The following is a 115,343-nucleotide window of genomic DNA, read 5'->3' as shown; positions in this document are numbered from 1 at the left end:
CGAGTCGTCAGTTCCACCGCTCGCACAATCTTTGCGAACGGTATCACTTTGGTGATGGGTGGTTTCTGTCATGGTGCGGTCAGTGAAAAGACGACAAGGGCGGCGTGATTGAGGCACGCTCGTCCGAACCGTTTTCCGACAAGTCGATTTCCCTGAGAGTCATCTTTTGCTGACTGTCTGGATCATTACGCCAAGTCTACTTATAGGTTGCTACCATATACTATCATAACAATCGCAAATGCTATCAAACCGAAGATTTTCATATGCTATTATGAACAGGCCTACGAATTTTCGGGTTAGATGCGCCCGCGTGTTTCATGGATGACAGGGAACGACGACTCTATCCTGGAATATCTGTATGAACACGATGTGGCTTTACCGCCAACTGGCCTCGAAATTAATCTGCACCGTGAAGGGATTGGAATATCTTATTCGACCATCCACCGCCGTCTCCAGAAGCTTCAAGACAAGGATCTTGTCGAAAAAGTCAACGAGGAGAAGGGCTACTACGCAATCACCGACAAAGGTCAAAAATACCTTGAGGGCAATCTCGATGCCGAAGAGTTAGAAGACGACGCAAATTCTACATAGCTTCCTAAGAACGGGATGCACCGAGAGTATTAGGCAATGGGATTTGGTGAACGATCCCTGTCTGACCAACTGGACTCGAGCGATCTAGAATCTGAGAAAGACGACGATGAATGACGAGAACTCTTGTGTACCAACTCCTCAAGATCACGCCGATCGGGTACCGATCGAGGAACCCCTACTCGAAGGACAGGTAGTTTTCAATGGGCCTCAGCTTTTACCGTCTGTTTCCGAGAGCGACAAAGATACCACGCAGTCCCCAGATGAGGATTCTCCTGAAGACGTAGAACCTCTACTCGATGGACAATCAATATCCAACAGAAAAGGCCCATAAATGACGACGAGGCCAATTCACACTCATAGTCGAGACGATTAGATGCGCCCGCGTGTTTCGTGGATGACTGGCAATGATGACTCTATCTTGGAGTTTCTCGATGAGCATAATGTCGCCCTATCTCCGCGTGGACTCGACATCAACCTCGAGCGATAAGGAATCGGGATCTCATATCGGACTATCAACTGCCGCCTAAAACAACTCCACGAGAAGGAGCTGGTCGAAAAAATCGGTGACCGTGGTTGGTATGTGATATCTGATAAGGGACGGAAATACCTCTCTGGCGAACTCGATGCGTCTGAACTCGAGGACGATTAAACTCTATTTCTACCCACCGTCTTAGAACGGAAGCAAACCGGTAGTTCTGTGTTTGGCGTCACATTCGGGGCAAGATGGCCCATCTGCCAGTTCGGCTCCAATTGAACCGATCTTGTAACCGACATACAGTCCGATTGGCATGGTGAAAACCCAGGCAACGAATCCGACACCTGCCGTCGCAACACCGGCAACACTACCGATCATGAATCCTATTCCGGCAAAGATAATTGCCATACCGAGAATCCATTTCAATCGGTTTTTCGGTGGATCTGGTTCTGTTACTTCGCCACACTCATTACATTTCACTTGAAGGCTGTAAACTGACACCATCGCTGACATCTTATCGGCTTGTTAATTAAAGATTTTCATAACGTACCTTTTCGACAAACTCTTCGACACTACAGTCTGTGAATCTACCCTCGAATTTCCCGTGACAACTAGGGCAAAGCGAGACAAGATTATCGAGTGAATTCATCTCTCGAGGCGTTCCATTAAATTGCGATCGGGGTGTGATGTGGTGGACCGAAGGATTTTTCCCAATCTTAGATTTGGTGGTGCCGCATGCTCGACAGGTGTGATTATCCCGATTGAGACACTTACGACGTTGCTTCGTCCAATCAACTCCATATTCTTGTGCTGAGTAGGGCGAGTCGAGACCAAGTGCCTTGTAAAAACCTCGAACAAACGTCCTCCAGAGAAGTTTCATACCGAAATTCGGTATGCCAATGACAAAAACCTTCATAGCTATTGACCCTTGAAAATCTATAACATTATTCCGGTTGATGGATGAGTACACCTGGGCCTATTAGAAGACGAAAACAACTACCAACCACACCATGAACATATTTGTAACCTCCATATGAAAGAGCAATCAGTGAAACTCGTCGTCCCCACCGACATCGAGATATTGGAGGCGATGAGCGACGGAAAACGTCAAACAGCCCCGAATTTGGCAGAGATTCTTGGCAGAAAATCTCGTTACATGAATAATCGGTTGGCTGAGTTAGCTGGTAATGGTCTAGTCTCTAAAGTTGGCCCCTCCGATTCATCGGGGATGTATGAGATTACAGAGAAGGGTAGGAAGGCTTTGGAAATGAGGCATGAATACTCCCACAACCAGGCTGAAAAGTTTGGAAGAAAGCTAGTTCAGGAACTGGACTCGAGCGACCTAGAATCTGACAAAGGCGACGAGGAGTGAGAGAACTCTTGTGTACCAACTGACAGTGAGATACCAGACCACCTGCCGGAAGATAACAGGCTAGCGGGGTAACGGCCCAAGCAAATAGCGAAACGCCGACTGAGGCTGCCCACCGAAAGTAAGAACGAGCTTTTGTCTGAATACCACCGTCGATGTCTGTTTAACGGTCACCGACTTTCCCAACTCGTTCATAGATTTCGATCTAACCAGTCCAAGAATTCCTGAAAATCCTTCATCCCGGCCTGATTTCCGATCTCTTTGAGCGTCCCAGTCGACAGTTCGTCGTGGTCGGGAACCGGAACCGTCCGTGCCTCTTCGTCGTGATCGGCAGGCGGGTCCCAGCGAAGAATGAAGTGGTCACCGTTGATCCGTGCCAGATAGAATGGACCGCTGTTCACCATCACCTTTCGAACGTCTTCGCCAGAATAGGTCCGCCGTGACATCCTGAACCGCACCTACTGAAAGGCGTCGGGAAGCGGCTCGTTCGTTGTGTTCTTGCCTGGCTCAATACCCGCCTCGCGAAGCTCCTCGGTGGTGGGTTCGTCCCCCTTGCCGTGGTAACCGTCGAGTGCCTCGTCCAGGTTGTCCAGCGCGTCCGTGCGTGTCTTGCCCTGACTGACGACACCGGTTTTGGTGTCCTTGGCGACCCACCACTCGCCCTCTTCAGAGAGCGTAATCGTCGGGTTGACGCCGGTACTCATTGTACACCCTCGTAGGTGCACCACGCGTATAAATTCCTAGGCCGCTGGTCAATTGCTGTGATATGGTCGTGTCCGGTGTGTCATTTGAGACGCGACGACGGTATTAGGTTTCTGAATGCTGAAATCAGCCAGTAACAGGCAATGAGCATATTGTCTCGGCGTTTCTGACCGGGCATCACCGCGTTTGGCTGGGGCTTTGTACAGAAACTACAGCGTTAGAAGATGTCGGAAGTGAGGCCGACATCTGAGCACCCCTGACGGGGTGGTCGGTGGATGTGTGTCAAGATCGTGGTGCGATGTCTCGACAGGCGGGCGGGGTCTGTGATGTCCCAGAACCACTATTGGCAACGACAGTGAGGACTGCCCGCCTGCTAACCGCTTCGACCATTGAACATTAAGCGTGCTGGCCGCACAGATTTTGAGAGAGTTGATAAAACGGTGGTCCGGGAGTATTGGAAGTCGCGCGGTTGGGACTAAATCTTCACGAGCTTGATCGATGGCTATGCACGACGGCAAACATCACCGACGAGTTGTCCGCCACGATCGGCGCGGTGTCTCAGTTGCGCCAATCGTAGAACACTTGATCCATTCTCGATCCCACGACCAGCGATCGGAACGTGACCATGCAAGCTCGAAGAGTTACTTTACGAGCATTATGATGGCCTCGAGTAGGTACACCACAAGCGGCGGAACTAAAATTACCAATAAGAATACCTGAGAGTGGCCATTTCTAGAAATTCAAAATTCCAAATAAATCCACTTTCAATCATACCATCATATTTATACGGCCCTGGCTAGTACCACCAAGTACCGATAAAGCCGTGAGAGGTCCATGACCTCGCAGAGGTGCTAAAAGCACCTCGTCTGTTGGATCCTCGGGTCGGATTGAAGAACCGGCGATTCAGCAGGCCAGCGGGTGGGAGGCCAATCACGGTTCGGCACTTACTTTCCTGAGAGGCATCACCGGTCATACCTGTCCAGATCGTTCTGGAACTGTGCAAGTGCCGTCTCTGTACAAGTCATAATACGGTCGGCGTCAAAGGTTGATAGCCAATCGGTTCCTTTCTTGTGATCCTCCGCCACTGCACCAGCAAAACAGTCTGCCGTCTGAATACCTAAGCTACTGTGTGAACTCTTATACTTTGGATTACAGCCTGGCACAAACTCTTCGATGTGTGTAGCAATGTCGGCGGAATCCGATTGGGATGCGACGTGATCGAACACAAAATCAACCCGGTTCTCATCACGTGCACCTCTCTCAAATAGTAGTTCACCATATGCATAACCGGTTAACGCGAGGTCCCAGTCCGGTGGAAAGCTGACGTCTTGGTAGAGGAGATACTGATCTTTCAGTGACCGAAGTTGTTTCCGAGTAAATTTTGCGTATCCCAAGTAGGTATCATCATGTTCGGTGAGGCAATCTATGAAGCGTCGCTTTTGGGTTTCAGTGAGATCAGACCATTTGGCTTCTTCTACATCTTGGACATTACGAACAGTCTGTTTTGCACATCGGTTCGCCTGAATCAAATCTCCGAAGACGACACCAACAACGACTACATCACACTCACCGATAATTAGGCTGCGAAAGTGGCCCGAAACGTCACCAAATCCCTGCATTTGGAGTTACAGGGTTATCACATCGATTTGATATAAACCTGCCGAGGGAAAACGGGTAACACCCACTAATTGAGCAGTTCGCCCTTTAATTTCTAATTCCGCTTGTACTTCGTGACCTCCAGACCGTCTTTGACGGCGTCGTTCGACGCGCCGAGTTCCTTCTGATCCAACCCACTGCTACCCATCTGGCTGCTCATCATCCGAGCAACCAGCGGTTGAAACAATTTTGACTTCTCCTTCTCTATCCGGCCCTTCGACGATAATGGTTATTTTAGTGCATGTGTCTCTTTCCGTCACATCAAATTGGGCCCACTCCGATCGCGATTGGTCATCAAGCCAGGCATACAGCGTGTATTCCCCTGGATTACTCGGATAGCCTTCAAACAAGCCACCACCAGCCGTATTTTCCTCTTCGGAAAATGGCTCTAACTCCATTGAGTCAAAGTAGACTGGGTCTTCGCCGTCAACCAGTAACACATAGCCCGTATATTCTTCATAATCGGTGTTGTGTATTGCGAGTCCCTCAATTCTGGTTTCTCCGGAGGTGAGATTTTGAAGGGACGCACAGCCAGCACTGACCGTCGCAATTGAAACGCCAGCTATTCGGAGAACGTTTCGACGTGAACGACCAACCATAATGCGTTCTCAATTTGAAGAAATAAATTCTCTTTCATTAATAGCTGAGAAAGCAATTAGACTATCTCTCCCACATCTAATATCTGTTATTTAAATTTCAAAGCTAAGACGACTAGCTTCCGACATTCACGCACCACCCTAATCAAATTTACAATCAGTCGTCGATCTCGCCAACCTGATCCAGTTCACCGTCTGTGGACAGGCTGAATACTTGATCTGAGCCACGCATTGAGCCGTTATCGTCCTCACTGACGCCAGCGACAGACACCGGTACCAGCAACACTGAAACAAGGAGAATCACGACACAAATAGCCGATAGCCCAACCTACTGGCGCATATCAAGCGCTCCGACAGAATATCAATAAGTCTAGGGAACGCAGTATCAGAACTGAAATTTTCGGTCAAGACACACCCACGAACCCCGCTAAAAAGCCGGGCAGGGTGGCATGATGTTCAGAGCCTTCCCTGCGGACAGTCTTCATCACTCAGAACGGATACACAGACCGCGCCAAAGATGAATCCAAACCACACCGACTGTCCACTCGGTCCCATTGAACGCCGAGTGACCGTCACATCGGCTGTGGGAAAAGCTATTGTATTTTCCCAACCGTAGGATGATACATGGCTATTGAAACCGACGATCGGGGGCGTGTGTACCTCCCGAAAAAGCTCCGTAAGCGCCACGGAGAACAGTTTCGTATGGTCGACCTCCCGACTCGCATCATGCTAATCCCCGTTGATGAGGACCCGCTCGAGGCAATTCAAGATGAGGTCGGTGATACGCTCGGAGACACCTCGGTTGCCGAACTGAAACGCGAAGCTCGCGACGCCGTACGAGACGACGTCGACGACGAGATACGCGAGCGCGAAGATCGACACGACGAGGAATAACGCGGGGGATGTACGTCGAAACTGACTTTCTGTTCGCCCTCGCGAAGCATGACGATTGGTTACAGGACGAAGCAAAGGCGGCTCTCGAAACCGAAGATGTCCACACGTCGATTCTCGCCTACGCCGAATTCCTCGTCCGGACGTACGACCGAGGGGAGGGCTTCGATACTGATGTCCCCCGACTTACCGTCAACCTCCTCGAACTCGTTCCGGTCCGTCCACAGACGCACGAGGACGCGCTGCTCGCAGCAGCCACGTATCTCGACGAGCACGAGATGACGCCCTTCGACGCACTCCATGCGGGAATCGCGGCGACGCAAAACGAACCCATTTTATCGTCCGATCAGTCCTACGACGATCTCGATATCGTGCGAGAACCACTTGAGCCGGACGGGACCTGAGTCGTGATGGGGTTCTGAATCACACGTACTGAAAGAGGTTGGGAGTGGTTCGTTCGAGGGGCCCTTGCCCAACTCAATACCTGGCTGGCAAAGCTCCCGATTAGTATTCTCCAATCGAATCCACTTCCTCGAACTCATTCCAGTCGTAGTGGTCGCTCGTCTGCGTGATGACGACGGCTCGAGTTCCGCTGTCGGCGAGTGAAACGAAAACCACGATCTTTGTCTATCGCCCGTGGTTCCAGTTTTCTTTGTGAACCTCCCGTCGCACTGGAAGGAGGTACTGGTCCCTGAACATTGTTCGCAAGGTGGTACCCGTAACGTAGGCGTTCCGCCGCGGCGGAACGCCGACTCATGAGAGAGATCTCTGATCAGCCATTCTATTTTCGGACAAACAATTATAGAATAAATGGGAGAGAATGTCAATACTGAAACTGCGGTGAGGCGGTGCAGTGGTAGTGACTGGGGGGTGGTAGATCTGGTCGAGGTTTGGAGTGGTGATACACTATTGATCAACACATTCCTCACTTCTGCAATGCGGCAACAATTGACATGGTGGTAATTAATATGCATTTATATACCGAACAATTGCCCACAACTGTCCAATGTATCAAGCAGAACTACACCTGCAGCAGGACAAGGAGTGTGTCTTGTCTCGACTGGCTCGAGAGACCCACGAGCCGTTGCAACTGGACATCCATGAACTCCACGATCATCGCGTGACATTCATTCTCGATGTGAGTCCGCGTCCTGACGAGTGGACAGAGGAGCTACAGACGGAGCCGGCCGTCGACCACGTCGAGACGCTCGATGATGACCATCTCGCCGTCACGAAAACCTCCTGCTGTGCGTACTCTGCCATCCATCAGAATCAGGCCGTGATTCGTCGGCATCCAAACTACATCCGCGAACACAGTCGTGTGTACAACGTCCTCGTCTTCGATCGCACCGACCTTCGCTTGATCGTCGACGACCTTCGATCGGTTGGCTCTGTCTCGCTGGCGAACCTCACACAGTTCGGCGGTCGGTCGACGTTCCTGACCGAGCGACAGACTGAAGTCCTCCAGACAGCCGTCGAACGCGGGTACTTCGAGTGGCCGCGCGAAATATCGAGCGAGGAACTTGCGGACGAACTCGATATCACGCGGGCGACGTTCCTCGAGCACCTCCGGAAGGCGCAGGAGAAGGTCTTTGCGGAGATGTTCGGTGGTGATCAGTTCCAACCGGTGGCAGCCACCTACGGCGAGGCATCCTGTTCGCACGAGGCCCACCACTGACGATTCCGACGCACTCTGGGTAGGCTTCGCGACCGCAATATCGGGCTCGAAGTCTCGTCCGCTACGACGTGCGTACAACTCGAAAATTTACGCAGCGCCCACTCGACCGTGACGGTTTCTTGCGATGGGAGTAACTGCCAGAAATGATCCTGAAGGAACTGTTCGTACAAAGCCAGGAGACGCCGATGGGAAACGAGACGAACAAGGCGGCTACATTGCCGCAACGTCGCCGCTCGAACCCGCCCGGCGACGGAGCCGCGTTTCGATGATGTAGAAGACCGCGTTGATGACTGAGGCCACGAGCACAAGGACGGTGATGATGGCCAGCATGCGATCGACCTGGACGGTCTCCATGTAGAGCATCAGGGAGTGGCCGAGGCCGGCGCGTGCAGCGAACATTTCGCCGATGATAATCCCGAGGAACGTCAGGCTGAAGCCGAGACGGAGCCCAATAACGAGTCCGGCGAGAATCGACGGGACGATCACCTCCTTGAAGCGCTGCCACTGCGACAGACCGAGCGACTGGGCGACGTTCATGTGAGTGTCGTCGATCGTGGCCATTGCACTCATCGTCAGGATCAACACGGGAAACACCCCGTGGAACCAGCCGAAGGCGATCATCGAATCCATTCCGAGCCCGAAGATTAGCAGGAAGATCGGGAACAGCGTGATCTTCGGGATCGAGTACGTCCCAAGGATGGCCGGCTCAAACACTTCCTGCCAGAACCGATTCAGTCCCAGCATGATCCCGACCCAGATGCCCGAGACGACTGCGATAATATAGGCAATGACCAGCGTCGTAAGCGTCACCAACAGATCTTCGACCATCCAGCCGTCCTGAAACCCGTCAACAGCCGTCTCGAGCGTCTCGGCCGGCGTCACAAGCGCGAACTGGCCGTACACCTCGGCGCCGAGTTGCCAGAGGACGAGTATCACGATCGGGACGGCGATTCGGCCAAGGCGAACGATCTGGCGGTCGTCGAGCAGCGGTGTCTGGGATTTCGTACTCATGTTCTGGCCCTCTGGTAGAGGCGGCGTTCGATTACGATCAGCGCGACATTGACCACGAGCGAGACGAGGATGACGAACAGCATCGACGCGTACATCGTCTGCACGTCGAAGCTGTCGTAGCTGAACGAGATGAGCCAGCCGAGTCCGTTCTCGGCTAGGATGAACTCGCTAGCGACCGTCCCGATCAGCGCGTATATAAAGCCGAGTTTAAGTCCAGTGAAGACATAGGGCGTCGCGGCAGGCAGGTAGATATGGCGAAACATCTGGGCGGAACTGAGATTCAAGTTACGCCCGACTTCGGGGTAGATGTCGGGAATTTCTTTGAGTCCTGAGGCCGTGTTCGTGATGATGATGACGACGCTGAACAGCCACGCAATCGTGATGATCGGCAGGATGTTCAGCCCAAAGATGGCGATCAACAGCGGGTAGAACGCGAAGACGGGGATCGCGTAGTACGTCAGGAGATACGGATCGAGAATATCCTTCAGAGAGTCGTATCGCCAGAGCAAGACGCCAGTCGGAATGCCCGTTGCGATGCCGAGCGCGAAGGCTGCGAAGATGGCGGAGAATGTCTGGATGATGTGCGGCGTCAGTTCCCCACTCACCGTGAGCGAAACGATCTCGCTCAGCATCTCGGTGAGCGGGATCAGCGTGGTCGGCTCGACGAGCCCGAGTCGGGGAAGCAACTCGATAGTGCCGAGCAAACCGACCACGACGAGCGTCTGGTAGATGCGGATGCGGTTGGCGCGATCGCTGAGTCCGAACGAGCCACTCCCGTATCGCGACTCGACGGCCATACTACGCCCCCTCCGGTGCACCGTACTCCTGGGCTTCCTCCTCCATTTTCTGTTGGAGCCCCTTCTTGCTCTCCGCGCGGAGCTCGTCCCAGAGCCGGTTGACGATGTCGTTGTACTCGTCCCGGCCGAGGATGTCGTCCGTCCGGGGACGGGGCAAGGGATTCTCTACGATCTCCTTGAACCGTCCTGGCCGGGCACTCATCACGGCGATACGATCCGAGAGGTGGACCGCTTCGTTGATGCTGTGAGTGACGAAGAGAATCGTCGCCCCAGTCTCACGCCAGATCCGCAGCAGTTCTTCGCCCAGGATCAGTCGGGTCTGTTCGTCGAGCGCACCGAACGGTTCGTCCATCAGGATGATGTCGGGGTTCATCACTAGCGTCCGCGCGATGGCTACCCGCTGGTTCATCCCACCGGAGAGTTCGGTCGGGCTCGCTTCCTCGAATCCCGATAAGCCGACGAGATCGATCATCTCCCGCGCTCGGTCCCGCCGCTCGGTCTTGGGAACGCCGTTCATTTTGAGCCCGAATTCGACGTTTTCGATCACGGAGAGCCAGGGGAACGTACTGGTGTCCTGGAACACCATACCGATCCGCTCGTCGGGTTCCGTGACTGGGTCATCTTCGATGCGGACTTCGCCCTCCGTCGGGTCAATCAGCGCACCGATGAGTTCGAACAGCGTACTCTTTCCGCAACCAGTTGGTCCGATGATCGAGACGAACTCGCCCTCCTCGACCATCAGGTCGATGCCGTCGACCGCGTTTACTGTGCTGACGCTACTATCGTTCAGACCGTACGTCTTCGACAGGTTGTGAAGCTCGAGCATGGTTAGATCTCCTCGAAGTCGATGTGGTCGTCCTCGTCGAGGAACGACTGGTCGAATATTTCGTCCCAGGGGATGTCTTCGTCCTCGTCGAGGAGATCAGTCGCGTACATCGCCTCTTCGACGTTCTGCAGCCCCTCGACGTCGAACTCGCCGGTCGTGTAGTATTCGTCCGGATCGACGTTCTCGATCGCGTCTCGCATTACCTCGGTGCTGAACCCCTCGGCACCGTCACTGAAGACCTCGGCGGCCGCCTCGGGATCCTCGCGGAGGGACTCGATTCCCTGGGCGCGAGCGTCGAGATAGGTCTCGACGGCATCCGGGTATTCTTCGACGACATCGGGGTCGACGATGATCGACGTTTGTTGGAACCGATCGACGTAGTCGCCTGCCCAGAACACCACCTGCCAGGTCTCTTCTTCTTCCTGTTGATCGGAGTAGATCGGATCCATGTTTGCCGCCGCGTCGATCGCGCCGTCTTCGACGGCAGTCACCCCCTCCCCGACGCCGCCCATCTCTTGGAACTCCACGCTCTCCGGATCGATCTCGTCGACGTTCGACGAGACGAGCGCGGCCGTGGTCTCCGTCACCGACCCGGCGCTCGTGAATCCCATCGTTCCACCCTCGAGGTCCTCGATCGATTCGATCTCTGAGCCTGTCGGAGCGACCCAGTTGATCTCGTCGACCGTTCGCGTCGCGCCTGCGACCACTACGATCGGCGTCCCCGCGAGGTAGGCGTTGATCGCCGCGGGTGTCGCGACCTCACCGAACGGGAGGCCGCCGTCGACGACGTTCCGAACGGTCGTTCCGCCGCCTTCGGATCCGACGAAGTCGATCTCGATCCCTTCCTCCTCGAAATACCCGTTCTCGAGGGCGACGTGGTACGGTGCGTTGTACATGAGGTCTGGCCAGTGTGTCACGGTTGCGTCCCCGGTGAACGTGCCATCGTCCCCGAATCCACCATCGCCAGTGAGACGCTGCTCGAGGTCGTCGAGGCAGCCAGCGATCGCACCGACGCCGGCCACAGCGCTACTCGCAACGAAGGCTCGTCTGCCCACCTCCGAGGAATCGTGTGATTCGTTACCCATGTCCTGTGACAACCGTCTTTCAGTGTATATCAGTTTTCCCAATGGGAGTGGGTCCTTTATGTGGGACGATGCGGTTTGCACGAAGCCAAGAGGAGCAACGGTGGAGAATCGAGTCCTAATGCGACAGCAATCGGGGGCCAACGCCGCGTACCGATGTACAAGGCGGTGCCAGCCGGGACTTATGCGAGCGTGATCGTCGAGGTCGGACGAAGCCCAGATATGAAAGACCAATCCGCGTTGGCCAAATACTGACCTTTCGGAACGAAGGTGGTGAGTCACATGGGAACAATCGCCGAACAGATCTTGCAGGACGCAACGGGCGAGGCGGTATCACCGGGTGAGATCGTTGAAGCGCCAGTGGACTTGGCCTTCGGACACGATATGACGCTGCCGCCGGCGATCGACGCGTTCGATTGCCTCGATGTCGAGACCGTGTTCGATCCCGAGCGGACGGTCGTAATTCCCGACCATCTCGTTCCACCGCCGGATGAGCGTTCGGCCGAACTCTACAGGGAGTGCGAAGAGTTTGCAAGGCGTCACGACCTCGTCTTTTATCCACAGGGGCAACAGGGCCAAGAACACGTCGTCCTTCCCGAGGACGGTCACATTCGACCGGGCGAGATCGTCGTCGGCGCGGATAGCCACTCATGTACACACGGCGCTCTCGGTGCGTACGCGACGGGGGTCGGTAGCACCGACCTCGCGTTCGCGATGGCCTTCGGGTGGCTTTGGCTGCGCGTCCCCGAGACAACGCGCGTCGAATACACCGGAACCACCGGTGCCTGGATCACCGGTAAGGATCTCGTCCTCGCGACACTCGCCGAACTCGGCGCCGATGGAGCCGTATATCACGCCCTCGAGTTTGGGGGACCCGCGCTCGCCGATCTTCCAATGGACGATCGGTTCTCGATCGCTAACATGGCCGTCGAGGCGGGGGCGACGACTGGACTAGTCGAACCGGACGAGCGCACCACCGAATACGTGCGCGATCGCCTCGACGAGTCGGAAGCCCGGACGTACTACACACCCACGGACGACGCGACCTACGCCGAGCAATTGACGATCGACTGTACCGATCTCGAACCGCAGGTTGCCGTCCCCTCCCAGCCAGACGCCGTCGCTCCGCTCTCGGACCTCGACGCCGTGACGGTCGATCAGGTCGTGATCGGTTCGTGTACGAACGGGCGCCGCCGCGATATGAAACGCGCGGCCTCGGTTCTCGAGGGACGAACGGTGGCTGACGGCGTTCGGCTCATCGTAACGCCCGGCTCGCAGGCCGTAAAGCAGACCTGTCTCGAGAAGGGGTGGCTCGAAACGTTTCTCGCGGCCGGCACAACGGTAGAGAGTCCAGGCTGTGGGGCCTGCTTCGGTAAGCGAACGGGCGTACTCGGGGAGAACGAAGTTGCCGTCTCGACGACGAACCGCAACTTTCCCGGTCGGATGGGTGCACCCTCAAGCGAGGTGTACCTCACAAGTCCGTTCGTCGCGGCCGCCAGCGCGGTCACCGGCGAACTTACCGCTCCCGCTGCGCTCGACGCACTGCCGGAGGTGAGCTAAGATGGGGCGTGCGCACGTCTTCGGTGACGACATCGACACCGATCAGATCATTCCGGCACAGCACACGACCTTGAGCGAGCCAGCTCACCTCGCAGCGCATGCGATGGCCGGGATCGACACATCGTTCAGCGACCGCTTCGACGCCGATGACGTCGTCGTCGCGGGGACAAACTTCGGCTGCGGCTCGAGCCGCGAGCACGCGGCGATCTCCTTGCAGGCAGTCGGCGCTGAAGCAGTCGTCGCCGAGTCGTTCGCCCGTATCTTCTATCGGAACGCGATCAACATCGGGCTGCCCGTCCTCCACGTATCGAACGTGACCGACCGCGTCACCGAAGGCGATACCCTCGCGATAGACGTCGAAGACGGCGTTGTGACAAACAAGTCTAGAGAAGAGATACTCGTTGCCGAGTCACTTCCTCTGTTCGTTCGGCACATTCTCGACTCGGGCGGCCTGATCGAGTACGGACGAGCGGAACAGTAGCCGTTCACCGCCAAGCCGCTTCTGAACGCGCGTAGGGAAATGGGGCAGGAGCTAAGCTAGGCGTCGAACGTCCCCTTCGCGAGTGACACGGCCTCATGGGTCTCGAGCGGGCCGCGAGTTTCGAACTCCGCGAGAAGGGTGCCGACACGTTCATCAGTTGGCTCGATCCCGGCACGTTGAAGGATCCCCTTCGCACCCCCTGCACCGGTACCTGCCCCGAACAGGAGCCGACGGTCGCCACCGAAGCGAGCGGGATTGAACGGTTCGAACACTGCGGGCTCTTCGAGCATGACGGCGGTGTGAATGCCCGATTCGTGTTCCATCACTTCGGTACCGAGCAATGCCTTTCGATCGTGGACGTCTTCCTCGAGCGTCGAGAGAACGGATCGACAGACCGGAAGGAGACGTTCAGCGTCGACTTCGAACGGTTCGTCGTATTCGAGGTCGCCGATCGCGACGAGTTCCTCGAGCGCTGGGTTCCCGGCTCGTTCGCCGAGCGAAGCGACGCTCACGTCTGCTTTTCCGACGCCCGCCTCGTAGGCGACACAGGCGTTTGCGGTCGCCACGCCGAGATCGTCATGGAGGTGGACGCCGAGTCGGGAAGGATCAATGTGTTCGTTCACCGAATCGAGGTACTCCGTGGTCGAGGACGGGGTGGCAACGCCAACGGTGTCGGCGAGCGTCACCATGTCCGCATCGAGGCGCGTCGCGGCATCAATGACGTGCTTTGGCTGCGTCCGAAACGCGTCGACGAGCGTGACGTGTGCCGTGACGCCATGATCGTTGAGCAGGTCGAGTACCCGTTCGAATCTATCGAACATTTCGGAGCGGGACACACCGATCGCGTGTTCGAGTTGGAGGTCAGAGAGCGGCCCGAAGACCTCGACGACATCTGCGTCAGCCTCAAGTGCCAGTTCGACGTCCCGCTCGACGGCCCGGGCGATGCCAACAATGTCGGCGTTCGTCTTGGGGGCTAGCGTCCGGATCACCTCCCGATCCTTTTCACCGGTCGCCGGAAATCCGACCTGTAGGTACGAGAGTCCGAGGTCATCCAAGACGAGTCCGGCGTCGATCTTCTGGTCGGCGTCGTACGACCGCCCGGGCATCTGATCGCCCTCGCGGAGGGTGACATCGAGAAGGTCCATCAGATGATTCCCTCCTCGACGAGCGTGTCGTACTCCTCGCTCGGAAGGTCCAGGTCCTCGAGATACACCTCTTCGTTGTGCTCGCCGTGTTTCGGCCCCATGTGCGTGACCTCGCCCGGCGTTCTAGAAAACTTCGGGACGGGACCGGCGGTGCGTACCTCGCCCACTTGGTCGTCCTCGACGGGAACGATGTCGTCTCGAGCATCGTACTGTTCGTCTTCAAAAATATCCGACATCGTGTACACCGGCCCGACGATGGCGTCTGCAGTCTCCATCTTCGTGATCGCAGCCTCAGTGGATCGCTGGCGTGTCCACTCTTCGATGACCGCGTCGAGTTCGGCGGCGTTGTCGACGCGCTTCTCGTTCGTCTCGAATCGGGAATCGTCGATCAGGTCCTGCCGATCAATCGCGTCCATAACGTTCTCGAAGATTCGCTGCGAGGACGCCGACAGCGTCAGGTAGCCGTCAGCCGTTTCGTAGACGTTTCGGGGTGCGGTGTTCGGGTGGCGATTCCCGCTACGTTCTCTGACCGTGCCTTTCCGATCGTACGCCTCGACGTCGCCGAGAAAGAGCCGGAACAGCGGTTCGTAGAGACTCACGTCGATCGTCTGCCCGACACCCGATCCGCTCACGTCGCGTTCGAAGATCGCAAACATTGCGGCCTGGATAGCGAATTGCGCGGCGGATAGGTCGGCAAGACTGATTGGTGGAAGAAGCGGTTCCCGATCCGGAAACCCGTTGGCGTGGGCCCACCCGGAGAGACCTTCGGCGATGGTTCCGAACCCTGGCTTTTCCGACCGGGGACCCGTCTGTCCGTACCCCGAGAGTCGAACGACGATGAGTTCCTCGTTTACCGAGCGAAGCTGTTTGGGACCGACCCCCCAGCGTTCGAGCGTTCCCGGTCTGAAGTTCTCGAAGAAGATGTCGGCCCCTTCGATCAACTCCAGCAACAACGCGGCACCGCGATCGCTGCTCAAATCCAGCGTGACGCAGCGCTTGTTTCTGCCGATCGATTTCCACCAGAGCGAAACGTCCTCCTCGAACGGTGGCCAAGCACGAATTGGATCACCGTGTTTTGGATGTTCGACCATGATGACGTCCGCACCGAAGTCAGCGAGCTGTGTCGTTGCGAATCCACCACTGATCATTCCCGAACAGTCGATCACACGCAGGCCCGAAAGCGGGCCGTCCGTCGTGTCAGTCATTGGGCTCTCTGTAGAGAACGACCAGATAACTAGGGAAATATGTTGTACCATCTTCGGTTGGTTGTTCATAAGCGCCCCGTACTTGGCGACGTGTGGACTCGTTTAGATACAGGCCGTCAGCATCCGTATTGTGGGCAGGTGAAACGCCATGAGCCTCCGCAACCGAGATGTCACGATCGGCAGTACGAAGCGAGCCTGTCGTTGGTTTGTCGTCAATCCCTTCGAAGCGAGCAACGCGATAGAGTACTTCACCAGCGTTGGTTTCTGCCAGCAGGCCTTCGGCAGCCCCATCACGAACGTCTCGAAGATACCGTTCGACGAAGCTTCGACCTGGCTCGTCGTAGAGGTATGCGATGATCGCTTCGGTGTCAAAGACGCAACCGCTCATTCATCCTCCGAGTCAGCCGGTCGGAGTCGGTCAGCACGGGCCTCTTCACGGCGGCGTTCCTCATGTTTTAGTTCGCGAACCTGGTCGAGCACGTCGCCACGCTCGCGGTCAGTATCTGCGTGAATTTCGCCTAACGCTTCAGTGACGGGATTGGTTCGACGATGATCCGTTCGTCTTCCTCGTAAATGAACACCTCACCAGGTGTGTCGATCCCGAACCTCTCTCGAAGCGTCTTTAGAAATGTCGCCTGTTCCTTCTGCGAGACGCGTACTACCTCTGGGTCTCGAGTACTACTCGACATGTTATATTGTACTCTGGGATCTAGGTGCTACTGACTATTGGTGAGAAAAACCTTACAGTTATCTAACGTCTCCACTCGGAGGAATTTGACTCTACAGGAGGAGCAGGCCGAGTACCTCAGGGTTTGACCCCTAGACGGTTCACAGAGTACAGTGTTGGTCAATATGGAGTCAACTGCTGCCGCCTTCTGGCAGATGAGAATTCGCTATGTCGTCTCACTACAGATGCACTCATGACCCTGTTGAGACCGGCCAGTAATGTATGCGTGAATCTCGGTAGCGAGTTCGTACATCGCTTCGGCACGCGCTGCTGAGGCAAGCCCATCCTGATAGTACGTCTTCGCTCGGTGGTCACGCCAGAGGTCGGCGAGATCTGCTGCCATTGATTCCCCGAAGACGCCGGTCGCTGCCGCCTCCCGGTACACTCCAGGATGCGTGCCGGGGAGACCATCTGGTCGCATCGTTCCGCGTCCGAGGAGGCGGAACTCCACAGTTCGTTCGATAGCGACGAATGAGGCTTCGATCACGAGCGTGTAATAGTTGGCATCTTGTAGTGCCTCAGCGCCGGCGAGCAAGCGACAGGCCTTCCGCAACTGGAGGAGTGCGGCGTCCTCAACATCAAGCCCAGATTCGATCGCTGTTGGGCGACGGTCGAATGCAGCTTGGACGTTATCAATGAGTTGCTCGATTTGTGTACTACTCATCGGTGACCACCGTCTTTCGGAGCGAGTCGAGTTGATCGCTTCCGTACACTGTAACTCCTTCAGCGAAGATCTCACGGAGTTTTGAGCTGGCTCTGCGTGCGCTCTCCGCGGATTCGACGTACGGCTCGAACACGAACCGGTCACCGTCGAAACGTTCGGTCTGGAGATCAGCACTGACGTCGGTAATCAGACGGCGGGCTGTCGTCCGGTTGCCATCGACGACAATGAAGCAATCGATGTCGCTCTGGCGGTCAGCCTCGCCACGTGCGACACTCCCAAAGACGACGATACCGAGTAGTCCGTCAACGTCGTCGGCATCAGTGACCGCTGCTTGTACGCGGTCCACAAATGTCCGAACTGGCACCTGGAACTCCGACTGTGGAATGGCGAGGATCGGATCGTCTTTCTGGAGCCGATCTGGGTTAATCGCGATGTAGTTCCGTTGTGGTGTCTCTCGAATCTGTATGGTACCAATACTCTCGAGAAGGTCGACGGCCCGCCAGACCGTCGAACGGGTTACTTCCGTGGCGTCAACGAGTTCAGGGATCGTAAACTCCGTGTCGTGGGCATCGGCTAGCAGCCGGAGAATCTCATCTGCAGCTCCGATCCGAAAGACGTTGCTATTCGCGTCTGGATACGCATCCATACAGACTGTTATATCCTGTTTCGCCATTTCAGACACTATCTGATTTTGTGCAACGACATATAAATAAGTGGCGGCGCCACGTAGTAGTACACTATGAAGAGTGAGTTAGACAGGATGAAAATTTCATAGCATGCCAGTTGCACTTACTACTACTCAATCTTACACCAAAAGTATGGGTTCACAAACTGGCGTTCACGGTACGGTACACACCCACTGGACTCTGTTAAAACAGTCACGGCGTGATCGGTTCAATTGATATTGGGATCAGGCAGAGTGGAAGAGTACAACACCAAAAGTGAGAACGGAATCGGTGTAGAGCCCCCATTCAATGGGTGGTGGGCCCATTGGTGGGCGATTAAAATCGGCGTGTCAAGTGGGGTCGACGGTGGCCGATTTCAATCGATGGCAAGGGTGTCAGATGTCTCAGGTCGGACGATTTCTATCAACGGCGATAGCCAATCCCCCTGCCACGTGAAGAATGTCAGCTGATGTGATTAAACCTACTGGCCGTGAAGAACATCTACGCAATCGTCGGAATTTCACAGGGGTCTTCTTTGTCGATCTCCCGCTCGGCCAAAATTATTGCTTCCTCTACCTCGCTTTGCGTAGCCTCAGTCATCCTATTAGCCTATATTGCTGACATGACCATAATAAAAATTCTTGCCGTACCCCTCTGGTATTCCAGGCTGGTCAAAAATCCAATTTGATGTTAGCTAAGCGATCCACAGAATGTAACAAGTGACTTTGGAGAAATGGCCGTCAATCTTATCCTTTTACATGTCCAAAATTGCACGTGTACGACCTTACTGGCTTTCAACGCGATATACTGTACGTCATTTCCGGGCAAGAGGAACCACACGGATTAGCAATCAAAGAGGAACTCGAGCAGTATTACGAGTCTGAGGTGCATCATGGACGCTTGTATCCAAATCTAGACCAGCTTGTTGACAAAGGATTGGTCGAAAAGGGCGAGGTCGATCGCCGAACCAATTTTTACGCGATCACGTCCCGCGGTATTCGCGAACTGGAGGCACGACGGGAGTGGGAAAACCAGTACCTTGACGAGAGACTCTCCGATCGGCAACAGTAGATAGTAACACGTCTCTTTATTCAATCTCACAGCTAAGACCGAAACTGGCGATTCGGTAACTACACCTGCTTATTGAACGCTGGACGACCTATCAGGACTGAGGGATAATCGGAATAGCATGCTGAATACAGGGCGCTAATCAAGCACGACGCGCGTGTCCAGCGGATTCGTCGGCGCTTCAGTCCGTTCCCGAATCAACTCCCGTGCCTCATCATCGAAGCCGTAGAGATCCATAACGAGATTATCCAACTCCTCCTGCAACCCCCTCATCTCTGCACCTGCATCCTCCAACTCAACCTGAATCAACTGCAGCCGTTCCATAATCTCAGGGAGCACCGACTCGTCCTCCGGAAGTTCGATTTTCTTGATCTCATCCGCCATCTCGAACGTCTTCACGTTCAAGAACTCAAGTACCAACTCTTGGAACTCGCTGTACTCGTCGAAGAACTCAATCTCTACAGACAGATTCTGGAACGTGATTTTGTTCCCGTCAACAACAGGTTCCTCAATCTTCACACTACTGAGATTGAATGATTTAATCGCGCGGTGCTCTGTCAACGGGAGCGTTTCCACGTCGAAGCTCTCGTACACTTTCCGTGGATTCTGAAGTACCTCGTCAGCCGTCTCAAGACTATTCACGAAGTCGATAATCTCCTGTGTCTTCTCAGCGATATCCTCCTTTAGGCCGGAACCATCTGAGTCAGGCAGCGGGAGCGACCCCCACACGTTCCCATAATATCGAAGGTACGAACCACGGTACGTCGGAGCTTCCATCCGCATGTAGAACTGCATGACAATACTATTCGAAAGACCTGCGAGGAAATCGTAGTCAGCCTCGTTTTTGGGAACGGCGTAATAGATAGTGTTCAGAAGGTGAATCTCCCCATCGACGAACGTGAAGTTGTTGTAGTACGCGATGTCCGGAGTAATGATCTTCTTTTCATCCGTAACCGCTCCCGGGCGGCCCCTCCGAAGCTCCCACCAATTGTTAATAGTGGTTCGCTCCTCAAGTTCCTCTCGGTACCCACGGAGATGCTCCTTGATATTCGGATAATCGTCGATATCTAGGTCTGAATGCGCATAGATGACTTTGCGAGTAGGCGTCGGCTCTCGCCATCGACGAATCTCTTTCCCCTCCAGCACAGGGTAAATAATCTCCTCCTCAAGATCCTTCTCCTTGATTACCTCATCAGTCACGAGGTACGGAGGCAGTCTCCCAGGCTGCATCCCTGTCTCGATTCTATCACATAAATTAGCAAACTCTTGATTCCCCGATCCATCCTGGATAGCGTTCAACACAGTGCTGTCCTCGCTGGGAATCATCTTCCAGGACTGCTCTTCAAGACTCTCAGAGGAGACAGGGAAGGCGTTGATGTACTCATCTGAGTACTCCTCCCCAAGGTGGCCTTTGATGTGGTTAAGGAGCGCAGCGACATCGCCCATCTCCTCCTCTACACCCACGAACGGAAACTTATACTCCTCTGTGTTCGCTTCCTCCTCGCTTGTTTTTCGCTCCATCACGAACACACACGGGTAATTCACTGCGTCTTCAAACACACCTGCATCGGCGAAGTCGATGAACTCCTTGAGGTAGACGTACCGGGGGAGGTTCTTCCGGAGTTTCTCACCGTACTGGTTGGTGATGAACTTGTTCGACGTGATGTACCCCACCTCACCACCGGGATTGAGCCAGTCACGAACGGAATCGATGAACAAGATCAGCATGTCGTACTGCCGGTGCGCAGCACTGGGGAACGCCTTGTTGTACGTCTCCCTCTGACCCTTGGGTATATCGTTGTAGTAGACGTAAGGGGGGTTTCCTACGACGATGTCATAACTCCCACTCTTGATGGCGTCTGCTTCTTGCTTGTCCTGCTGGTACTTCCGAATAATCGAGTCCGAATGAAACCCAGAGATCTTTGTGTCAACCCCACGCTTCAGCGAGTCTGTTTGGTATATTTTGAAGTTGTCAATCGTGTACTCCGGATGTTCCTCCTTGACGTCGCGGTACAGGTCAACAATCTGGAAAACAAGGTTGATTTGAGCGATATTGACAGCGAACGGGTTGATATCCAGTCCGTGAAGCCGCTTCTGCACAATCTCCAGTGCTTCCTTCGGCTCGACTCCCTTAGACTCTAATCGGCCAACGAGGCGATTTGCCGCCTGCACAAGGAATGTCCCAGAGCCAGTAGCAGGATCGAGCACGTCCTTGTTCTCGATAGGTTTGTCAGCGGTATAGTCCAGCCTATCCAATATGAAGTTCACAACCTCTGTTGGTGTATAGAACTCCCCGAGGGTTTGCCTCTCCTCCTTTGGGAGGTGTTGCTCGTAGAGCGTCCCGAGAAGGTCCCTGTCTACGCCCTCGAAGTCATAGTGGTTGAGGTGCCAGAACGTCTTCTGGAAGATCTCGTTGAGTCCACCCCCGTTACGGAGTTCCCAATCGAAGATAGATCCGGAGAACAGGTGCTCGTAAATCTCCGTCATCTCGGTACACGCAGCATCGAACAGATCTCGGTAGTCTCGCTGCGGACCAGTATACTTCGCGTAATCACTCCAGAAGTCGAAGTAACGATGCACGCCACCGTTCGACACCATCGTATTCAGCAGGTTCTTATCCTCCGCGATGCGAATAAAGAGAATCTTGTTGATTTGCGTGTAGACTGACTCACGACAGAAAATCCGCTTATTTTCCGCTTCTTCCTCTCCAACACGGTTCGAGAGTTGCTTCCAAACCTTATAGTCTTCCCAGAACCTGCGGTAAGGCTCCCAGTCTTCCTTGAGTTCAGAAATTTGCTGACGGAGCTCCGCAACCTCTTCCTCGTTTGTACTATCGGGACTGCGAACAGTGTCGATCTCATCCGTGAGTTGCTGGTGGCGCTCGCTCAATGCGTGGTGTTTCTCCTCGAACTCATCGAACTTCTTGAGCGAGTACGGCATAAAGTACTCGTTAATCGCCTTCTCCAATGCATTGAGCAGGTTTTCAAACCCCCCGTCCGTTGAAACACTCTGTATCTGCCCCGAGGGAAGGTCGAACTCATCGAATTTCGAGATATCTGCTACTTCTTCTCGCCGGAGTTTGTTCAACTCCAGCAGATCCTGGTACTCCGCGATGTCTACTTCAGATGTGAGTGCGCGCCCAGTGTCCGCGTTCACCAATGCCTCAAAGTTGATGTCTGCGATGAGTTTCGCGGTGAATCCACCGTGAGTTATTGCATCCTCATCGTCCGGGCTACAGGTCTTGTAGAGCCGGAACTTGTCGATGTTGGTGGAGACGAAATATTCGACGTAGTTGCGCTCACCACAGTACTCGAACCCTTGTTCAACGCCTTCTTCAACGTTAATAGAGCGACGTTTTGCTTCGACGACTATGACTGCGTTCCCATCGTCGTCCCGGAAGATAATGTCGTTCCAATCGTTCTCCTGCTCGTAGTGGCTCTCACCGTGTCCGAGAACGTTGATGAACAGGTGGTTGATGAGTCGAGGGACGACGTCAGGTTCAGCTCTGTCCTCGAAGTCGATCTCACGGTAAATAGCCGCATACTCGTTGAGAATATCCTGGAGGCGTTCGTTCTCCGCATCCGAAAGATCCAGCCCGGAAGACATAGTCTTCCCTACTGCTAATCGTCACATAAATGTACGGAGTCGAATTCTGCTACTATGCAACGATACATTTCGGATGACGTGGTGCGTATCGACATCCCGGCTCGGTTGGTTGCTGAACTCACGGTCTATATTTGACAGTTTTTTGATATCTATCCAAGAGGTGGGTAGCTGAGTCCGGTAACGCGTTCGCCTGTATGTACGCGCGTTTCGCGCCCCACACTAAATAAAAAACCGCGCTACCATCTACTTGTTAACGCAAAATCGCCCGCGCCGCGTCAGTCAACGCGTACTCCTGTGGATGCCGATCTTCGAGTACACACACCAGATTGTACTGCTGGAACTTCTCACCGAGCCAGCCACGAACAGTGCGGGCACCACACTCGTTTGTCACCTGACTCGCGTATTCCTCGTGAATCGACCCGCTGGTCGCCGGACCACTCTCAAAGAGTACGTCGAGCACAACCCGCTGATCGGCCGTTAGTGACGAAATCCGTGCGCGGGCGATATCCTCCTTTGCGCTGACGGTCGCCGCCGAGATCACATCATCGGTGATCGACTCGACATCACCGGTCGCGACAGCGTCCACAGAGTTTCGCAAAATGGCGATTGCTCTGCGAGCATCCCGCTCTGCCCGATCGGAAATCGTCTCGAGCGTCTGCCGGTCCACAAGTCCGGATTGGACGCCCGCAGCCCGAATCCGATCATCCAGAATCGAGCGTAACTCACTGTCGTGATACGGGTCGAATTTAACACGCGTCGCCGTCCCGATTCGCGAATAGACTCGCGGCTCGATATCGCCGACGACCTGATGTGGGTTGTTCGCTGCCAACAGCAATCGCACATCCGGGATTTCATAGAGGTCGCGCAAAACGAGATCGTCGACGAGCTTGTCCGCTTCGTCGAGGAAGATCACCGTCGGCCCGTCAATCGCGTCCTTGATCTGATAGAGCAGTTCGTCGGCTGGCGTCGAATCGCGACGAGCCGTGGTTGAGCCCACCAGTTGCTCGAGGATGGTATACAGCACTCGAGAGCGTTTGTGATCCGTCCAGCAGTCGGCCATGACGGTCTGGATGGCGTCGAACTCGGCGTCAACCTCGTGGATCACGGCCTCAACGGTACACGTCTTCCCGACACCAGGCGGGCCGTGGACTAATGCAACCTCGACGATGCCGCCAGCAACATCCGGGGAGAGTAACGAGGCAAGGTGTGTCTGCTCGTCGTCGCGATGACGAATCGTCTCGGGTGCGTGATCATCACGTAAGGGTGCCCGATCGCGAAGAATATCTTGGTCCGAATAGGAGCGCATACCCGTCTGTTTGCATGAGTGTCAGTTAAATTGAGTGGGGGTTCGTTCCACCCGTTCCACCCGCCGGTTATTTGACCGACTCGCAACGGATTACTCGTCGCGCCAAGACCCCCAAACTTCACGGTATTTTCCGAGTTCCCGGTATTCCTTCTTTCGCTCGAAAGCGTCGATAGCGTAGATCGTCTCGTTGTCTTTGTCCCAGTCAATCAGGACCCGGAAGTCACCAACTCGAAGCTTGTATCCGGGATGGTTTTTCAGTCTATCGAGAAAGTGCTCAGGAAAGTCACCGATATCCTCGAGTTTGTTGATGATTCGTTTCGCGTCTTCTGTTTCGAACTGCTCCAGCGTTTCAACCAGCGTCTCCGTCAGGACGATCTCGTGGGCCACCGTTCAGCCTCACTCCTCGTCGATTCCAAGGCGTTCTCGAGCCTCATCCGTGGACAGTGTCCGCCCCGCCGCGATGTCCGCATACCCCTCAGAGACACCCTCCTGTGCTCCAGGCGTCAAAATCGGCTCCGTGGTGTCACGCAGTACCTCACGGATGAACTCCGAGCGGTTGGTGTAATTCAGTTCCTGTGCCAATTCGTCTAGCTCTTCCAAAAGACGCTTGGGAACTTTGACGTTGAGTTTCACCATGTCGCCGTTGTCTTCCGCGTCGGTACTCATACATCGTGGTACGTGGGTGGTACTGATAGAACTGTCGCCCAGTCCACTCGCGGTCGGCGGTGAATCTGAAAAGACCTCGATTGATCTTCTCTAGTCAGAGCAGGCGAGTACTTCGCAGACTGATCCCAAGACTATTTACAGTATTCCAAGAAGTTCGATGGATTCGAAGCTAATCAATACAATAATAATATAATTTAGAACTGTGGACGTGAGCGCGTAAAAGGTAGTACGAGTAATTGGATAGGAAGTCATGCCTGCAGGAATCATGATGAAGGATCCGACAAAGGGGGCGAGATTCGTAACAAAGATACCGATACCACTGTATTGTTGAAAATAGTATTCAGCTTTCATTATCTGTTCATCCGACACAGAAACATTTGGAAGCGCGTTAATCGCATCTATTCCACGACTATTAGATATGTGATATATGATGAGTTGGCCAGTTACATATCCAAACGAAGCAACGAGTATACTAATAGCGATTAATCTTGAGGATGCTGAAATAGCAATGAGGTATCCTGGCAAAAGAAGCGATGTGGGGAATATTTTCCCTATTATTGCACCTTTCAGCACAAACAATAGGAATAGTGCAGGCTCGTCAAAAATTAATAAAAGAGTGAAGCCTGATTCGATTAGCTGTTCAAGAACGGGCATGGCATATAACGCATTAGGCGATGAGGTTTTTGCTCTTACTATTACATGTATTGATCGTTCAGTATGTCTATAGAGCGCACGGTAACACCACGACAAATCTATTTGGAAAATCCACTCTAGTTTGTGGGCCAATTCACGAACTAACGAATACACCGGGATCACCAGTGATAGACAAATTTAACATATCTCTTCTCAATCGTACAGTTACGCCGACCCAAGACAGTTCTCAGGTTTGAGCGACGTACACACTTAAGGGGTGTTGTGCTGACTCTCCTGGGAGCCTTGTAAGGTCGGTTCGGTGTGATCCTGTTTCCTACAGAAGGGACTCTGAGTGCAACGCGAAACCCCTCGAGCAGACGATTCCGATCTAGATTGCCAGTTCCCGGTGACAGTTGACGTCTTCAGTGACTGCTCTCGAGCAGTCGTCGGTCTATGACCGTCGACGACCGATCGAGAGACAGACATACAAGTAACCAGACAGGCAACCAACCGCAACCGCAGGGGAATTCTGTTAGCGTTGGAGAGTGTTTTCCTTCTCAGGTGGGTTCGAACAACCCGGGGACAGCCTCAACCGTCGACGTCACTTGTCACCGGATCCTCGTGCTCAGGGACTCCAGTTCCTTCACCAGGGACTTCTACATCGTCCATCAACAGGACGCGCCGTTCGGTGTACTCGAGGCCGTTCTTACGCTGGCGTTTCCGCTTAATTGCCAGCCGACTCTTCGACAGATCGAGTAAGGCATCGATCGTCCTTGAGACGAGTTTCTTTGCATAACCATCACTGACGCCCTTCTCTTGGCGGCGGATCCAGTGTTTCATATCGCCCGCTGTGATGTACTCACGGACTCCTGCACTCCCTTTCTTCCAGGGGTTGTCACCGACACCGGGATCGGAACGCGCCTTCCAGAGTTTGGCAGCGAGCCGAGAGGGCAGCGCGGACGTGGTTGCATGGAGCATGTCGTCGTCCATCTTTGCGAGTTGCTGGATGGGCAGGAGATCGCCGTGTGCTAGCGCGACGCCGCCACCACGCTCGAGTGGGTCTTCACTCTCTGGGAGTCGGAAGTACTGGCGACCGTCGTCTTTGCTCACACGCTCGAGTCGACCATCGGCGACGTTGATCTCGCTTTCGTCGACGTTGGCATCGAGCAGATGTGCGCCTTTCTCGAGTTCGCGAGCCTGGAGTTCGCCGACGCGAGTCTTGTTTGCGTTCAGCTTCTTCTCGTGGGCGTCTAGTCGCGCCTCGACCGGTGTCCGCGCTTGCTCGAGTTCTTCAACCCGGGCCTCGAGACGTTCGTTCTCTGCACGCTCTTGATCGAGTTCGACTTCGAGATGATCGAGACGATCTTGCTTCTGTTCGAGGCTGGATTCAAGCGTGACGATTCGGTCACAAAGCACCTCGAGTTCGTCTGCTAGTGCTTGGATAGTCGATGCGTTCGGTCCGGATTGCTCGGAATTTGTGCTCATGTTGTCAGGGTCTGCAGTTGGAGTAGTTGGAAAGACGATGCAGCCAGCAGTCAGCGGTCAGAAAAGCGGGGACAACACTGGGGGCGGGCGATCGGCTGCGTAGCTAGTCACAGAGCAACGGCTCGAGGCCACTCGGGCCCCAGCGCGACCGTCGGCCTGTCGGTTACACATCTCTCCGTGACGGCTGTGGCGAGCCACCGTCGGCGACGAGGGCTGGACGTTCACCCACCGTGACCGAGATCGGGGGTCGGTATGCACATCGCTGGCCGGAGTAGTGCCGTTGTGCGAGGACGTTCGCAGCGTTGTAGTCGGCGTAGACTGTTTCGACGTGACAGTCTGGGTTGGTACAACGGAAGGTCCGGTTCAGCGGCCGCTCACCGATGACGCTACAGTCGTGGCATTCCTGGGAAGAGTACTCCTCAGGCACTGTTCCGACCTCGATGTCGTACTCGTCAGCAACCGCCCGAAGACGCAGGTGGGCCATCGGAAGGACCCACGCCGTTCCGCGGTGGGCGTTCGAGTTGGTAAGCCATGCCCAGAGGTCTGGCTGGTAGTGGCTGTCCTCGGTGACCAGCACGGGGTAGTCGTACGCGCTCGCGTACTCGCACAGTTCTCTCGCTGCGCTATCAAGGTCCTCGAGCAGTGCGTTGCGCCGCTGGGTGACGTACGCGACGACCGTGTCGCGGTCGTAGTCGCTGCCAAGCAGTGTGATGACCTGCTCGCGGAGTTCGTCCAGGCGCGTACACAACTCATCGCCGCAGATCGTGTAGGCACCCTTCCAATCGGGCATCCCTACTGGGCAGGCGGTGTACAGGTTGTACTCGCCGAGGTCGACGCCGATCGCCGTTTGGTCGGTGTTACGCATTGGGACCACCTGGCGAGGGCTCTTGGGTGTCGGGTTTGGGTCCTCGGACGGTGGTTGTCCCGCCATCGGAGTCGATCTCTGCCGGTCTGTCGACAGTTCCCGTCAGATCTGTCTCGAGACGGTCGTGTGCCTCTCGTAGGCGGGCGGCCCAGGCTGCAGCTTCAGCAGTTGAGACATTGGGCACGTCCGCCCACTCGAGTTGGTCGTGGGCAGTTGCGAGTGTCTCGAGGTCGACAGCTGAATGGTTAGTTGACGGGGTGGCTGGGTTTGCGTTCTCGGTTGACGATAGCTGGAGGTGGAGGCCCGAAATTGGCTCACGCCCAGTTTCCCGCCACTCGCCATCGCGGCGTTCGTGGGTGATTCGCCACCCTTCGCCGCCCGTATCGGGAATGATTGTGACGCGGCGACGACGGTCATCGACGGTCGTGTACTCGAAGACGAATTCGAGGGTTCCCTGGTGGGTGTCGCGGCCCCCGTCGGTGGCTAGGGTTCGTTCGTTTGGTTGTTCGCCAGACAGTGGACCGATGTACCGGCGACGTCGGGACCCGCAGTCGGGGCAGCTTTCTGAGCCGGCCGCGGTGTACTCGCACCCGCAGTTGGTGCAGCGATACTCGAGCGCGTCGTCGGTATTGGTGGGTTGGCCGTCGGTTTCGACGAAAAAATCTCGATGCTCGAGCGTCTGGCAGCGATTGCACAGCCGGTTGTTCGTGGTTCGTTGCCCGCAGTGTTTGCACCCGCCACGCACCATCAGTGGTCACCTCTCGAGGCTTCGAAGAGGATCGCATCGTCGTTGGCGACGATGAGTTCGTCGTACTGCGTGGTGTCCTGTCGTTTAGGTGCCTTTGCGGGGAACTCTACGGACGGGCGAGTGTGGGGTGTACGGCCTTTCGCCCGTGTGTCCGGGCTTTGGCGCGGGTGCGTTTTGTTGGTGGTGTTTTCGTGGCCAATCGATCGGCCAGCTGTACCATCGTCTATGGGGCAATATTCATTGCCCCTCGAGCGGTCATTTTGCATGGTCGGAAACTCTTGCTAGGGTGACCCGACCCCGGCGTGTCTCCAGCACGCTGGACCTTTGAGGCCCAGAAGGGGCAGGTCAACAGCCATTTGACACCGGCTACTAATATAGCTTACTGACGAGTCGTCAGTATACAATTATACAATACAAGTTTTTATGCACGAGTGGACAGAATACACCTATAACCAGTATCCGTATGTTTATTGCTCCCAACTCCTCGAACGAGATGCGCCAGGAAGCTGAGTGGATGGTTCCGTCGGACGATAAAATTCTGGAACTCATTCGTGAGTATGGCAATTTAACTCCGACAGCAATCGAAGATCTTGGCGGGCCTAGCGCTGGCCATGCCCGAAATCGGTGCCCTGTGCTTGCCAAATATGGATTGGTTGATCGAATCTCCCGCGGCCTCTATGGGATTACTGAGGAAGGGGAAGCTTATCTCAATGAGGAACTTGACGCGAGCGAACTCAAGCAAAATGAGGATACACAGTAAAATCCCGGCCCTGGATGTAATTACGCAGTGACGGATACTAGCTCTAAATTTCGATCCCCCCCACTGTATTCGAAGGGAACCTCGAAGGGAACCTCGTAGGGAAGTCATCCTCGGCTCTCAAATGGGATTTTCGCTAGAGCAACGTACCCAGGCACAGCAAGAAGTACGATAACAGCAGTCCAAACAACCACCATTCTTGGGGCCAGTCCACTAACATCAAAAACCGCAGTGTGAAGAAGTGACCAGGCCGCCTCAGACTTTGCGCTAGAGATCGCTGGACCGGCTGTAACCACTATTAGAAATGCAAAAAGGCCAGTGAATATATTTTCGGGTGTTACCTCAACATCCATCAATTAACAATTCGGCTTGACGAATAATCAAAGTTTTCACAACCACGAATATCTCTCCGACGCGGACCCCCTCGCCGATCTCCAGCGACTAGCGGATGAACACGGCCAGCCAGTGCTTCTTGAAGACGTTGAGGAACACGGCGAATACGACCCATCGACCTATTTTCGACGATTCGAGTCGTGGTTTGATGCACGCAAAGAGGCAGGGCTCAACCCAGAGGATATTCGACCTGGGCGACGCGTCGACGAGGACGACCTGATCGACGCGGTTCGCGACCTCGCAGTGGAACTCGGCCGGCCGCCGTCACAGTCGGAGATGAATCAACGCGGTGAGCACTCTATCACGCCGTACCTGCGCCGATGGGGAACGTGGCCGAAGGCGCTCGAGGCCGCTGGCATGGAGATAGTGGACTGATCACAAACCATGGTGAAGATTTATGTCCACTGGGTGTTGTGGACTAGATACCAGTTAGACACCCCCTAACGGACATTGCAAATTCGTAGGGGGTGTGTAGTAAACAACGCAAACAGAATACGGGTATCAAATCCCGGGGTGTGTATGACATTGAAAAAGAAACCGGAGAATGCGGCTGAACGCTTGGCAGAGGAAACTGACCGGCCTAAAGAGGAGTTTGAACCTGATTTTGAGGAGTATCCAAAGCCAGAGCTTGAAGATCTCGAGTGGGAGACTATCGACGAGTAGGTAAATTCCACTTTTCTATTCCGATTTCTTTTGCGAATCGCTTTGTCAAGCGCCGGTGATTTGATTCGAAGTAACTCTCACACCATCGAGGAGCGTCATTAATTGGAACGTCGGGAAACCCCCATGCACGCCGATCGTCCCCATTCGGTTCGATAAGATCCATATGGAGACCTTCATCCGTGATATCGTGACCGTCCTGTGACTCTGGGTTGTGATCAAATCGGGCGACCTCTTCCCACTTCTCGAGGAGGGCTGTATTGTTTGAGATGTTGTACTCGAGTTTCACGACAAAACGAATGACTTGGCCCCGATCAGTCGCGAAGTACGTACGAATCCGCGTATATGGTGGCGCGATTTCGTTCGTATACTCTGTTTCGTTGACGGGGTCCATTCAGTCAGTAATCTGGCCGGATTAGAGATAAACCCTCGGCTAGGGCGCGGGCGAAGACCGCTTCTTTGATTGACTATTCGGGTCTCGAAAACCACGTTAATGACATGGGAATAACCATTATCACTATGCGTCAGGGGCGGAAATACCATTGAACAACTAACTGATAGGCAGTGGATGGCAAAGTCAGCAGTTGGGTATTGGGTACTCATTCCCGGGATATACATGACTTCGGACAAAAAGGATGATCAGAACGACTCTGAACGTGAGCGTGAACCACTCGAGGCAGATGACTGCGCGCGACCAGACGAGTGGGAACGTGTTTCGTTCGAAGATCTCCCCACCCCGGATACTGGCGAGCACCCAATCCCAGAACCCAACGAGTTGACTGAAGAACGGACCCAGGATTCGTCGCCGTAAATCCACTTTTCCACCTCACCCCACTTGAAGGGTCAGTCCCAGACCTAAACCAAGGCCCACAGCACCGATATTTCCGGAAGAAATCGGTTGGCACCCATTACTTTCATATTAGATGAACCCGTACGCTCGTATACACAAGGTCACACGACGGTAAAGTCACGAAGTAACGTCGGCTAAGACCCGATCTGTGCGAGTGACTGAGCAGTTCAGGGCGGCCGTGTCGTGTGGCCAAATTCGATAGCTACGCTTCTCCCGTCCATCAGCATTCGAGAGTAGCGCGAGCACTTGGAATCGATGTCGTAGCAGCGGCCATAGCCATACCCGTATCCGTACCCGGAATCCGTTATCGGACAGTAAACGGCCTGCTACGTCCAAAACCCGTCGCATACGCACAACACCCCTACAATGTCAGCCCACGCAGACCAGACTGCCAAGTCTGTCGATACAGACAGGCAGTCAGCGGACACCGCACAGTACAGTCCATACAACTGGATCGAGGACGACGAAGCTGAAACTGAAGCTGAAGACGGCACCCACGGTGACTCGAGTTCCGGTCACAGTGAGACGACCGGAACGACAAAGGAATCCTCGTTGACCCGATTGGTTTTGAAGCAAACCTCCGATCGGATCATCGACCCGATTGCGTTGCATGAACCTCCAGAAGAGGGTCTGCACGATTTCGAAGGCCAAGTGATCGATCTGACGGACGAAGAGGTGTTCCCGCCAACGCGTCGGTATCGTCACACCCCACAGACTCAGATGCAAAAGAAAGCGCCAGCAACGGAACCGTGGCGCTACTCGGAGGTCGGCCACGTCACGTTCGGCGGGATTATCCCTGACCGATCGAAATCGGAGTTACTCGAGGCGATCGACCTCTTTTTCGCGCTTGTGCAGACGCGACTCACATCGCGAACCAAAGCGAAAATCAGAGATCGGGCGATGACGCTCAAGTCGTCCGGAGACATTCACGACACGGAGATCATGCGCCGGGTTGGGCGCTGGACGTTCAATCCGACGGAACTCGAGCTTGCGGCCACAGTTGAGGAGTGAATTTCTATGAGACAACACCAGTCATCCAAGACGGATAGCAACAGCAGTCGACTGAACGCGTTGGAGGGACTGTGGTCGGGGACACCTCGGAAAGCCCTGATTGCAGTGTTCTTCGCGGTTTTGATGGTCGCATCGATGCCGGCGATGCCGGCGGCAGCGTCTGGAATGGACGCCGGTGCTGAAGTAGAGCCAGAACCTCAGCTATCGGGCGAAGAGGATCTTAACTCACTCGAGGACGCCCAACTCGAACAAACAATAGAAACCACTGATGAAGAAAACTCCTCGTACTTCACTGATTTTGAGGATTACGAAGCTGGCGATGAGCCATCGGAATGGCAATCGGTGGAAGGACATGAAGAGATAGCTGACGAGGGATTTTTGACTGATAATTCCCTTAGCGTCGAAGATGACACGTCCGGTACGTCGCCCGATGGGCGCGTGATGTGGGAGGATGGACCGACTATTGATACGAGCGCCAATTTCGAAGTATCGGGTACATCGCGCGCGGACATGGGCGATAGCCGTACTCGAATCGGAATCGGTGACGTAGAAGATCGAACCGATGAAGACCAAATCTCGCTCGTGTTCAGCGAAGAAAATGGCGAGACATACCTCCAAACTGACCCAACGGATGACCCAGAAGGTGATACCATTGGCACTTCCTTCGAGGGCGAATGGGCCGATTGGCGGATTCAAGTTGACGGTGGGGACGTGACTGCAAAAGTCTGGGAATCGGGAACTGATGAACCAGAGGACTGGCAATTAGAAGATAGCTTTGAGGAATTCGAGGGTGAGTTCTTCGCATCGGCCGGCCACACCGATAACAATCGAGAACTGTTTGTTGACCAGATCGACGGCGGGGGCAACTCCTTGAGCGGACAGGTCGTCGACCAAAGCGGCGAACCAATCGAAAACTCGACTGTCGAAGGCCTCGGCACAAATCACGATGCACTGAACGACACGGTCGAAGACGCGGAAGCCGAAGCCGAGCAACTGCTCGACGATGCATCCGATCCCTTCCCTGATGAGTGGGAAGATGACTTCAACCTGATCGACGAGGACATCTTCGAGGACGACCCCGGCGACTTCGCGGATGAGATGTTCAATCTCGAGACCGACCTCGACGACCTTCTCGGCGATGTTGGCGGCGAGTACGCGGCGGTCCACACCGAAGATGACTGGGACATGAACGCCCAACGAGGAACGTGGGCGTCTGAAACGCTGCTCGATATGCAGCAGGTTGATCCTGATCTTGGCGAGCCACACCTCGTTGTTGACGAAGGTGAGCAACTGGTCCTCTCGAAGTGGGATGCAACCGAATCTGGTGGGCTTGTCAGCGACCGAGAGGACTCTATTGACGATGCACTACCAGGACGAACGACGAGTGGCGAAATCGTGGTCGAACAGCTCTCGATGTCTGGCGAGACGACGTCGACTTACGAACGCCAGACGCAGCCACGGGTCGAAACGACCGGCAGCTACTCGTTGAGCACGAAAGAGCACGAAGCGGCCACGTTGAACCCATCGGAGGGTATCTATCGAATCTATCCAGAAGGTAACGAGGCGGCGGCATACTTCCTCATTGTCGGCGACCCCGAGGATATGGTCTCGAATATCGTCCACGACCTCGAGGACGAAGCTGGTGAGCTCACCGATCGCGCCCAAGAGATTCAGGACAACATCGGAGATGGTATTTTCGAGCGCCGTACGACGACGACTGACGAAAACGGCGAGTTCGACCTTCGAATGCAGTCGGGCGTTGAACGCGCGACAGTCCAAACGTATCGCGCGGACGGCGAACAACTAACGGATATCACGGGCGCATCCTTTAGCGACCTACGAGATGTTCGCGATCACGGCTATAACGGCACGTTCCAGGTGGGCGCACCCGAGCGGCATGACGTGCCGGATGAGGATGTGACACTCGAGACGTTCGGCACGGAAGACCTGCCGAATATGGATCTCGATGATCTCGACGAGTGGCGGCAGTGGGCTGAAGACCAACGGCTGAACGAGACCATCGGCGACATGCAGTCGGAGTACGACGAACGCTTCGACGAGATGGAAAACGCGACGCTCGAGTCGACGTACGAAGCTCATAAGACCATCATCGAGGTCAACCCGCACGCAGAAGAACGGTACCTGGAGGACAGCGAGTTCGACTCAGTCCAGGATGCAGATGACTTAGATAACGATGAACTGGCCGAGGAAACAGGCCACATGCAAACGGCAATCCTGAGCATCGGTGGGATTGATCCGCCCGATTTGGACGATCCGTTGGATATCGAAGACGGTGAACTATTCGCCGAGTATCCAGTCCCCGATGGAATCGACGAGGATACGCTGAATCCTGAAATCCATTGGGCTGACGGCTCGAGCGAAGAGCTTGGCGAGGACTACTGGTCGATCGAATCTGGCACGTTCGGCTCGAACACACTCACGGTTGAGGAGTTCCCGATCGATGAAGACGATCCAGCAGGACTCGAGCTCCGAATCTTCGGTGGCGGTGAAGATGGCATAATTGACGACCGAATTTCGGCTGAAAACCCAGCGTTCCAGGGCCAGACGCCGGATGTTCGCGCCATTGACTTCAACACCAAATCGCCGGGTAGTTCGGATCGTGTGAGTATGACGTTCCGGACTGGAGACAACGACTTCGAGGGCGTGACTGATATCGAGGTGTTCGACCCAGAAGGTGAAACGATCGACGCTGACCTCCGGGATGACGACCGCGGGGCGTTCGAGACGAACGGCTCTGGAGAACACTACGTGCGTGCGACGATGGGGGCTGATACCGGCGACGAGTTTGTTGAGACCTTCTCGATCCGCGCGCTCGAGGACCCGCGTAGCGACCATCCAACGGTCCGAACAGAGTCAACAAGTGGTGATGAGCAACTGGCGCTCGTCGGCGAAGGCCTTCGGGACGCCGAAGTGACGGTCGACGATGACCGCGTTGGAATCTCGGCAATCACGCCTGGAGACGACACGCCATCACGACTTGACGTGAAGCCGGACTCTGCGATGGACTCGAGCGTCGATAACATCGACGTTCGACTGCTCGAGGGCAGTGATGAAGCGACACTCGACACCAGCGTTGAGACAGTGATCCACTTCGACGATCTCGATGAGGACGCGGCGATCTGGCGCGGCGACCCAGGATGGTGGCGTGGCGAGCCGATGGAGGTTGGCGAGACCGAACGCTACGGCGAGATCGACGACCGTGGTGACGGAAAAGCCGTGATTCGGACGTTCACCGAATCTGACGGTGAGTTGTCGATGTATGTGAACGACGATCCTGATTGGGGCGAATCGACGAAACACAGCATTGCGACAAGTGTGCCGTCGATCGGAATCCCATTCCTGCCCTTCTCGACATCAGGAGCGGCTGGAGCCGCAGGTGGAGTTGTTGCACTTGGATCTGGAATCGTGGTTCAACGCCGGTACTTAACGTAGGTGATTCGATGAAACAAACACGAAGACAATTACTGACGACCCTTGGAGCAACGGCAGCGGCCACGACCATTCCCTCGTTCGTGAACCTATCTGGGTGGACGTGGGGTGACAGCCAGACACTGACGACGGCAGCACTCGACGCCGATCTCGGGACCTTCGGCAGTGACGCCGATCCATCGTTCCTGATTCACTACGAGGATGATAGCCAATATCGCGACCTCGAGAGTTGGGTCAATAGCAATGGAGACATCAAACGCGACCTCGAGCACGTCAATCTGATGGTCATCTCGGCGTCGTGGGAGGACATCGGACTCCGTGAACGCGGCTACGGGGCTGTATCGATCAACCAGCTCTCGGGGGGCCTGCAAGCCAACGACTACGTCGACTACATTGACGGCAATTTCGAGGTTGATCTGCCGACGCCGATCGACGAACTCGACGCCGAAGACGAGTGGTCGTTCGATGCCGATATTAGTTGGCCCCAACGGGCGTCGTTGATGGCGTCAACTCTCGAATGGAGCCCGTCACCGTCAGGGATTGATGGGCTGGCGTTCGATGGTGATGCGCCTGAAACGGATCTGACCGACTCTCGAGAATTAGTCCGCGCGGACGACGACCTAATCGACGAGATTGACACCGGAGACCTCACCATTGCGGTGATCGACACAGGCGTCGATGACGGGTCGACGTTTGGCGACCGAATTCTCGAGGAGTCTACGGACTTCACGAGCAGCGATGATCCAACGGGCGTCGACGTTGTCGAAGACAGTGATGGTCACGGCACATGGGTCGCTGTGTGCATGGCTGGCGAAGATGGATTCCTTCCCGATGCGGATATCCTGGCACTGAAAGCACTCGATGATGGCGGCGGTGAGACGGGTGATATCGTCGCAGCGGTAGATAAGGCAATCGAGGAGGAAGTAGATGTCGCCTGCCTCTCGCTCGGCTCACCACTACCATCACCCGCGCTCGCGGAAGCCCTCGCGGACGCGTACGATGCAGGTGTACTGTGTGTCGTGGCTGTCGGGAACGATCGGTACGGTTCAGTGTTCACGAACGCCCCAGCGTCCTCAACTGACGGTTTCGGCGTCCAGGCGTGCAACGTGCCAGAGGACGGCGACCGCGCTGACACGCAACTTGCCTACTTCGGAAATATCGGTCCCGACCCACAGACTGGTGTCAATCCAGAACTTGCAGCGCCGGGGATGGCCATCACGGCCGACTTACCGGGCGGCGAGTCAACCCTCTCTGGGACCTCGATGAGCGCCCCACACGTCGCTGGCGGTGCCGGATTGGTTATCGCGAGCGAGGAGACGGATGTCGATGAGACGTGGGGTCGACTGACGAAGACAGGCTATCCGCTCGAACACGCAGGTGAGACGGAAGCCGAGTACGGTCTGCTCGACGTGCAGGCTGCAATCGATAACGAAGAACCAGACGAAGATCGGGAAGACGTTCGGTCTTCGGAAGCGCAAGTGCGTGACGAGTTCAACCGTCTCCTGTCGAACGTTCTCGGGTGAGTGCAATGCAGGACCAACTGACACGCCGCCAACTCCTCAAGACGGGGGGTGTGGCAGCAACCACGCCGGCCTTTTTCGGCCCGTTTGCCTCGGATGACGATGAGCAACGCGATAATTCACTCGAGTACGACGGTGACTATCCCGTTCCACCCGATCATATTACGGTTCGGGACGACTTAGACGATCTTCGCGAGTACCAGCCGGCGTTTTCGTACGAGCACATGACGATCGCGGAGCGTCAAGAGGCACAAGCAAAAGCTCGAGGGCTGTACGGCTGGATCGCAGAAAGCGACGAACACGATGTGACGGCGTACTACTACTGGTTTCGCCATCAGACGCAGCATTCGGCCTTCGCATACGTCGGACTAGACTGGGGACCAGACGAACACTACCTGGATCACGAACCGACGATTGTGTTCGTTCGCGATGACGACGACACTGTCGACACGATCGTGACGACAGGCGGCCACCATTACGGCCTGTGGATCGACGGGGAGTGGGGGCCGATGAGCGAGCACTACGTCTCCGATCGAGAGACGCATGTCAACCTCATGGTGATCCGCCCGTGGAATCACTACATGGAAGCGCCGACCACAAACGGCGAATTCATCGAGGACTTCCGCGGATCGTTCGGCTCGTTCCGCGAAATCCGCACAGACTGGTACGACGAAGGTCGGTTTAAGACAACGAACCACCGAGCGATTGAAGACCCATTCGTGTTCTGGGATGAAGACCGCCATCACTGGTGGGATGACGGAACATGTGATGCATGGGCGGCGCGAAACATCTGGATTCGCCTTGGCCTAAGTGAAGGAACGTCACGAGCACGACTCCGATTCGAGGAAAGGTAAAATCATGGCTACAGCAAACAACACCACACGAGCAGAGGCACCGTTACAGGCAGATCGGCGCGACGTTCTCAAAGCAACGGCTGGCGCGATATCACTGGTGATCGTTGGCCGATCTGCAACACAACCAGTTGGAGCAACTGAAAACAACTCAGAAACAGCTACGCTGTCAGTTGAGGCAGATATCCCCGACGACACAGCAATCCAGATCACGGTTTACGAGTACGAATCCGACGATGACGATGATCTACTCGCGAGTGACACGGTTACACTCGAGGATGGCGACGATGAATACGACCTGGCGGGACTGGACGGCTCTGACGAGTCTTACTATGATTTCGAGATCGAGCTCGGATCAGATGACGGCGACAAGTCGCCAGAACTGTTCGAACCACTAACGCTCGAGATACCAGAGCAGCCACTCGACCCCGATGACTTCGAGCAGGTCACGCATTCCGCAGACGACTGGACTGAGGTGCCGGACGACGCGGAGGTGATGTACGACGAATATCGCCTCAGAAAGTACCAACCACGGGTGTCGATGAGTTCGGACCTTCGCAGCGACACCGATGGTATGTACGCGGTGTTAGCAGAGTCAGAGGACGAAGAGACGTTCGTCTGTTGTTACTGGCTGGATCTGCCGAGTGCCGAAACCGCTGTCGTTGATTTCAACTCTCAAATTGGTTCTCACAAGCCGATTTACGTCTTCGTCGACGCGGAGACGGAAGAGGTCGAAGAGATCGTCTACTCTGGCTATCAGTATCTGGCAGCGGACACACAGCCGGACGAGGACGACCTCGAGCAGGCGCGAGCTGATGAACCAACACATGCAACCTTCGAGGTGATCGATCCGTACAACCACCTCGTATACGACGAGGACGGTGGTGGTGCGTTCCTCGAGTTGCACGACATCGATGACGAACGCGAGACTTGGGAACAACATCAGTGGCTCGACGTCGCCGACCCACTGGCAGTTGACGATCCGTGGCAGATGGCAGATCGAGAGAGTTGGTTCCACGATGGGCTGACATCGTTCACATCGATGCAAGCAAACATGGCACGCCGACTCGGTTGGGCTGGTGGAAGTGATGCGGACGAACTTCGGGCCGGTAGTGCGGACGGATTCTTCTCGTTCGATTTCGACTTTAGCTGGCCTTGGTCTGGAGATGAAGATAGCGGTGACGAGAACAACGAGAGTGATTCATAAATGGAAGAAGAAGATGTTCACCCATACGCACTGCTTCCAGAAGACCCAACAACAGAAGCGATTATCTCATGGATCGATCAACGGAGCGATGATGATCGACACGATGAGCAAACTTTAGAGTACGGTACTGGTCCGGATAACCTCGAGCATACTGCTGAATCGGATGGTGAAGAGTTTGCAGAAAACTCTGATATCCTCCGTTTCGAAGTTTCTCTCGATGACCTCGAATCGGACACAGAGTACCATGCGCAGATCGTTTGTGACAGTGGTGAAACCGTCGATGGAATCAGCTTCAGAACGCTCCCTGACGATCTGAGTGATGCCGATGATGGGTTAAATATCATTGTCACCTCCGACATCCACATCGACAAAGAGATGGAGGATGATGAGGCAATGCAGGACCTTGCTGACCAAGACCCAGATATGCTCCTGATCGCTGGCGATGTCGTATCAAACGGGTATGAAGAATCTGATGAGATAGAGGATTACTGGCTCGACTTCTGGGATAACTACATGGAACACATCAACGAGGATTTTCTCGTTCCCATGATGATGGTTCCCGGAAACCACGAGGTCGGTAACGGGAGTGGATGGGACGGATCTGGAAGTGTCGAACCGGACGCTGGCTACTTCCAGTTTTTCTTCACCAACACTGTTGATCTCGATCCAACTGGAGAAAATTACGCTGAAGTGACGATCAGTGACTATCTCCAAGTTATCGGTCTTGACACACACTCAGCGGAGATCGACGACACTGCAGCGTGGCTTGAGGACAACATCAATACAGATGTCGACATGGTCCTTCCGTTCCACCATTGCCCAATATTGGCTGGCGGATCGAGATCGTCAAGTGACGATGACCTCGAAGAAAATCTTCGAGAGGCGTGGGCTCCAATCTACGCAGATGCTGGCAATGTGTATGCAAGCTTCAGTGGCCATATCCACGTCCGGAAGCGGACTAAACGATGGACTGTAGTTGATGAAGAACCGGATGACGGTGATTACACAGAGTTGGATGACGGATATATCGTAGAAGATGAGAATGGGATCGTTGAATTCGGCGATGGAATGCGTTCAAACCGGTCGGTAAATGACGACTGGTACCTCGAAACGAGCGACGATGATGAAGAACAATTCTATTCGTTGACCATTGAACAAGATCTCGATGTCGTCGAACTCGAAGTGGATGAGCACTACGCGTATGATGGAGATACTTACAACTCTGAAATATTCCGGACTGATGACGATATGGTTGATATGGAAGACGAATATTCCAATTACGGTTTCGTGCGAACTGGACGTTTGGAGGTGAGCTAACATGAACGAAATAGAACTGGACGAGTCAGTTTGGAACGACTCGGAGACAGTAGAAGACGTTGAAATTAGTGACCAGAAACTGGCACTCAAAGAGCCCGAAGAGCCAGACGATTTCGATGACGTAATCCACCATTGGGAATTCGGTGATGGCGAAGGAAATACTGCAACAAATTCCACGGGGGATGATGATGCAGAGCTGGAGGGGGTCGAGTGGGTTAGCGGTGATTGGGTTGGTGGCTATGCACTCGAGAACTCTGGCAACGACTACGTTAATCTCGGAGCCCAAGATGTTGGTTCGGCCTTAGATGACGAATTCACACTCGCCTTTACAGTCGAATCGAGCGATAGCAGCAATCGCCTTTTGGGCGTTTCGGACTCAAGCAGACATGATCTGTTAGTTGAGGCAAGTGGTGATCTCCGTTTCATGATGGAAGATAGCGGTTCGAGCCGCCTTCGCATTGAAACTAGTGACCACCCTTTTGATGGCGACCCACACCGCTGTGTTTTTGTTAAAGATGGAAACTCAGCGGACGATATGTCGATTTATATTGACGGTGAAGAGGTTAGTACCAGCATCGATTCCGACGAGAACTTCGGATCTCCAGTCGAATGGGACGAAGACCTCTATCTTTTTGCGGAGAATGAAGGCGGTGCTAACGACCATTGGGAGGGCATAATTGACAATTTGATCATTGCCGACTCTGCACCTAATAGCGAAGAGATTGAGTCTGATTATGCTGATCAACCATGGTCGGATTCGGATTAAACGAATTGAGGTGAATTAAAATGGTTAACATAGAAGTTTCTGGATCTGATCTCGAGGATGGCGAACCGATTGATAACCTCGAGATAGAAGGAGGAGTAGTCAAACTCGAAGAAGCCTATCCTTCGATCCTTGAAAACGCTGATCACCACTGGAAGTTTGATGAAGGAAGTGGTGATACAGTTGAAGATTCGATATCAGGATACGATGGTGAAATATCTGGAGCTAGCTGGGAAGAAGACGATGGCTTAGGTGATGCGTACTTAGCGTTCGACGGCTCTTCAGACCGTGTTGAATTACCTGACGACACGCTTTCAGATGTTTCAACATGGACTAAGATAGCCTGGATTCGGACAACAAGTTCCTCTGGTAGCCAAAGAGTACATGGCAAACGGAACGGTGATTCCCGTCCAGCATATCAAGTAGGTGCTGAAAATGGTGATATGTACGGTCGGGTAAGCGGACCAGACGATACACGTGCTGAAATAGAAACTTCGCAATCGATCGATGATGGGGAATGGTATATGCACACATGGGTCACTGGCGAAGAAGAGGTTCATTTATATTTAAATGATGAATTACTTGATTCTGGATCTCATGGCGGCGATCTTGAACAGATAGACCAAGAGACATGGATCGGCGGAGAGGCGCGAAACGATCGGATGTGGGACGGTGATATTGATAACGCAATATACATAGAATCGGCTGCAACAGAAGAGGAAATCGAAGAGGTTTACGAATATATGGCTGAAAATTATAGCTGATGTCGACCCAGAATGGATGCTGAATCTAATGCTTAGATTCGATTTTCTCAGGTAGCTGATCCCACGTGTGATTCTCGAGAACGTAGTCACGACCTCGCTCACCCATTGCTTCCCGTTGCGAGTCATCCATCGAGACAAACGAATCGATACATAATGCGATCTCGTCAGGATCAATTTCACTGACTGTTAAGCCGGCGTCGACCTCATCAACGAATTCAAATCTGAATTCCGAGGCAAGCACGGGACGGGAGCAGGCCAAATACTCGTAACACTTGATCGGATCTGATGGGCGATCGGGGTCAGCAACTCCATATAACACGTCGCACGCATTGATGTATTTTGAAACCTCGTTGTGTGGGACAAACCCAGTGAACGTAACGTCCTCGAGGGCAAGGTCATCGGCTAACTGCTTAAGATCCTCTTGTTGTGGGCCATCACCGACAATGACCAGAGAAATGCGGTCTGAATATTCAGATCGAGACGCAGCTTCAAACAACTCTTTCAGTCGGTGGCGACGGCGAATACTACCGACGAAGCCGATGACTATGTTCTCATCTGGGACTCCGAGATCGGTCATACCTCGTGCTGCGCCTTTCGATATAGGTTCAAACAATGTGGGATCAACTGCATTATTGAACACTTGAACAGGCGCGTCGGAACGCACAGATCGGACTTCCTCTTCGATTTTCTCGTAAGCACAGTAGATCCCAGATGACATTCGAACATTCAATGAGAAAACCGTCCAGAGTAATCGCGGGAATTTCAGCCGTGTGTACGCCCGCCCACGGATTAACAATACGTGGGGGACACGGTGACGCTTCGCGACCAGTGGTGGAATGACTAACGTGGCCGACTGACGGGATACGATATAGTCTGGATTGTGTTTTGAAAGGAGTGGCCGAACCGTCCGGAATAATGACCACTGCGTCTTCATTCGATCGATCGGCGTTCCATCCCCGCTCGTAAAATGGGCGACTTCACTGACATGCTCCGTAACCTCAGACGGTAGTTGGCTATCTGGGTTCGGACAAATCAGTGTGAGATCAATACCATCATTCCTCGCGAACGCCGCAGCGATCTCCTTTGTTGCGATATTGTTGCCCGAAGTCCCCGAGAGATCAGATGTTGTGATAAAAAAGACATTCTGTACCATAGTCAGATACGGACAGGGACGTACCAAGAGTTTTTCCCACCCAATTGAGGCTCATTCATGATACCAATCCAATCGATCAGACGAATTCACTACCAGTCAGGAGGCGTCCCGCCACCTTACGGCTGACAGTCCGCCTCAGCTAGCACCGCTCACCGACCAACCTTCCTTCAACCAACACTACAATGACAACGACATTCAACCGCGTAGCAACGCTGTTCATGGTTTTTGCGATGATCACGGCAGGATCACTCGCGATGGCCGGCGGCGCTGCAGCAGAGGTTACAGACGACGGCGACTTCGAGTTCGACGGCGACGATCTCGCCGAGGACTTCGAGGCCGGCGACGATAACGAGACGGTCGTCTACGAGACGGACGCTGACAGTGACTCCGTCGAAGACTTCGACGACATCACACTCGAGATTGACTACGAGAACACCACGCTGGTCGAGTACGACCACACTGACGCCGATGTCGACGGCGACGATGACGAAGAGACGCCACTCGAACTCGAGTTCACCGTCGAACACGAAGACCTCGAAACCCTTCCCGGTGATGCAGGCGAGGAGACCGAGGTTGACGCCACGGTCACGGAAGCCGAAATCGGCGAAGATGAAGTCACCGACGAAGACACGCTGACCTACGAGTTTGCTGACTCACACGCCGCGATGACGATCTTCGACGCTGACGATGATGACGATATCGTCTCGCTCGAGGAAGACGATGATGACGGCATGTTCAGCTTCAGTATGCCGTTCACCGCGAGTGACCTGGACAACACCGCGGATATCGACGACGATATCGGCGTGAACGGCACCGAGACGGATGTTCACGTCCACTCGGACGATAGCGACGTGACGGACACGTTCGATGACTCTGTCGAAGACAAAGACGAGGGCGACCGTGTCCCACACCTGATGACGACGACCGTCGATGACCGATCGATCGTCGTCTTCAACGAAGAGCCTGGTGAGTTCATCGGCGGGGACGAAGCAGACGAAGATGAGGACACCTACGCTGTCTACAACGGTGATGGGCACCTCGAGATTAACCTTGGCGAAGATCGCTTCGACGAGGACGATGACGAAGTGTCGGTCAACAGCGTCTCCGGTGTCGAGGTCACCAACGACCTGCTGACGAACGATCTCGACTACGGCTCATTCGAGGCGTGGGGGCTGACGGCTGATTCGTTCACTGGCACGCTGAGTGACGGCTGGGCCTCGCTCACCGACACATTGCCGTTCTAACCCGCGAATCGCTCACTGACCACTAACACCCACAATTTTGTCCGCGAGACCGTGGCTCGGCACTGGCAGATCCCCTTCCGTCAGTTCTTGGGTTCGAATCCCGACGCGGGCGCTTTAATTATGGCAACAACCACACCGCCAGACAGTGACAACGATGCAGAGACGGTAACCGAGGAGCGACCGGAACACGAGCGCGACCAGCAAGGACGTGAACAAGACACTGGTGCAGACCTCGTCACTCCCCAGCGACGTTCCCAGCCTGGAACAGACACAACAGTCGAAGCGTCCACAACGAACGCCGATAACTCCCTCTGGGATGGCCTTCGAACGGTGACTGAAGCGTGTCTCGAGACCGCACTCTGGCCGTCGACGCTCGAAATTCGGTCGCCGTGCATACCAGACGGCGACTGGATGGCTGTCGATGACTACCCACATCGAAAGACGTGGTCACGAACGAGGCCGGAGTACGACGAACGCGTCCAACTCGTGATCGATGGCCTCACCGGTGGCTGGACGCTCCTCCATCAAACGGGCGCTGGCCGTCAACGGACGATCGAGACGGGGCTCAGCCCCACCGAGGCCTATCGCGAAGCCGAACAGGTCATGGCGGACCTCGAATCCGTGCCACTACACTCTCGAACCGGCCGTGCAGCCGTCTAATTGCTCAGAAAAGCGCTCGATTTTCAGTACACCTCACACTCACCATGTCCACGAAGACACATCCACACGCGGAGACGAACACAGAGACCGACCACACCGTTGGACCAGGACCATCCAGACGCCGTGTTCTCAAGGCCGCCGGTGTAACACTGACAGCACCGACGATGGCGGGCCTCTCGACGACGACAGCAGCGGCAGACAACGCAGACGAACCCGATGAACCGAAAGGCATCCTCGCGGATGGCATCGGCGTCGAGGGCGGCGACAACACCGCGTTCTTGAACGGGCTGTTCGCGTCGACGATCCAGTTCGGCCGATCGGAGGAAGCCGAAAAACTCGCCGAAGATATCCGCAACGAGTTCGAGGCGAACACAGACGCCTGGATCTCCTACGGCAACTGGTTGATCGACGAGTTCGACGACGTCCAGCCAGCCGGCACCGTTACCGTCCAGGTCGATATCCTCCAGACGAAGCGATTGGACGATGACGATCGAGTCGAGACCGTTCTCGAGGCGGAGTTCGACGAGAACCAACACGAGTACACGGACCTCTCGTGGACCGTCGACGAGCCAGACGACCCGGATTACACAATCGCAATCCGCAATTCGGCGGCACTGAACGCGTCGGATGACCTCCTCGAGTACCGGCGGTCGTATATCGACGAGTCTGGAGACGCAGACAATCACGAGCTTCCCGACGAGGAGTACGTCTCGACGCTGGCTGGCAAGTACGCACCGGGGCTGATCTTCGGCGAGGAAGAACACAGCGTGCTCGAACTGCTCGTCGGCGATATCACGGGGGAGTGACCCTCGAGTGATCGATGATGATCGGACGAGATGAGCGGAAACGCGACCGGAGCGGCAAGTTTTCGAAATACGACAGTGACAAACAGGCTGATCGAGGCCATCGGGCGCACGAAAATTGGATTCAAACCCAGTTCCGACGACTTCGATGGCGTCTCGGCGGGCTCATACCGGGCCGTAGCCGGTCCAAACGCGGCCCGCGAAAGTAACTCGAGGCAGACACCGACTGAACCCCACATTATGACTATGAAACCCAGATACGCACAGCGACGGCGACCAACAGTACCGACCACTCACATTCGAGGCGAAATCCGATGAGCGTGATCGAGCGCCTGTTCGACTCGATCGACAATCTGGTCGATTCGACGGGCGATGCAACGGCGACAGTTACCGAGTCCAAACTCGATGCCGTCCTCAAGGGCTTCGTTGCCCTCGTCGGGGCAATCATGCTCTTGATTTTCTTCGCCGTCGACGCCACGCTGACGATCATCCTCGTAGGCCTCTTGATCGTCGCAATCTGGCTGTTCGGCCTCGGCGACTCGAGCAACGACTCAGGGCCACGGACCTAACAAAATCATGTCGAGGAAAAAAGGAAACAACGGGCCGAGAGGCCGTGGCACACGGACTGACATAGCGAATGCGCTTCGGAGAGGCGAGCGCACACTGTTCGTCCTTGGATCGCAACTGCTCTTACTGGGGCTATTCATCGTGTTCACGGCCGTCTCGGCGACGAGAAACGCACCGATCATGGCAGCGCTGGGCGGCATCGGTGTCTTCCTCCTCGCTCGCGTGCTGTTCCCACTCGATCGTCTCAACGCCTTTTTCGAGTGGGTGGCCTGCGGCGAGGCGGGGAAATGGCTGCACAACCGCTATCTCCGAGTTATGCCCGGTCGGTCACCGAACGATCGAGGGCGTGGACAGGCGAACATACGCACGCTCATCACGCTCGCGCTCGTGATCTTGCTCGTCTCGAGTCTCGTCGTTGCTGGCTTCGGAGCCGGTGTCGTGGCCGGCGAGGATAGCGATAACGACAGTGACAGCAATGTCGCGGCAGTCACGCACGACGATTACCTGGACGACGAGGCACTCTACGAGGAGTTCAACGACACCTCGAGCGTCGAACTCGAGGATCGAAACGTCAAAACATCGATCGAGGAGACTGACGCGTTCGTTCGCGTCGAAGGCGAGAATCCAAACTCCTACCCAGTCGAGGTCTCCATGCACGTCCATCCTGATATCATCCCACCGGCCGAAGTGGGTGAGGTGTCGGATACCGACGACGAAGTCACATCGGATTGGCAGAATACCCACGATTTCGAGCGTGACGAGTCCTATACGGAGATCACGTACGAGATGGAGGCTGAATCCGAAGTGACGTTCGCACCGAATCGCGTCCGTGTTTTAGGCATCTCGTGGAAGGACAGTGCCACGGACACGGATAGTGGCCTACTTGATCGAATCCCAAACCCACTCTCGAACGATGAACTCGAGGACCGTGAGTATCGGATGAACTCGAGCGATGGGTCGATACAAACCGTGCCACTCGAGAACAACGAGGGTGACGAGTCGATCGACGACTGGCACGCTGTCTACCGAACTGGCCCGGATGATGACTGGAAACCCATCTCGACGGATAGCGACGACCCAGCCTTCTATCGGACGACCGATGGCGGCGAGGCCGTCCAGTTCCACTTCGACACGAGCAACTACGATGAGGGCGAGGTCGAAATCGAATTCACGGCCGAGCCGAACCTCATCGACAAATTCCAACAGGACTTCCGGTCGTTCACTGCCGGTTGGTCGGATATGATCAACCTCGATATCCTCTCCGTGACGCCTGCGACAGCGAGTGATGGACCACCACTCGAACCCGAGGTGATGCCATGAATCTCGTACAAGGCGTCGTCGGCGTCCTCATCGTCTTGTTCCTGTTCGCGAATCTGTTGCATCCAGGCGGCTGGATCATCACGACCGTGATCGTCATCGGGCTGATCGTCGCCTATGCAGCCCTCGAGTTCATGCCAGAGTACCTGCTCGTGACGAATCAGGGCAAGAACGCACGGAAGGACAAGCGCCGACAGCGTCGTGCGTCGGGGCTAAACCCCTTCTCGCGAACGTCGAGTAGTGACGAGGCACGACAGACCCAGTCACAACAAAGCACTGGCGAATCCTCGAGTTCTGGTTCGGGCTCAGGGGGCAACGATGAGTGAAATTGCCATCGTCGGCGTGACAGTCCTCGCTGCTCTCGGACTCGGCTGGCTGTTGAGTTTCAAGTTTCACGATGGCTCACGGACGGTCGAGAGCATCGCCCGTATCCCGTTCAATATCGCGTGGATAGCGGTCGGCGTCTTCACCATTCTCGGTGGCTACTACCGAACCGGGATCGCGATCGTCGCGCTGTGGAGTTACTTTTTCTTCTCGAATGCTCGCCGAGTCCGTAACGGCGACCTCGAGATGAATCCAGGCGGCTGGCGTCACCGAGTCGCCAACTGGAATCCGTACGACCGCTCAAACTGACCAGTTCGCTTTCGCGAGCGGTTATAACTCCCACTTAGCAAATGACATGACTCATTCCAGACAGTGGACGACGGGCTCCGTAACGACAAACAAAGACTCGCTGCAGTTGTACTTCAACGTCCTATTCAGCCGCTCGCCGAAGAATCCGCTTCGGGGCGTCGACGAGTATGCCGCGGTTTGTGATGCCGGTGTGATCGTTATTTTCCCGGTCGGAGAGATTCCAGAGTTTCCACTCGAGGTCGATCCACCGCTAGATCACGAACTGCGAGACAATTCGACTGCAGACTCACACGAGAGACACTGAACCCAGAACCCCAGATCCAAACCAACACTATGAGTACGTACATCAACAGACAGCGCAAGCAGAGCACATCGGCAGACGAGCCAGAGACAGATCGAACGGAACTATCCGAAGTTCGACAGCGCCTGTTCAACGTTTACGAATACGTCCGCGACGAAGACGCCGAACTCTACACCGAGATCGACCAGTGGCTTCGCGAATCGGTCGATGTCCCGGCTGGAAGCGTCGGCGAAGCCGTCAAATCCCGGCTGCGAGAGATCAAACGCGGCAACAAAATGCGCGACCACCGGGGCGTGGATGACCCAACCGATGCCTTTCACGATGACTGTGAGGGCTGTCCGAACTACGGTGTCGCGTGCCCGATGGTCAAAGGCTATCGCGGAACGCAAACGATCAAGCGTATCCTCGAGACGGCTCGCACGGACGAACAGGTCGTCGAGCAGTTATCGGACCTCGCAATCGAAGAGGACTGCCACATCGTCCTCGACGAACTCAACGAATACGAGGACTCACACGCGAATTTCCTGAAAACGGGCTACGAACTGAATGCTCGAGCGAATCGCGTCGTCTCTGGGCCGGTCAGTCCCACTGGAGCAGACGCCGAGGGCGTCGAAGCCGAGTTTTCCGAATCGGACTCATTACCACCAGATGCAGAAGAGACGGTTGAATCGACGATCGAGGCCGTGCTGAGCGACGAGGAGGACGAAGACGAATGATCGGCTCTCGAGCACACCCCTTGGCACTCAACATCGACGGTGAGACTGCATGGTAGACCTGCAATCGGCGGCGATCGGCGGCGTTGTCTTCCTCGTACTCCTTTTCGGGCTCTATTTCGTCGTCATGAAGACCACGTCACTGGGCGATGACGAACGCGATAGCGAGGATACCGAGGAACGCCTCGAGATGACCAACAGAGAGCGCCACAGACGCGTTGGCTTCCGACATCGGGTGACGAGACAGACACCGATGACGCAGGCGTTCATGGGCGCGATTCTCGTCTTCCTCGTCTACCTGGGTATTGCGTCCTACCAGATTGCAGCCACTGGCCGACCGACCGAAGCCGCCTACGCAGGCTACCTCGAGCAAGCGGTGTTCGGCATGGTCTGTGTGGGTGGCGGCGTCTGGTTCAAGGCCAAACAGGACCGCAAAGCCGGCGAACTCCAGATCATGAAAGAGCAAGACGAGGGTAACTCTCGTCAAACGATCACATTCGACCGTCGGCTGACTCGAGAAACTGGCGATGGGGCACGAATCGTCGCGGAACTCAAGGGCCGACAGGTGTTCGGACTGTTCTGGCGACCTCGATTAATCGCGGACGACCCAAAGCGACGGGATTCTGATTACCGGCTACCGGACGATATCGTGACCTACGAGGTTCCAAACGATGATTCGGCAGTCTGGGATGAAGTCACTGGCGAGGTGACGATCCGCGCAAAGAAGGTCGACGAAGTCAACAACCCCAATCGACCGGTGGACTACGAGATTGTCCCCTCGGAGCGCAAGAGTAAATCCGAGATACAGGATCTCAAGAACGACGTCAACGAACTCGAGGAAGAACTCAAAGGCGAAAAGATCACGAACGCAATCCTCTCGGAGAATCTAAGCGAGGTCGAGGAGATCCTGACGAACGAGGAATACAACGCCCTCAAGCGAGTGACGGAATCTCGAGAGGCGCTGCGACAGGACGAACCGCGTCATCAGTATCGCGACGATCGAGACGACAGCGACCGTCGTGGCCGACCACGAGCCGCGTCTAGCGACTAACTTAATCCAACCAATCCAATGAGCAAACCGACACCACACCGAGTAGCGACGCGATTGTTCACCCTGTTCCTCTGTCTGTTGCTCGTCGGGACCGTCCTTGCTGCAACACCAGTGGCCGCAGACGGGCCGTCCCTCGAGACGGACTCTCTGTCACAATCGCCGTCAGTGGCGATGTTGATGCAGACTGACGATCCAGACGACAACGAGACGAGCGACAGTGAGAACGAGTCAGACGATACCGAAACGAACGAAAGCGAGGACTCAGACGCGCCAACACAGGCTGAGAGCGTCCGAATCGACGCCGAAACCTACGATGAGGACTTCCTTGACGTCGAGACTGAGGCCTCGGACGAAGTGTACAACACGTCAGGGCCGTTCGCGACGTTCAGCGTCTCCGAGCCCGTTGACACCGTTCGAATCGATCAATCACAGGCTGATGCCGAAGTGATCGGTGACGGCCACATGATCCGTGTCGAGTACGACGACGATGCCGCAGGCGAGGACGCTTCGCTCTACAGTGCCGAACTGTTCTTCGAAGACGGCTCGGACCATACGATCGACCTCTTCGCCTCAGATACCGACGTATCCGTTGAGGCGGCGGAGTACGAAGCGTATAGCAATTTCATCGATTACACGGTTGAACAGGCCGAGGCCGAAGGCTACGAGGAATCACCCGAGGGCGCTATCGACTACGTTCAGGACACGGAAGAGCGAGCAGAGTTGTTCGACTCGCTGTTCACCGAACACGTCCTGATGTTCCTTACGTTGCTTTTCACCGCGGCACAGAACTTCGTGACGTGGGTCGTCGCCCTCACGATCATCGCCGGCATTGCCTACTACTTCGAGCGCAAGCATGGCTGGATTCTCCGCCTGCAACAGCGCGTCGAATCGCGTGGCGAGATCATGCGTGAAGTGATTCGACAGGATTACGAGAAACGCCGGAATGCAGCGGCGAAACACTCACTCCAGAACGTCGACGAAATCGGGACGAACGCCGCCCGATACTGGCGCGAAGTCGATATTGAAACGGTCGACAACATGGTCCAGGCCGTCTGCAAAGGCATCGTTAAAACGAACCGAGACGGCGAGATCGAGTACGACGATGACGGCAACGTGGTCTTTGCCCATCACGGCGTGGACGACCTGAAAGAGATCGACCCGCTCACCGTCGAGCAGTTGCGAAGCGAGACGTGGCTCTCACCACTGATTCTCGAGGGCCGACTGGCCCCAACGACGGCCCTCTCAAACATCGAATCCGCTCTGTTGGTAGCCGAGAAAGAGTACAACCGCGGCAACGAAGTTCGTGAAGCCCGCCGGACGATCGAAGAGTTGAACGCCAGACTCTCCGGGAAACGGCAGTACGAACACGCTGAAACGTCGTCAAACGCAGCCCGCCCAGAACAGCGTTCAGGGCCAACCGGACACGCCGCTGGAGGTGACTAACCATGCGATCACGATTCTCCATCCTCGATCGAGCAGATCCAGAGACGACAACCGACGGCTCGGCGTCGTTGCTCACCCGACTCTCGAACCGCCTCTTCGGCGATCCACGGAAGGCACCGCGACGCCTCGCAACGCTCGTCGTGTTCGTTCTCTTCGGCATCATTGCACTGGGCTTTTGGCTCATCCTCAACGCTCGAGTCGATACCTCGGGCTCGTCCGAACCGGTCATGGGGCCACTGCTCCAGGTGCTCACCAGCGTCTGGACGATCCCAGTCCTTGCAGCGTGGTTCACCCGACGCTGGGTGTTCTTCAAACGCGGGCGCTACGCTCGCATTTCAGCGAGCGTGACTGGCTGGACCGAGGAGACGATCAAACATCTTCGCGAAGAGGTGCAGACGACCGATGGCTGTACGCGCGTCATCTCTTCAACCGAGGACACGCAAGCCGAGATTGCAGACCGAATCGATGCGGCACTCGAGGGCGACTACGATGATGACACGGTCGATTTCTGGGAGGAAGTCTGCCACGCCGATGACTTCGATCTTGGCCACGACGATTTCGTCGACGACGCCGACGAAGAGACCGACCGCCTGTTCGAACTAACTGAACGTCACGGTACTCTCGTCGACGAGTACGGCCGCAAAACAGATCGGATTGACGCGCTCCTCGATGACGCACTCGAGGGGGAGATCGACCCCGCGAAGATTCTCGACGCGGACAGTGACGCGGCGTCGATGGTCGATCTGATGGACGACGACTCGCAAGCGGCAGTGAACGAAGCCGAGGCCTTACTCGAGGAGTGCAAGCAAATCGAGCAGGAACTCGACGCAATTCGTGCCGAACTTGACGAGCTTGCGGGCTCGCCAGACGACCGTTGTACCGATGCAGCGACGCTTCGCGAGAACGTCCAGACGGGATATCGTGCGGCCATCGATCTCTCTGACGCCGTCCACGAGGTGATGGCTGACCCCAAATTCGAGTTCGACTACAGCTCCGACCAACACGAATCTGACCCTGCAAACACACGCGAAGACCGGGAAATCCCATGGCGAGTGCGCTTCCACGAGGAGATCAAGCACCTGTATCTGGACCTCCAGAGTGGGTTCCGAACGGGCGATGCAGCGCTCAAGTTCGGCGTGCCAGCAGGCATCACGTTCGTCCTGCAGGTGTTCGCCGTCGGACTCTGGACACACCCACTGGTCTACCTGCTGTTCATGGCGACGAGTTCTATTATCGGACTGAGTTGGTTCTGGTTCGTCAAGCGCCGCCGTCAACGCCGCCTCAAGAGCTATCGGGCTGATACCAGTCGCTCACACTGGGTTGACTGTGCAGGTCAGTTCAAGCGCGTCGAGACGGCTGACGTGACTGCTTACATTGGATTCATCGCCGGCCGTCGCTACGCGTCGTACAATCGCGACGAGTTCGTTCGCAAAACCTCGAGAACGATGTTCCAACATGTCTCCGATGAGTGTGTCGCACCGTCCGACCTGGAGCACTACGCCCGTGCGCTGGCGCAAATGAAGCCGAATCTGCAGGGCTACCGAGACAACATCCTCGAGCCCGAAATTGAGCGCGACCTCGAAGAGACCGTTCGGGGCTCCGAGGACGACTTAATTGCGAAAGCGGAACTCGCGTGGTCGGTGATCGAGCAGCCAACGTCGTCTCGAATCGAGAAACGCCTCGGGAACGACCCCGAGATTGTTCGCGAGGAATACCGCTATCTTGTCGAGGAAGCCCACGTTCTCGACGAGCGCGACGTCGAGTTCGTCGACGCGTCGGGCGAGGTTCAAAAGATCACGCTCGTCTTCCCCGCGGACAAGAACCGACTGCCCGATATGTCGGAGCGTCACTCGCAGTTCTCTGATCGATTCTCTGATCGGAAGGGCGACCCAGTGTACGAACTCCCCGAGGTTGACCCTCGAGACAGTCTGACCGGGTTCGTGCCGACAGAGCGTGCTGCAGCATTGTTCGACGGTGCTGATCCAGCGGAAGTCGCAGAGGGAGGTGCGTGATCGATGGTCGATCACAACACAACCGCTGAGGAAGACACAAAGACAGGACCGGCCGACGAACGCTGGTCGCTGGGTGACGTGGCGCTGACGGGGCTCCTGTTCGGAATGGGGGCCGCCTTAACGCCGGTTGTTGCGTATATCGAGGGCGGGGTCACAGGCGCAATCCTCGTGTTGGCCCCGCTAACGGTCGTCTTCGCCTACGAATCTGGGATTGTTCCACAGTTGAAGTGGGAGATTTCGAGGCGGATTCGAGGTGAATAGCATGTTCAGAAGCCGACTCGAGCGGTTCAAGACCGCGTGTGAGTCCTCGGACGCATACGTGTCGTATTGGCTGTTCGGCGCTGTGTCAGTCCTGCTGATCGTTGCCGCTGTGAGTAACGCCGTCGGTGGCTGGCGACTACACGGGGATCTCGGCTGGTATTTCTGGATACCTACGATCACTCCGCTTCGGTTTCCCCCGCTCCGGTATCAACTTACGACGGCAGCGGCACAGACCGTCGCTCTCGGGTTGTTCACACTCTGGGCCACGCCGTCTAAGCACCGCACCGAACTGCTCGCCGAAGGCGTTCACCCTGATTTGAGAGGTGACCAAGACGATGTCAACTGACGACGATAAGAAAACACAGACCGAACTCGCTCGCTACGACGCGATCCAGGCCAGTGACTCGACGAATATCGAGACCGCACTCGGCAACCTCCAGAAGAAAGGCCTCGAGAAAAGCAAGCGCCGGTCGCAAGCCCAACACGAAGCGCTCATCCGGAATCTGCTCACCGAAGCGCGTCGAGCACTCGCTGGCGAAGGCGACTATCACGCCGATGATCTACTGTTGGCACTACACTGGCTCATCAAACGGGACTCGAGTCTTCCAGAGGTGTTGAACCCCGACTACGACGATCTCGAGAACCAGGCCAAATCGAGATTCCATAGTCATGACCGTATCCGATCACGCGGCGGGTCACCCCCGAGCGCAGAGAAAGAACTCGAGACGCTAACGAAGATTTCGAAGCAACTGGGCTACCTCAATTCGATCGTCGACACGAGTCGGTATGCACCAGTCCGCTTCGCCCCGATCGACGAACCCGGTGCTCGGACCACTGTTGAGGAACCAACGCCTGTAGGCCGGCTCCGTATCGCGAAGGACTCGGCTGTCGATCTCGAGGATCGCGTTGTCGAAATTCCACACCAGTCGTGTGACCATATCGGGGCTATCGCCCTTCCCCGCCGCGGGAAGGACTCGACGCTTGTCTCCCTCGGGAAGAATTTGCAGAGTGAGCACGGCTACTCCTACATTTCGATCATGGACGACGGTCGGATGGAAACGCCGATGATCGGCATTCCGAACGACGAGAAAGTGATTCAGGATAATCTCGAGCGGATGGGCCAAGGCCCCGATGCAATGCCGGCGGACGTGTTCGTTCCGTCGATGGGCGAGGTTCCAGACCTGCTCCCCTCGAATTTCGAGTTGTTCACGATCGGCATCGACACCCTCACGCCCCATCTTATCCTGCGACTGGCCGGCGTCACTAAGTCCGACGAGACCGTCGAAGCCCGAATCAAGAAGGCGCTCGACGAAACGCTTGTGAACAGCGGATCGGTCTCTGAGTTAGTATCGCGGCTACAGGTTTATGCCCGTGAGATGGAAGCGACGATCGAGTGGACCGAAATCGAGGAAAAACGGGCTGGTGAATCGGCGACGACCACCTACACGGCTCATTACCAAATGGACGCCGAAAGCGCTCTCGAAAAGGCAGCCCAGCGCGTCGCCCAACTCGCCGCAGAAGGCCTGATCACGTCGCCATCGGCGGCGACGAACATCGATATGAACGAGATCATCGCCGATCAGGACCGGGCGGCGGTGCTCTGCTGTAACTTTCTGGGCTCCGGACTCGAGCCGTTGAAGTACGTCATCATGGACTTGTGGCTGCGATTGATCTACAAGGCGCGAGACGAGAATCCCCGGTTACCTCGCGTTTGTATAGAGATCCGTGAATTGAAGAACATCGCACCGTCAAAAATGGCCGACGTACGGTACAAATCGGATATCAAAACGCTGCGTCAGACCATCTTTTTCTTGACGACGCAGGGTGGCTCGAGGCGGATTCTCTTACTCGGCAGTACGCAGAAATGGAACGACGTGTACAAGCCGGTCAGATCGAACATCGCCATCAAGTTCTTGCTCCAACTCGGCGAGGACGAAATCGACACACTGGACAAGACCCACCATTTCTCGTGGGAACAGCAACGACAGCTCTCCGAGTTCGATATCGGCTGGGGGATGATCATCTCCGAGGGGAAACCCGACTACCCCGTCGAACTCCGTGGCGCACCCTGTGGACTCGGTCTCGGTGACCGTCACTGGCGTGACCGCTACGGAGTCGCGTGGGGTGCACGCGTTCGCGAGCACGATACCGATTCGTGGCGTGGCGACGAAGACCTCGAGTGGTGGGTCAACGTCGTCGACTGTCGCGTGCACGACTTCGACACTGACGGCACGCCGGAGATCGGCCAGTGGTTCCTCTTACCCGAGGATCTAGAAGACGTCGACGTATCGATCGGCGACGGTGCGCCGGTTCCGGGCCGATTCATGGAGACGCCGGCCGACGAGCGCCGCGAGTGGGTTGACGCGGCACTCGAGGAGCGTCGAGAACACGAGATACCGAACGACCTACTCTTGCAGCCCAGTGGCCACCAGAACAAGCAACGCAGTGTCTCGCTGTCTGTCGACGATGTGGAGTCGAATATCGGCGATATTGCGGAAGATTACAACGTTCCCGAACCGCTGCACTCGTGGCTCGAGGCCAAAGACCAAAAGCGCGAGAAACTGCTCGAAGCGCTCGAAGTGCTTACCGAACACGATGACTTGACGACGATCAGCGACGTAGCCGACCATCTCTCCTACAGTGGGTCGACGCTGCGGAACTACTGGTCGGCAGACGACGGTCTTGGCGAGTGCTGGTCGAAGAAAGGGAAACGGTACATCCCGACGCCGATCGGCAAGCAAGCGGCGTCACTCGACTGGGACGATATCGAGGACGAACTCGAGAAATTGTAGGCAAATGTCCAGCAGATTGCTTAGAAGCGGGAAGCCACCGCCAGAACCAGATCCGTCAGTAAAATCGTCTTACAATCACACCACAACCTAACCCAATCAAATGAAATCAAACAGTAGCAACTCCGAGGCAGACGTACAAGCCGAGAATAACGATCACCTCAATTCCGTAGTAGATATGATGAGGTTCGAACCCGTTCATATGGGTTCAATAGAAACGGCGTATAAGTCCACAGCACCAGAATCGCCGACACCCATCGGTCGTAAACCAGTCTCGAACGACTACGTTGTCGGCGACGATGTTGGGATCACAATTCCACACGAACACTGCAGCCACATCCTCGCAACAGGGCTTCCCCAGCGCGGAAAAGATTCGTTCCTGGCGTCGGTCGGCAAGAACCTGAAAGACGAGCACGGGTATAGCTACGTCTCGGTTCACGACGATGGTCGAATGGAGACGCCACTGCTGGCCACACCAAGCGATGATCCGTCAGTCAAAGAATCGCTTGAGAAATTCGAACAGACACCAGAAGGAATGCCGACAAAGGTGTTTGTTCCAGCAACCAACGATCTCCCTGATCATCTCCCATCGAATTTCACCCAATTCACGATCGGGGTTGATACACTCACGCCCCAACTAATCCTCCGCATTGCAGGTGTCACAGGGACGAATAGCCTGGTTGAAAATCGAGTCAAGAAAGCACTCGATGAAACGCTGTCGAATGGTGGCCCCATCTCGGATCTGGTCTCCCGGCTACAGGAGTCTGCTACGGAGATGGAACTGACCATCGAACAGAGTGAAATAGAGGAAGATCGGGAGCACAACGATTCGACAGCCACATACGCTGTTTCCCACGAGATAGATGCTGAATCCGCGCTTGAGATAGCCGCCGATCGAATCGCCCAACTCGCTTCGGACGACGTACTCGCGTCGCCAACAGCGTCGACGAACATCGATATGGAAACGGTCATCGAGAATCGAGAGCAGGGGGCAGCCCTTTGCTGTAGTTTCCTCCGCGAAGACCAAGCGGGGCTGAAATACACGCTCATGGATCTGTGGCTGCGCCTCATCTACAGGGCACGCGACGAAAACCCTCGCCTCCCGAGGGTGTGTCTCGAGGCACGTGGACTCGAGGAGCTTGCACCAGCACAGCTACAACACACTCAGTACCCCGACCGAGTTAAGAGCCTCAGAAAAGCAGTACAACAGATTGCGGTACAGGGCGGTTCGCGCCGGATTTTGCTACTTGGGAGTGCTAATTCACTGTCCAGAGTACATCACCCGGTTCGGTCGAATATGCCGACACAATTCGTCGTACAAGCCAGCCGTGAAACGATCGATGCACTTGACAGAACCCACCAGCTATCGAGTGCACAAAAAGAGGCGCTGGAAACGTTCGAAACGGGGGTCGGGATGCTGATCGCAGATGGGTGCCTGCAGTGGCCGATAGAGTTCCGTCCCGCACCCTGCGGTGTTGGATCTGCCGATAAACACTGGCGCGACCGATACGGGCGGGCATGGGGCGCTCGTGTGCGACGTGATCCGACGGATGCACTCGAGGCGGACTGGTGGGTATCGCTACCGGACGCGACTGTTCACGACGACGGTGCGCCCGAAGTCGGGGACTGGTATCTGTGTTCACAGGATTTCCCGGCTGAAATCGAATCGATGGATGTGAATTGCGAGCACGTTGATGCCGCTCTCGAGAATCGGCGGCCAGACGGTGTTCAAACGGATCTGTCGCTCATACCGACGACCGAACGGGAGTAATCATGCCGATAACCTACACCGAAGACAACATCGAAGAGACGTATCACACGCTCGTCCGCGACGAATTCGAAGGAATCGTTCGCGAGGTGAACAGCCACTATCCCGCGAAGCGGTCGGTCAGACTCGATTGGGAGGAGATCAACGACTACGACACGACAGTCGCCGACACGCTCCTCTCGAGTCCACAAGTCGCCCGTGGGAAGATCACCGGTGCACTCACAGCGTGGGACACCGTCGACATGCCCGAATCGATCGTTCGCGTGCACAACATCCCCGAAGAGTACCATTTCCGCGTTGGGAAGCAACGAACTGCCCATCTCGGCGGCCTCGTGACGATCGAAGGCCAGATCGTCGAGATGGAGGGCGTAAAGCCATTCGCTCGAGAGGCTGCATTATCTTGCCATCAGTGCGGGACGGTCAACTACGTCCCACAATCCTACGGGAAAATGCTCGAACCCGCAGAGTGCATGGGCTGTGAGAGATCGTCGGGGCCGTTTCTGTTCAAACGCGAGCGCTCGGACCTGATTGACTACCGGAAAATCGTTTTGCAGCGAGCAGAGACAAATCTCGACGACGACCCGCCAATACTCATCGTCTATCTTACGCAAGACCTCGTCGACCGCGTCGGACCGGGAGATCACGTCTCTCTCGTCGGCTACTACGATACCGGTCGGATTCAAAAGCAATCGATCCTCGAGACCTATCTCGAAACGTGGGATATCGAGTCTCACCAGGAAGGCGTATTGGCCGATCAACTCTCACCGGACGAACTCGGTGAGCGAATCTACGAAGAGGTTGAGGAACTGCAAAACGATGACCCGTCGTCGTTCGGAGCCGATCGAGAGACTGTTCTCGACCGCCTGGAAGCCGATGGGATTCGACGACAGGAAGCCGACTCCCAACTCGAGGCGATGCTCGAGGAAAACGAAATCAGCAAGGTCGGCGGGGACAACCTAATGACGACCTAACGTTGTCCGGACAAGACGGTTTTGTCCACTCCTAACTGGACACCGTCTCGAGTGTTGTCCAACGCGTCGGAAATCGGAGTGGACAAACACCTCGGTTCTCGAGACAGCCGAAAACAGCCGATTCACCGGCAATTCTGATTGCACAAACCTCGCTGTCCAGTTGTCCGCGGACACGCGCTCCTGTACGCGGGTACAACGTATCGTCCTCGCGGCTAGGTAATAGTCCGAGCAGTCAGACCGACGCCGTGGTGTCCGGTGGAGTGTCTGGACATGTCCATCGGGGAGTACCATCACGAAGAGCCACGACAGACGGTGAGTACAGAAACCTATTCCAGATAGAGATCACAGATACGCGCGTCAGATACAGTATCCAGATACTGGATATGGATACAGACGTGCCCGACCGATTACTCGCCTTCTTTGTGTCGCTGCACTCGAGCAACGTTCTCTGGGTACGCTCGATCACTGTCGAACAGTGGGTCGTCGGGAAACATCCCCTCGCCCTCGGGGACCGTGACGGTCGGCCACTCGGTATGCTCGAGCGTCGTCTCGACGGCGTCGCGCCACTCGGCATAGAATCCATCGCGAGTACGCTGTCGCAGGTCTGTCACCACGGGTTCGATCTCCTCGAGTCGGGAGTTCCACGCCCCAATCCAGGCTTCGAGGTCGTCAACGTGCTCGGGAAACCCGGCTTCGTCGACGTGCTCGCGGATCACTGCCCGAAGCTCCGCACGCCACTCTCGAAGCGCGAGTTCGTTCTTGTCCTCGAGTCCAGGGTCTCGGTATGGTTCGACGGCGTCACGAACGATCTGCTTGTACAGTGCGGGGATTTGCTCGAGTGTATTCAGTTCACATGCCCCCGCTCCTTTGCGTTCTTCCCACTCACTGACGAGCGTGTCGTAGGCCTTCCCGCCCGTACCAGTGTACTCACTCTCGCTGATCGGCTTTCGCGGAAGGCCGAACCTCTCGACCTGATCTTGTGTGACAGCGACCTGTTCGATACAGACGCGTTGGGTGAGATCACCGCGTTCATCCAACCAAGCTACCTTACCCGCCATCGCACTGGCCATGCCGTCACCAATCACATCGAAATCAGACAGATAAAGGACGACAGCCGGCTTTCCGGCTGCTTCGACGCGCTGGACGAACTCACTCGCAATCGTGAGCGACAGGTCGCCCTCGCCCTCGACGATGACGTTCACGCCTAACTCGCGAGCGAGTGCGTGAATGTAATCGGGAAGGCCTTTCTCACACCAGATTTCGACGTGGAACGGTGCCTGCGAGGTCGCGTCAAATTCGATCTGCTCGATCGCCTCGTCAATCACCTGGTCGGCGAGATAGTCCGCGAACTCATCGGGCTCGTCGAACTCGAGTTCCGCACACGCACCCTCACGTGGCAATGACGGCAGTGAGACGCCCGTCGGCGTCGATAAATCGGATACGTCAGCCTGTGCTCGGTGATCACCGTATTTCGTGACGAGGAGTTGACTGTGCTTGTTGTCGTGGATTCCATCCAACGGGATATAGCCCAGAATCCGAGCGAGCGTGGCCGCTTCCTCGAGATAGTCATAGCACTTGTCCGTGTTCGCGTATTCGTCCCACGAACAGTTCGTCGGCGGTCGAACCGGCCCCTCGAGTTGCTCGAGTTCGTCTGGGTCGTACGCGACGGGGAGTTGATCGATGTTCAGGGTCGTTCCTTCGTCGGTCGACATGACGATATAGTAGTGGACCCCGCGGACGTGGATGCTCTGCTGGTCACGCCCAGCGACGGCCTGTTCCCAGAGATCGGCAAACCACTCGGCTTTCGCGTGGTCGCCGTTGGTCCCCTTGAACATCGGGTCGCGCCGCCGACTCTGGATCAACAGGTCGTCGACGTCCACGCCGTACTCTCGAGCCTGCTGTTTGATCTGCTCGCGTAAGGACGGACGGGACGCCTCGGTGTCCTCTGTGTCCGACCGTCCACTGTCCCCGGTCATACTCGAGTCGAGACGCGAAACGACCAAAAGGCGACCGTACGCCAAGCGTTTCGGCGTTTCAATCCCGATCGGGTTGGCGTCCAAAACGGCTAGATATTATTAACGTAATGTTCACATATGGCACGCAGCAGACACTCCGATATAGACAGTCGTGTTGCCACAACGTGGGCTGGTCCGTCGTGACCGAGCTTACCTGCAGTGGCTGTGACGACGTGTTTGAAACAAATCCGAACTACCTCGAGCGAACCGGGGTCTGTCCGGACTGCTTCGAGTTTCCGGACGTGTACCACGACGAACTGCCGCCCGACGACTACAGCGTCTATCTCGTCGCGTCAACGTCCGCTGGAATGCACGGTGCGTACTACCGCGTGGCCGCGAAAACCGTGCAAGACGCTCGTTTTTTCGCGCGTGCGTACGCCGTACTCGAGGATACGACCAACAACACCCGCGACTCGCTCGCTACGATCGAATTTGACGGCGAGCGCGTTGTCGACAATCGCGTTGGTGCGGGCGTGACGATCGTCCGGGCGCTGGAACTCCCAACCGCCGAACGGCACGACGGCTACACAGTGACGAAGATTGGAACGCGCAACGGCGACGACTACGAGAAACAACTCGACTACGGCCCAGCGACGATGGACAAACTTCCCGACCCAGACATGCAGTATAAGGACGTACTCGTACACACGACCGAAGAACAGATCGATCACAAACTCGAGGAGAACGTCCCCGACGGCCACCAGTGTTACTGGACCGTCAACGGGACACCCCAACAAACCCGTGTTCTGCAGCGGATTTGGTTCGAGGTCGACGGCCGGATCGTCGCCGCCGGAGAGATTCGAAGCGTCGAAACAGGTCGAATCTGGTTCACGCCGCTCTGGGAGGTGGACCTCGAGCCACCGCGGGAGCCGCCGAATCAGGGCTTTACGTACGTCGACGAGATCGAGACCGACCAGCGAACACCAGCGGGGCAGACGCCATGAGCGATTCATACCCGGAGTTCGCATTTCGCGTCGACGAAGACACCGAGTCCTGGGCGCTGTACCGACAGACCGAGACTCAAGAGCGCCCCGTCGCTGTCCGGACGCGCGACCGACCGTTTTGGTTCGGTCAGGACCGCGAGGACGGCAACGGGACTCGAGAGCCGGTCAGTGACGATTTTCTCGACGCTGTGGCAGCGCTGTTCCTTCGTGGACCTGCAGGCCGTGACTGGACGCTCGAACCGATTTTCGACGCCCTCGAGTGGTACGAATCGGAGTGCATCGACGATCTTCGGGAACTGCGAACCGAGACAATGGCGTCCCGTCGTCCAGGCGCGGATGGACGCTCGATGCCGAGTGAGGCGTGGGATCTGGTTACGGCGGCCCGGTCGCATTTTACGCTCACCGAGTCGCGGGCGTTCAAAGCCGCCGACCCAGATACGAACGACCACGACCGCGGCGACCACCCGGATGACGCCTCATTAGCGGAGTTCTCGTCGGTCGAGTAACCCGCTTCAACCGACGTCTACTCTGGATAATATACGTAATGCCGACAATTTCAACTCGCTGGACTCGAGTTAGCGACTATGCCTGCTAAGGGATTATATCACCCTCGTAACGCCGAAGACACTCTCGCCATTTCAATCGCAGAAGAAGATCGGGAACCTGGTAAGAACGTCTATTTTACGGATCAGTCTCAGTACTTCACAAAGCAACTTGACTACGCCGAGTTGTTCGTGAGACCCTCCGTTAAATAGTAAGTAACTAGGAAGGGTGTCTGCTTGCAGAAGGTGTGCCTAATACCCTGCAAGCAGACAGTTCGATCCACGAAGACCAGGTTCTTAACTTCCTCGTCAATTGGAGTGGTTTGCATAAGTTCTGAACGCACCTAGTGTAGCTTCAAGTCTCGATTTAGGAGTTACCGTAAATATTACTGTAAAACTTCTTCGTCTACCTTGTCTACTCGTTCAGCGAGAAGCTGAACAAGCTCTCGTATTGTGATTCCGTCCTCTTGTACGAGCCTTCACACCCATGCAGACGCTCAAAATCCGTGCCAGTCTCATCCGGGATATCGATCCGCACCGAGTCACCCTCCTTGAAACGTTTCATCGAACCTTCGCTTCAAGCGGATTCTCCGGTTTCTCCACACGCTCACTAATTAACTCGCGGTGCTCCTCATCAAACCCATACAGTTCATACACTGCCTTGTTCAATTCTTCCTCCAATTCTTTTGCACTCTTAGTATCATCCAACGTCTCTTCCGCGCTCTCGAATGCATCGATAACAGCAAGCAGATCATCCTCTGACGACGGAGCGTCAAACGACTCAAGCTCTCCTCCAGACTCCACATCAAAAACTCTCAACAGTTTTGCAAACGCCTCAGCAGCGTTCTCACTCACAAACTCGATTTTATCCTGGACGTTCAGACGCACCGTCGTTCCATCTATATTGGGTGACACGTCAGCATCTTCACCAGCAAAATCCATCGAATCAATATACCCAGCAAACGATAACGACGACCTATCCACGTCCTCACGTTCGAACACCAACTCGGGCGACTCAATCAGTTCACCAGCCTTTTGGTATTGTCTCGACAACTGCTTCAACTCCGACGCTTTACCGGTTACAGACTCCACAAGCGACTTGTCCGCCTTATCAGGTTCAGGTATCGGGATCTCTTCGAGATAGCTTGTCACATACCGAAGATAGTCATTCCCGTATTGCGGTGCTGTCCGACGCATATAGAATTGCACGGCATCACTGTTAAGCACCCCAACAAGATACTCTTCAGGCAGTTCATCAGCAAACATCACATACGTGCTGTTGAGCGCATAGAATTCCACGTCTGAATCGTAGAAGAAGTTGTTGTAATAGCAGATGTCCGGGGTAATGACCTTATCACGATCGAATAAACCAGGCCGATGTCGTGCAAGCTGGAACCACTTTTTCCCTTCTTTCACACAATACCGCGACTCCAATTCCTCCCGGTTGTCCTCCAGATACTGTTTCGCACCCGGAGTTTCGTCAAGGTCAGCGTCCGGCGTCATGTACAGAATATACTTGTTCTGTGCGGGCGTGTACCACCGAGTCGCGTCCCGGCCACCTAATGTTGGGAATACCACTGAATCCTCGATCCCGTATTCCTCAATTGTTTCCTCGTCAATCAGGAAAACGTCATTCGAGCCGGTTTGAATCCCGTTCTTTGCAATCGCCTCATCATACTCCCCGAAGTCACGCCCACCGGCCTCCATCGAATTTATCACGTCATACTCGTCTCGGGGAATGAACTGCCACTCGTCCGCTTCCAGTAGTGTGGTGGCCTTCATAGGATACACTTTTAAAGGTGGTCGAGCCACATCAACGCCAGGCGCTAGCTCCTCTATGTGCTCCATCAACACGTCCTCACCTGGCGGTGTCGATCCAGGTGTCTCCGGCATGCTCGCTCGAATCAACTCAGCGATTTTCCCACCTTCTTCCTCCCGTTCACGTGCGTCAGAGCCGTTACCGTTTGAGCCATTCAGTGCTGTCTGCGTAATCTCAGGAAGTTCCTCAGTGACGCCAGCATACGTGAACGTGTAGTCCTCTACCAGCTCGAAGTCGTCAGACGACCGGAACGGTTCATCCTTGTTGATTCGGTCACCAATAAAAATCATCGGGTAGGACTGAACGCCTTCGAACACGCTCACGTCACCGAAGTTAATGATTTCTCGAATACTGTAGTTCTGAATGAGGAAATCCTGAATTTTCTCACCGTAGCGGTTCTCGGTGAATTTGTTCGACACAATAAACCCGAGCGTACCGTCCTCAGCCAGCCAATCCGCTGCGCGTTCCATGAACAGAATGTAAATATCGTAGTTGTAGTGAGCGGTCTTGTACTCGTCGTACTCGTCACGTGCTGGGCCTTTCTGGATATTTTGAATCCTGACGTACGGCGGATTCCCTACCACGAATCCGTAGTCGTTTCGCGTCTTCACGCTCGACGCCTGCTTGCGTTCTTCGCGATACTGGCGTTGCACTTCGCTACTGTGTAGTGCTGTCAAGCTTTCTTGTGTTTCGACACGCAGACTGTCTGTACGATAGATATGGAACCTGTCGAGCGTATAGCTTGGATCGTCATCTTTGACGTCCTTGTACAGGTCAATCACCTGAAATAGCAGGTTCAACTCGGCAATATGACACGCAAACGGGTTCAGGTCAAGACCGTGAATGCGTTCTTGAACAATTTCGATAGCGTCTCGCGGTGGCACGCCCTTGTTGTCCAGACGTTCAAGCAAGCGGTTTGCCGCCCTTACAAGGAACGTTCCTGATCCGCACGCCGGGTCAATCAGGTCGTATTCCTCTTTCTCGAGTTGTTTATCAACAGTGTACCCGACACTATCGAGAATCAGGTCAACCACGGCAACCGGAGTGTAGAACTCACCAAGCGCTTTGCGCTCTTCAGGCGGAAGGTGCTCCTGATACAAGTGTCCGAGAACGTCCCTGTCAACGCTTTCGAAGTCGTAGTGGTTCAAATGCCAAAGCGTGCGCTGCAACACGTCATCAAGCTCTGAGTCGTCCTGAATCCCCCAATCGAACAATCGACGAGAGTACAGGTAGTCGTAGACTTCACCCAACTCCTCACAGGCGGTCTCGAACAGGTCGATATAGTCTCGATCGACATACCTGGTGTAGTCGTCCCAGAACTCGAAGTAATGATGTACACCGCCATTCGATACCATTTGATTAACAAGCTGTTTGTCCTCAGCAATTCGAATCAGCAGGATTTTGTTCAGTTGAACATAGACGCTCTCCCGACAGAACACCTCCTTGTTCTCATCATCATCGTTCTCCTGACGGTTCGACATCTTCACCCATGTCTCGTAGTCGGAACGAAACTGGCTGTAAATCTCGTATTCGTCTTTCAGTTCCGCGAGTTTGTCCTCCAGTTCAGCAATCTCGGTATCGTCATGGCCGCTCTCCTCGAGGCGCTGGATTTGTTCTGCAAGATCTTCCCGCTCCCGCTCAAACTCCTGGTACCTGCGGTCGAATTCATCAAATGCTGACAGCGTGTACGGGAGAAGGTAGTCTTCGAGGCACAGTCGAAGGGAGTCGATGAGGTTATCGAATCCTTCGTCACTATCAACATCTTGTCGGCTCCCGAGTGTGAAGTCGTTATATCGTTCTGCGTTGGTGACTTCCTCCTTGCGCAGGCGGAACAGGTTCTTGATGGCCTGCTTTTCATCAATAGTAAGTTCGTCGCTGATGGCACCGCCACTCACGCGGTTGCAAATCCCTTCAAACGGGACTTTCGTGACGAGTTGTGCACTTATTCCGTGGTATGTGACAGCGTTCGGATCGCTGCCGTTGCAGCGTTCGTAGACGTGAAACTCGTCAACGTTGGTGCTGATGAAGTACTGCGCGTACGGAGTGTCGGAAGCGTACCGAAAGACCTGTTCGATACCTTCCTCGACGTTCACGTCCCGACGTTTCCCTTCGACGATCACCACAGGATTGCGGTCAGCGTCGAAGAATCTGACATCGTTCCAGTCATCCTCTTGTTCGTAATCTGCTTTGTTCCACCCAAGTGCGTTGACGAACAGGTGGTCTACTAGCCGAGGCATAAGGTCGTGCTCGGCACGATCGCCCTCCTCGATTTCGCTGTAGAGGTCGGTATATTCGTTGATTACGTTTTCAACGAATTCATTTCGTGAACCAACCGTTGGGGAGGGGGATTCAGACATATTGATTGAAGTGATTGATGAGTGGTTGTTGAAGTATCTTCATACTTTCCCTGCCACTCCATACTCCTTACTAACAGTTGACTAAACAAGAAGAAACACCGCTCTCAGACTGGGGTTTGACTGGCCACGTCCGCAAACACACCCGGGTCTCCGTAGAACATATCGTCGTCCTTGTGCACAACATCCGCACGCGCAAGCTCACTATTCACTGATAGCTAGTGTAGCTTCAAGTCTCGATTTAGGAGTTACCGTAAATATTACTGTAAAACTTCTTCGTCTACCTTGTCTACTCGTTCAGCGAGAAGCTGAACAAGCTCTCGTGTTGTGATTTCGCCCTCTTGTACGAGCGTTGTATCAACGGCGTACTTGATTGCTTCAGCGTAGCTGGAGCAATCATGCTGTGCCATGATTCGGGTCAGCTTTGCAGCCAAGCTATCGCTGATTGTGATAGTTGTGTGGCCTTCTGGAGGCATGACCAATCAGTAGTGCCGGTTTGCGGTAAGAGATACAGGAAATAGGTCGTTCACGCTTGAAGCTACACTAGGGCCCACTCAGAACCCCCTCCCCTCTTTGGACGCAGCTTGTCCGCTTTTCGAAAGGATTCAATTGTTGACCTGATCACGGTCAGGGCATACGGCCACTACCTACGGGAGTAGGTCGCGCATTGCATCGAACATCGAGCGAAAGTAGCAGAATTGCCCTTCGGCCATATCGAGGGCGTCTTCGAGTTCCTCAGTGGCCTCAACAGTGCCCGCATAGTGGCCGCCGTTCTCTGCAGCGTCGTGCGAAACATCCATGGTGATTGTGACTGACATGGTACAAATTACATTATAGTATGAGTTTGAATTATTGGCGCTGCCCGAAAACAATGCCCTATCGCTATTCATTACCACTCACAGCCGAATCTTCTTTGCTACCCTAAGTCGGCCCAAACGCCACGGACAGCCGCTCCTCCATATATTCCCGTCGCTGTTTCCGGGCTTCCTCCTCTCCGAGATAGTTCTCGACGACGACCTGTTCGTCGTCGCTCCCCTGTTCGTCCGCGATTGCTTGGACCTGCCTCGAGAGCCGTTGGACCGCCTCGAGATAGGTTCGATACCAGAACCGGCGGCCGTACTGCGGTGTCGGCGTGTCCCCACGCAATCGGATGTCAGCGCGTTCTGCGAGCCGCTTGAATCGGGCGGTAATCGTGTTCGGGTTCACGTGCCCGCTTTCGGAGTGCGAGCTCGGAAAGAGAGAGCCGTCCCAGCCCTCCCGTTCACTGAGTTGTGACCACCGATCGACCAGCGTCTCGAGGCCGTAGTGGACGGTCACCCGTCCCGGCCCATTCTTTCGCTCCCCGAAGACGATATGCGGATCGTCAGCCTGAAAATCGAACTGTCCGTCTTCAGTTAGGGGCCGGAACTGGTCGATCGATAGGGCGGCGATCTCCCCGCGCCGGAGCCCCCAGGCACACGCCCCGATGACGAGGAGGTGTTCGTCGATCGACTCACAAGCGTCGACCAGGGCACGGATGTGGGCGGCCTCGAGCGCCGCCGGGTCACGTTCTTCGGCATCCGGTGTGTCCTCACTCCAGCGGTGTTCATGCGGTGCTCCAAGGGCTGGGTTGTACGCGGCGTCACGGTCGGCGGCTAGCCAGCCGTAGAACAACCGAACGTCTGTGAGGTGTTTGTACTTCGACTCCGAACTCTCGAGGTCAACATCGAAGGTGTCGAACACGGCGCGAACCCGCTGCTTTTCCTCGCGCCGTGGGTCGTCGTCAGCCCGGACTCGAGCGACGATATCGGCGCTGTCGTGCTGGGTGGCATAGGTTCGGACGTATCGGGCCAGACGGGACCGTTTCGACGAGATGGTACTCTCCGCACGGCCTTTCCGTCGAAGGTTGGTCTCGAGGTACAACTCCAGTTCGCGAATGGTGGTTTCGTCGTCGATATCCCAGGGAAAGCCCTCGTCGTCGGTCCGTGACCCATAGCCGACGGTCGCGAGGAATTGGGCCAGCGTGAGATCATGGTGCTCGCGAAGCGCGTAGGCAATCCCGGAGTAGCCAGCGTCGGTGATCTCCTGGTAGGTCGGTCGATCGTCGAGATCGAGGCCGTCCCGGGCGAGGTCCGGTTCGATTTCCGTATTCCAAAGGGACTGCAGTTCCTCGAGCGACTTCCGCGACCAATTGATCTGTTCCTGTTGGCCAGTCATTTGTCAGTAGCCGTGTTCTGTGAACGATCGTTGTCTTTCACCAAAACCATCCGTTTCTCCAGAGCCATATCACCAAGGCCAACATGTAGATTATCAGGACCGCCTCGATAATTAACCCCATCATCGGTAGGTACCGCCCGAGCCGTTGTTGTCGCTGTTCATCGGCTCACCCACTCGAGAAAGCCGCTTGCTCCGTTGTGGGTGCATTCTAAGACCATCATTTTCGTACGTTCTGCTACAACTGACAATCACATAAGAATACCGCTTACCAAGTTGTCTGCATGAGACAACTGGGTTAAGCAATATACAGCCAGGTAGTGGCCAAAATGCAATAAACCCTATGTCGCTATATCAATATTCGGTACCGACTCGCAGAGATTCGGCATGCTCGCAGCTACAAACCACCAACTGATTGATATTCTCTGGCCGTTACAACTGGTCAGCCTCCTCGTGTTCTACGATAATTGTCAAAATTGTATATAGGTAATGGTTAGAAGCGAGGGCCGAAAAGGAGGTGCTTACGGGTTCCACAGCTACTGACTGTTATTTTTCAACTTCGTGGAATTGATTCCGAGACTCGTGTTCCCATGAGCAGGTATTGGTGGAAATCAAACGGCATAACCAGCAACAGACGTAACTTCTCACAAAATGGATTTCGTCGAAAAATATCAGACAGTGTTTGTTCTCGTCGTTATCGGCGGCGGCCTCGCAGTGGGGCAGGTTTCTGGCGTCGCTCCTGTCGCTGACCAACTGATTCTTCCATTTTTGATGGTAATGCTGTTTGCCGCGTTCGCCGGAATTCCACTTTCTCGACTCCGGTCGGCGTTCAAAAATCGTCGTGTGGTCGGGTCAAGTCTTCTGATAAATTTCATCTGGAGTCCGCTGTTGGCGGTGGCACTCGACGCGATATTTCTGCGAGACCACCCTGCCCTGTGGGTCGGACTTATTATGCTGATGGTGACGCCATGTACGGACTGGTATCTCATCTTCACCGACATCGCGGGCGGGGATGTACCGCTGGCAACCTCTATTCTCCCGTACAACCTCGTTCTCCAGTTGATACTACTTCCGCTCTACCTGTACGTCTTCGCGGGCGAACTGGTTACGTTACCGGTGGAGTTGCTGGTCGAAAGTGTCGTTCTCGTGCTCATCGTTCCGCTCGTGCTCGGCGGAATTGCTCGGTGGGGGTTGACTCGTCAGATGGGCCAGCAGTGGTTCAATCGGCAGTTCCTTCCGAAGTTGAGCCCGCTCCAAATCATCTTTTTAAGCCTCGCTATCGGCGCGATGTTCGCCTCGCAAGGTGAGGTGATCCTTGAGAATCCCGGACTGCTAGCACTCCTTGCTGTTCCCGTAATCGTCTTCTATGCGATCAACCTCGGCATCGGGTTTGGCGTCGGGCGAGTGCTCTCGTTTTCCTACAAAGAGATGGTTTGTTTCAACAATACTATCCTCTCACGGAACTCACCGACAGCCCTCGCAATTGCCGTTGTCGCGTTTCCACACGAACCGCTCATCCCGCTGGCATTAGTGATCGGACCGCTCTTAGAACTCCCTCTCCTCGGAGTGATTGCACATATCCATGTAGCAATTAGAGATCGAGAGTGGTGCCCGTTTGACCCTGCTATCCTGTTCAGCAGAGGCTGACAGGCTATTCAACATAACACTATGAGATTCGAGGCCGACTCGAACCGCATTTAGAATGGGCTACAGTTCAGTCAGATTCAGCCGCATGATAGACCGACTTCAACGACGGGCTTCGAAGAGCGAGGTATTTTCAGGTTACAACCTGTAACATAAATCTCTTCGGCAACCTCGCCATCGTCGTCCACAACGGCGACGTGCGAGTCATCCTTATGAAGGTTGATTCCAAGGTAGTACCCTCTGGAGTGGAGCGTGTGTGGACGGTGTTACAACTATGCGATGAGATCCATCCATTTCGTTAGTCAAGGTGGACTGGGCGTAAGTCTAGGGACTTCCAGAAATACTAATTTTTTACTGCCCGTAATTTGGGACAACATATTTAGGGATTAGGGATGTCTAATTTAAGTAATGATGCTAAGCGCTGTGATGGAGGATTACATTAAGGCAATCTACCACCTCCACAAAGAGAACGAGGAGAGAGTCCGGACATCGGAGATCGCTGACGAACTCGACGTGACTGCGCCCACGGTGACAAGTATGCTCGACAAACTAGAAGAGCGGAACCTCATCGAGCGCAAAAAGTACAAAGGCGTCTCGCTGACGGCACATGGAAAGCGGGTAGCCCTTGAAATCATCCGCCATCATCGACTCCTTGAAGCTTATTTAACCGAACATCTCGATTATTCGTGGGCAGAGGTCCACGAGGAAGCGGATCGGCTCGAACACCACATCAGCGACGAGTTTGTCACGAGTATAGCTGCGGCACTTGACGATCCAGAAACCGACCCACACGGCGATCCGATTCCTAATTCGACGCTCGAACTTCCGGATGGCGGACCAGGGATTGCCCTCTCGGAGTTTGAGGAGGATACGATAGTCATTGTTGAACAAGTGAGCGACCGGGATTCGGAAGTCCTCGAATATCTGGCCGACCATGAGATCACTCCCGGAACCGAACTTACAGTCCGTGAGGTTGCACCGTTCGGGATGATCACTGTTCTAGCCGGTGATAATGACCAACCAGTCTCACTCCCACAACACATTGCCCACCACGTGCGTGTCGCCACTGTGGAACCAGCACAGGTGTTTTATTAGGCTCAATCTAATATACCTATAGCAAAACTTTTTATTTAGCCCAATCAAATTTGGCTTGATGAACGCAGATTTCGGCTCGGATGCGATTTGCGGTACCGACGATAGACTCACTGGATCGAGTGCTAACGCGCCTAGCCTGTCCGACACGACTTTTCCTGTTGGTGATGGCTCATGAGGGAATCACCGTACGAGCAGCTTCCTCGGTCGGTATTGTTTCTCGGACCATTCATCGTTCTCGGTGCAGCAATTGCGCTCTTAGCAATCACCTCTCCGCTTGGTGACTTGGAGGCAATTGAAACCGCCACAACAGGTGAGGTGCTTGGGACAATGGTACTGATCGGACTCATTGTCGGAATTATCCCTGTTGTGATTGGGATGCTCTGGTTCCCGTTTATGCGGACACTCGATCACAGTAAACTCCATATTGTGTTAGCACTCTCAGCCGGGGTCCTCGCGTTCGTCGGTGTAGAAATGACGGAAGAAGCAATCGAGTACGCTGCGGCGGCACCGTCGCCAAGTCTTGCAGCAGGGTTAGCTATCGTTGGATTCATCGGGACGCTCCTCCTGATGGTTGGCGTGAGCCGGTGGAGTCTTGCTCGCGCTCAACAGAGCGGAAACCGAGGGCTCGGCGTTGCGTACTTGGTTGCACTCGGGCTTGGCCTGCACAGCCTCGGTGAAGGTATCGCAATCGGGAGTTCCCTATTGCTGGGTGAAGCAGCACTCGCAACGTTATTGATTGTTGGCTTTATCCTCGATAACGTGACAGAAGGGCCGACCGTAGTTGCTGCCGTTGCCCGTGACGCCGAAGCACCACCGCTACTTCATTTTGCAGCTCTCGGCGTGATTGCGGGCGGTCCCGTCGTGCTTGGCGGCTGGATCGCTGCTGTCGCCTTTTCACCGGTTATGGCAGCTGCACTCCTTGCAGTGGGGATTGGTGCAATCGCCCAAGTGATCTGGCAGGTGGTAGACCTCATCAAATTCGACACGCCGCAGGTACTCACCCGCGCAAATATGAGCGGCTTTGTCGGTGGATTCGTCTTCATGTTCCTTCTTGACGAGGTGTTTATCGATATGATTCTCCTGTAACATCCTCCGCACCCTGATGGGCGCGGCTTCCCGTACGGCAGGTGGGATATTTGCAGGTCTACGACACGACCTGCTCTCTCGTGCGAAACATCCCGCTCTCGCGGTCGAATAGGTGTATCGATGACTGTGCAACACAGCCATTACTCCTCTCCTCGCCGTGAGGATCCGGAGTTATCTTTTGTCACGTATTCTCCGATCCGTAACAATCTGCGTTGGCCATCAACTCACACGGTGAGCAGACGTACAAGCCACGTTCCACGCGATTCGACTTCGTGTCGTCGCCACAACGTGACCAGGTTTTCGACGTCTCCCACTCGTTTTCTTGCAGTACCTCAACACCACGTATCTCACCTTTGTACGCGAGATACTGGTAGAACAGTTATCAGGGCGAGATTACGCTCCTCTGAATCTTGTCAGAGGGTCCTGCTGAACGCAGAGAAAGGTCGTTGCACTATCAGTCAGTAGATCTGATCACGAGACAATATAACAGATGTTAGATATAGTGGAAGTTTCGATGAATGCACCAATACTTATTCAGTTTCTTTCTGTTTACGGTACGCATATGGGCGAGAATTCCGAGCGACCGTGGCATATCACACTAACAGATAATCGTATAATGAAATTTCTACTCACGAACAAATACGTTCAACCAACTGTCCATGTAATTATGGTAGGGATTTTCTTTTTAGCTATCTGGGAGGGGCTCACAGGTCCACAAGACCCTGGGTCCAACTTCGGTGCGGTCGCCTTTTTTGAGTTGTGGTGGATACCCGTGATGTTGTTTAGTCTGGTTCTTATCGGGCGCATCTGGTGTTATTTCTGTCCGATGGGTGCGATCGTGCGGTTCACACAACGATTTGGCCTCAAGCGACACTTTCCGATGTTTGCGAATACGAAAACGACGGTACTCGGGATCTCTATTTCCGTCGTGTCAATTACGGCGATTACGTTCATTCTCGCTCGAATGCCGATGTACAATCTTGGAATGGTATTCGATCCACAACTGATTTCGTACTTCTTCTTGATCAGTACCATCCTCGCAGTTGGTGTGAGTTTAGTCTATCAACGACAAGCGTTCTGCCGGTACGTCTGCCCTGCTTCGGGAGTAATGACTGTCACCTCCCGGTTGTCACCATTCGAGTTGCGCCAAGAGGCCGAAACCGGAGTGCAGTGCGCGACGCTTGAATACAAGAGTGAGTACCTGTCTTCAGACCGCCGCTGTGTTTCCTGTATGAACTGTACAACGGAACAGCCTGACGAAGATGTCGGTCTCCGTGCTCGGTGGCCAGGTGCCGCAGCCATACGACAACGAATTCCACTCCCCGACGAAGCGATTCTCATCATCGTACTGTGGGCCGTGTTCCCGATTGACCACGTCCTCTCCGATCACATTGTCACCGTCACGAATGCTGAAGCGTTCATCCCTGGAGATTGGGTTGATATCTATGCTTACTTCGCCAGTCTCCTTCTCGCGTTTGCAGGGTACCTCACAGCGACTGCTGTCGGATCATGGTGGAGTGGAATCGACTGGGAAGAATCGTTCACATGGCTGGCGTACGCCTATCTTCCGTGGGCTGTCCTCTTCATGCTCGGAAATCATGGCATCCCCGGCTTTCTTGAGAGCGGTGGGGCTGCACTGAACGTCTTCTTCACCACGTTCGGAATTCCGATTACTCTGTCTGAGTCCCTCGTCAGTGAGTCAACGATCGCCGTTTGGAATAGCTTCAATGCGACGCTTCTCCCGTGGATCGGTGTCATCTGGGGCCTCGGTATCGTCTGGTTCGCGTTCCGTCGATTCAATTTCTCCAAGCGAACGATTGTACGAAGTCTTCTCCCACATGCGGTCTTACTGGTTGCTACGACGGCATGGGTCGTGGTCGAAGTGTTGTGGTGATATTTATCTGATGAATACTTTGGCGTTCTGTTCACCTCCTGTAGTGAACGGATAGTTTGGTCCAGATAGGGCGTAGGAATGCCATGTGAATCGTTCTATGACTCCCTCTAGTGGCAAGGCCAAACCACTGGTACCTGTTTATCATGGAATCAGACAGTATAAGGAGACGGCTCCAGGCACGAGTTGACCACCTCTTTCCGCTGTCTAATGGCCCGACGACTCCACGTTCCGAGAAGAATAGGAGGAACTAGTCAAAGTATTATTATTAACTCACTTGGAACACACTGATAAAGGAATACTAGAATAAGGGTAATAGATAGCAGATGAATTCATAAGACCTCAACGAGTAGTGTGACTCAATGAGCGAGTCAGTTGAAAGAACCGACGAAGTCCAATTCGATGTTCCTGAAATGGACTGTCCGTCGTGTGCAGGGAAGATCGAAAACGCACTCGACAGTATCGAAGGCATTATTCAGTATGAGACGCGGCCAACGACCGGAAAAGTCGTCGTAACGTATGATACGGCGAGCCTCTCGACTCGTGATCTCGTACGCGCAATCGAACACGCTGGGTACGATGTTGTTGATTCTTCAGTTGAAACCTCGACACCAGGTGCCGAGTCCCAGGGTTCGGAGGCACATGCTCATCATGACGAAATGCCGGGAAGTGTCTGGAAAAGCGAGCGCGCCATCAAAACCTGGATCAGTGGGGGATTTGCCCTCGCAGGCCTCTTCATCGAGTTCCTACTGATCGGCATCAACACTGAAGTCGCCATCATTCTCGGAAGAGATCTCTTCGTTGCTGATATCCTCTTTCTCGCCGCTGTCGGAACCGCAGGCGAGATCATCCTTCGGAACGGGTACTATTCCCTCCGGAATCGGAGCCTCGACATTGACTTGCTGATTTCGATCGCTATCATCGGTGCGCTCGCGGCCAGCCTTGGATTCGGCGCTGGACTGTATTTGGAAGCCGCACTGCTGGCATTCCTGTTTAGTGTGGCCGAACTCTTGGAACGGTACTCGATCGATCGGGCCCGCAACTCGCTTCGAGAGTTGATGGATCTCTCACCCGACGAGGCGACCGTTCGCCGCAACGGCGAAGAGATCTCCCTTCCCGTCGAGGATGTCGAGATTGGTGATGTCGTACTCGTTCGCCCCGGAGAGAAAATCCCGATGGATGGGGTCGTTATCGACGGTGAGAGTGCTGTGAATCAGGCACCGATCACGGGTGAGTCCGTCCCGGTCGATAAAGTCGAAGGTGACGAGGTATACGCCGGGACCATCAACGAATCCGGCTACCTTGAAGTCGAAGTCACGTCTGAGGCGAGCAACAATACCTTGTCCCGGATCATCGAGATGGTCGAGGACGCGCAGGCGGCCAAGACTGAGCGAGAGAAGTTTGTTGATCGGTTCGCATCCTATTACACGCCTGTTGTCGTGGTACTTGCGGTGCTCACCGCAGCTGTTCCACCGCTTCTCATAGATGAGCCAGTGACGGTTGAACTCGCCGCAGGATACGCCCACACCTTCCCGGCGGCGTGGGAGGTCTGGTTCCTCTACGGTCTGACGCTACTAGTCCTCGCCTGTCCGTGCGCGTTCGTCATCTCGACGCCCGTTTCAGTTGTCTCAGGTATCACGAGCGGAGCAAAAAACGGAGTCCTGATCAAAGGTGGAAATTACCTTGAAGCGATGGGCGACGTGGACGCGATCGCCATGGACAAGACCGGGACGCTCACGAAAGGTGAACTCACAGTCACTGATGTGATCCCGTTGAACGGGTATACGGAAGCGGATGTCCTTCGATGTGCTCGCGGGCTCGAAGCCCGGTCCGAGCATCCCATCGGTGAGGCCATCGTCGAGCACGCCGCAGGTCGGGATATCGAGACACCCGAGGTGCAGGAGTTCGAGAGCATTACCGGCAAGGGGGTCGAGGCGGCTGTTCACGAGAAGACCCACTATGCTGGCAAGCCCGGCCTGTTTGAAGAACTTGGCTTCGATCTCAACCACGTTCATGCGGCGACCGATGGTGGCGTCGTAACAACGAAAAGTCGAGAACTATGCGAACGAAATGACTGTCTCGACCTCCTTGATGAGGCGATTCCTGAGCTACAATCCGAGGGGAAGACGGTCGTCTTGATCGGGACCGAGGACGAAATCGAAGGGGTCGTCGCGGTGGCTGACGAAATCCGCCCGGAAGCGAAGGCGACCATCACACGTCTCCACGAGCTCGGCATCCGGGAGATAATCATGCTCACAGGCGATAACGAACGGACTGCCCGGGCAATTGCATCAGAACTCGGCGTTGACAACTATCGCGCTGAACTCCTGCCGGAAGAGAAGGTCAATGCCATCGAGGAACTCGACGACACGTATGACGGGGTTGCAATGGTCGGCGATGGCGTGAACGATGCACCCGCATTGGCGACGGCGTCGGTCGGCATCGCAATGGGCGCGGCTGGAACCGATACCGCATTGGAAACCGCTGATATCGCACTGATGAGTGATGATCTTTCCCGTTTACCGTACCTGTATGACCTCTCGCATAAGGGGAATAGCGTGATCCGGCAGAACATCTGGTCGAGTCTCGTTGCGAAGGGCCTGCTGGCTGCTGGCGTTCCCTTCGGTTTGGTTCCAGTCTGGGCGGCAGTGCTCATCGGTGATGCCGGCATGACTGTGGCCGTCACTGGAAATGCGACGCGGTTGTCCCGGATCGAACCAGATGAGCTTCTCGAAGCCAAAACACCGACATCATGAGTGGAGATACGTCCCGAGTCCGGTCGGTGCTAGTCGGCATCGGTTTGGCTGTCGGAGCAATAGGCGTTGGCCAGCTCGTTGTACTCGTGGCCGCATTAGGGCTTCTTGGAATAGGGATTTCTGTCTACGACAGACCAGCAATTCAACTCGGTGTCAGTACGGTCATGGTGCAAGGCGTTGCGTTTGGCGGAATCGCATTGCTGTATCTCAAATTCAGTCAGAGGGGAATCAGCTTCATACGCGTTCGAATACCGACGCGCCGTGATATCGCGTGGACGATCGGTGGATTCCTCGCCTTGCTGGCAGCCCTGTGGGCGATCACAACGATAATCGAATGGTTCGGTATTGAGTCGGCACAAAACCAGATTATTACGCTAGCAGAGCAAGAGCCCTCAGTGTTCCTCCTCCTCATCGTATTTTCCTTCTTGCTCGTCGGGCCAGGCGAAGAACTCCTCTATCGAGGAGTCATTCAAGGACGCCTCCGAGAGACGTTTTCTGCCCCTCGTGCAGTAGTTCTTGCAAGCGCACTCTTTGCAGCTATTCACGGTCCATCGCTTCAGGGGGACGGAAAATGGGTCTATATCGTCACCGTCTTTGTCCTTGCCCTGATTCTCGGTGGAGTCTACGAATATACCGACAATATCGTCGTCCCAGCCCTCATTCACGGAGCGTATAATGCGACCATCTTCGGTGTAGCATACATTTCAACCACACAAAGCGGGAACGTAGCTGTTGTGGAACCAACTGGAAGCAGCCTGTTCCTTTCCCTTCTTGCTGTCATCAGTGTCATTACACTCTCAGGTTTGGTCAATGTGTCGACAGAGTCGATCAAATCGTTCGTCGCCTCATGTTGTCCACCTCGGTATCACATCGTAAGAACTGGGATTATAATGCTCGGAGGAATACTCCTCGTGATGGGACTTCTATTTGGCGAGATCACGAATAGTAGGTTCGCCTTCAACATAGTGGAGGGGATGGTTCTTGCGAACTGACTCCGCTGAGGCTTCTAGTTGCAGCCTCTGTGGGCGCGAGATACCGCCATTCAGTATCGAGGACGAGACCGAGGCAGTATTTTGTTCGACAGGGTGTCGGGACGTTCATTCGACACTCGGAGGTCCTGAGCCGCAGGATAGTGAGATCGCGCCGACAGATGGAGGAGACATCGATGATGAAATAGGGAAAAGAAATGACACCTCCGATGGCCAAGAGGGAGAAATTGTCCGAACGTTCCTTCGGATTGACGGTATGCACTCCGCGACGTGCGAAATCTTTCTAGAATCGGTTGCCGGAAAACAGGACGGTGTCAGTGACGCCGAGGCAAGCTACGTAACGGAGACGATACGGATTACGCACAATCTCGATCAGATTTCAAAAACAGATCTCTGTGATGCGCTAAGCACGCTCGGGTATACGGCCTACCTCCGTGAGGAGACCACAGACACTACCCAGAATTCGACAAACACGACGCTCCAATCGCGAGAAATGGCCGGAATTCGGAAACGTCGAGACGACCAACTCTTGGAAATGCGATATGCTGCGGGCCTGCTCTTCGGTGCGTTCTTGATGATCCCGTACGTGACCATACTCTATCCGACCCACCTCGCGTCACTCTTTGATTGGGAGGCGCTCCAGATGTTCGACGGTGCATTCCAACTGGATAGCCAGGGTGGGCTCGTGTTCCTACGTCTTTACTTCATATTGACCGGTGTAATCCTCTTTTTTACCGGGCTGCCAGTGCTACGCGGCGCGTACATTAGTCTGAAAATGCGACGCCCGAACACAGACTTGCTCGTTGCGATCACTGCCATAAGCGCATACGTCTATAGCACGGTTGCAGTTTTGGTCGGTTGGAACGACATCTACTACGACCTTACGATAGTGGTCGCGGCCGCCGTGACAGCGATGATGTTCTACGAGTCATCAATCAAACAACGCGCACTGAACCGACTCACGGATCTGACCGTCTCACAGGTGGACACCGCGCGGGTGTATGAAACGGGTGGGACAACGACAGAGGTTGCAGTTGACAACCTCGCGCCGGGTGATCGCGTCCTTGTCCGGCAGGGCGAACGAATCCCGGTAGATGGCATGCTGGTTGAAAGCAACTGTACCGTTGATGAAGCGGTCGTCACAGGAGAATCGCTCCCGGTGCTGAAGCGAACGGGTGATACTGTTATTGGTGGATCGGTCGTTACGGATGATGTGGCTGTTGTTAAGGTTGGCGAGAGTGCCACGAGTAGTATCGACCGGATCACGGCCGCTGTCTGGAAGTTACAGAGTGCCGATCACGGCGTCCAGCGCCGCGCGGATCGACTGGCGGCACGTGTCATCGGGCTAGTCGGCGGTTCGGCCGTCCTCATCGGTGGTGCAGCGGTATTGCTCGGTGTCGAACCACCAGAGATCGTTTTACTAGTGTTGATGGTTCTGTTCGTCGGATCACCATGGGCGCTTGGGCTTGCGACTCCGCTGTCAGTGGCAACTAGTCTCGAAGAAGCGGTGCAGCGAGGTATTATCGTCTTTGACGAGACGGTTTTCGAACGGCTCCGAGACATCGATATCGTCGTCTTCGATAAAACAGGGACGCTCACGACAGGGGAGATGGACGTAATCGAAGCCGATGCGCCGCCGGACCTATTGGAGGTGGTCGCTGAACTAGAGCAGCGGGCATCTCACCCAGCTGCGAACGCGATCGTGACCGCATTTTCCCACACCGATGACGGTGGAGAACCCAAGCCTCCTCGCTCTGATGACGGTGTGATCGACGAACGAGACAACGAACAGAAGAAGACAGGCCGAATCAGAGAGTTCACGAGTCACGCGACAGGAATTGAGGGAATAGTGGAGGACAGAGAGACCCTGGTCGGTAACCTCGATCTCTTCGCAGAACAGGAGTGGACAGTGAGCGATGACATCGAATCGCGGGTCGCTGATGCCCGCGGATTCGGTCAACTCCCAGTCATCGTTGGGCGAGATGGCACTGCAGAAGGGATCATTATTGTCGGTGACGAGCCGCGAGAGGGGTGGGATGAGACGATAACGCGTCTGGGAGAACGTGGAACTGACGTCGTGGTGTTGACCGGTGATGACGAAGAAGCCACTGACTTCTTCAGCCGGCATGCACATGTCACGCACGTGTTTGCAAGCGTTCCGCCTGAAGGGAAAACGGCAGCGATCCGGCGGCTTAAATCCAAGGGACAAGTCGCTATGGTCGGTGACGGAACGAACGATGCACCAGCACTTGCAGCGGCTGATCTTGGTATCTCGCTCGGCGGAGGAACTGCCCTCGCGGCTGATGCAGCCGATATTGCAATCGCTGACGACGAAATTCGCTCCGTTGAGATGGCGTTCGACCTTGCCCGCGCCGCGCAACAACGTGTCAGGAGGAATAATGGATTAGCCTTCGTTTATAATGGGATTGCGATCCCTGCCGCACTTGCTGGTGTGTTCAACCCGTTGACGGCCGCTGTTGCGGTGATTGCAAGCGGTGGCCTTATCGCCGCCAATAGCTCGCGAAAGTTGATAAAAAGTGACTATTAATAGCTGCTCATCTGTGGTGACAGACGTTCAGTATATGTGCGCGCTCATCCCGACCAGTCGTAACTTCCAGTAGCGACGAGTCCGTTAGTTGCTGTTGGGGATTCGGTAGAAGTGTTCCTTCTTGATCCGGACGAGCGTTATGAGCGACTCCGTCGCGCCCGCTTCGGCGCGACGGAGTCATGCGTCTATTGATACCTGTTCGTTTCGATAGAACGTGTAGCTGTTGGCGAGCCGCCTCGATATATCATATAGAGCAGAGTAGTTGAAATGAGGACGTCCGCGCCATGTTCAACGAGATGATGGACAGTCATTGGAACGAGTCCAAGGACTGTTCCAAGCCCGACAACAGAGCGAGCCACGAGTATCCCTAAGACGAACGTAATCAACAAATAGCGGACGGTTTGTCGCCTCAAATACGCGATAAGGCTGATTCCGAACAGGATAACCGTACCGACCACCGCAAGAACGATTATCAGGACGAGAAGGGGAGCCAGTTGCGGATCCAGCCATTCGCTACCCCAAAAATTCACAGCGAACATGGACGATACTGGTGATTGGAGCATAAACTATCTATGGGGCCGTGTTGAATCGCCATAAGGTGGTGCAATTCACTGTTCCACGCCTCGCTTGATGTTATAGACGACACACATCAAAGCGATTTCTCGGAACTCCCGAAATCGGACCGCGCTCGCACGGCGAGCCGTGCGAGCGCTTGACAGCCGAGTTGACCGTCTCAATCATAGAGCGCTGATGTAGCGCTGGCGGTCAATTCTGGCGTTGTGCGTGTGGTCATAGGGTACGAAGATGCGATGCTCTATTTCACCATTTAGCCGAATTGAGTTACCATCTCTGGTTCGATTCTAGAAGGGAAAATCGACACCCTCACTGAGCCCTACGAGATTGTTAATGCGACGTACAGTTGTCCAATTCCGCCCAGTATAAGCAGTACACCAGCAGCCGATATCAACCGATCGGGACCAACGACGCGCTCAATGTCCAGCGAACGCCCGGTTGCGATAGCGACTGTTGTAGCGAGCATCAACACGGCGACGACGCCTCCATATGCGCCGAGAACTACTGCAGTTTCTGTCGGTGGAAGTGTCGTCGCTCGCAGTGCTACGCCAAGGAACACTGGAAGTACACAGGCAGCCGACGCTAGCGCGTAGAGTGTGCCAAAAAACCCGAAGCCAGCAACGGTAGCCCGCCGTTCAGGGAGTGGTACATGAAAACTCCCTGTCCACCCTTGAAGAACCGCTAGGCCAAATCCGACCAGAAAGATTCCCACCAAAAGTTCGATCACGTGTAGGGCACTCTCAACAATATCGCTTGCGGTCACGGTGACAGCAGCTAGGAGACCAAAGGCCACCAATACGCCCACAGCGGCTGCAGTGCCTCTCACGACAGCACCAGCGAGTGGTGCCCTATTGCTGTCGGTCGCAGAGACATAGTACCCGATATAGCCCGGAAGTAAGGCATATGAACAGGGGGCAAAAAACGTCGCTGCCCCCGCCCCAATTGCAAGAGTTAGCGTTGCGTACGGTTCAGTACTCACCGAGTACACCTCCATTTTGAGTCCAATTTCCGAGCATTATGTTACAGATCATACCGTAGCGTTACTCTTCGCCCATCGCCGATCGAATCCCCTTGATTAATTCATCAGCGGTAGCATCGCCGCGATGTTCCCAGACGACGCGGTTATCGGAATCTAGCGCGTAGGCATACGGCACACCAGAAGGGTCCAATCGCTCCGTTAATTCAAGCTCGGAATCCAATGCGACTGGCCAGTTACCGTCGTGCTCTTCTAACCATTCAACGACCTCTTCACGAGTGGTCGTGATGCCTACCGGTTCGTTGGTTACCGACAAGAACTGCACTTCATCATTAACTTCCTCGTGGGCGACAGCGAGCTCAGGCATCATTCCCTGGCAAACAGTACACCAAGTTGCAAAGAATTTTATAAACGTCGGCTCACCCAGTGCAGGGACAGTGACAGTCTCACCGGAACTACCGGCTGTATCCACCGTCTCTAGGTCAACCGGCTGGATCCCGGCAGCTCCGTCGGGCCCGCCAAGCTTTCCGAACGCCAACGCGATACCTCCGCCTAGTGTTACTAAGCTACCGATGCCAGCGAGAAGGTCGCGCCGCCGCATGGTCACCACCGTTCACGGAGTGTCTCGACATCTTCAAGAGCTGTCGCAGGGTTCGGCGGCTCGCGGGTATATGTCCGCTCAACGTAGCCATCAGCGTTTGCCAATATGACGACGTTATTGTGAACCCATGCCATGTTTTCCATCTCTCGATCGTCCTCTGGTACGAACTCGGAGAGAACGCCAAAGGTATCGGTAACTTCTTCAGCCCGTTGTCGGCTTTCTGGGCGAAGGAACCACCAGTTTCCGATATCGAGGTCAGCCCCTCGTTCTTCGCTGTATTCGGTGATCTGTTCTGGGGTATCGTATTCCGGGTCGAAGGTTATTGGAAGAAACGCAAACTCGTCGGCAAATTCGTCCTTGATAGATGCCGCCTGTGCCTGCACAAGAGGTTCGACCAGCCGTGGACAGACCTCCGAGCAGCGCGTAAATATGCCGGTCAACATGACGTGCCGATCACCGACGAACTCCCGGGTCGATACCTCACGATCGTGAAGGGGCGCGGGGGCAGTCGCTGCCGGGAGTTCCTCTCCGTGAATTGGGTATGGTAAATCGGCTTCGGAACGCTGGTCATACTCCTCCGGCAGGTCAAGCACGACATTATCATTAGCACCAGTTGAGCCCAGCGAAAGGATGTCCGAACAGCCGGCCAGTGTCCCAGTGAGCATTGCCGCTCCGGTGCCCCGAAGAACAGTCCGGCGACCAATATCGGATCGGTTAGAAGCCATCTTAGACGAAGTTATGCATGGATAACTAAGAGATGATTGGTGCGAATCTCGAAATCGTCGAACGAGCGAGGGAATTTTACAGAGGTATCGAAGGGAATGCCACGGGTCAAGTCCCAAGGCGATTCACAACCCTTCAACTTTTCATCCCTTGGTCCAGAATTGAGCTCTACAGCGCTACTCTCGAAGGATCGGAATATCAGTGAGATTACTACTCCGTCGGGCTACAATCTCTCAGAATGAGCGACGTTCGATTAGGACGGTCGGATGCGTTCACTCAGGGCTAGCATGCCGAGAATAAGTACTGCACCTGTCTCCGCGATCTTACTAACCAGCGCAAACGGATCATTGAGGAGGTGATCAAGCAATATCTGTACCACAGGGTCCTCATGGTAATGGGGATCGAGACCGATTGTCTCGAGCGGAAGGAGGGTGTCGGCGTAACCGAACGCATGCCAGTCAGCGAAGGTGACAATATATAGAGCCATCAATACAGCTCCGAACGCATAAGCCGGAATTGGTGCGATACGGTTGGTGAGATATGCCCCAATCAGAGCATAGGCGACGAGTGCAGCAAGAATGAATAGCACCGGTAACGTGGCGGTTCCCTCATTCAAGCCGAGTGACTCATAGAGCCCAAGTATGCCGACGATGAGATGAACTGTTGCCGAAATAAATACGAGCCCACCAGCCAGATAAACCAATCGCCACGACAGTTGTTCGTTCATACCTGAAATAACTGTGGTTCTCATTTGCGTTTTGTGGTTCATTTACCGAATTGTGTGGTAATCTAATGGACCATCCAGTAAATCCGTACCAATTGCGATTCCCACCGTAGATAGACTTGCGCAGCGGTGTCGAAGCATGTCTCTGGCGATCCTGTGAACGAGCTATCCGCCCCTCAGTACTGGCAAGACTGGGAGAACAGCGGCTGACGGGATGATTCGGCAGTTGTTGCACTCTCTGGCCAGACCTGGGGCACGATTTCACGAAGTCAGAGCCGATACGGAGCTTCCATCCTCCCGGTTTTCCTGATCGAATCAGCAACTACTGTGAACGGGTGGGTTTCCGTGCTGTTGCCGCTATGATTTCCGTACTCAGAAGCCGTTGCCGTCTCCGTCTTCGATGTTGAAGTTGTGCGGCGCTCCGTCAAGGCACTTCTAAACAACCGAATTTTTGTTAGTATAAATTAGATTGTGGATCATTTGATTTTCCCATACACAACCCTCTGCCGGTCAGCCTTCCGTATCTTTCGACGCTAGTAAGGGCGTTTGATTGGATCAAGATGACAGTCTGACGAATGGTGCTGCGTCTGTCGGGGCAACTGTACGATCTGAGCCCTAATTGACGACCTGCGTTACTCGCTGTTCTCTCCTATTTCATCGGTATCTTCGGTTTCTTCGACTGGCTTGAGATTGGCTTCCATCCGTTCGTATTTAGCTTTACGAAGCTCGTCTTCTGACGGCATCTTCGGCACGAACGACGTGCCTTCAGGGAGGTTAATGTCCTGATCTTGCATTGGGTCCGAATCGGTGACCATTTTGCGAATCTCCATATCCCGATTGATTTTCCCGATCAGCTGCTCGAACGTCGTCTCACGTTCCTGCCGAACCCGCCGGAGCTCTCGAATCTTCCGCTCGAACTCCGTCTGCACTGCCCAATCATACACACGACGCCCGAGGATGGTGAGCTCATACCGCTTCTCTGTCCCATGCTCGGTTGGCCAGTGACTCACCGTGAACACCTCACGCTCAACGCCTTCAGAGAGTCGCGAGGAGACCGTCGATCCACTTACCGCAACCGCGTCGACGAGTGCGTTGAACGTCGCTGTTCCCGTTCCGATCTCCGTGATAAGTTCCGCCGCTCCCTTCTTCCGAAGAAACGACTCGAGTTCGTCCAATCCCATCGTACCTACCTGTTCTCAGTCTACTACTATAACTCCAACCGATATCCGATTCATACTGATTCTTGACTTACACCGTATTCTGGCCACAATCAATTCTCCAAGTATAGCACGCATACCTCTTCATATGTCCCCCACCACAAGCCAAGAGCAGACAACCGGCACTAATGCACAATCATATTTTCACTCTATCCTACACTGATATTCGCTCCTTCACAGCAGACGCTTCTACACACGATCACTCCAGTATCTGGTCGACCGCAGCCCAAAAACAGAGCAGCTTGTCCTGGAGGTGGCTCAATGCCAACTGATCCGTCGGCTGTTGCTGAGTCAATCATTGTTCACGCGGAGACGCTCTGTGAGCGTGAAGACCACCTCTGGGATGTCATCCGTAAACTCTCAATCCCCGTCAACGAACTGGAGGACGCCCGCGATCAGAACCGCGTAACCTTTGGAACTGACGAGATGTTCCGCACGCTCTTGTTCAAAGGGATTCGAGGCATCTCCCAGAATGAATTAGCGCAACGACTTGGACGGGAGCCGAGCTTAGTCAAGAGCTTCCACCTCGATATCACCGATCTCTCGGATACACCCACTCAACAAGAGCTTTCGTACACGCACGCGCAATTCAGCGAAGATACCCAAGAGATCCTTAATCAGACGGTTGCTGGTATCCGGAAAGTTGCTCTCGACAACGACGTCCTCACGGAAGGCCTCGTTCCGTCAGTCCCAGCCGACGCCGAGGAGGAGTCACAAAGCGCGAACGAGTATAAGAAAGAGAAGGCCCAGAAGACGCTGACGCTCGCTCGAAAACACGTTATCCCTGAGTTCGACACGCACCGAGCAGCCCACAAGACGTACTCCGACGAGGTAATGCTGGATATGTTTGCGAGTATCTGCGCGAACAACGGTAGTGCTCATTCAGAAGCCGAGTACGGCTGGCTCACCGACGACGAACTCATCTGCGACGACTCGACCTTCCTACGGGCAATCAAGAAGATAGCCATGCCCAAAGACTCGGACGGCCAGCTCACGTTCGAGGACTTCGAGGACGATAACTCGATGCCCGAGATCGACCAGATTCGGGACGCTATTATGACGGCGTTCAACGCCGCGACGGAAAACATCATCAACTCGATCCGTGGTGACGATCCCTTCGACTCTCGTCAGACCGTTGCGGCGATCGACATCACCCACGAGCAGTTCCACGTCTGGCCGTGGGAGGACAAGGAGGCGGGGATCACGAAGCCAGACTACCCGAAGATGGTGAGCGGGTACAAGAAAGACGGCGAGTACAAGCGCGGGTACAAGTACGCCACTATCACGCTGGTTGGAGACCACGCACCGATCGTTCTCGGTATTGAGCCGGTCAAAGAGAACTCTGCGTGGGAACCCGACGACTCTCCATCGTACTCGAAAGCCGACTTAGTAAGTCGGTTGCTTGACCGGGCCGAGCAGTTCGTCGACCTGGATCTGGTGATGTTCGATCGTGGATTCTACGTCAATCGCGTGTACGCCGACGTTCACGATCGCGGGCTCACGTACCTCTCGCCGGTTCCGACATATGAGGATGATTTAGAGGATATCCAAAATATTCAGAAACATCCAACGGCGGACGAAGCTGTCAAGCACAACGTCCCGTTCGGAATCGACGGTGAGGTCCACCACGAGGCTGAGTTCCTCTATGCTCCCAGTACGAGCGATGATGCTGACGGAAAGTACGCGGTGTTCGTAACGAACCAGGACTGCGTCGAGCCCGAAGAAATCTCGAGTGTCGTGAACGGGTACAGTCGTCGATGGGACATCGAGAACCAGTACAAGTCGATCAAGGATTTCATGCCGAAGACATCATCGACAGATTACCGGCTTCGGCTGTGTAACTTCGCGCTGTCGACGCTGATCTACAATCTGTGGCGGCTGACGGATTATCTAATCAAGGTCGCGCTCGACGAGCCGATCCGGTCACCGCCAGTGATCACAGCAAAGACGTTCGTGCGGGCGTTAGGCGACTTCTTGCGTGAGTTCGGGTAACGCTTTTCTCACTCTGGGTTCACTGATTCGGTAGCGGTTGCGCTGTCGGTTTTTGCGGATTTCGAACTAACTATCATATCTATGAATGGTCCGTAGTTGCTAATTCGGTCTCGTCCGATTTTCGCACCGGATTTGTAGTCACTAACTCGTGAATTTCCGAGTTTCATTTGTAGGTTTATAAGCACGCGAAGAATGTGGAGTTGCAGAGATTCGGCGTTTGGAAACCTACAAATGAAATCACTAATAATGGAGTCGAAATATAAAATCCTGGTTTTCAGCCTATCTCGGCACGGCCCACAGGAGAACTATTGGGAATTTATCATATCAAGAGGAGTTGTTTCGGGGCAGGATCGACTCACGCCACCGAAACAATCTCACAACCAGTCAGGACGAGGTCGATGATCAAAGCTCTCAATATCTCCAATTTTGTTTAGTGATTCAATATCGACGAGAGTGCTGGAGAATATTGTTGACTGCCCATAGAACCCAAATTATGACCACCCCAAAGAAAAGTAACATTTCGAGTCTAATTAGGTCGCTATCTGTGAACGTTAGCACGAGAAATACCACTGCTACGGTAAACATCAACACAGGAAAGATATCCATGAATGAACGGGGATCGCGGAGACGAGGTGTCCTCATGGTACACACTAACATATGCTCTTTTGCGTATTAAGCCGATCACCGGAAGTAGATTCTTAGTATTAATCCCGGATCGTTACTCCGCATACACCTTAAGACGCCTGAAGGTCACACCGAGTAACACTGCGACTGGGATGATCTCTAGACGGCCAATCCACATATTGATAATCAACATCGCTTTCGCAGTGGCGGGCATATCTGGCCCGGTAATTCCCGCATCCAGCCCGACGTTGCTCTGTGCGCTCATCACGTCAAAAATGACGTACTCCACGGGATGATCCGGGGAGAGCGTCCAAAGCAAAACGGCAATCCCGATGATGAGGAAAACAATCCAGAGGATGAGTACGACCGCTGCCTCTGTGTACTCTCGATTGATTTGCTGCTCGCTGAGCGTTCGCTTTCCTATTCGCAAGTGTCGGATTGCGTTATCAGGTGCGAAGACGCTCTGAATCTGCCAGATAGTTCCTTTGAGGAGTGTGATCACGCGAATGAGCTTCAGCCCGCCGACTGTTGATCCGGCAGCTGCACCAGTTAGCATTCCGAGACAGATGAATAGCGTTGCTCCAGCGGCCCAGAATCGTTCGGTTCCTCCACCGATTGTCGTGGTTCCGAATCCCGTGTTCGATGTCGCAGATACGAATTGGAACAGGCCGATTCGGAACGTCTCCTCGAACGTATCGTACTGGCCACCGAGCGACAAGAGTCCGACGAGCAGGAGTGAGCCGATGGTGAACCAGATGAACACCCAGCGAGTCTGAATATCCGCGTAGAAATTCCGCAACTCGCCCTTAAGGATGAGATAGTGTATAGGGAACGCGATACTGCCTGCGATCATTACTGGAATGACGGCGTATTCGATGAGAGGACTGCCGTAATGGCCTATCGAATCTGCGTGAATCGAGAATCCACCGGTAGCGATGGCGGTCATCGCGTGATTGATCGCTCCCCAGAGTGGCATTCCGGCGGCGAGAAACAGGGCGATTGCTGCAAGCGTAAACCCGAGGTAGATCTTCCAGATCTCTTTGACGGTCGAAACGATGCTCGGGTGGATCTTCTCCGACCGTGCCTCGCTCTGAAAGAGCGTAAGCGACCCGCTTCCGGGACGTGCAAGGATTGCAACGGTTAACACGATGACGCCAACGCCACCGATCCACTCGGTGAACGAGCGCCACCAGTGAAGTGACCGCGGAAGGTCATCTTCAATAGCGGCCATCGTCAGCCCAGTGCTGGTGAATCCGCTAATGCTCTCGAAGATTCCGTCAAGTGGATGCAGAAACACGGCGATGGTCTCGTTCATTGAGGGTGTATTCGTCCATGCAGGGAATGGATCGGCTGCAATTGTCCACGCGATGAGCAGAAACGGGAGTCCACCGAAGACACCGACTGTTGCCCACGCACTGGCAGCAGTAACCATCGCCTCGCGCTTCCCTGGTGACGGTGCGTCAGCAAACCACCGCGCGAGCGCAATGCCGACACCGCCCATAATCACGGCAGAAATGGCGAACGCTGGTGCGGCGTAGAACTCGCGGTTGACCACCGCAACTAGAATCGATACAACCAGCATGAGCGAGACAACCTGAAGGATGCGACCGACGTCTCGCCCGACTGTCCGATACTGGATCCTCATGATTGATTGTCGGTGAACGCAGCCACAGCATCGGTCAATGCGGTATCATCAGTGAAGACGGTCACTTTATCGCCTGCTCGGATCGTCGTGTCACCGCGCGGCGCTCGGATTTCGCCGTCCCGCATGAGCGCCACGACGAGACAGCCTTCGGGAAGGTTTCCGGACTCCTGTGCCGTATTGAGTGGTTGACCACTCATCGGTGCGTCTTCGGAGACGGTCAGTTCGACTAACTCTGTTTTATCATCTAACTCGATGAAATCGCTGACCCCCGGATACTGCACGGAGTGGTAGAGATAGTCTGCGATCAGGCGTTGTGGATTTTCAATCATGGTCACGCCGATTTTCTCGAACACGGGGAGATGTTCGGGGTCGTGAACGACGCTGACACGATTCGGCACGTCGTGTTCCTGTGCGAGGAGCATCACCATGATATTGACTGCGTCCACATCTGTGGTGGAAATAATCGCGTCCGCTCGGTCAATATTCGCTTCTCTGAGTGTCCCGTTGTTCGTTGCATCGGCGTTCAGGACGAGACAGTCATACGCTGCTGAAGCGGCGGTCGCTCGCTCTTCATCACGTTCGATTACGACCACGTCGTGACCGTCTGTTACTGCCCGTTCGATCAGATTTGACCCAATGTTACCTGCGCCGACGATGATAATGTACATATGAATTCGCCTCGTTACTGATCTGTCGAATCGATTCGAGAGAATACAACGACTGGTTGCTCACTTTCGGTGGTTAGACGGTACGATCCTTTCCCTGATAGGAGACGTTGCAGTCGGGTACTTTCTCGGTGAGTAAACCCGATTGCTGTCGCGTCGTGTTCTTCCGCTGCATCGAGAATTTCGTCAACCACATCTGTCCCGTACCGGAGTTCGCGTTGAATAACCGGACCGGTTTGGAAATAGTCCTCGATGATCGAGAACACGCGCTCTGCTTGCTGCTGACGGGCCTCTAGCGGAGCTTTGTCCATGTATCCCGGCGTCTTTTCGATTACGTGTACTATGGTGATGATTTCAGTCTCATCATCAATATACGAGTCGAGCGCCTTACATGTCTCAGTTGCATCGTCTTCGTTTGCTACCGGAACGACGATGTGCTTCAGGATCGAGCTAGCCATTTCTCTCTCCTCCCGACGAAAACCGAATGACTGGCGTCCTGTTCGTCTCGTTCGTAGGTAGCGTCATGTGTCTATCACTGGCTAATTATTGATTCGACAATATAAGTGTTCTCAATTACGCATCCATCAAAATGGGGCAGGGATAATTAAGCATTCGATGGGGCAGTGTTTGGGGTATGATGGAGCGCTGTTTCGAGAATGAGAAAGCCAGAACTCTTCTATACAGGTCTGCTACCGTATCAGCATGAGCATTCGGCTGGATGAAGTGAACAAGCGAATTATCCACGCACTCATGGAAGATGCTCGAAACACATCTGCGCCAATGATTGCCGATGAAGTGGGCGTTTCACCAGGCACCATTCGGAATCGCATTCAACAACTCGAAGACGCAGGCATCATCAGAGGGTATCACGCAAACATCGATTTTGAACGGGCAGACGGACTGCTAACGAGCTTGTACGTCTGCACAGCTCCAGTCGATGAGCGTCAGCGGCTTGCCCAACAGATTCGAACAATTTCCGGAGTAGTCAACGTACGAGAGTTGCTCACAGGTCGTGAGAACCTCCGAATTCTTGCAGTTGGAGAGAACACGAATGATCTTCAGGAAGTCTCCCAGGAGATCGTCTCTCTCGGGCTCGAAATCGTCGATGAGGACCTCGTTCGGTCTGATGATTATCAGGGCTACCATCCGTATGGACCAACCGAAATGGAACAACGATTCTCAGACTTCATTAGCCTCACTGGTGGTTCAGAAGTAATCGAACTTACTGTTCCGGAGGGCGCACCAATTGCAAATAGAACCCTCGAACAGGCCGGAGAAAATGGCACACTCGATGACGAACTGTTGATCGTCTCTATCGAGCGTGACGATACTGTTCTCACCCCGCGAGGGAAAACCGAAATCAAATCCGGGGATTTACTCACTGTCCTTTCGAGAGAGGGTATCACAGAAGGAATGCTCAAAGCATTTCAAGAAGACACTCCGTGAAATATTTTGGGTTAGCGAAACAAGATTCAATACAGTTATTGAGGGGCGTATCAGTAACCCATATATGAATGAGATTCAGGGATCGGGAACGAACAACCCTGTTATCAACCTAATGAACCACTGGTCACGTCCGAGGTGTACGTAATTAATGTCTGATCAGGAACTCGCCCGTGATCTTGGCTTCCTCGAAGCGTACACGCTCGGTCTCGGCACGATGATCGGGGCTGGGATTTTCGTCCTCCCCGGAATCGTTGCCGAAAGCGCCGGACCCGCCAGCATGGTATCATTCGTGATCGGCGGTATCGTCGCGCTGCTCGCAGCCCTTTCACTCTCAGAACTGGCAACCGGAATGCCGAAAGCCGGAGGGAGCTACTACTACGTGAACCACGCCCTCGGCAGTTTCTTCGGCACGATTGTCGGCTGGGGAATGTGGGGCGGACTGATGTTCGCAACGGCGTTCTACATGCTCGGATTCGGCCAATACCTGCTCAATCAACCGTCAGACGCACTTCTCGTGGTTTTAGCAGCCCTCATCATGGCCTCGTTGCTCGTAGCGATCAACTATCGGGGCGTCAAGGAAACCGGTTCACTTCAGAACGTGATCGTCATTTCACTGGTTGGCCTAATTTTAGTCTTCATCACTGTCGGGCTCGTGAGCGTCAACCCTGACCTTCTCACGCCGTTTACCGCAGGAGAAGGATGGGCAGCTGTTGGAGCGACCGCAGGCACAGTATTCGTCACGTTCATCGGGTTCGAGGTGATTGCGACCAGCGCAGAAGAGATCAAAGATCCTGGTCGCAATCTCCCGCTGTCAATGATTGCGGCAGTGGTGACGCCGACTATCCTCTACGTTCTCGTCATGCTCGTGAGCACGGGACTGCTTCCAGTTCCCGACCTTGCAGCGTCGGACGTTCCGGTTGCCGACGTCGCTGCGGTAGCAGCTGGCGTGTTTGGTTCCCTAACTATTGCGGGCTTCACGGTGGAATTCGCCGTCATCGGCTCCGGTATTATGATCATCGGCGCGATTTTAGCGACAATTTCCTCAGCAAACGCGTCGATCCTCTCTGCCGCACGTGTCAATTTCGCCATGGGGCGCGATAAGATCCTCACCAACTGGCTCAACGAGATCCATGATCGATACAGGACGCCGTACCGTGCAATCATCGCAACTGGTGTCGTTATTCTTCTCCTCATTGCCAGCCCACTCCCTATTGCAACGCTTGCCGACGTTGCAGCGTTCATGTTCCTCGTGACGTACGCGCTGGTACACATTGCGGTGGTCGTCCTACGACGAGCCAATCCCGAGGAATACGAACCGGACTTTCTCATTCCGTCTGCACTTTATCCAGCGGTTCCAATCCTCGGGTTCATCGCCTGCGTGGGCGTCATGCTCCAGATGGCGTGGGAAGTACAGGCGATTTCACTCGGAATCGTCCTCATCGGTATCCTCTGGTATGCATTCTACGCGAAGGATCAAGCACTCTCGACGACGCTCATTGGTGAAGCCGTTGCCCCGACGGAAGACGAAACGACAACGGATTCGACCTATCGGATCGTCGTTCCAGTCTCGAATCCAGAAACGGAACGCCCGCTCATTACGTATGCCGCTGCGAGTGCTGCAAGCCAAGACGTGGATGCTGAGATCGTCGCGGTGAACGTAATCGAGGTCCCACCGCAGATGTCCCCTGCCCAGATCGAGTTCGAAGAAGAGCGAGTCGAAACGCAGCAAGCGCTTCTTGAAAACGCGCGCGAGATTGCCGAAGACCTTGATGTTGGAATTAGAACGCGCGCGATTGTCGGACGAGATGCTGGAGAGATACTGCTTAATGTGCTTTCCGAAGAGGATGCAAACCACGTGCTACTCGGATGGGCCGGTGAGCGAAGGAAACGGGATGTACTCTTCGGTTCGACGATTGATCCGGTGCTCGAACGCGCTTCGTGTGATGTAACGCTAGTGAAAAATCCAAGTGAAAGGCCGAAACGCATCGTCACACTTGCAGGAGGTGGCCCTCATGCTCCGGTCTCTGCACGACGAGCAGGCGAATTGCATCGAGCGTTTCCCGAAAGCACGCTAACGTTGCTGAACGTACAACCCGAGCCAGACGAAAACGAAGACGGAAGTGACCCGAACGAGATCGGCCAGGAAACCATCTCAGAGGTCGCCACTCAAGCCGACCTTGACCCCAAGGAATACGAAGAATCGGTCATTGTGAGTGATGATGTGCGTCAAACGCTCGTTGAGGAGATTCGAAAGTACGATACTGTTTGTGTCGGCGCAACGGGAACGAGCACCGTCGCGCAAGCACTCTACGGATCAATCCCGCAGACAATCGTCCAAGAAAGCAGTGGAACCGTTGTGATGGCTCGTGGGGAAAACCGAGCGCCGCGAACGTTCCGGCAAGCGCTCGTTCAGCGGTTAGGCGGAGAGTCTACTCAAACAGCATAAGTGAGACGGTTCTCTGTTCGAAGACGAGGGAATACGCTCGGCCTACGACTTTGTTTCTGGTGGAATGATGAATACAGGACATCCTGTTTCTTGGCTGATTCGGTGGGGAATATCACCGAAAACCCGGTCTAAAAGCGATGGCTCTGTTCCCCCAATGACGATTGTATCATAATTCTTTGCCTGCTCAGTAATCGTTTCCACCACCTCGTGCGAGGTAATGAGGTCCGTCTCTATGAACTGCTCGTCAACTCCCTTATCAACTAATTTCTGACGCGCTTCTGTCAGGAGTGGTTTCCCCTCCTGATCAGACTCTGAATCGGTCACGTGCAGAAGGGTTACTCTTCGAAGTTCATCCGTCGTTAGATCAGCCACGAAGTCAGAGATTCGATCAATATTTGTATTTCCACGAAGAGGAACCAGAATCCACTCCATCCGTCCAGCATGATTTGGAACGAGAATTACGTTACACTCGCCCTCTTTCGTGACGCGATCAATGGTATCACGCCGATTATGCGTGAATATGACTTTTGAGGTGACATTCGAACCGCTTTCCCTGAATTTCGAAGCGATGTTGTTTATGCGTTCTTTGCTCTCACCGTGATCATTTTCACGAGCTTGATCAGGAACGGTTTGATCGGGAACCTTATTGATGCCCAACACGAGCACGTTCGTTTGAGACAGCAGCCTTACGAGTGACTCGGGGATGGGTTCTGGATCTGGAAGGCTGACTGGAACGAGTACGGTCGATGGCACAACCAATCTACATACTCAAACGACCCTGAGACCAATAGAGGTGTGCGTTGTTTTAGGTTCGCCAGAATTTACAGAATGATTAGTCAAATATACTCGAATGATTCTAAGGAAGTGTCCGGTAATTCGGAAATAACACCCTTCCACTTATTACACCCAAGGACTGTGTCGACGCAACCCATGATTACAGATGCACGGGTTCTCCAACCCGAATTCATCCCGACCGAGGTCAAGCACCGCGACGCAGAACTCAATACGCTTTCAGCTGCGCTCAACCCGATAACACACGGAGACAATGCCGATTCAGCGTTCCTATTCGGTCCATCTGGTGTTGGGAAAACCTGCCTCGCCAAATTTCTCGTTGAGCAGCTCCGCGAGAGTGTCGTTGACCTGAACTACCAGTACGTGAACTGCTGGGAAGACTACAGCCGCTTCAAAACACTGTACCGAATCCTCGACGGCATCAACCACACATTCGACGTTCACCGACAATCAACACCGAAAGACGTCCTATTGGAGCGCCTTCGGGAATACGATGGGTCGCCGTATATTGTGATCCTCGATGAAGTAGACCAACTCGAAGACAAACAGCTCCTGTACGAGTTGTACCGGATTCGTGGACTCACAATGATCCTAATCGCCAACAGCGAGCAGGATCTCTTCGCATCGTTAGATAACCGGTTGAATAGTCGCTTCCAGGTCTGTACACGAGCCAGGTTCAATCCATACGGGAATGACGCTCTTGTCGCTATCCTCCGTGATCGTGTTCGCTGGGGCCTCAAATCCGATGTCGTTAGTCCGGATGAACTACGACTCATCGCGGATATGGCAGCCGGTGACGCTCGCGCGGCAATCGGGATTCTTCGAAAAGCAGTACAGACAGCCAACCAGGCCGGTTACAATGAGGTTTCGTCAGAGGTAATTCGAGGTGTGGTTCCGGAAGCGAAAGCAGAGATCGAACAACGGTCGCTCGACAAACTGACCGATCACCAGCGTGTGCTGTACGATACGATTCTGGACTACGGCGAGATCGCTCCCAGTACGCTGTTTGAGATTTACAGTGAGGCGGTCGAGAACCCAAAAACGCAGCGTATGGTGCGGAACTACCTCACAAAGCTAGAGCACTACAATTTGATCATCTCAAAGGGAAGTACGAAGGGGCGAACATATCATCCGTATTCTCCGTGATTATCACTCTCTGTCTATGATTTCGGAAATCACACGCGCTTGCCCATTACCATAGAATCTCTTTATCAGTACGCTATGAGCGATGAACCAATCCCTGACTCCCCTCCCGGAGTGGTCGTATCGTCAGTAATCGAACGAGGGCCTGAAGACCTCGTTCGGAAGCACTTGGTGGATGCAATCTCGAATCAAAGTTTCAACGAGTGGTATCAAGAGCAACAGTTCACCCAGAATATCTTGGAAGGGCGACCGTATTTCAACGGTGCGTCGCCACCGCCTGAACCCGAGCGGCACTCCCCGAGTAAACTTCTCCAGTGCCACCGGAAGGTCAGTTACTACAAGGAGAACGCTCCAAAAGAAGGTAGCTCGCCACAGGGTTTGTTCTGGGCCGGGACAAGATTCGAGGAAGACATTGTCGTGCCGTACTTGCTTGAGTCGGCTACGACCGATGACACGTACGTGCAGAATTCGATGTGGATTGACACTACAATCGAAACTGAGGAGGACTCCGTCCAGGTGAGAGGGGTTACTGATCCGGTGATCGTTGATGCTGAGGGTGAACCGCTTCTGGTGACGGAGATTAAAACGACGTCATCGTTAGAGTACCTGTCTGGGCCGAAACCCCATCACAAAGCCCAACTCCACGCGTACCTGTACGCGCTGAATGAAAAGCACGACCACTCGATTCAAGACGGATTGCTGCTCTACGGTGCTCGGGACACGTTAGATATCAAAGCGTATCACGTCCCGTTCGATGAAACGTTCTGGAATGAAGGGGTCGTAGCATGGATGCGTTCGCAAACCGCTTACCGTGAGAATGGTGAGCTCCCACCAGCTAAGCCGGTGTTTGACTGGGAGTGCAGTACCTGCCCATTCCAAGGTCGATGCGGTGAAGGTGACGCCCCGTATCAAGACGTTGGGTACACCGGGTTGCTTCCTGGTTTAGCGGAGTATCGAAAACAGCAGTTGACCGAGTACTTCGATGCCTACCCCTCCGCGAAACTCACTCCGACCCTCGCCCGCAAGTACCCTTCACTGATCGATGAGCAAGGCGTCTACGAATGGCGGTGTACAGCTTGCGCGTCAACATACGCGTGGGATGAGCTCGAAGAAAAAGACGATCCTTCAGAACTCCCGCTCTGTGCTGGCTGCGCCGAAAACGGTGAGTTGACCACGCTCACGGTTCCTACCCCAGAAAATCAACTCACTGATTATCGGTAGCTGACTTCGAGGATTCGGCTGAGATCTCAATGAATAAAAGCGCAACTGCTTTACCCTACAATCGACTACAACCGCTTACAAATAATGCCGATCCATCTTGACACGCACGATTCTGGCATCGACCTGACGCCGGGAACGACGAAATCCAACATCGTAGCGTTTCTCTACAAGAATCCCGAATACGGATACAAACCTTCCGAGGTCAGAGACCACCTCGACATCCCCGACGGCACCGCTACGACTACTCTTAAACGTCTTCACGAGGACGGGCATATCGGGAAAACCGAAGACAGTTACTACCACGCTTTGGATCGAGAGGACCTTCGCCGGTATGTTGCTAGTCTCGACCAACTCAACCGAATGTTTAGCCACTCGACCCGAGAAAGTCCTCACCCCCGTTCTGATGTAGAGGGTACCGCCTCAGACAGGATTAATGACGCTGAGATTGAAGCCGAGATCGCAGAATTAGAGGCAGAGCTTGAGAAATGACGAAATTTCCTACGGGGACAGTCACTTGGGCAAATGATCCAACAAATGCACACGATGATCGCCCTGTCATCGTTCTCTCTCACGAAAACCGTCCGTTCAGCTCGGTGGAGTGTACCGTGATGTGTGTTGGTACTGGCGCAAAGAACTACGACCACTACGCGCCTGAGCTGAAAGACGAACACCTCTCGGGTATTTCCTTCAACAACAAAACATACCTGATGCTGTGGGCATTGTATACGATTCCTCCAGGCGCTATTCGGACAGGCAAGGCAAGCGGCGAGCTCACTGAGACTGGCGAGAATCTCGTGAAGAAGGGCCTACTCAGCCTTTTCAGCGCTTGAGGGGTTAAGACGCCCTACTGCTATTGATCAGCAGAGACACTCTGTTCAAAGGTCCAACATTCTCTAAGTGGAAGTCTCACTGGCCACAACAAACGTACTGTTCAATCCTTCTCCATAAATTCTGAGTAGTCACCATCCACTTCAGCAGGTTCCGTTACGTCTTCACCGTATTTGTCACGCGTTGAATGCTCGTCTTCTGCTTGGGCGATCTCGTCTTCGTTATCCTCGATCCATACGCGGAGGTTTTCTCTACCCTCCACGAGTTTTTGTTCAGCTTCGCGGAGTTGTTTGTACGCGTACGTGACTTCGAACTCGTCCATTTTCTCCAGGACGAGTTCACCACGGTCGGTGATCATGTACTCATGATGAATTGAACGCTGATCGAGGTCGTACTCGTCTTCCCCGATTCGTGTTGTGATGAGTCCGAGGTCGCGTCCTTCGTTTAATCGAGTGGTGAGTGTTGAGGGGCTGACGCCGACCAGGTCTTTCAGTTCGTTAAATCGTCTGCTTTCATACTTGAGGTGAACCAGCAGTCCGATTGCGCCACTCATCTCTAAGTACCCGCTGATTTGCTTGACCATCTATTCGAGTTGTGGGAAGCTCACTACAAATAGTTGTACTGCGGTATTGTTTAGACTGAACTTCGTAGTGTAGTACTGTACGTACTACAGTTTAATGCAGTAGTTTAATCTCTGTAATTTATATGTGTCTGCGGTTCTAACAGCCTTACTGGTGTGTTCCGAACCGATTTCGGAAATCACACCCGCGAACCCAAGGCAAAAATCGAAGTAAATTAGATACAGATGAAACCGACAACCCACTCAAACCACGACCGAAACACCATTCAGCGTGTAGTTGAACTGACCTGCGAACGGATTTTCAGTGAGAACACTGAACGACAGACTCCGAACGTAGAAACACTTCGTGAGAAACTCGCGTCCAAGAAGTCAGCATCCAACACCGACTCCACCGAGTCATTCCCAGAAAAAGTCGAAGGGCGGCGTTATTCGACTGCTGACCAACTCACCTCCTCCGTTGAGAGTCTCGTTGATTCACTACATACGTACGACGCGTACGCGGGGTCAATTACAGTCGCAATCGACATCACCCGGCTCGATTCTGATTACTGGCTCGAAGCCACTACAGCGCCAGGAGACGCAAGCGAGGTGGAAGTCACGCCGACTCCCACACCGCGCTTCGCTACGATCACCACTGTCAACACGCCAGTCCCAGTTGTCCTTGCCGTCGAACCGCTGAGCAAACCAGGCGACGAAACTCAATCTGAGCCGCGAACGTACGCGGAGATCGCCCGGACGCTCATCGAGCAAGCCGAAGAACACGTTGAGATCGACACGCTCCTGGCACCCCGAGCGTTTCACGCTGGAAACGTCATCTCAGAGTTCGAGCGACAACACGTTGAGTACATCATCTGCTCACGACTCACCACGCGAGACCGTGAACGAATCTCAACGGTCAAAACCCGTGGCGACGCTACGCACGCTGTTGAACGCGACGTCGATGTGTTCGTGGACGGCACGCCGGCATGCACCACGAACCTGGTGTATGTCCCTGAAGACTCGGCACCTGAAGAATACGTTGGATTCGTAACAAATATCGACGTGTCGAAGTCGGATCTGGAGTCGGATATGGTTCCAGAGACGTATGAAAAACGGTGGAACGCCCACGTTCACAACCGTCTCCTCCGTACGAGACTCCAAACGAAAGCGGTGTCTCAAGCGGAGTTATCCCGCGCTGATTACGAGCGCGCAGCAACCGAGGGTAACGCGTACTCGCTGGCGAACCACCTTTTGAGAGAATCTGACGAGCATTCGAGTGCGCAGTGCCAGCTACCGTTCGACCAGTTCCTTCACTTACTCCACCGGAAACGATGGGGAGTCACCACCAGCACAGTCCCAACTCGAAATCACGAGTCGAGGTAACCCGGCCAGTCACACCCATTTCCGTACCCTGACGCCCATGACGCGCACTCGACTCCAGCTGGCGACCTTCACTCGCTCCCCGCTCCAGCTGTGCAACCATCTCGTCCACCCCGCGTTCGGTGATTTTTATGGTGCGTGACGATCCCGCAGTCGCTGAAGCCATCGTCGTACACGCAGAGACGCTTTGCAAGCGCGAAGACCACCTCTGGGACGTCATCAACAAACTTTCAATACCAGTAGACCTCCTCACCGATCACCGCGACCAGGGAAAGGCTGATTTCGGGACCGAAGAGATGGTTCGAGCCCACCTGTACCGTCTTATTCGCGGGTATTCACAAAGCGAATTCGCAGACCAGTTGAGTGAGCGTTCCAGTTTGGTGAAAGCCGCTGGGTTTCAAATCAAGAAGTTAGAGGACGCCCCGTCTCAGCAGGACCTTTCATACGCGAAATGCAACTTTAGTGACGCGACATGGAACATCATTGAAGCCGCTGCTAACGGTATCAGAGGAGAAGTCGTTGAACACGGCATTATCTCAGAAGCACTCGTCCCAACTCCCGCCCCGGATGAAGAGGACGAGGAAGACACTGAGAAAACGAAACGCGAGTACAAACGCGAGAAAACACACAAATCAGTAAAGTTAGCCAGGAAACACGCGCTCCCAGAGTTCGTTACGGGTCGTGCGTCGAACCGTCAATACGAAGATATCGAACTCTTAGACCAAGTTGCACGCATCTGTTCGAATAACGGGAGTGCGCATTCTGAAGGCGAGATTGGGTATCTACTCAACGATGAGTTGACGTGCGACGGTTCAACGCTTCTCCGCGCGCTCAAATTAATCGCCACGCCTGACGATGATGACTCGATGCAGCTCACCTTGGACTCGGTGTTCGAGGAAAATCGTATGCCGAAGATCGATGCGATTCGCAACGAGGTCATGAAAGCGTTCGACGGGGCGACGGACAACGTGATCAACTCGATCCGTGGCGATGACCCGTTCGATGACCGGAAAACCATTGCTGCAATTGACATCACGGATGACCCGTTCACCGTGAGTCCGTGGGAAGACAGAGACAAGGAGATCCCGAAGCCGAATTACCCGCGAATGGTCAACGGGTACGTCGATGACGATCCGAAGAAACAAGGGTACAAGTACGCCACCATCACGCTCGTCGGTGACAACGTCCCGATCATACTCGGTGTTGAACCGTACAAGCAGAATTCGAAGTGGGAAGAGGAAGACGCTCCGTCGTATCCGAAAGCCGACCTCGTCGAGCGGTTGTTAGATCGAGCACAGGAATTTGTGGATCTCGATGAGGTGTTGCTTGATCGTGGGTTCTACAGCGAAGATGTGTACGCAGCTATCGAAGATCGCGGGTTGTTGTACACCACACCCGTTCCGAGGTACACGGACGATTATGAAAACATCGAGAAGATCAAAGCGCACCCCGAGGCGGACATGGCGGTCGAACCTGACGTTGAATTCTGGAAAGATGGGGAACTCCACCACACGGCACACTTCCTCTATGTGCCAGTTCGGGATGACGATGCTGACGGGAACTACGCGGTGTTTGTGACGAACCGTGACAGCGTCGATACTCCTGGTGAGATCAGACACGTTGTGAATCAATATCGACGGCGATGGGATATTGAGAACCAGTACAAGACTATCGTGGAGTACCTACCGCGGACGTCTTCAACCGATTACCGGGTTCGACTCACGAATTTCGTTCTGGCAGCGCTGATCTACAACCTTTGGCGGTTGACTGACTACCTCATCAAGATCGCCATCGACATGGATGTTCGAACTCCACCTGTGCTGACCGCGAAGACGTTCGCTACGGTGCTCGGTCAGTTCCTGTTGCGGGTGGGGTAGCGGTCAGCCGTAGTTTTCGGGTTCGAAATTCCTGAGCGGTAGCTGTTTTTCGCACGTTTTTATTTCGCGTTTAATTACTAGATCGCTTTCATACCTTGTGCTTGGTTTGACTGCTTGTTTTCTTACACTCCAAATTAGTGGATTGTAACCCCCGACGGACTCTCACTCATTTGTAGCCGATCCATATACGAAAAGTCTGGACTCGAGTTTCGACTTGGGTAGCTTAGCAAGCCACAACATGCGACTCAGGATTCAAGAGTCGGGTTCGCACAATAATGCCGCTCGCTGATCCAGCGTATCCTCAACGTCAAGCCCGTTCCCCAAAGCGATATCTCGAGCAAGCACCCCCGCTCGACCACCCTGACCGGGGAGATACATATTCTGTTCCACTTTCACTCCACGTCGCAAACTGTTATTTAAGCGGCATGAGATCATCTATGTATGACCGGCGATCCTCACCGAGACCTACACAACGCAGCACTCCGATCGAATGATGAAGCAACAATCTTCCAAGAATATCATCACCGTCGAAAAGATACCCAACACCGTCTCAACGCCAGCGTCGCTGGTTTTGACAATGGTGCTGTGATCGTTCATGTGGCTTCACCAGCATACTTCCAGAATACGCCCACTAATCAGGTCGATGTAGGGCAACTCCAGCAGGACTATGACAATTGGCCAATAGTCAAGACCGGAGATCGGTTGCATACCAACTCCAAATTAGACAGCAGAGGTATTGTAGCACATCAAGACGATCCATTTGAAAATAGAGAGACAGTGACGCGGGTAGACCGAAGTGGAATACTCGAGGCGGTTAGCACTTCTGTGCTCTCAAATCGCAATAATAACGACGAAGAAACATCACAGTTTGTAACTTCAAAATTTGAAAAAGGGCTGGTCAGTCTCGTCGACGCATACATTGAACGACTTCGAGAGGGGAACCAGGAAGGAACGCTCGTAACTGTGAGTTACGTGAATTTGGATGGTGTATTGATTCGCACAAGGGGAGGATTTAGTCGACACTCAGAAATTAAAGACACTCCAGTTAGAACTCCAGTGACAATACTTGGTGACGGTAACCTTCGAGATGAGCTTACTCCGGTAATTCAACCACTCTGGAACGCCATTGGATACTCCCAATCCAGTCATATGAGGGACGGTGAATGGGAGTTTGAATCGTAGATTCTGAAATAAACTACTAGATTACTTTCACCACCCACAGACAATCGTTAAGTACGAGCGTAACATCGTATGACGTATGACTGACGACGCAGACAACACGGACGGATCAGAGGACCTAGATGCCTTTTCTGAATCCTTTGACCACGAAGCAACAGGCTCGGAAAAGCGCCAACTCGGCGAACGATACGAGACAGTCGAAAAGGGTGGTGAAGTCACTGACCCAAGCGAAATGCCCGACGGGGGCTACACAGTGGCACCAACAAGCAATAACCCAAATCAGGGTACAGAGTCTGATGGCGATACTAGCGGAGACAGCGACTGAAGCCTTTAATATCCACTCTTAAATGGTCACGGCTGAAACGCTAACCCTTGCTGCCCTCCTCATCGCCCCTGGTGTAATCGCTGTCCTGATCGGCGTTACACTAGGGGTCGTCGAACAGCAGGTCGGTCGCGATAGATTTTATTTGACCAGTTTCATCTCCAGTATTTTCATCGACGTTATATTCATCTGGATCGTTCAGACATGGTGGGGCGAACAGGTTACTGACCGCTCTGCACTCGAGGGGATTTTCTTTGCCGAACAACAATTCAACGTCAGCGCTGCAGTCCTCTTGTTCGTTCTCTCATGTATGCTCGGCCTCGTGTATGCAATAACATTGACGTACAACACTTCCCATTTCCTTCGCGAGGTTCTGGGAAGGTTTACAAGTCACAAACGGAACCCATGGCAGCCGTGGGTCGGTGGACTCCGAGATGCAGAGCAAGTAATGGTCCAGTTAAAAAATGGAACCGACGTTGTTGGTATGTTAGCTGAGTATAGCCGGGTGGAAAAAGAGCGACAGCTAGTATTGCACTCGCCAGTCATCACCAATCTGGAACCGCTCGATGAAGAGCCCAATCGTAAGAAAATGATTATCCCAGAGGATCAAATCGCACTTGTTCATGTCATGTCGACCCGTGAGCGGGAGGGGCTTCGGGACAAAATTCGAAGTGCCTTAGGCCAACTCTGTTCAGACGACAAGTAGATTGGTCACTCTTCTAACGACGGGCGGTCAGGGACATGCTCGTTGATTCAGCACGTTCTCAATCTCGAGCCATTGAATCTATCACGCCCGCGTTCCTACCACAAATCCAATGCCTGATTCAAGCGTCCGCACCTTCGACTGCCCGTCACCCGACTGTGAGTACACCCCAGGTGGCACCGCCGAACTTCTCGAGCACGTAAACACAGAACACGCAGGCGAGTACCAGCGCGACGATTGGCCCGATACAGCAGCGGGACGGGCTACTCGCAAAGGCGATCGGGGCGGAGACGGCGGCGACGGAGAATAACGGCCTGTTTCTACTGGCTTCCAACGAGTTCGTCCGTAGACGGGTCGATCGGAATACCAACTCGCTGCCCGATCTCGTGCTCGTAATCCTGGTAGAGTTGAATCACGATCGAGGAGACCATCACGCCAAACGTGAACGTTAACCGACCACCGATGCAGTACAGGTTATCGAACGAGAGCCGTTCGTCGAAGACGTACTTCTGCATCTCTCTGGGCGTCTCTGGAAGGTCGCACATCAACGCAGTCAGTTCGATCAGGTCCCGCTCGAGGTCGGCATAGGAATCTCCAAGCTCGGCAAGCGTCGACAACTCCCCTTCCATAGCACGGTGTTCGTGCGGACAGCATTCGACTTCGTCCGTCAACAGGGCAACGTCCTCGGGGTGGGGGATGACGACCCCGAAATGAATCGAGTTGTCTTCGAATCGCTCGAGTGCCATCCGTTCTACATCGAGCAGATCCATCTCATCATCAAACTCGATCGTCGTTACGTCCGTGATCTCCGGCGTAGGCTGTGACAGTGCCGTCCGGAACGCTTGTTTAATCGAACGTTCGTGGTCGGACTCGAGAATCCGGTCCATCGGGAAATCAGGGTCAATCGCAGCCATACACGTTCCATCGGCCGTGACCCTCTTGGACGTTCGCCGACCGGAGTGAAAGTGGTTAGCGTGAGAGTTGATCGAGTTGTCCGAGGGCGTCCTCGACCTCGAGTCCGTGGCTCCCAGCGATTTCTTTTGCCATCACCCACGCTCGTGCTGATCGACCTGGTCGGCGATCGCGTTCGCGATGGCTAAACTCAACGAGTGCTTCGACGACAAGCAGATCCTCTTGTGGGGTTCGATCGAACATCACCGACGTTGGCCGCGGCTTCCGATATAAACTAGCGGCTGAGAATACGTCGGTGGTGAGCCGACGTGAAATCCCCTGACCGAGGAGTAGGTGTCAATCGGGACCAGTACGTGGCACGTAGGACCCAAAAGCGGCCGGTAGTATTGTCTCAGGTGCGATGAGGTATCACCGGCCAACGGTTGGAGATTTTTACTATCTCAAATTAAGACTATTGGCCGGCATACCGGTATTTGTCAGTAAAAATATACCCCTGTGTTAGTATCGGAACTATCGGAACCCGCACACCGACGGTTAACTACCCAGTCTGCAGAGGAATAGACATGCAGACGAAATTTGACCAACCAATACCAGACCTCCCATCACTCGAGCCCGGTGTCACGCTCCTTGAGTCGACGAAACCAGGGCCACTCCAAACACTCGTCGTCGATCACGTTCTCCTCGAGCGTGAGAGTGCCTGGTGGATCGATACCTTCGGCCACGCACAGACGGAGCCACTGTCCGAAATCGCGCCTAGCCGCCGTGCGCTGGATCGAATCAACGTCGCAAGGGCGTTCACCGGCTACCAACACAACACACTGTGCAAGCGGTTACTGGGCGACGACAGCTACAGTGGCAACGATGTCGACACAGACGTTGTCGGCTTGATCGTCGCTCCAGCACTCGATGGGTTCTACAGGGATGATGAGATGGGCGAGCAGGGCCAACCACTGTTCATGCAATCGCTCGCGAAGCTCGCAGCGGCCGCTCGTCGGTACGACTGCCCAGTCTTAGTGTCGAGAACACGCGACGATGAGTTCACGGCACCGATCGATCGACTCGTGAATCAGCGTCTCGAGTGTGAGTCCACGCAGAACGGACCTCGATTCACGGGTGAGGAGTTCGAGACGCTAGTCTATCCACTCGGCGATGGCTGGGTACAGACGACGATCGCGTTTTGGAACCATATTCTCGAGAAACGGAAACCGATATATCCGAAAGCAATCGGGCCTGGTTCGATCAGAGAGGTCGCTTGATCGCTGCAGAAGAAACAGTTTCGAGCGCGATACGGCTAAGGCGTTTCCCTCAGTCGGAATCCTTGAGCGTGAACAACTCCACGTAGTCCTCGCCCCGATCGTCTTGCTCGAGAAAGTCGTCAATCCATTCGTCTTTAGCTAAGCCTCACACCTCGGTTGCGTAGCGGTAGCGAGCGTCTCTTGTAACACTGGCCGTTGCTGGTGGATCTTCTGTGCGTCGTCGATCAGTCGGTCGAGCAGCGGTGGCGGCGAGTAGCCGAGGTATTCGCTGAGTTCGTGGAGGATGAGCTGGGCGTGCGACCGAAAGGTCGCCGCCCAGCGTTCTGGCGGAAACACGATCTCATCGTCCGCCTGTTCGGTGACCAGATCGAGCAACTCACGACTCACGAGCAGCGACAGCAACGCCGCGTACAACAGAATTTCGACGACATGCTCCTTCGTCGTATCGAACTCGTCCAGTTCGTACTGCGTCTTCAACTCCCGAAACAGCAACTCCACCTCCCACCGACAGCGATAGATCGTCCCTAGATCCGATGGCAGGAACTCTTCTCTCGGCAGGTTCGTGATATACAGATGGTAGTCGTCGGCGTCCTCTTTGCGGACGCCGACGACGCGGAACTGCTTCCTATCGCGTGATTGCGTTCCTCCGTACGGTCTTCGGTCGAACTCGGCTTCGACTTCCACGTCGATGTACTCGCGGTGCAGGTCATCCATAACATCGTGGATCTGCTCACCTTCCAAGGGAATGGCGCGGCCGCGCCATTCCCGTAATTCCTCTGATATCACCGGGTTTGCACTCTCTTTCAGCCGGCTCACGAAGTAGCCGCCGTTCTCGTCGATCAACGCGAAGCGGCGGTACTTGAAGTAGGCTCGGTCGAACAGAATGAGTCGATCTTCGAGCCACGATCCTGTGTTAAACAGCGTACTGTCGTGCGTTTTCTCGTCAGTCACGTCGAGGCGTTCTACCGTTTGCTCGGTAGCATTGTGGAGCAGGTGGAGCTTCGCTCCAGCCTGCTCCTCTTTCCGGGCTTCGTATTCGTCGGAGAGAAACTCGTGCAACCGCAGGACGGTTCCATCAGCGATCATCACGTCCCTGAAGCGGTCGATATCGGCGTCAACAGTGTCAGGGACAGCGACCTCGTCGAGGCCGTGCTCGACGAGGTCGCGGAAGTACTCTGCAAGAGACGGCGTCAACCGGTGATAGAAGCCGCCGGGAGAATCGGGTCGTCGGCCGTCGAGTTGTAGCTGCGTCTGAAGCCAGCGAGTGTTCGGCTTTCGCCTGCGGCGAAGCCGAACACGAATGCCCAGACGAAGGCGGGAATCTGGAGCTTGCGGTCGCGTTCGACCACGCCGAGTTCCTCGGCGTGCTCTTCGAGGAACTCAGAGGGAAACAGTGTAGTGAGCCGACGCATAATCCGAGATGAGGAGGCATTGGTGGACACAGCCGTTGCCTCCTCATTCCTCTCGAAAAGATGCCTCGATAAGCCGCCGCTGTCACGTGGTTCTTCACTTAGCTAAAGACAGATAATCCGCCCACTTATAACGGGTGCCCGAAATCAGGCCACGTCGCGAATCTCATCCGGATGCATCGTCGAACAGCGTGGCGAAGATATTTGCGTTAATTCGGCGCAGATGGGTCGATAACGTCGATGAAGCAATTCCGAGTTCGGCGGCAACCTCCTTCGCACTGACACCGCCTTTGTCGTAGTAACCCATCTGGGCCGCGACCCGGGCGACCTCCAGTTGACGCTCGGTCAGTGTTGCTTTAATGCTGACGCGCTCCTTTATCGGCTGGGCCCCGGAACTTCGGAGCGTCTCCAGTTCGAACTGAATGTCCTCGGCGCGACAATGGTCCCAAAATGCACCGAGGTGGTCTCGCTCAGCCGTCTCTAACCGAAAGTGCCAGTCACGGCCGGCACTTTCGATACTGATGACGTGGATCTCGAGGTCGGATAGCGTCGGGGTGACAAATTCCGTCGCCGGACTGTGCTGGACACGGTACATCCGCGTGTCGCCGAAGTCCATCGTTTAGGCCCACTCACTAACCGTGTCGTCGTGCTCGAGTGCCGACTCGAAGGTCCGGAAGTCGACGTCTGTTACCCGATAGAGGACGGCCGGCTCGTCTGCGGTTGTCGCTGGGCGAATTGACTCTTCCGTGATCGATGCAGTCGGGATTGCTTTGAGTGTCGGCCCGAGGGGAAAATCGGGGTGGGTTAGCGCGACATCGGCAATGAAGCTCCTCGGCACGTGGATACTATTCATCTTGGGGAGAAATCTCTTGCGTTCCCTCTATCAGTGACATCCTCACCCGCCCTAAAGGGCGGGGCTTCCTACAAGGGAAGCCTCGCGTCGAGGGAGGTTTCAGGACTCGAAGGCCACAAGCGTCGTCTGTCGGGATTGCCGACTCGGCGTGCGGTGTCCTGTGGCCGTGTCACAACGGCTCCCATTCCGTGGTGAGTCATCACGTTCCGGTTTCCAAGGAACGCTCTCTCCCCACGGATCAACGCGATCGGCGATGTTCGCCGCCGCGTTGATATCTGCTTGGTACTCCGTGACCCAACACTCCGGGTTCGTACACTTGAACTCAGCTTGCGACCCGCGGCGTCCGATATATCCGCAGGCGTGGCACGTCTGGGACGTGTAGTGCGGATTCACGAACTCGACCGGGATACCGGCTTCGAGGGCCTTGTCCTCGATGCGGTCGGTGAGTCTGGCGAACGCCCACGCGTGCAAACGCCGGTTCATGAACGTGCCGTAATCCAGATTCTCGCGGATGTACGACAAGTCCTCGAGTACGATCACCGGATCGTCAAAGGACTCGGCGTACTCGACGGCTTCTCGAGACGCCTTCTCGACGATGTCCGTCAAGGCGTTCTGGTAGTGATCGAAGCGTTGATCTACGCGCCACTCGCAGGCGTCGCGTTCTTGCAGGCGCTTCAGCGTCGTGTGCATCTCCTTTCGGAGTGCTCGCGCACGACCGCCGTCGTAGATGTACGGTTGGGTCGGAGTGTCGTTCTGACAGGCACAGCCCGCCAGCAGTTTGGACTCGCCGATATCGAAGCCAATTCGAGTCGGGTCGTCCAGCGTTTCTGGTTCGGCGATCTCGTACTCGACGGTGACGTGCAGCACCCAGTTCTTGCGGTGCTGTTGCAGTCGGAACTCGCCGACCGAGACGTCCCCGTCGAGCAGGTCGAACCAGAGCGATTCCTGTTCGGGGTTAATCCGAAGCGGAATCCAGAAGGCGTTGCCATGTCCGGCCTGTGGTACGCGCCAGCAGAACTCGCACGCACGCTCGTCGGAGTGGTCGAGACTGAACCCACGGTTCGTGAACCGAACGGGATGGTCGTCGGCCAACACCGACGCGTTGTACGTATCCCGAAGCTTCGGGACGTAGTTCTTGAGCGCATCCTTGGCGTAGGACGTGAGATTGTACGGCGTGACGACATCGTTAACCGCCGTTTGCGTATCCGCACCACTCTCGAAGGCGTCCAAAAGGGCGCGGTGGTAGGTCGCCACCGTTCGCTCGAGCCGTTGCTCTTTGCCCGCCGTGGGCGAAGCAAGCGTGGCTTCGAGCGTTTTCGTGGCGGTCGTCGTCATAACTACGAGTACGAGAGAGCAATAGTTAAAGCTAACTAAAAAATAACCATGTGTGTAAATGCCCAATCTGAATATCGAAGTCGACCAAGACGAGTACGACCGCCTAAGCGAGATCAAAGACGCGCACGGCCTTACCTGGAAAGGGGTGTTACTCCAAGGTGCGAGATCGTTGGACACCGAGGGGCCGTTGTAGGGCGAGTCGAGACACGAACGAACGCGATTCCTCCTCGTGCTAAAGCACGGGGTTTCCTCGCTACCGCAAGATGAAACAGGCGAGTTTCTTTCCAAATTAACTCAACGGCCTGCTCACTTCTCAAACCGACTCAACTAGACAGTGCCGCGCAGCACAAAATCGATTTACAGGGATAGAGAGGCATCTGCTCGATCATCTGAAGATCGATTCTTAGCTGGCCATCTATTAAATAAAATAGTATATCAACCTTCGTTACGGCTCGAGGACGACCTTGACGCAGTCGTCCTCCTTGTCGTTGAACCGCTGGTACATCTCGGGGCCGTCGTCGAGATCGCCCGTGTGCGTGATGATTTCGGAGGGATCGATCTGTCCGTCCTCGATCGTCTCAAGCAGTTCGTCGAGGTAGGCCTGGACGTGGGTTTGGCCGGTGTTGATCGTCAGCGCCTTGTTCATGATCGGTCCCATCGGCACGTCGTCCATCCCGTCGATGTAGACGCCCGGGATCGAGAGCGTTCCACCCTTGCGACAGGATTTGGCCGCCTGCTGGATCACGTACGGTCGGTCGGGCTCGTCGGGGACGGTATCGACGCAGGTCGAGTGGGCTTCCGAGCCGACGGCGTCGATACACCGATCCGGCCCGTAGTCGTCGGTCGCGTCCATCAGGCGATCGTAGACGTCCTCCTCGGAGTAGTCGATCACCTGGGTGTCGGCGTGGCCCTGTGCCATCTCGAGGCGTTCGGGAATCCGGTCGATCGCGATTACCTGGTCGGCGCCCATCATCCAGGCGCTCTGGATGGCGAACTGGCCGACTGGGCCACAGCCCCAGACCGCGACCGTGTCGTTCTCCTCGATCTCGGCGTTCTCGGCGGCCATGTAGCCCGTCGGGTAGATGTCGGAGAGGAACAGGACCTCCTCGTCCGAGAGGTTCGAGTCGATCTTGATCGGGCCGACGTCGGCGTGGGGAACCCGCAGGTACTCGGCCTGGCCGCCGTCGTAGCCGCCCAGCGTGTGCGAGAAGCCGAAGAGGCCGGCCGGCGAGTGGCCCATCGACTCCGCGGCCATGTCGGCGTTGGGATTGGTCTCGTCGCACAGCGAGTACATGTCGTTCCCGCAGAACCAACAGGAGCCACAGCTGATCGTGAACGGGATAACGACGCGGTCGCCCTCGCGGAGGTTGTCGACCTCCTCGCCGACCTCGACGACCTCACCCATCGGCTCGTGACCAAGGATATCGCCCTCCTGCATCCCCGGCATGAAGTCGTTGTAGAGATGAAGATCCGAACCGCAGATCGCCGTCGCGGTGATCTCGACGATCGCGTCCGTCGGTTCCTCGATCTCGGGTTTAGGGACATCGTCGACGCGGACATCTTGTTCGCCGTGCCAGCGGAGTGCTTTCATGACGTCTCAAACCCCCATCGACTAGTTTAGTAAAGGCGTAGCTTGTCCTCGCAAGGATGCTCGAGTTCGTTGTTACGAAGCCGTGCATTTGTCCCGCTGGGTCGCCATGGGGTCGTCTGTCTCGGTTCGACAGAGGTCGACACCTTCGACGAGCAAACGATTGACCTCGTGGAGACAGTCGCTTCGACCGTCGAAACCGCGTGGGATCGCGCCAAAAGCGAGGCACAACTGGAGCAGCGAAACGAGGAGTTGACCCGCCTCAACCAACTCAACTCGCTCGTCCGTAAGATTGACACGAGCCTCGTCGAAGCCGAGACGGTCGACGCGATCGACGACGCAGTCTGTGAGCGCTTGATTGCATCTCCACGCTACGAGTTCGCCTGGGTCGGCGAGTTCGACGCCGACGCAGACTCTGTCCGACCGCGGTCGTGGGCGGGTGTCGACAGCAGCACCCTCCAGAAACTCACCATCGCGAACGACAACCCAGCCGTCGCTCCGGACCCCCTTCGTGAGTGCAATACGGACCCGCGAGATGCAGGTTATCGAGGATATCGTCACTGACGCACGAAGCGGGTCGTGCCGGGAAATCACGCTCGAGCAGGGGGCACGTTCGTGTTTCAGTATCCCACTCACATACGACGAGTCTGTCTACGGCGTGCTCGTCGTGTACGGCAGGTCCCCCGCTGAGAACTGGGATACGGACATCCTCGCCGAGTTCGGCCAGACGATCGCTCACACGATCAACGCCGTTGAAACGAGGAGCTCGTTCCAAGCCGATAGCGTCGTCGAACTCACGCTTCACTCAACGGCAGCAGACACGCCACTGTGTCGCCTGGCACAAGCTATCGACAGCAAACTCGAATTCGAGGGGCTCGTTTCAGGAACTGACGACGTGGCAACCGTCTTCTTTACCGTGCCAGGCGTGGCGCCCGAGCAAGTGGTGACCGCCGGTAAGGACGTACTTGGGATCACGGAAGTGACCTCCCTTGTAGAGCGCGACGACGCCCCCCTATTCAAGGCGCGATTGAGCGAACCGAGTCTTGCTGGTCTCGTCCTCAACCAGAACGCGACAGTACGGTCGCTTCGGGTTGATGCGGGAACCGCAACCGTTGTGGTCGATCTCCCTGGATCGGCGAGCGTCCGTACATTCGTCGACAGCCTCGCGCAAGAGGTTCCAGATCTCGAATTGCTCTCACGACGGACCCGAACACGCGAACCAGGGGCGACACTTCAAAGTACCATTCTCGAGCGGTTGACGCCGCGCCAGCAGGAGGTCTTGCAGTTGGCCTATCGAAGCGGATACTTCGAAATGCCACGCGTTCAGACGGGCAAAGAGTTGGCCGACCATCCGTCTTTAGCTAAGCGAGAAACCACGCGACAGCGGCGGCTTATCGAGACTTCTATTCGAGAGGAATGAGGAAGCCGAGTCTGTGCACAACAACGGCTCCTCATCGAAGATCATGCGTCGACTCACTACTCTCTTTCCCTCCGAGTTCCTCGAAGAGCACGCCGAGGAACTCGGCGTGGTCGAGCGAGAGGGCAAGCTCCAGATTCCCGTCCTCGTGTGGGCGCTCGTGTTCGGCTTCGCCGCAGGCGAGAGCCGAACACTCGCTGGGTTCAGACGCAGCTACAACTCGACGGCTGATGAGACGATCTCTCCCGGTGGCTTCTATCACCGGCTCACACCGTCACTCGCAGAGTACCTCCGCGACCTCGTCGAGCGTGGTCTCGACGAGGTCGCTGTTCCAGAGGCTGTTGACGCTGATACCGACCGATTCAGAGACGTGATGATCGCTGATGGAACGGTGCTGCGGTTGCACGAGTTCCTTTCCGACGAGTTCCAAGCTCGCCACGAGGAGCAGGCTGGAGCGAAGCTCCACCTGCTCCACAATGCCACCGACAAGACGATTGAACGGACAGACGTGACCGACGAGAAAACGCACGACAGCACGTTGTTCAAGACAGGCGCGTGGCTCCAAGGGCGGCTCGTTCTGTTCGATCTCGCGTACTTCAAGTACCGCCGCTTCGCGTTGATCGACGAGAACGACGGCTACTTCGTGAGTCGGCTGAAGAAGAGCGCGAATCCGGTGATAACGGCGGAACTACGGGAATGGCGCGGCCGCGCCATTCCCTTGGAAGGCGAGCAGATCCACGATGTGGTCGATGACCTCTCGCGGAAGTACATCGACGTGGAGGTCGAAGCAGAGTTCAAGCGAGGTCAGTACGAGGGGACTCGTTCAGTAGACACGAAACGGTTCCGCGTCGTCGGCGTCCGCAACGAGGACGCCGACGACTACCATCTATACATCACGAACTTACCGAGAGAGGAGTTCCTGCCGGCAGATCTAGCAACGCTGTATCGGTGCCGATGGGAGGTAGAGACGTTGTTTCGTGAGCTGAAAACGCAGTACGAACTGGACGAATTCGACACAAGCAACCCTGTTGTCGTGGAAATTTTGCTGTACGCAGCGTTGCTTTCGCTGCTGGTGAGTCGTGATCTGTTGGATCTGGTCACCGAGCAGGCTGACGATGAGCTCGTGTTTCCGCCGGAACGCTGGGCGGCGACCTTCCGGTCGCACGCCCAGCTCATCCTCCACGAACTCGGTGACTACCTTGGCTACTCGCCACCGCCACTGTTGGAACGGCTGATCGAAGAGGCACAGAAGATCCACAAGCAACGGCCGATCTTACAAGAGACGCTCGCTACTGCTACGCAGCCGAGGTGTGAGGCTTAGCTAAAGACAAATG

109 protein-coding genes and 4 pseudogenes are annotated in these 115,343 nt (G+C 54.8%); 62 read left to right on the top strand and 51 right to left on the bottom strand.

The window, feature by feature from the left end; genetic code table 11:
* Window positions 1-321: 321 nt before the first annotated feature.
* Window positions 322-591 carry a winged helix-turn-helix domain-containing protein gene (locus BB347_RS17955; protein ID WP_236996018.1) on the top strand — a complete coding sequence of 90 codons (270 nt, stop codon included), beginning with the start codon at window positions 322-324 and terminating at the stop codon, window positions 589-591.
* Window positions 592-1,261: 670 nt separating this feature from the next.
* Here BB347_RS17955 and BB347_RS19100 read toward each other — a convergent pair.
* Window positions 1,262-1,570 carry a hypothetical protein gene (locus tag BB347_RS19100; RefSeq protein ID WP_139327063.1) on the bottom strand — a complete coding sequence of 103 codons (309 nt, stop codon included), beginning with the start codon at window positions 1,568-1,570 and terminating at the stop codon, window positions 1,262-1,264.
* A gap of 25 nt (window positions 1,571-1,595) precedes the next feature.
* The gene (locus tag BB347_RS19955) at window positions 1,596-1,946 is read right to left on the bottom strand and encodes an HNH endonuclease (protein ID WP_168170978.1); all 351 of its coding nucleotides are present in this window, start codon (window positions 1,944-1,946) and stop codon (window positions 1,596-1,598) included.
* Between the two features lie 168 nt (window positions 1,947-2,114).
* Here BB347_RS19955 and BB347_RS17940 point away from each other — a divergent pair, with 168 nt between their 5' ends.
* Entirely contained in the window at window positions 2,115-2,438 is a 324-nt protein-coding gene (locus BB347_RS17940; RefSeq protein WP_076584165.1) for a helix-turn-helix domain-containing protein, read from the top strand.
* A gap of 188 nt (window positions 2,439-2,626) precedes the next feature.
* Here BB347_RS17940 and BB347_RS17935 read toward each other — a convergent pair whose 3' ends face one another.
* The 4 genes from BB347_RS17935 to BB347_RS19095 all read right to left on the bottom strand — a co-directional run bounded on the left by BB347_RS17935 (window position 2,627) and on the right by BB347_RS19095 (window position 5,392).
* A complete protein-coding gene (locus BB347_RS17935) occupies window positions 2,627-2,881 on the bottom strand; it encodes a type II toxin-antitoxin system HicA family toxin (RefSeq protein ID WP_076584018.1) in 255 nt (84 codons plus the stop codon).
* A 12-nt stretch (window positions 2,882-2,893) separates the two neighbouring features.
* Window positions 2,894-3,139, bottom strand: coding sequence for a type II toxin-antitoxin system HicB family antitoxin (locus tag BB347_RS17930; RefSeq protein ID WP_076584016.1), 246 nt, complete (start codon window positions 3,137-3,139; stop codon window positions 2,894-2,896).
* A 960-nt stretch (window positions 3,140-4,099) separates the two neighbouring features.
* Window positions 4,100-4,756 carry a DUF3800 domain-containing protein gene (locus BB347_RS17925; RefSeq protein WP_076584015.1) on the bottom strand — a complete coding sequence of 219 codons (657 nt, stop codon included), beginning with the start codon at window positions 4,754-4,756 and terminating at the stop codon, window positions 4,100-4,102.
* A 177-nt stretch (window positions 4,757-4,933) separates the two neighbouring features.
* The gene (locus BB347_RS19095; protein WP_139327062.1) at window positions 4,934-5,392 is read right to left on the bottom strand and encodes a hypothetical protein; all 459 of its coding nucleotides are present in this window, start codon (window positions 5,390-5,392) and stop codon (window positions 4,934-4,936) included.
* A gap of 621 nt (window positions 5,393-6,013) precedes the next feature.
* On the opposite strand from BB347_RS19095, the gene BB347_RS17920 reads away from it, so the two are divergent.
* The 3 genes from BB347_RS17920 to BB347_RS17905 all read left to right on the top strand — a co-directional run bounded on the left by BB347_RS17920 (window position 6,014) and on the right by BB347_RS17905 (window position 7,958).
* Window positions 6,014-6,283, top strand: coding sequence for a hypothetical protein (locus BB347_RS17920; protein WP_076584013.1), 270 nt, complete (start codon window positions 6,014-6,016; stop codon window positions 6,281-6,283).
* A gap of 8 nt (window positions 6,284-6,291) precedes the next feature.
* On the top strand, window positions 6,292-6,684 hold the full coding sequence (locus BB347_RS17915) for a PIN domain-containing protein (RefSeq protein ID WP_076584012.1): 393 nt from the start codon (window positions 6,292-6,294) through the stop codon (window positions 6,682-6,684).
* A gap of 602 nt (window positions 6,685-7,286) precedes the next feature.
* Window positions 7,287-7,958, top strand: a complete 672-nt coding sequence (locus BB347_RS17905) for a helix-turn-helix domain-containing protein (protein ID WP_076584010.1) — start codon at window positions 7,287-7,289, stop codon at window positions 7,956-7,958.
* Between the two features lie 210 nt (window positions 7,959-8,168).
* Here BB347_RS17905 and BB347_RS17900 read toward each other — a convergent pair whose 3' ends face one another.
* The 4 genes from BB347_RS17900 to BB347_RS17885 are packed head-to-tail and all read right to left on the bottom strand — an operon-like array spanning window position 8,169 to window position 11,677.
* A complete protein-coding gene (locus tag BB347_RS17900; RefSeq protein WP_076584009.1) occupies window positions 8,169-8,969 on the bottom strand; it encodes an ABC transporter permease in 801 nt (266 codons plus the stop codon).
* The gene (locus BB347_RS17895) at window positions 8,966-9,766 is read right to left on the bottom strand and encodes an ABC transporter permease (protein WP_083687818.1); all 801 of its coding nucleotides are present in this window, start codon (window positions 9,764-9,766) and stop codon (window positions 8,966-8,968) included. Before BB347_RS17895 ends, BB347_RS17900 begins: the two co-directional genes overlap by 4 nt.
* A 1-nt stretch (window position 9,767) precedes the next feature.
* Window positions 9,768-10,592, bottom strand: a complete 825-nt coding sequence (locus tag BB347_RS17890) for an ABC transporter ATP-binding protein (protein WP_076584007.1) — start codon at window positions 10,590-10,592, stop codon at window positions 9,768-9,770.
* 2 nt (window positions 10,593-10,594) lie between these two features.
* Entirely contained in the window at window positions 10,595-11,677 is a 1,083-nt protein-coding gene (locus BB347_RS17885) for an ABC transporter substrate-binding protein (protein ID WP_083687817.1), read from the bottom strand.
* A 279-nt stretch (window positions 11,678-11,956) separates the two neighbouring features.
* Here BB347_RS17885 and BB347_RS17880 point away from each other — a divergent pair, with 279 nt between their 5' ends.
* Both BB347_RS17880 and BB347_RS17875 read left to right on the top strand, forming a co-directional pair.
* Window positions 11,957-13,234: a 3-isopropylmalate dehydratase large subunit gene (locus tag BB347_RS17880; RefSeq protein WP_076584003.1), complete on the top strand. Its 1,278-nt coding sequence runs from the start codon at window positions 11,957-11,959 to the stop codon at window positions 13,232-13,234.
* A 1-nt stretch (window position 13,235) separates the two neighbouring features.
* The gene (locus tag BB347_RS17875) at window positions 13,236-13,715 is read left to right on the top strand and encodes a LeuD/DmdB family oxidoreductase small subunit (RefSeq protein ID WP_076584001.1); all 480 of its coding nucleotides are present in this window, start codon (window positions 13,236-13,238) and stop codon (window positions 13,713-13,715) included.
* A 56-nt stretch (window positions 13,716-13,771) separates the two neighbouring features.
* On the opposite strand, the gene BB347_RS17870 is transcribed toward BB347_RS17875, so the two are convergent.
* From BB347_RS17870 to BB347_RS17845, 6 genes and pseudogenes are all read right to left on the bottom strand, one after another.
* Window positions 13,772-14,860, bottom strand: a complete 1,089-nt coding sequence (locus BB347_RS17870) for a LeuA family protein (RefSeq protein ID WP_076584000.1) — start codon at window positions 14,858-14,860, stop codon at window positions 13,772-13,774.
* Entirely contained in the window at window positions 14,860-16,065 is a 1,206-nt protein-coding gene (locus BB347_RS17865) for a CaiB/BaiF CoA transferase family protein (protein WP_076583998.1), read from the bottom strand. The genes BB347_RS17870 and BB347_RS17865 overlap by 1 nt, the downstream gene beginning before the upstream one ends.
* Window positions 16,058-16,453 (bottom strand): PIN domain-containing protein, encoded by a 396-nt coding sequence (locus BB347_RS19715; RefSeq protein WP_236996017.1) that lies wholly within the window; start codon window positions 16,451-16,453, stop codon window positions 16,058-16,060. The genes BB347_RS17865 and BB347_RS19715 overlap by 8 nt, the downstream gene beginning before the upstream one ends.
* Window positions 16,450-16,754, bottom strand: a pseudogene (locus tag BB347_RS19710) (AbrB/MazE/SpoVT family DNA-binding domain-containing protein). The gene BB347_RS19715 and the pseudogene BB347_RS19710 overlap by 4 nt, the downstream one beginning before the upstream one ends.
* A gap of 204 nt (window positions 16,755-16,958) precedes the next feature.
* Window positions 16,959-17,456 carry a hypothetical protein gene (locus tag BB347_RS17850; protein WP_076583995.1) on the bottom strand — a complete coding sequence of 166 codons (498 nt, stop codon included), beginning with the start codon at window positions 17,454-17,456 and terminating at the stop codon, window positions 16,959-16,961.
* Window positions 17,449-18,129, bottom strand: a complete 681-nt coding sequence (locus tag BB347_RS17845; protein ID WP_076583993.1) for a nucleotidyltransferase domain-containing protein — start codon at window positions 18,127-18,129, stop codon at window positions 17,449-17,451. Before BB347_RS17845 ends, BB347_RS17850 begins: the two co-directional genes overlap by 8 nt.
* Window positions 18,130-18,895: 766 nt before the next feature.
* Here BB347_RS17845 and BB347_RS17840 point away from each other — a divergent pair.
* Window positions 18,896-19,192, top strand: coding sequence for a PadR family transcriptional regulator (locus tag BB347_RS17840; RefSeq protein ID WP_076583991.1), 297 nt, complete (start codon window positions 18,896-18,898; stop codon window positions 19,190-19,192).
* A 135-nt stretch (window positions 19,193-19,327) separates the two neighbouring features.
* On the opposite strand, the gene BB347_RS17835 is transcribed toward BB347_RS17840, so the two are convergent.
* The 8 genes from BB347_RS17835 to BB347_RS17800 form a co-directional block, all read right to left on the bottom strand.
* Complete coding sequence (locus tag BB347_RS17835) at window positions 19,328-22,795, bottom strand: Eco57I restriction-modification methylase domain-containing protein (RefSeq protein ID WP_076583989.1); 3,468 nt, start codon at window positions 22,793-22,795, stop codon at window positions 19,328-19,330.
* A 250-nt stretch (window positions 22,796-23,045) separates the two neighbouring features.
* Window positions 23,046-24,101: a Cdc6/Cdc18 family protein gene (locus BB347_RS17830; RefSeq protein ID WP_076583987.1), complete on the bottom strand. Its 1,056-nt coding sequence runs from the start codon at window positions 24,099-24,101 to the stop codon at window positions 23,046-23,048.
* Between the two features lie 90 nt (window positions 24,102-24,191).
* Window positions 24,192-24,488 (bottom strand): type II toxin-antitoxin system RelE family toxin, encoded by a 297-nt coding sequence (locus BB347_RS17825; protein WP_076583985.1) that lies wholly within the window; start codon window positions 24,486-24,488, stop codon window positions 24,192-24,194.
* Between the two features lie 9 nt (window positions 24,489-24,497).
* Window positions 24,498-24,767: a ribbon-helix-helix domain-containing protein gene (locus tag BB347_RS17820; RefSeq protein ID WP_076583983.1), complete on the bottom strand. Its 270-nt coding sequence runs from the start codon at window positions 24,765-24,767 to the stop codon at window positions 24,498-24,500.
* A gap of 135 nt (window positions 24,768-24,902) precedes the next feature.
* Complete coding sequence (locus BB347_RS17815; RefSeq protein ID WP_076583981.1) at window positions 24,903-25,421, bottom strand: DedA family protein; 519 nt, start codon at window positions 25,419-25,421, stop codon at window positions 24,903-24,905.
* Between the two features lie 567 nt (window positions 25,422-25,988).
* A complete protein-coding gene (locus BB347_RS17810; protein ID WP_076583979.1) occupies window positions 25,989-26,885 on the bottom strand; it encodes a hypothetical protein in 897 nt (298 codons plus the stop codon).
* A gap of 163 nt (window positions 26,886-27,048) precedes the next feature.
* Window positions 27,049-27,750 carry a transposase gene (locus BB347_RS17805; protein WP_236996029.1) on the bottom strand — a complete coding sequence of 234 codons (702 nt, stop codon included), beginning with the start codon at window positions 27,748-27,750 and terminating at the stop codon, window positions 27,049-27,051.
* Window positions 27,743-28,498: a hypothetical protein gene (locus BB347_RS17800; RefSeq protein ID WP_076583975.1), complete on the bottom strand. Its 756-nt coding sequence runs from the start codon at window positions 28,496-28,498 to the stop codon at window positions 27,743-27,745. The genes BB347_RS17805 and BB347_RS17800 overlap by 8 nt, the downstream gene beginning before the upstream one ends.
* Before the next feature lie 493 nt (window positions 28,499-28,991).
* Between BB347_RS17800 and BB347_RS19705 the strand changes: the two genes are divergently transcribed.
* Window positions 28,992-29,258 carry a winged helix-turn-helix domain-containing protein gene (locus tag BB347_RS19705; protein ID WP_236996028.1) on the top strand — a complete coding sequence of 89 codons (267 nt, stop codon included), beginning with the start codon at window positions 28,992-28,994 and terminating at the stop codon, window positions 29,256-29,258.
* 104 nt (window positions 29,259-29,362) lie between these two features.
* On the opposite strand, the gene BB347_RS19090 is transcribed toward BB347_RS19705, so the two are convergent.
* Complete coding sequence (locus BB347_RS19090) at window positions 29,363-29,608, bottom strand: hypothetical protein (RefSeq protein ID WP_139327061.1); 246 nt, start codon at window positions 29,606-29,608, stop codon at window positions 29,363-29,365.
* 16 nt (window positions 29,609-29,624) lie between these two features.
* On the opposite strand from BB347_RS19090, the gene BB347_RS17785 reads away from it, so the two are divergent.
* Both BB347_RS17785 and BB347_RS19085 read left to right on the top strand, forming a co-directional pair.
* Window positions 29,625-30,023: a homing endonuclease associated repeat-containing protein gene (locus tag BB347_RS17785; RefSeq protein ID WP_077202647.1), complete on the top strand. Its 399-nt coding sequence runs from the start codon at window positions 29,625-29,627 to the stop codon at window positions 30,021-30,023.
* A 144-nt stretch (window positions 30,024-30,167) separates the two neighbouring features.
* Window positions 30,168-30,311, top strand: a complete 144-nt coding sequence (locus BB347_RS19085) for a hypothetical protein (RefSeq protein WP_157525019.1) — start codon at window positions 30,168-30,170, stop codon at window positions 30,309-30,311.
* Here the strand turns inward: BB347_RS19085 and BB347_RS19995 are convergent.
* Window positions 30,298-30,702 (bottom strand): DUF7718 family protein, encoded by a 405-nt coding sequence (locus tag BB347_RS19995; protein ID WP_076583964.1) that lies wholly within the window; start codon window positions 30,700-30,702, stop codon window positions 30,298-30,300. The two genes, BB347_RS19085 and BB347_RS19995, sit on opposite strands and share 14 nt — an antisense overlap.
* An 822-nt stretch (window positions 30,703-31,524) precedes the next feature.
* On the opposite strand from BB347_RS19995, the gene BB347_RS17770 reads away from it, so the two are divergent.
* The 8 genes from BB347_RS17770 (at window position 31,525) to BB347_RS17735 (ending at window position 42,041) form a co-directional block, all read left to right on the top strand.
* Window positions 31,525-32,169 (top strand): hypothetical protein, encoded by a 645-nt coding sequence (locus BB347_RS17770; protein ID WP_076583959.1) that lies wholly within the window; start codon window positions 31,525-31,527, stop codon window positions 32,167-32,169.
* A gap of 510 nt (window positions 32,170-32,679) precedes the next feature.
* On the top strand, window positions 32,680-35,622 hold the full coding sequence (locus tag BB347_RS17765; protein ID WP_083687816.1) for a hypothetical protein: 2,943 nt from the start codon (window positions 32,680-32,682) through the stop codon (window positions 35,620-35,622).
* 8 nt (window positions 35,623-35,630) lie between these two features.
* Complete coding sequence (locus tag BB347_RS17760; protein WP_083687815.1) at window positions 35,631-37,142, top strand: S8 family peptidase; 1,512 nt, start codon at window positions 35,631-35,633, stop codon at window positions 37,140-37,142.
* Window positions 37,143-37,147: 5 nt separating this feature from the next.
* Window positions 37,148-37,993, top strand: a complete 846-nt coding sequence (locus BB347_RS17755; protein ID WP_076583956.1) for a hypothetical protein — start codon at window positions 37,148-37,150, stop codon at window positions 37,991-37,993.
* A gap of 4 nt (window positions 37,994-37,997) precedes the next feature.
* Window positions 37,998-39,197 carry a hypothetical protein gene (locus BB347_RS17750; RefSeq protein ID WP_076583954.1) on the top strand — a complete coding sequence of 400 codons (1,200 nt, stop codon included), beginning with the start codon at window positions 37,998-38,000 and terminating at the stop codon, window positions 39,195-39,197.
* On the top strand, window positions 39,198-40,514 hold the full coding sequence (locus BB347_RS17745; RefSeq protein ID WP_076583952.1) for an FN3 domain-containing metallophosphoesterase family protein: 1,317 nt from the start codon (window positions 39,198-39,200) through the stop codon (window positions 40,512-40,514).
* Between the two features lies 1 nt (window position 40,515).
* Complete coding sequence (locus tag BB347_RS17740; protein WP_076583950.1) at window positions 40,516-41,280, top strand: LamG-like jellyroll fold domain-containing protein; 765 nt, start codon at window positions 40,516-40,518, stop codon at window positions 41,278-41,280.
* A 20-nt stretch (window positions 41,281-41,300) separates the two neighbouring features.
* The gene (locus BB347_RS17735) at window positions 41,301-42,041 is read left to right on the top strand and encodes a LamG-like jellyroll fold domain-containing protein (protein ID WP_076583949.1); all 741 of its coding nucleotides are present in this window, start codon (window positions 41,301-41,303) and stop codon (window positions 42,039-42,041) included.
* A gap of 25 nt (window positions 42,042-42,066) precedes the next feature.
* Here the strand turns inward: BB347_RS17735 and BB347_RS17730 are convergent, their stop codons facing one another.
* A complete protein-coding gene (locus BB347_RS17730; RefSeq protein ID WP_076583948.1) occupies window positions 42,067-43,194 on the bottom strand; it encodes a glycosyltransferase family 4 protein in 1,128 nt (375 codons plus the stop codon).
* A gap of 182 nt (window positions 43,195-43,376) precedes the next feature.
* Between BB347_RS17730 and BB347_RS17725 the strand changes: the two genes are divergently transcribed.
* The 16 genes from BB347_RS17725 to BB347_RS17640 all read left to right on the top strand — a co-directional run bounded on the left by BB347_RS17725 (window position 43,377) and on the right by BB347_RS17640 (window position 59,727).
* Complete coding sequence (locus BB347_RS17725) at window positions 43,377-44,438, top strand: hypothetical protein (RefSeq protein ID WP_139327060.1); 1,062 nt, start codon at window positions 43,377-43,379, stop codon at window positions 44,436-44,438.
* Between the two features lie 120 nt (window positions 44,439-44,558).
* A complete protein-coding gene (locus tag BB347_RS17720) occupies window positions 44,559-45,098 on the top strand; it encodes a hypothetical protein (protein ID WP_076583945.1) in 540 nt (179 codons plus the stop codon).
* A 44-nt stretch (window positions 45,099-45,142) separates the two neighbouring features.
* On the top strand, window positions 45,143-45,904 hold the full coding sequence (locus BB347_RS19700; protein ID WP_236996027.1) for a hypothetical protein: 762 nt from the start codon (window positions 45,143-45,145) through the stop codon (window positions 45,902-45,904).
* A 311-nt stretch (window positions 45,905-46,215) separates the two neighbouring features.
* The gene (locus BB347_RS17705; protein ID WP_076583942.1) at window positions 46,216-46,470 is read left to right on the top strand and encodes a hypothetical protein; all 255 of its coding nucleotides are present in this window, start codon (window positions 46,216-46,218) and stop codon (window positions 46,468-46,470) included.
* A gap of 178 nt (window positions 46,471-46,648) precedes the next feature.
* Window positions 46,649-47,788 (top strand): hypothetical protein, encoded by a 1,140-nt coding sequence (locus BB347_RS17700; RefSeq protein ID WP_211137181.1) that lies wholly within the window; start codon window positions 46,649-46,651, stop codon window positions 47,786-47,788.
* Entirely contained in the window at window positions 47,785-48,111 is a 327-nt protein-coding gene (locus BB347_RS17695) for a hypothetical protein (RefSeq protein ID WP_076583938.1), read from the top strand. Before BB347_RS17700 ends, BB347_RS17695 begins: the two co-directional genes overlap by 4 nt.
* Window positions 48,104-48,418, top strand: coding sequence for a hypothetical protein (locus BB347_RS17690; RefSeq protein WP_139327059.1), 315 nt, complete (start codon window positions 48,104-48,106; stop codon window positions 48,416-48,418). The genes BB347_RS17695 and BB347_RS17690 overlap by 8 nt, the downstream gene beginning before the upstream one ends.
* Window positions 48,419-48,751: 333 nt before the next feature.
* On the top strand, window positions 48,752-49,435 hold the full coding sequence (locus BB347_RS17680) for a hypothetical protein (RefSeq protein ID WP_076583933.1): 684 nt from the start codon (window positions 48,752-48,754) through the stop codon (window positions 49,433-49,435).
* 49 nt (window positions 49,436-49,484) lie between these two features.
* Window positions 49,485-50,483 carry a hypothetical protein gene (locus tag BB347_RS17675; protein ID WP_076583930.1) on the top strand — a complete coding sequence of 333 codons (999 nt, stop codon included), beginning with the start codon at window positions 49,485-49,487 and terminating at the stop codon, window positions 50,481-50,483.
* Window positions 50,484-50,501: 18 nt separating this feature from the next.
* The gene (locus BB347_RS17670; protein ID WP_076583927.1) at window positions 50,502-51,926 is read left to right on the top strand and encodes a hypothetical protein; all 1,425 of its coding nucleotides are present in this window, start codon (window positions 50,502-50,504) and stop codon (window positions 51,924-51,926) included.
* A 2-nt stretch (window positions 51,927-51,928) separates the two neighbouring features.
* Complete coding sequence (locus BB347_RS17665; RefSeq protein WP_236996026.1) at window positions 51,929-53,938, top strand: hypothetical protein; 2,010 nt, start codon at window positions 51,929-51,931, stop codon at window positions 53,936-53,938.
* Between the two features lie 3 nt (window positions 53,939-53,941).
* A complete protein-coding gene (locus BB347_RS17660; RefSeq protein ID WP_076583924.1) occupies window positions 53,942-54,199 on the top strand; it encodes a hypothetical protein in 258 nt (85 codons plus the stop codon).
* Window position 54,200: 1 nt separating this feature from the next.
* Window positions 54,201-54,545, top strand: a complete 345-nt coding sequence (locus tag BB347_RS17655; RefSeq protein WP_076583922.1) for a hypothetical protein — start codon at window positions 54,201-54,203, stop codon at window positions 54,543-54,545.
* A complete protein-coding gene (locus tag BB347_RS17650; protein WP_076583920.1) occupies window positions 54,535-56,991 on the top strand; it encodes a hypothetical protein in 2,457 nt (818 codons plus the stop codon). The genes BB347_RS17655 and BB347_RS17650 overlap by 11 nt, the downstream gene beginning before the upstream one ends.
* Window positions 56,992-57,091: 100 nt before the next feature.
* Window positions 57,092-58,759, top strand: coding sequence for a hypothetical protein (locus BB347_RS17645; protein WP_076583918.1), 1,668 nt, complete (start codon window positions 57,092-57,094; stop codon window positions 58,757-58,759).
* 2 nt (window positions 58,760-58,761) lie between these two features.
* Complete coding sequence (locus tag BB347_RS17640) at window positions 58,762-59,727, top strand: minichromosome maintenance protein MCM (RefSeq protein WP_076583916.1); 966 nt, start codon at window positions 58,762-58,764, stop codon at window positions 59,725-59,727.
* A gap of 407 nt (window positions 59,728-60,134) precedes the next feature.
* On the opposite strand, the gene BB347_RS17635 is transcribed toward BB347_RS17640, so the two are convergent.
* Window positions 60,135-61,703: a hypothetical protein gene (locus BB347_RS17635; protein ID WP_076584153.1), complete on the bottom strand. Its 1,569-nt coding sequence runs from the start codon at window positions 61,701-61,703 to the stop codon at window positions 60,135-60,137.
* 179 nt (window positions 61,704-61,882) lie between these two features.
* Here BB347_RS17635 and BB347_RS17630 point away from each other — a divergent pair, with 179 nt between their 5' ends.
* Together BB347_RS17630 and BB347_RS17625 are read left to right on the top strand one after the other, a co-directional pair.
* Window positions 61,883-62,686, top strand: a complete 804-nt coding sequence (locus BB347_RS17630; RefSeq protein WP_139327058.1) for a hypothetical protein — start codon at window positions 61,883-61,885, stop codon at window positions 62,684-62,686.
* Window positions 62,683-63,192 (top strand): hypothetical protein, encoded by a 510-nt coding sequence (locus BB347_RS17625; protein ID WP_076583912.1) that lies wholly within the window; start codon window positions 62,683-62,685, stop codon window positions 63,190-63,192. The genes BB347_RS17630 and BB347_RS17625 overlap by 4 nt, the downstream gene beginning before the upstream one ends.
* 597 nt (window positions 63,193-63,789) lie before the next feature.
* Here the strand turns inward: BB347_RS17625 and BB347_RS17620 are convergent.
* The 3 genes from BB347_RS17620 to BB347_RS17605 form a co-directional block, all read right to left on the bottom strand.
* Window positions 63,790-67,404 (bottom strand): Eco57I restriction-modification methylase domain-containing protein, encoded by a 3,615-nt coding sequence (locus tag BB347_RS17620; RefSeq protein WP_083687846.1) that lies wholly within the window; start codon window positions 67,402-67,404, stop codon window positions 63,790-63,792.
* 644 nt (window positions 67,405-68,048) lie between these two features.
* Window positions 68,049-68,219, bottom strand: a complete 171-nt coding sequence (locus BB347_RS17610; RefSeq protein WP_157525016.1) for a hypothetical protein — start codon at window positions 68,217-68,219, stop codon at window positions 68,049-68,051.
* Window positions 68,220-68,322: 103 nt separating this feature from the next.
* Window positions 68,323-69,597, bottom strand: a complete 1,275-nt coding sequence (locus BB347_RS17605) for a tyrosine-type recombinase/integrase (RefSeq protein ID WP_076584428.1) — start codon at window positions 69,595-69,597, stop codon at window positions 68,323-68,325.
* Between the two features lie 648 nt (window positions 69,598-70,245).
* Here BB347_RS17605 and BB347_RS17600 point away from each other — a divergent pair.
* The 3 genes from BB347_RS17600 (at window position 70,246) to BB347_RS17590 (ending at window position 73,419) form a co-directional block, all read left to right on the top strand.
* Window positions 70,246-71,241 carry an arsenic resistance protein gene (locus tag BB347_RS17600; protein WP_076584427.1) on the top strand — a complete coding sequence of 332 codons (996 nt, stop codon included), beginning with the start codon at window positions 70,246-70,248 and terminating at the stop codon, window positions 71,239-71,241.
* 405 nt (window positions 71,242-71,646) lie between these two features.
* Entirely contained in the window at window positions 71,647-72,333 is a 687-nt protein-coding gene (locus BB347_RS17595; protein WP_071401728.1) for a metal-dependent transcriptional regulator, read from the top strand.
* Window positions 72,334-72,504: 171 nt separating this feature from the next.
* The gene (locus tag BB347_RS17590) at window positions 72,505-73,419 is read left to right on the top strand and encodes a ZIP family metal transporter (protein WP_071401729.1); all 915 of its coding nucleotides are present in this window, start codon (window positions 72,505-72,507) and stop codon (window positions 73,417-73,419) included.
* A gap of 58 nt (window positions 73,420-73,477) precedes the next feature.
* On the opposite strand, the pseudogene BB347_RS19695 reads toward BB347_RS17590, so the two are convergent.
* Window positions 73,478-73,792, bottom strand: a pseudogene (locus BB347_RS19695) (zinc ribbon domain-containing protein); the annotation flags it as partial.
* 189 nt (window positions 73,793-73,981) lie between these two features.
* Between BB347_RS19695 and BB347_RS17580 the strand changes: the two are divergent.
* The 4 genes from BB347_RS17580 (at window position 73,982) to BB347_RS17565 (ending at window position 81,603) form a co-directional block, all read left to right on the top strand.
* On the top strand, window positions 73,982-75,313 hold the full coding sequence (locus BB347_RS17580) for a 4Fe-4S binding protein (protein WP_076584436.1): 1,332 nt from the start codon (window positions 73,982-73,984) through the stop codon (window positions 75,311-75,313).
* Between the two features lie 359 nt (window positions 75,314-75,672).
* Window positions 75,673-78,066 (top strand): heavy metal translocating P-type ATPase, encoded by a 2,394-nt coding sequence (locus BB347_RS17575; RefSeq protein ID WP_071401731.1) that lies wholly within the window; start codon window positions 75,673-75,675, stop codon window positions 78,064-78,066.
* A 26-nt stretch (window positions 78,067-78,092) separates the two neighbouring features.
* Window positions 78,093-79,058 (top strand): CPBP family intramembrane glutamic endopeptidase, encoded by a 966-nt coding sequence (locus BB347_RS17570; RefSeq protein ID WP_236996025.1) that lies wholly within the window; start codon window positions 78,093-78,095, stop codon window positions 79,056-79,058.
* Window positions 79,048-81,603 carry a heavy metal translocating P-type ATPase gene (locus tag BB347_RS17565; protein WP_076584425.1) on the top strand — a complete coding sequence of 852 codons (2,556 nt, stop codon included), beginning with the start codon at window positions 79,048-79,050 and terminating at the stop codon, window positions 81,601-81,603. Before BB347_RS17570 ends, BB347_RS17565 begins: the two co-directional genes overlap by 11 nt.
* Before the next feature lie 185 nt (window positions 81,604-81,788).
* On the opposite strand, the gene BB347_RS19690 is transcribed toward BB347_RS17565, so the two are convergent.
* The 7 genes and pseudogenes from BB347_RS19690 to BB347_RS17530 form a co-directional block, all read right to left on the bottom strand.
* Entirely contained in the window at window positions 81,789-82,142 is a 354-nt protein-coding gene (locus BB347_RS19690) for a DUF7471 family protein (protein ID WP_071401733.1), read from the bottom strand.
* Between the two features lie 69 nt (window positions 82,143-82,211).
* Window positions 82,212-82,421, bottom strand: a pseudogene (locus BB347_RS17555) (transposase); the annotation flags it as partial.
* A gap of 74 nt (window positions 82,422-82,495) precedes the next feature.
* Entirely contained in the window at window positions 82,496-83,155 is a 660-nt protein-coding gene (locus tag BB347_RS17550) for a cytochrome c biogenesis CcdA family protein (protein ID WP_244540111.1), read from the bottom strand.
* A gap of 61 nt (window positions 83,156-83,216) precedes the next feature.
* On the bottom strand, window positions 83,217-83,753 hold the full coding sequence (locus BB347_RS17545; RefSeq protein ID WP_071401735.1) for a TlpA family protein disulfide reductase: 537 nt from the start codon (window positions 83,751-83,753) through the stop codon (window positions 83,217-83,219).
* A gap of 2 nt (window positions 83,754-83,755) precedes the next feature.
* On the bottom strand, window positions 83,756-84,418 hold the full coding sequence (locus BB347_RS17540) for an SCO family protein (RefSeq protein WP_168170977.1): 663 nt from the start codon (window positions 84,416-84,418) through the stop codon (window positions 83,756-83,758).
* 311 nt (window positions 84,419-84,729) lie between these two features.
* A complete protein-coding gene (locus tag BB347_RS17535; RefSeq protein WP_071401737.1) occupies window positions 84,730-85,203 on the bottom strand; it encodes a hypothetical protein in 474 nt (157 codons plus the stop codon).
* Between the two features lie 629 nt (window positions 85,204-85,832).
* Window positions 85,833-86,381 carry a hypothetical protein gene (locus tag BB347_RS17530; protein WP_071401738.1) on the bottom strand — a complete coding sequence of 183 codons (549 nt, stop codon included), beginning with the start codon at window positions 86,379-86,381 and terminating at the stop codon, window positions 85,833-85,835.
* 297 nt (window positions 86,382-86,678) lie between these two features.
* Between BB347_RS17530 and BB347_RS17525 the strand changes: the two genes are divergently transcribed.
* Entirely contained in the window at window positions 86,679-88,409 is a 1,731-nt protein-coding gene (locus BB347_RS17525) for a transposase (protein WP_071401739.1), read from the top strand.
* 718 nt (window positions 88,410-89,127) lie between these two features.
* Here BB347_RS17525 and BB347_RS17515 read toward each other — a convergent pair.
* The 3 genes from BB347_RS17515 to BB347_RS17505 are packed head-to-tail and all read right to left on the bottom strand — an operon-like array spanning window position 89,128 to window position 91,801.
* Window positions 89,128-90,678, bottom strand: coding sequence for a TrkH family potassium uptake protein (locus BB347_RS17515; protein ID WP_170872029.1), 1,551 nt, complete (start codon window positions 90,676-90,678; stop codon window positions 89,128-89,130).
* Window positions 90,675-91,346: a potassium channel family protein gene (locus BB347_RS17510; protein WP_076584422.1), complete on the bottom strand. Its 672-nt coding sequence runs from the start codon at window positions 91,344-91,346 to the stop codon at window positions 90,675-90,677. Before BB347_RS17510 ends, BB347_RS17515 begins: the two co-directional genes overlap by 4 nt.
* 14 nt (window positions 91,347-91,360) lie before the next feature.
* Window positions 91,361-91,801: a universal stress protein gene (locus tag BB347_RS17505; RefSeq protein ID WP_076584421.1), complete on the bottom strand. Its 441-nt coding sequence runs from the start codon at window positions 91,799-91,801 to the stop codon at window positions 91,361-91,363.
* Between the two features lie 244 nt (window positions 91,802-92,045).
* Between BB347_RS17505 and BB347_RS17500 the strand changes: the two genes are divergently transcribed.
* A complete protein-coding gene (locus BB347_RS17500) occupies window positions 92,046-92,789 on the top strand; it encodes an Lrp/AsnC family transcriptional regulator (protein ID WP_076584419.1) in 744 nt (247 codons plus the stop codon).
* A 148-nt stretch (window positions 92,790-92,937) separates the two neighbouring features.
* Window positions 92,938-95,235: an amino acid permease gene (locus tag BB347_RS17495; protein ID WP_076584417.1), complete on the top strand. Its 2,298-nt coding sequence runs from the start codon at window positions 92,938-92,940 to the stop codon at window positions 95,233-95,235.
* A 42-nt stretch (window positions 95,236-95,277) separates the two neighbouring features.
* Here BB347_RS17495 and BB347_RS17490 read toward each other — a convergent pair whose 3' ends face one another.
* Window positions 95,278-95,892, bottom strand: a complete 615-nt coding sequence (locus BB347_RS17490; protein ID WP_139327094.1) for a universal stress protein — start codon at window positions 95,890-95,892, stop codon at window positions 95,278-95,280.
* 273 nt (window positions 95,893-96,165) lie between these two features.
* Between BB347_RS17490 and BB347_RS17485 the strand changes: the two genes are divergently transcribed.
* The 4 genes from BB347_RS17485 to BB347_RS19685 all read left to right on the top strand — a co-directional run bounded on the left by BB347_RS17485 (window position 96,166) and on the right by BB347_RS19685 (window position 99,221).
* Complete coding sequence (locus BB347_RS17485) at window positions 96,166-97,173, top strand: Cdc6/Cdc18 family protein (protein WP_076584414.1); 1,008 nt, start codon at window positions 96,166-96,168, stop codon at window positions 97,171-97,173.
* Window positions 97,174-97,248: 75 nt separating this feature from the next.
* Window positions 97,249-98,391, top strand: coding sequence for a CRISPR-associated protein Cas4 (locus tag BB347_RS17480; RefSeq protein WP_139327093.1), 1,143 nt, complete (start codon window positions 97,249-97,251; stop codon window positions 98,389-98,391).
* Between the two features lie 84 nt (window positions 98,392-98,475).
* Entirely contained in the window at window positions 98,476-98,880 is a 405-nt protein-coding gene (locus BB347_RS17475) for a MarR family transcriptional regulator (RefSeq protein WP_076584412.1), read from the top strand.
* Between the two features lie 119 nt (window positions 98,881-98,999).
* Window positions 99,000-99,221 (top strand): hypothetical protein, encoded by a 222-nt coding sequence (locus tag BB347_RS19685; RefSeq protein ID WP_212667318.1) that lies wholly within the window; start codon window positions 99,000-99,002, stop codon window positions 99,219-99,221.
* Between the two features lie 101 nt (window positions 99,222-99,322).
* Here BB347_RS19685 and BB347_RS17465 read toward each other — a convergent pair whose 3' ends face one another.
* Window positions 99,323-99,802, bottom strand: a complete 480-nt coding sequence (locus tag BB347_RS17465; protein WP_076584408.1) for a winged helix-turn-helix transcriptional regulator — start codon at window positions 99,800-99,802, stop codon at window positions 99,323-99,325.
* A 222-nt stretch (window positions 99,803-100,024) separates the two neighbouring features.
* Here BB347_RS17465 and BB347_RS17460 point away from each other — a divergent pair, with 222 nt between their 5' ends.
* From BB347_RS17460 to BB347_RS17440, 6 genes are all read left to right on the top strand, one after another.
* Window positions 100,025-101,161, top strand: a complete 1,137-nt coding sequence (locus tag BB347_RS17460; RefSeq protein WP_076584406.1) for a hypothetical protein — start codon at window positions 100,025-100,027, stop codon at window positions 101,159-101,161.
* A gap of 128 nt (window positions 101,162-101,289) precedes the next feature.
* Complete coding sequence (locus BB347_RS17455; RefSeq protein ID WP_076584404.1) at window positions 101,290-103,035, top strand: transposase; 1,746 nt, start codon at window positions 101,290-101,292, stop codon at window positions 103,033-103,035.
* Between the two features lie 441 nt (window positions 103,036-103,476).
* Window positions 103,477-104,217 (top strand): hypothetical protein, encoded by a 741-nt coding sequence (locus BB347_RS19080; protein WP_139327092.1) that lies wholly within the window; start codon window positions 103,477-103,479, stop codon window positions 104,215-104,217.
* 76 nt (window positions 104,218-104,293) lie between these two features.
* Complete coding sequence (locus BB347_RS17450) at window positions 104,294-104,539, top strand: hypothetical protein (protein WP_139327091.1); 246 nt, start codon at window positions 104,294-104,296, stop codon at window positions 104,537-104,539.
* Between the two features lie 22 nt (window positions 104,540-104,561).
* Window positions 104,562-105,242 (top strand): DUF6338 family protein, encoded by a 681-nt coding sequence (locus tag BB347_RS17445; RefSeq protein WP_076584401.1) that lies wholly within the window; start codon window positions 104,562-104,564, stop codon window positions 105,240-105,242.
* A 109-nt stretch (window positions 105,243-105,351) separates the two neighbouring features.
* A complete protein-coding gene (locus BB347_RS17440) occupies window positions 105,352-105,549 on the top strand; it encodes a hypothetical protein (protein WP_076584399.1) in 198 nt (65 codons plus the stop codon).
* Between the two features lie 10 nt (window positions 105,550-105,559).
* Here BB347_RS17440 and BB347_RS17435 read toward each other — a convergent pair whose 3' ends face one another.
* On the bottom strand, window positions 105,560-106,153 hold the full coding sequence (locus BB347_RS17435) for a hypothetical protein (protein WP_139327090.1): 594 nt from the start codon (window positions 106,151-106,153) through the stop codon (window positions 105,560-105,562).
* 55 nt (window positions 106,154-106,208) lie between these two features.
* A complete protein-coding gene (locus BB347_RS17430; RefSeq protein ID WP_076584396.1) occupies window positions 106,209-106,394 on the bottom strand; it encodes a hypothetical protein in 186 nt (61 codons plus the stop codon).
* A gap of 320 nt (window positions 106,395-106,714) precedes the next feature.
* Between BB347_RS17430 and BB347_RS17425 the strand changes: the two genes are divergently transcribed.
* Complete coding sequence (locus tag BB347_RS17425; RefSeq protein ID WP_076584394.1) at window positions 106,715-107,407, top strand: hypothetical protein; 693 nt, start codon at window positions 106,715-106,717, stop codon at window positions 107,405-107,407.
* 138 nt (window positions 107,408-107,545) lie between these two features.
* On the opposite strand, the pseudogene BB347_RS17420 reads toward BB347_RS17425, so the two are convergent.
* The 4 genes and pseudogenes from BB347_RS17420 to BB347_RS17410 all read right to left on the bottom strand — a co-directional run bounded on the left by BB347_RS17420 (window position 107,546) and on the right by BB347_RS17410 (window position 111,004).
* Window positions 107,546-108,819 (bottom strand): annotated as a pseudogene (locus BB347_RS17420) (IS4 family transposase).
* A 163-nt stretch (window positions 108,820-108,982) separates the two neighbouring features.
* On the bottom strand, window positions 108,983-109,432 hold the full coding sequence (locus BB347_RS17415) for a helix-turn-helix domain-containing protein (protein ID WP_083687842.1): 450 nt from the start codon (window positions 109,430-109,432) through the stop codon (window positions 108,983-108,985).
* A gap of 3 nt (window positions 109,433-109,435) precedes the next feature.
* The gene (locus BB347_RS18855) at window positions 109,436-109,654 is read right to left on the bottom strand and encodes a hypothetical protein (protein WP_139327089.1); all 219 of its coding nucleotides are present in this window, start codon (window positions 109,652-109,654) and stop codon (window positions 109,436-109,438) included.
* Between the two features lie 114 nt (window positions 109,655-109,768).
* On the bottom strand, window positions 109,769-111,004 hold the full coding sequence (locus BB347_RS17410) for an RNA-guided endonuclease TnpB family protein (protein ID WP_076584392.1): 1,236 nt from the start codon (window positions 111,002-111,004) through the stop codon (window positions 109,769-109,771).
* A gap of 58 nt (window positions 111,005-111,062) precedes the next feature.
* Here BB347_RS17410 and BB347_RS19840 point away from each other — a divergent pair, with 58 nt between their 5' ends.
* Entirely contained in the window at window positions 111,063-111,197 is a 135-nt protein-coding gene (locus BB347_RS19840) for a hypothetical protein (protein ID WP_257787647.1), read from the top strand.
* Between the two features lie 252 nt (window positions 111,198-111,449).
* On the opposite strand, the gene BB347_RS17405 is transcribed toward BB347_RS19840, so the two are convergent.
* Window positions 111,450-112,595: a zinc-dependent alcohol dehydrogenase gene (locus tag BB347_RS17405; RefSeq protein WP_076584390.1), complete on the bottom strand. Its 1,146-nt coding sequence runs from the start codon at window positions 112,593-112,595 to the stop codon at window positions 111,450-111,452.
* A gap of 42 nt (window positions 112,596-112,637) precedes the next feature.
* Between BB347_RS17405 and BB347_RS19680 the strand changes: the two genes are divergently transcribed.
* The 3 genes from BB347_RS19680 to BB347_RS17395 are packed head-to-tail and all read left to right on the top strand — an operon-like array spanning window position 112,638 to window position 115,330.
* Window positions 112,638-113,156, top strand: coding sequence for a GAF domain-containing protein (locus BB347_RS19680; protein ID WP_236996024.1), 519 nt, complete (start codon window positions 112,638-112,640; stop codon window positions 113,154-113,156).
* The gene (locus BB347_RS17400; RefSeq protein WP_236996023.1) at window positions 113,104-114,012 is read left to right on the top strand and encodes a bacterio-opsin activator domain-containing protein; all 909 of its coding nucleotides are present in this window, start codon (window positions 113,104-113,106) and stop codon (window positions 114,010-114,012) included. Before BB347_RS19680 ends, BB347_RS17400 begins: the two co-directional genes overlap by 53 nt.
* 43 nt (window positions 114,013-114,055) lie before the next feature.
* Window positions 114,056-115,330: an IS4 family transposase gene (locus BB347_RS17395; protein WP_076583324.1), complete on the top strand. Its 1,275-nt coding sequence runs from the start codon at window positions 114,056-114,058 to the stop codon at window positions 115,328-115,330.
* Window positions 115,331-115,343 lie beyond the last annotated feature (13 nt).

Source organism: Natronorubrum daqingense, assembly GCF_001971705.1.
In the GTDB taxonomy this organism is placed as follows: Archaea; Halobacteriota; Halobacteria; order Halobacteriales; family Natrialbaceae; genus Natronorubrum; species Natronorubrum daqingense.
Note: the sequence above shows the minus strand (reverse complement) of the source record. Positions and strands in the feature narration are given on the sequence as shown.

What these genes read in the sequence shown, in the direction of transcription:
- BB347_RS17955 (WP_236996018.1), top strand. Translation starts at nt 322, where the DNA reads ATGACAGGGAACGACGACTCTATCCTGGAATATCTGTATGAACACGAT.
- BB347_RS19100 (WP_139327063.1), bottom strand. Translation starts at nt 1,570, where the DNA reads ATGGTGTCAGTTTACAGCCTTCAAGTGAAATGTAATGAGTGTGGCGAA.
- BB347_RS19955 (WP_168170978.1), bottom strand. Translation starts at nt 1,946, where the DNA reads ATGAAACTTCTCTGGAGGACGTTTGTTCGAGGTTTTTACAAGGCACTT.
- BB347_RS17935 (WP_076584018.1), bottom strand. Translation starts at nt 2,881, where the DNA reads ATGTCACGGCGGACCTATTCTGGCGAAGACGTTCGAAAGGTGATGGTG.
- BB347_RS17930 (WP_076584016.1), bottom strand. Translation starts at nt 3,139, where the DNA reads ATGAGTACCGGCGTCAACCCGACGATTACGCTCTCTGAAGAGGGCGAG.
- BB347_RS17925 (WP_076584015.1), bottom strand. Translation starts at nt 4,756, where the DNA reads ATGCAGGGATTTGGTGACGTTTCGGGCCACTTTCGCAGCCTAATTATC.
- BB347_RS19095 (WP_139327062.1), bottom strand. Translation starts at nt 5,392, where the DNA reads ATGGTTGGTCGTTCACGTCGAAACGTTCTCCGAATAGCTGGCGTTTCA.
- BB347_RS17920 (WP_076584013.1), top strand. Translation starts at nt 6,014, where the DNA reads ATGGCTATTGAAACCGACGATCGGGGGCGTGTGTACCTCCCGAAAAAG.
- BB347_RS17915 (WP_076584012.1), top strand. Translation starts at nt 6,292, where the DNA reads ATGTACGTCGAAACTGACTTTCTGTTCGCCCTCGCGAAGCATGACGAT.
- BB347_RS17905 (WP_076584010.1), top strand. Translation starts at nt 7,287, where the DNA reads ATGTATCAAGCAGAACTACACCTGCAGCAGGACAAGGAGTGTGTCTTG.
- BB347_RS17900 (WP_076584009.1), bottom strand. Translation starts at nt 8,969, where the DNA reads ATGAGTACGAAATCCCAGACACCGCTGCTCGACGACCGCCAGATCGTT.
- BB347_RS17895 (WP_083687818.1), bottom strand. Translation starts at nt 9,766, where the DNA reads ATGGCCGTCGAGTCGCGATACGGGAGTGGCTCGTTCGGACTCAGCGAT.
- BB347_RS17890 (WP_076584007.1), bottom strand. Translation starts at nt 10,592, where the DNA reads ATGCTCGAGCTTCACAACCTGTCGAAGACGTACGGTCTGAACGATAGT.
- BB347_RS17885 (WP_083687817.1), bottom strand. Translation starts at nt 11,677, where the DNA reads ATGGGTAACGAATCACACGATTCCTCGGAGGTGGGCAGACGAGCCTTC.
- BB347_RS17880 (WP_076584003.1), top strand. Translation starts at nt 11,957, where the DNA reads ATGGGAACAATCGCCGAACAGATCTTGCAGGACGCAACGGGCGAGGCG.
- BB347_RS17875 (WP_076584001.1), top strand. Translation starts at nt 13,236, where the DNA reads ATGGGGCGTGCGCACGTCTTCGGTGACGACATCGACACCGATCAGATC.
- BB347_RS17870 (WP_076584000.1), bottom strand. Translation starts at nt 14,860, where the DNA reads ATGGACCTTCTCGATGTCACCCTCCGCGAGGGCGATCAGATGCCCGGG.
- BB347_RS17865 (WP_076583998.1), bottom strand. Translation starts at nt 16,065, where the DNA reads ATGACTGACACGACGGACGGCCCGCTTTCGGGCCTGCGTGTGATCGAC.
- BB347_RS19715 (WP_236996017.1), bottom strand. Translation starts at nt 16,453, where the DNA reads ATGAGCGGTTGCGTCTTTGACACCGAAGCGATCATCGCATACCTCTAC.
- BB347_RS17850 (WP_076583995.1), bottom strand. Translation starts at nt 17,456, where the DNA reads ATGAGTAGTACACAAATCGAGCAACTCATTGATAACGTCCAAGCTGCA.
- BB347_RS17845 (WP_076583993.1), bottom strand. Translation starts at nt 18,129, where the DNA reads ATGGCGAAACAGGATATAACAGTCTGTATGGATGCGTATCCAGACGCG.
- BB347_RS17835 (WP_076583989.1), bottom strand. Translation starts at nt 22,795, where the DNA reads ATGTCTTCCGGGCTGGATCTTTCGGATGCGGAGAACGAACGCCTCCAG.
- BB347_RS17830 (WP_076583987.1), bottom strand. Translation starts at nt 24,101, where the DNA reads ATGCGCTCCTATTCGGACCAAGATATTCTTCGCGATCGGGCACCCTTA.
- BB347_RS17820 (WP_076583983.1), bottom strand. Translation starts at nt 24,767, where the DNA reads ATGAGTACCGACGCGGAAGACAACGGCGACATGGTGAAACTCAACGTC.
- BB347_RS17815 (WP_076583981.1), bottom strand. Translation starts at nt 25,421, where the DNA reads ATGCCCGTTCTTGAACAGCTAATCGAATCAGGCTTCACTCTTTTATTA.
- BB347_RS17810 (WP_076583979.1), bottom strand. Translation starts at nt 26,885, where the DNA reads ATGAGCACAAATTCCGAGCAATCCGGACCGAACGCATCGACTATCCAA.
- BB347_RS17805 (WP_236996029.1), bottom strand. Translation starts at nt 27,750, where the DNA reads ATGCGTAACACCGACCAAACGGCGATCGGCGTCGACCTCGGCGAGTAC.
- BB347_RS17800 (WP_076583975.1), bottom strand. Translation starts at nt 28,498, where the DNA reads ATGGTGCGTGGCGGGTGCAAACACTGCGGGCAACGAACCACGAACAAC.
- BB347_RS19705 (WP_236996028.1), top strand. Translation starts at nt 28,992, where the DNA reads ATGCGCCAGGAAGCTGAGTGGATGGTTCCGTCGGACGATAAAATTCTG.
- BB347_RS19090 (WP_139327061.1), bottom strand. Translation starts at nt 29,608, where the DNA reads ATGGATGTTGAGGTAACACCCGAAAATATATTCACTGGCCTTTTTGCA.
- BB347_RS19085 (WP_157525019.1), top strand. Translation starts at nt 30,168, where the DNA reads ATGACATTGAAAAAGAAACCGGAGAATGCGGCTGAACGCTTGGCAGAG.
- BB347_RS19995 (WP_076583964.1), bottom strand. Translation starts at nt 30,702, where the DNA reads ATGGACCCCGTCAACGAAACAGAGTATACGAACGAAATCGCGCCACCA.
- BB347_RS17770 (WP_076583959.1), top strand. Translation starts at nt 31,525, where the DNA reads ATGTCAGCCCACGCAGACCAGACTGCCAAGTCTGTCGATACAGACAGG.
- BB347_RS17765 (WP_083687816.1), top strand. Translation starts at nt 32,680, where the DNA reads ATGGGCGATAGCCGTACTCGAATCGGAATCGGTGACGTAGAAGATCGA.
- BB347_RS17760 (WP_083687815.1), top strand. Translation starts at nt 35,631, where the DNA reads ATGAAACAAACACGAAGACAATTACTGACGACCCTTGGAGCAACGGCA.
- BB347_RS17755 (WP_076583956.1), top strand. Translation starts at nt 37,148, where the DNA reads ATGCAGGACCAACTGACACGCCGCCAACTCCTCAAGACGGGGGGTGTG.
- BB347_RS17750 (WP_076583954.1), top strand. Translation starts at nt 37,998, where the DNA reads ATGGCTACAGCAAACAACACCACACGAGCAGAGGCACCGTTACAGGCA.
- BB347_RS17745 (WP_076583952.1), top strand. Translation starts at nt 39,198, where the DNA reads ATGGAAGAAGAAGATGTTCACCCATACGCACTGCTTCCAGAAGACCCA.
- BB347_RS17740 (WP_076583950.1), top strand. Translation starts at nt 40,516, where the DNA reads ATGAACGAAATAGAACTGGACGAGTCAGTTTGGAACGACTCGGAGACA.
- BB347_RS17735 (WP_076583949.1), top strand. Translation starts at nt 41,301, where the DNA reads ATGGTTAACATAGAAGTTTCTGGATCTGATCTCGAGGATGGCGAACCG.
- BB347_RS17730 (WP_076583948.1), bottom strand. Translation starts at nt 43,194, where the DNA reads ATGGTACAGAATGTCTTTTTTATCACAACATCTGATCTCTCGGGGACT.
- BB347_RS17725 (WP_139327060.1), top strand. Translation starts at nt 43,377, where the DNA reads ATGACAACGACATTCAACCGCGTAGCAACGCTGTTCATGGTTTTTGCG.
- BB347_RS17720 (WP_076583945.1), top strand. Translation starts at nt 44,559, where the DNA reads ATGGCAACAACCACACCGCCAGACAGTGACAACGATGCAGAGACGGTA.
- BB347_RS19700 (WP_236996027.1), top strand. Translation starts at nt 45,143, where the DNA reads ATGTCCACGAAGACACATCCACACGCGGAGACGAACACAGAGACCGAC.
- BB347_RS17705 (WP_076583942.1), top strand. Translation starts at nt 46,216, where the DNA reads ATGAGCGTGATCGAGCGCCTGTTCGACTCGATCGACAATCTGGTCGAT.
- BB347_RS17700 (WP_211137181.1), top strand. Translation starts at nt 46,649, where the DNA reads ATGGCAGCGCTGGGCGGCATCGGTGTCTTCCTCCTCGCTCGCGTGCTG.
- BB347_RS17695 (WP_076583938.1), top strand. Translation starts at nt 47,785, where the DNA reads ATGAATCTCGTACAAGGCGTCGTCGGCGTCCTCATCGTCTTGTTCCTG.
- BB347_RS17690 (WP_139327059.1), top strand. Translation starts at nt 48,104, where the DNA reads ATGAGTGAAATTGCCATCGTCGGCGTGACAGTCCTCGCTGCTCTCGGA.
- BB347_RS17680 (WP_076583933.1), top strand. Translation starts at nt 48,752, where the DNA reads ATGAGTACGTACATCAACAGACAGCGCAAGCAGAGCACATCGGCAGAC.
- BB347_RS17675 (WP_076583930.1), top strand. Translation starts at nt 49,485, where the DNA reads ATGGTAGACCTGCAATCGGCGGCGATCGGCGGCGTTGTCTTCCTCGTA.
- BB347_RS17670 (WP_076583927.1), top strand. Translation starts at nt 50,502, where the DNA reads ATGAGCAAACCGACACCACACCGAGTAGCGACGCGATTGTTCACCCTG.
- BB347_RS17665 (WP_236996026.1), top strand. Translation starts at nt 51,929, where the DNA reads ATGCGATCACGATTCTCCATCCTCGATCGAGCAGATCCAGAGACGACA.
- BB347_RS17660 (WP_076583924.1), top strand. Translation starts at nt 53,942, where the DNA reads ATGGTCGATCACAACACAACCGCTGAGGAAGACACAAAGACAGGACCG.
- BB347_RS17655 (WP_076583922.1), top strand. Translation starts at nt 54,201, where the DNA reads ATGTTCAGAAGCCGACTCGAGCGGTTCAAGACCGCGTGTGAGTCCTCG.
- BB347_RS17650 (WP_076583920.1), top strand. Translation starts at nt 54,535, where the DNA reads ATGTCAACTGACGACGATAAGAAAACACAGACCGAACTCGCTCGCTAC.
- BB347_RS17645 (WP_076583918.1), top strand. Translation starts at nt 57,092, where the DNA reads ATGAAATCAAACAGTAGCAACTCCGAGGCAGACGTACAAGCCGAGAAT.
- BB347_RS17640 (WP_076583916.1), top strand. Translation starts at nt 58,762, where the DNA reads ATGCCGATAACCTACACCGAAGACAACATCGAAGAGACGTATCACACG.
- BB347_RS17635 (WP_076584153.1), bottom strand. Translation starts at nt 61,703, where the DNA reads ATGACCGGGGACAGTGGACGGTCGGACACAGAGGACACCGAGGCGTCC.
- BB347_RS17625 (WP_076583912.1), top strand. Translation starts at nt 62,683, where the DNA reads ATGAGCGATTCATACCCGGAGTTCGCATTTCGCGTCGACGAAGACACC.
- BB347_RS17620 (WP_083687846.1), bottom strand. Translation starts at nt 67,404, where the DNA reads ATGTCTGAATCCCCCTCCCCAACGGTTGGTTCACGAAATGAATTCGTT.
- BB347_RS17610 (WP_157525016.1), bottom strand. Translation starts at nt 68,219, where the DNA reads ATGTCAGTCACAATCACCATGGATGTTTCGCACGACGCTGCAGAGAAC.
- BB347_RS17605 (WP_076584428.1), bottom strand. Translation starts at nt 69,597, where the DNA reads ATGACTGGCCAACAGGAACAGATCAATTGGTCGCGGAAGTCGCTCGAG.
- BB347_RS17600 (WP_076584427.1), top strand. Translation starts at nt 70,246, where the DNA reads ATGGATTTCGTCGAAAAATATCAGACAGTGTTTGTTCTCGTCGTTATC.
- BB347_RS17595 (WP_071401728.1), top strand. Translation starts at nt 71,647, where the DNA reads ATGATGCTAAGCGCTGTGATGGAGGATTACATTAAGGCAATCTACCAC.
- BB347_RS17590 (WP_071401729.1), top strand. Translation starts at nt 72,505, where the DNA reads ATGAGGGAATCACCGTACGAGCAGCTTCCTCGGTCGGTATTGTTTCTC.
- BB347_RS17580 (WP_076584436.1), top strand. Translation starts at nt 73,982, where the DNA reads ATGGGCGAGAATTCCGAGCGACCGTGGCATATCACACTAACAGATAAT.
- BB347_RS17575 (WP_071401731.1), top strand. Translation starts at nt 75,673, where the DNA reads ATGAGCGAGTCAGTTGAAAGAACCGACGAAGTCCAATTCGATGTTCCT.
- BB347_RS19690 (WP_071401733.1), bottom strand. Translation starts at nt 82,142, where the DNA reads ATGTTCGCTGTGAATTTTTGGGGTAGCGAATGGCTGGATCCGCAACTG.
- BB347_RS17545 (WP_071401735.1), bottom strand. Translation starts at nt 83,753, where the DNA reads ATGCGGCGGCGCGACCTTCTCGCTGGCATCGGTAGCTTAGTAACACTA.
- BB347_RS17540 (WP_168170977.1), bottom strand. Translation starts at nt 84,418, where the DNA reads ATGCTCACTGGGACACTGGCCGGCTGTTCGGACATCCTTTCGCTGGGC.
- BB347_RS17535 (WP_071401737.1), bottom strand. Translation starts at nt 85,203, where the DNA reads ATGAACGAACAACTGTCGTGGCGATTGGTTTATCTGGCTGGTGGGCTC.
- BB347_RS17530 (WP_071401738.1), bottom strand. Translation starts at nt 86,381, where the DNA reads ATGGGATTGGACGAACTCGAGTCGTTTCTTCGGAAGAAGGGAGCGGCG.
- BB347_RS17525 (WP_071401739.1), top strand. Translation starts at nt 86,679, where the DNA reads ATGCCAACTGATCCGTCGGCTGTTGCTGAGTCAATCATTGTTCACGCG.
- BB347_RS17515 (WP_170872029.1), bottom strand. Translation starts at nt 90,678, where the DNA reads ATGAGGATCCAGTATCGGACAGTCGGGCGAGACGTCGGTCGCATCCTT.
- BB347_RS17510 (WP_076584422.1), bottom strand. Translation starts at nt 91,346, where the DNA reads ATGTACATTATCATCGTCGGCGCAGGTAACATTGGGTCAAATCTGATC.
- BB347_RS17505 (WP_076584421.1), bottom strand. Translation starts at nt 91,801, where the DNA reads ATGGCTAGCTCGATCCTGAAGCACATCGTCGTTCCGGTAGCAAACGAA.
- BB347_RS17500 (WP_076584419.1), top strand. Translation starts at nt 92,046, where the DNA reads ATGAGCATTCGGCTGGATGAAGTGAACAAGCGAATTATCCACGCACTC.
- BB347_RS17495 (WP_076584417.1), top strand. Translation starts at nt 92,938, where the DNA reads ATGTCTGATCAGGAACTCGCCCGTGATCTTGGCTTCCTCGAAGCGTAC.
- BB347_RS17485 (WP_076584414.1), top strand. Translation starts at nt 96,166, where the DNA reads ATGATTACAGATGCACGGGTTCTCCAACCCGAATTCATCCCGACCGAG.
- BB347_RS17480 (WP_139327093.1), top strand. Translation starts at nt 97,249, where the DNA reads ATGAGCGATGAACCAATCCCTGACTCCCCTCCCGGAGTGGTCGTATCG.
- BB347_RS17475 (WP_076584412.1), top strand. Translation starts at nt 98,476, where the DNA reads ATGCCGATCCATCTTGACACGCACGATTCTGGCATCGACCTGACGCCG.
- BB347_RS19685 (WP_212667318.1), top strand. Translation starts at nt 99,000, where the DNA reads ATGTGTGTTGGTACTGGCGCAAAGAACTACGACCACTACGCGCCTGAG.
- BB347_RS17465 (WP_076584408.1), bottom strand. Translation starts at nt 99,802, where the DNA reads ATGGTCAAGCAAATCAGCGGGTACTTAGAGATGAGTGGCGCAATCGGA.
- BB347_RS17460 (WP_076584406.1), top strand. Translation starts at nt 100,025, where the DNA reads ATGAAACCGACAACCCACTCAAACCACGACCGAAACACCATTCAGCGT.
- BB347_RS17455 (WP_076584404.1), top strand. Translation starts at nt 101,290, where the DNA reads ATGGTGCGTGACGATCCCGCAGTCGCTGAAGCCATCGTCGTACACGCA.
- BB347_RS19080 (WP_139327092.1), top strand. Translation starts at nt 103,477, where the DNA reads ATGACCGGCGATCCTCACCGAGACCTACACAACGCAGCACTCCGATCG.
- BB347_RS17450 (WP_139327091.1), top strand. Translation starts at nt 104,294, where the DNA reads ATGACTGACGACGCAGACAACACGGACGGATCAGAGGACCTAGATGCC.
- BB347_RS17445 (WP_076584401.1), top strand. Translation starts at nt 104,562, where the DNA reads ATGGTCACGGCTGAAACGCTAACCCTTGCTGCCCTCCTCATCGCCCCT.
- BB347_RS17440 (WP_076584399.1), top strand. Translation starts at nt 105,352, where the DNA reads ATGCCTGATTCAAGCGTCCGCACCTTCGACTGCCCGTCACCCGACTGT.
- BB347_RS17435 (WP_139327090.1), bottom strand. Translation starts at nt 106,153, where the DNA reads ATGGCTGCGATTGACCCTGATTTCCCGATGGACCGGATTCTCGAGTCC.
- BB347_RS17430 (WP_076584396.1), bottom strand. Translation starts at nt 106,394, where the DNA reads ATGTTCGATCGAACCCCACAAGAGGATCTGCTTGTCGTCGAAGCACTC.
- BB347_RS17425 (WP_076584394.1), top strand. Translation starts at nt 106,715, where the DNA reads ATGCAGACGAAATTTGACCAACCAATACCAGACCTCCCATCACTCGAG.
- BB347_RS17415 (WP_083687842.1), bottom strand. Translation starts at nt 109,432, where the DNA reads ATGGACTTCGGCGACACGCGGATGTACCGTGTCCAGCACAGTCCGGCG.
- BB347_RS17410 (WP_076584392.1), bottom strand. Translation starts at nt 111,004, where the DNA reads ATGACGACGACCGCCACGAAAACGCTCGAAGCCACGCTTGCTTCGCCC.
- BB347_RS19840 (WP_257787647.1), top strand. Translation starts at nt 111,063, where the DNA reads ATGCCCAATCTGAATATCGAAGTCGACCAAGACGAGTACGACCGCCTA.
- BB347_RS17405 (WP_076584390.1), bottom strand. Translation starts at nt 112,595, where the DNA reads ATGAAAGCACTCCGCTGGCACGGCGAACAAGATGTCCGCGTCGACGAT.
- BB347_RS17395 (WP_076583324.1), top strand. Translation starts at nt 114,056, where the DNA reads ATGCGTCGACTCACTACTCTCTTTCCCTCCGAGTTCCTCGAAGAGCAC.